We start from the raw sequence: 110,708 nt of genomic DNA, 5'->3' as shown, positions 1-110,708 counted from the left end.
GGCCGAACCGCCAGAGGCGGTTCATCAAGGCCGACCGAACAGCGAAAGGCAAAAAAATGTTCGCAGTCATTAAAACGGGCGGTAAGCAGTATCGCGTTGCCGCCAACGATCTCCTGAAGATCGAAAAAGTCGAAGCCAATGTCGGCGATATCGTCGAGATCGGCCAGGTGCTCGCGCATGGCGAAGGCGAGAATGTCACGTTCGGCGCGCCGTTCGTCGATGGCGCTCTGGTCACCGCCGAAGTCGTCGAGCAGGGCAAGAACCGCACGGTCATCGCTTTCAAGAAGCGCCGCCGCCAGAATTCGCGCCGCAAGATCGGCCATCGCCAGCTTTTGACCACCGTGCGGATCTCCGAGATCCTGCTGGGTGGCGCCAAGCCGACGAAGACGGCAGCGGTCAAGGCGCCGAAGAAGGAAGCCAAGGCAGAGGCAGCCACCGAAGCGAAGGCGGAAGCCGCGCCGAAGAAGGAGCCCAAGGCCAAGGCAGCCGAGACCGCGGCCGCGCCGCTGTTCAAGGCGCCGAAGGGCGAGCCGGACGACCTGACCGTGATCAAGGGCATCGGCCCGGTCGCCGCCAAGGATCTCGCCGAGCAGGGCATCATCACCTTCGCCCAGCTCGCCAAGCTGACCGACAAGGACGTCGCCAAGATCGACGAGCACATGCCCTTCAGCGCCGACCAGATCAAGGACTGGCGCGAACAGGCCAAGGAATTGGCGGCGAAGTAATTTTCTGGCGATTAGGTCGCCGGATCGGACTTGAAACGGAACGCGAACGCGTTCATAAGGCCTTTTAGGCGCCTTGCGGCGCAACGGAGTTAGTTAGATGGCACACAAGAAAGCTGGCGGCTCGTCGCGCAACGGTCGCGACTCGCATTCCAAGCGTCTGGGCGTGAAGAAGTTCGGCGGCGAAGCCGTCATCCCGGGCAACATCATCATTCGTCAACGCGGCACCACCTGGCATCCCGGCGTCAATGTCGGCATGGGCACGGACCACACCCTTTTCGCGCTCGAAACAGGCGCCGTGACGTTCAACAAAAAAGCCAACGGCCGAACCTACGTATCGGTCAATCCGATTACCAAAGCCGCGGAGTAGCCGGTTCCGCACTAGAACGCCGGCACCCATCTCGGGAACCGGTGTCTGGCAAAGCCAGGAAAAGGATCAGGGGAGATGGGTTTCCATCTCCCCTTTTCTTTTGCCTGGAGGACTTTGAAATGGTTGCCGAAGCGGAAGACTCAGAAGACGAAAGTTACGCGATAGATTGCCCGGTGCTGGTCACCGAGCGGCTGGTGATGCGGGCTCCAGACGAGCGGGATATCGCGCAACTGGTCGAGCTTGCCGACAACCGTCACGTCGCCGAGATGCTGGCGCGCATGCCGCACCCCTATGGCGAAGCCGAGGCTCGCGCTTTCCTCGCCATGACCAAGTCACGCCGCGCCGGCATTGCCTATGCGCTGACGCTGGCCGGCACCGACACTTTCGTCGGCTGCGCCGGGCTGAACACCACCGATCGCGGTCTGGAGCTCGGCTACTGGATCGGCGAGCCCCACTGGAAGCGCGGCTATGCGACCGAAGCAGCCCACGCGCTGGTCGATCTCGCCTTCCAGAGCACCTCGATCCAGGTGCTGCATGCCTCGACGCGGGTCATCAATCCGGCCTCGCGCCGGGTAATCCACAAGTGCGGCTTCCAGTATGCCGGCCAGGGCATGCTGAACTCGATCGTCGCCGGCCAGGTGCCGGTCGAGCGCTACCGGCTCGACAGGAAGACCTGGACCAGCCTACGGAACTGGGTGCATTTTTGATGTGTGCTGATATTCAGGTGAGGCCGGCCTGCAAACGTTGATTTTCTGCGCTTCCGGTGCTCGCGTACGATAAGTACGCTCCGCTCCGGTTCTCGAAAACCAATGTTTTCGGCTCGGCCTGACCTGAATCTCAACACACATCGGGGTCCAGCTCGATACCAAGGGTGCCGGGCTGGACTGGGCTCAACCCAACTCGACCCAGACCGGCAGGTGGTCCGAACCGCTCGCCTTCCGGTCGACCCACAGGCGCTTCAGCGAGCGGGCCAGCGACGCGCTGGTGAAGATGTAGTCGATGCGCTTGTGGCGGCTGGCCTTGGCGGGGTCCTTTGGGTCGACCCAGGAGACGAGATCGTCGCCGGCGACATCAAGGCGCACGGCGGCATCGACGGCGAAGTCGGCGGTCAGCGGCATGCCGAATTCATGGTCCGGCCGGCCGGCGAGTTCGACATATTCGGGCGAACCGGCCAGCATGTTGAAATCGCCCATGCCGACAAAGGCTTCGGGATGCGGCAGTTCCGGCAGGCCGATCTCGGCGACGCCGGACAGCGCGCCGCCTTCGAGCGCATAGTTCAACAGGCGCCGGCGCAGGAACTGGATCTGGCTGGCGCGCTCGACCGGGCTGCGGTGATCGAGATGAATGGAATAGAAACGGATGAAACCAAGCGGCGTCTCGATCAGCGCCTCCAGCGCGCCGCGCTGGAAGTTCATCATCTCGAAGCTGCGGCTGCGTGGCAAAAGCAGGTTGCGCGACAGATGAATGGGGGTTTTCGACAACACCATATTGCCGAGCTGGAAGGTGGTGGTGATGGCGCGGCCGTCCTCGATGCGCGAGCCGATATTGGCCTCGAAATTGCTGCCGTAGACGGCGAAATATTCGGGCAGCGCCTCGCCGATCTCGGCGACCATGTCGCGGCTGCCATTCCTGGGGTTGTTGCGGGTGACCTCCTGCAGGGCGATCACGTCGGCGCCGCGCACGGCATCGGCAATACGCCCGACATCGTAGCGTCCATCGAGACCGATGCCGTATTGGATGTTGTAGGTTACAAGCTTCATGCCGCAATCTCTCCGGCCAACCCCGCGCGGCCATCGTCATAAAACGGCCTCGCCCTCCGCCGCGCCTTGGTTTAGAGCAAGGCCCAAGGTTTAGAGCAATGCCGCAAGGCCAATAAAAGAAACTGCGATCCCATGAAATTTCTCGATCAAGCCAAGGTCTATGTCCGCTCCGGCGACGGCGGCGCCGGTTCGGTGTCGTTCCGGCGCGAAAAATTCATCGAGTTCGGCGGACCGGATGGCGGCGACGGCGGCCGCGGCGGCGATGTCTGGCTGGAAGCGGTCAACGGGCTGAACACGCTTATCGACTATCGCTACCAGCAGCATTTCAAGGCCAAGACCGGCGTCCACGGCATGGGCCGCAACATGACCGGCGCCAAGGGCGCCGACGTCACGTTGAAAGTGCCGGCCGGAACGCAGGTCTTCGAGGAAGACAACGAAACGATGATCTGCGACATGACCGTGGTCGGCCAGCGTTTCCTGCTCGCCAAGGGCGGCAATGGCGGCTTCGGCAACCAGCATTTCAAGACCTCGACCAACCAGGCGCCGCGCCGCGCCAATCCCGGCCTGCCGGGCGAGGAGCTCAACATCTGGTTGCGGCTGAAGCTGATCGCCGATGCCGGGCTGGTCGGGTTGCCCAATGCCGGCAAGTCGACGTTCCTCGCCGCCGTCACCGCGGCCAAGCCGAAGATCGCCGACTATCCGTTCACGACGCTGCATCCGGGCCTCGGCGTCGCGCGCATTGACGCGCGCGAATTCGTCATCGCCGATATCCCGGGTCTGATTGAAGGCGCGCATGAAGGCGTCGGCATCGGCGACCGCTTCCTTGGCCATGTCGAGCGCACGCGTGTGCTGCTGCATCTGGTTTCGGCGCAGGAAGAAAATCCGGGCAAGGCCTACAAGACCGTGCGCGCCGAACTCGAAGCCTATGGCCACGGACTGACCGACAAGGTCGAGATCCTGGCGCTGAGCCAGGTCGACACGCTCGACGCCGACGCGCGCAAGAGGAAGGTCGCTTCCTTGAAGCGGGCCGCCGGGCGTGCGCCGATGCTTCTGTCCGCTGTCACCGGTGAGGGCGTCGAGGCGGTGCAGCGCGCGCTGATGGCGGTGATCGCCGAAGCCCGCGCGCAAATTGCCGCCCCGGTCGAGACGCGCTGGGAAAAGTAGGCCATGCAGTCGCTCAGGAAATACCGGCGCATCACCGTCAAAATCGGCTCGGCGCTGCTCGTCGACCGGGCGAGCGGCCTGAAGCGCGACTGGCTCGACTCGCTCGCCGACGATATCGCCGTGCTTGCCAATGGCGGTGCCGAGATCCTGGTCGTATCGTCGGGCGCCATCGCGCTTGGCCGCACCATACTTGGCCTCGGCAAGCGTGCGCTGAAGCTCGAGGAAAGCCAGGCGGCGGCGGCCGTCGGCCAGATCGCGCTCGCCGGTGCCTGGTCGGACGCACTTGGCAAGGGTAGCCTGAAATCGGGCCAGATCCTTTTGACGCTCGGCGACACCGAGGAGCGCCGCCGCTACCTCAACGCACGCGCGACGATCTCGACGCTGCTCAAGATGAAGGCGGTGCCGGTCATCAACGAGAACGACACGGTGGCGACCTCCGAAATCCGCTATGGCGACAATGACCGGCTGGCCGCGCGCGTGGCGACGATGATGGGCGCGGACCTCCTGGTGCTGCTGTCCGACATTGACGGGCTCTACACCGCGCCGCCGGCCCGCGACCCGCAAGCCAAGTTCATCCCGGTGGTCGACCGCATCACGCCTGACATCGAGGCGATGGCGGGAGCCGCCGCGTCCGAGCTGTCGCGCGGCGGCATGCGCACGAAACTCGATGCCGGCAAGATCGCCACCGCCGCCGGCACCGCGATGATCATCACCTCCGGCACCCGGCTGTCGCCGCTGATGGCGATCGAACGCGGCGAGCGCGCCACATTCTTCAAGCCGAGCACCAATCCTGTCAAAGGCTACAAGACCTGGATCGCCGGCCAACTCGAGCCAGCCGGGCGGCTGACGGTCGATGCCGGCGCCATCGGCGCGCTCATTTCGGGAAAATCGCTGCTGCCGGCCGGCGTCAAACTGGTCAGTGGCAATTTCTCGCGCGGCGATACGGTGGCGATCCTGTCGCCCGAGGGCCGCGAGATCGCGCGCGGGCTGGTTGCCTACGATGCCGCCGATGCCGTAAGGATCGCAGGCCTGAAGACGGTCGAGATCGAGACGGTGCTCGGTTACGAGGCGCGTTCGGCGATGATCCACCGCGACGATCTTGTGGTGAGTCATTCTAGTGACCAAGTACGGGCTAGTGACCAAGTACGGGCCAGTGACCAAGTACGGGCCAGTGACCAAGTACAGGCCAGTGACCAAGTACAGGCCAGTGACCAAGTGCGGGCTGAAGGCGACATAAGCGGAGGATGAGCCATGCTGAAGCTGCATGAAAAATCCGGGGATGACACCGTGGCGCTGATGGCCGACATCGGCCGGCGCGCCCGCGCTGCCGCCCGACCGCTGGCCATCGCCACCACCGCCGCCAAGAACGCCGCGCTTGCCGCCATGGCCGAGGCAATCGTCGTCCGGGAACGGGACATTCTCGATGCCAATGCCATCGACGTCCTGAACGGCGAGCAATCGGGATTGTCCGCATCCTTCATGGACCGGCTGAAGCTCGATCCGGCGCGCATCCGCGCCATGGCGGACGGCATTCGCGAAATTGCCGGGCTCAAGGATCCGATTGGCGATATCATCGCCGGGTGGGAGCGGCCGAACGGCTTGCGTATCGAGCGCGTGCGCACGCCGCTTGGTGTCGTCGGCGTCATCTATGAAAGCCGGCCGAACGTGACCGCCGATGCCGGTGCGCTTTGCCTCAAGGCCGGCAATCCGGTGATCTTGCGCGGCGGTTCGGATTCGCTCAATTCCTCCTCGGCGATCCATGCCTGCCTGGTCGAGGGACTGAAGACGGCCGGGCTGCCCGAGGATGCCATCCAGCTGGTGCCGACCACGGACCGCGCCGCGGTCGGCGAAATGCTGAAGGGGCTTGGCGGCAATCTCGACGTCATCATTCCGCGCGGCGGCAAAAGCCTGGTCGAGCGGGTGCAGAGCGAGGCACGGGTGCCGGTCTTTGCCCATCTCGAAGGCATCTGCCATCTCTATATCGACCGCTCCGCCGAGCTAGACATGGCGGTGCGGATCGCGGTCAACGCCAAGATGCGGCGCACGGGTGTCTGCGGTGCCGCCGAAACGCTGCTGGTCGACCGCGCCATCGCCACCACCCATCTGGTGCCGATCCTCGACGCGCTGCGCGCCGCCGGCTGTGAAATTCATGCCGATGCCGAGGTGTTGAAAATCTTCTCCGTCGCCAGGCCAGCGACCGATGCCGACTGGGTGACGGAATATCTCGAGGCCATCATCGCGGTGAAGCTGGTCGACGGCATCGGCGGTGCGATCGATCATATCGAGACATTCTCCTCGCACCACACCGAGGCGATCGTCGCCGAGGACGCGAAGGCCGTCGAACGGTTCTTCAACGAGATCGATTCGGCGATCCTGCTGCACAACGCCTCGACGCAGTTCGCCGATGGCGGCGAGTTTGGCATGGGCGCCGAGATCGGCATCGCCACCGGCAAGATGCATGCGCGCGGACCGGTCGGCGTGGAGCAGCTGACCTCGTTCAAATACCGCGTGCGCGGATCAGGACAGGTGAGGCCTTGATGTCTTTTGCCCACCAGGCCTGAAACTTTGCGCCCAGGCACCCCCCTCCGTCCGGCCGGCCCCGGCCCTTCGCTGTCGCTCCGGGCGTTCGTTATCCGGAATGCCAGGCAATTGGCTTTCCGGCCGCTTCGCGGACCACTCCTCACCCCCCTCAAGAGGGAAGATTGGCTGACAATTCCGGTTTTGCTGATTGTGGACGTTGCAAGATCCGCGCCTGCGATCAAACAGCCAATCTCCCCCCTTGCGGGGGAGATGCCCGGCAGGGCAGAGGGGGGCGCCTAGCACCATGCTTTCGTCCCCTCAGCCCACGGTCTCTTCCGCCTACATCAAGATGCCGCACGCCGAAAAAGGTCTCGCCGTCGGCCTGTTCGGCGGCTCGTTCAACCCGCCGCATGCCGGCCATGCGCTGGTTGCCGAAATCGCTTTGCGGCGCCTGGCGCTCGACCAGCTGTGGTGGATGGTAACCCCGGGCAATCCGTTGAAGAGCGCACGCGAGCTGGCACCGCTGGTCGAGCGGTTGCAACTGTCGGAGAAGATCGCCAGGAATCCAAAGATCAAGGTCACGGCCTTCGAGGCGGCACACAATGTGCGCTACACCGCCGACACGCTGGCTCTGGTCAAGGCGCGCAATCCCGGCGTCGACTTCGTCTGGATCATGGGCGCGGATAGTTTGCGCGATTTCCATCATTGGCAGCGATGGCGCGAGATTGTGCTCACCTTTCCGATCGCGGTCATCGATCGTCCGGGCGCCACGCTGTCGTTCCTGTCGTCGGTGGTTGCCAAGACCTTCGATTACGCCCGCATCGACGAGGGCGACGCGCCGCTGCTCGCCCGCATGAAGGCGCCGGCCTGGACCTTCATCCACGGTCCGCGTTCCTCGTTGTCGTCGACCGCGATCCGGAAAATGACGAAGGGTTGAGCATCTCGTCCATCCGGCCATGTCGTTTTTACGGCGGCGTCCGCCTGACCGATGGGCGATGCTGATCAGCCATGGCGGTCCAAAAGAAAACCCACCCCAAAATCGATCCGAAACAGGGCAGTGCACCGACGCCGCTGATCGCGATTGCCAGCGTCATCGTGTCGATGGCGCTGATTGCCATCGGCAACGGGCTGATGTTCGCCTATATCCCTGTCCGGCTCGGCGTGGAGGGATTCGACCCGGTCTGGGCAGGGCTGATCGTCACCGGCCTGTCGGCCGGCGGCCTTGCCGGCTGTATCCTGACCGGCCCGCTGGTGCGCAGGGTCGGCCACGCACGCGCCTTCATGGTGCTGTCGGCACTGATCGCGCTGTCCAACGTCGCCATCGGCGCCGGGCCGTATCCGCTGCTGTGGATCGTGGCGCGTGCGCTTTACGGCTTTGCCATATGCGGGCTGTTCATCGTCGCCCAGAGCTGGCTCAACGACGCGCTGCCGAACGCCATACGCGGCCGGGTGATGGCGGTGTTCTACGTCGCCTACGTCGCCGGCCTTGGCGTCGGCTATGCGATGCTTGCCGTCATCGACATTCACACGGCCGCGGCGTCGTTGATCGGCATCACCTTCACCGCTCTGTCGATCCTGCCTGTCGGCATGACGCGCCTTGCCCAGCCACCGGCGCCGCAGGCTGCTTCGGTGGCGCTGCGCCAGGCCTGGCGGATTTCGCCGGTCGGGGTCGCTGGCATGCTGGCGGTCGGCGGCCTGTCGATGATCATTTCCGGCTTCGCCCCCATCCATGCCACGGCCAAGGGTTATAGCCAGGCCGACGTGGCGCTGCTGTTGTCGGCAATGCCCGTCGGCACGCTGATCCTGCAGATACCGCTTGGCTGGCTTTCCGACCGCACTGATCGGCGTTACGTGCTTGCCGGCGCCGCGGCGCTCGCGGTCTTCGCCAGCGTGCTGGCCGTAGCCTTCGACGGCGGTGCGCTGATGGCCCTTTTGGCGATCTACCTGATCTGGGACGGAGCGGCGGAATCGATCTACGCGCTCTCCAGCGCGCATGCCGCCGACCGCGCCAGGAAGGATGAACTGCTCGCCCTGTCGAGCTCGATGCTGTTCGCCTGGTCGCTCGCCGGCTTCATCGTGCCAGGCATCGTCACGGCGCTTTCCGCCGTCTTCGGCACGGCAACCTTCATCTATGTCGGCATCGTCATCGCCTCGGCATTCTGCCTGTTCGTGCTGTGGCGGGTGATCGCGGTACGGCCTGTTCCGGCGGCCGCCACGGGCAGTTTCGCGCCGATGTCGGCGCAAGCACCGTTGCCGGTGGAACTCGCCTTCGCGCCGGACGAAGAGGCCCGCCGCAGAGGCGGTTGATTACTGCTTGCGGGTCTCGGGCGACGGTGCTTCCGGGGGTGGCAGCGGGATGGAGATGCCTTCGCTGTCGAAGGCCTGCTTGGCGCGTTTGGTCATATCGATCTGGGTGGCGAAGTAGTCCGCCGCCGCGGTCCAGTAGCGCAAGGTGAGCGAAACGGTCGTATCGCCGAGTGCGCCCACGAAGGCGATCGGCGCCGGTTCGCGGCGGATGCGCTTCTCGGCGCCGGCAATGCCAAGCAATGTCTTCTGCGCGCCGTCTATGTCGTTCCAGGAGCCGATGCTGAGCGTGACGTCGGTGCGACGCACGCCATTACGGGTGAAATTGCGTACCGGTTGGTTCCACAGCGTCGAATTGGGGGCCAGTATGTAGACGCCGTCGGCGGTCCTGAGCTTGGTGGCGAAGAGGCCGATTTCCTCGACCGAACCGGCAATGGCGCCGACCTCGACCGATTCGCCGATGCGGAACGGCCGCAGCGCCAGAAGCATGATGCCGGCGGCGATGTTCTGCAGCGTGCCTTGCAGGGCGAGACCAATGGCCAGGCCGATGGCGCCGATCGCTGCGATGATCGATGCGGTCTGCACGCCGAACTGGCCGAGCACCATGATGACGACGAGGATCAGGATGGCGTAGCGGACGATCTTGGAAAAGAAATGCCGCAGCGTCGCGTCGAAACCGTGGATATGGCCGAGGCCAGCCGAGATAGAGCGCTCGGCAAGGTTGGCAACGATGTAGCCGACCACCAGGAGGATGACGGCGCCGATGGCGGAGAAGGAATAGGAAACGATCAGCGTACTCAGCTGCGCGAGGCCGGCCTGGACGGTGAGAAGGGTGTTTTGCGGGTCGATCGGCATGGCGGGATTCCGGTTGGTCGGTCAGCCGATAACCGCTGCGGAACGCCTGGGTTCCGATGTTTCTGCGTCTCGCGTGGAACAATATACCAGTCGGCGAGTTCGCGTGAGTTGGGGCTCCGTCTTGAAACTGCAACGGAACTCTGCCTATCTAAGGGGTGTCACCTGCTTCGAGGGGTGATTTGGTTGTTCTTGCTGCGAAAGGAAATACACTGAGAACAGCACTGCGGAAGAAGGCCGATATCATGCCTTCGCCGGCCAGGATCAGCGTAGACGACGCCGTGTCCCGTGCCATCAAGACAGTCCTTGCCAGTCTGGAAGACTCCAAGGCCGAAAATATTGTCTCAATCGACATTCAGGGAAAATCGAGCCTCGGCGACTACATGGTCGTCGCGTCGGGTCGATCGCACCGTCATGTCGCGGCTGTCGCCGATCATCTCCTCAAGGCGCTCAAGGATGCCGGCCTCGGCACTGCGCGCGTCGAGGGATTGTCCGGTGCCGACTGGGTCCTGATCGATTCTGGCGATATCATCGTCCATGTCTTCCGCCCCGAAGTCCGCGAATTCTACAATCTCGAAAAGATGTGGCAGGCGCCGGACCTCGAGGAAGAGACCCTCCACTAGGCCGCCTTTGTTGATGCATGCCATGCCGAAAAACCGGCTCCCACCCTTGGGTGACATGCACTAGCGGCTTATAGAGGCGAGGATGAAGATTTCAGTTCATGCCGTGGGCCGAATGAAAGCCGGCCCCGAGCGGGAGTTGGCCGACCGCTATTTCGAGCGCTTCGCCAAGAGCGGGCCCGCCGTGGGGCTCGAATTCGCCGGCATCACCGAGATCGCCGAGGGCCGCGCGCAGAGCGCCAGCGAGCGGCAGCGCGACGAAGGCTCGCGCCTTCAGGCGCAGCTGCAGCCAGGCACGGCATTGATCCTGCTCGATGAAAGAGGCAAGAGCCTGTCCTCGCAGGATTTCGCTGGCCGTATCGGACAGTTGCGCGATGGCGGACGCAAGGCGCTGGTGCTCGCCATTGGCGGCGCCGACGGCCACGATCCGCCGCTGCGTGACCAAGCCGAGCTGGTGCTGTCGTTCGGGGCGCTCACCTGGCCGCATCAGCTGGTGCGCGTGATGCTGGGCGAACAACTTTACAGGGTGGCGACGATCCTGTCGGGCCATCCCTATCACAGATCCTGAAAGCCGCCGGATCGCACCGAATTTAGCCCCAATGCCGCGTAAAATTCATTCTGGGGCTGCCTTTGCTTTGCAGGGTGTTATTGCGAACCCCTTGGGCGACAGGCGCTAACATGGTTGATGATTCGTTAACGAAGCCGCGGATAGAATCGATCGCGAATGTCTGAAGGCAGGAAATCGACGACGGGCTCATCGACCGGGAGCTCCTGGCGCGCGCGCTGCGGTATCGCGGCGGCGGCGGTGCTTCTGTCGCTCCATGCGGTGCGGGCCGAGAACACGCTCGACATGGCGCCCGATCCGGACCGGAGCCGCGCCGAATACGAGCAGGTTTCCAAGGAAATAACGCTTTCGTCGGAACGCCTGGCGAAGCTCGCCGCCGATATCGCCACGGTCAAGAAGGACCACGCCTCGATCACCGCCGCGCTGATCCAGTCGGCGATGACCGAGCAGAAGCTCGGCCAGGACATCGAGGACATCGGCGCCAAGCTGGAAGGGCTGAAGGGCCAGCAACAGAAGATCCGCGTTTCACTGGCGGCGCGGCGCGACGTGCTGGCCGAAGTGCTGGGCGCCCTGCAGCGCATGGGGCTCAATCCGCCGCCGGCGATCCTGGTCAAGCCGGAGGACGCGCTGTCGTCGGTGCGCAGCGCCATCCTGCTCGGGGCCGTGGTGCCGGAATTGCGCCAGCAGACCGATGCGCTGCTGGCCGACCTCAAGGAGCAGACCCGGGTGACGGCGTCGATCGAGGCCGAGCGGACGCGGCTGACGGCAGCGGTCGGCGACCAGGCGGCGGAGAAGAAGCGGCTCGGCATGCTGCTGGAGGCCAAGCAGAAGCTCGAGACCGACACGAAGGCGCAGATGGCGGCCGAACAGCAGCGTTCCGAGCAGTTGGCGGCCAAGGCCAGCAGCCTGAAGGATCTGATCGCTTCGCTCGAAGCGCAGGCGGACAAGAACCGCAAGGCCGCGGATGCCGCGAAGGCAGCCGATGCGGCAAAGGCCGGGGGGACCGAGCCCGGTGGCGACCAGACGGCATCGCTGCCGGTTCCCGAAGGCAACAGGTTGACCGCGGCGACGCCTTTCTCGGCACTGCAGGGACAGATCGCCTTGCCGGTCACCGGCCGCATCAAACGCCGGTTCGGCGCCGACGACGGTAACGGCGCCTTGATGCTTGGGGACATGGTTGCGACACAATCGGGAGCCATCGTTACCGCGCCGGCGGATGGGAATGTGCTTTATGCGGGGCCGTTTCGCTCCTATGGTCAGCTCTTGATCCTCAATGCCGGCGACGGTTATCATGTCGTCCTGGCTGGGATGAGCAGAATCAGCGTCGCGACTGGCCAGTCAGTGCTCGCAGGAGAGCCGGTCGGTGCGATGGGAGAAGCCCGGGTGGCAAGCACCTCGGTTTCGAAGAATGGAAATGCCACGCCGGAACTCTATGTCGAGTTCCGCAAGGATGGAAAACCCGTCGATCCGGCCCCATGGTGGGCGGACCGTTTTTCTGGAAGGACGTGAAATGATGCGGAAACTGTCGCTTCTGATTGCCGGTGCGCTGATGGGCGCCTCCGCCATGAGCCTTGTCTATGGCGCACCCGGCTCGGCGGCGAACGCTGCAGGGTCGGAGACCTACAAGCAACTGGCGATCTTCGGCGACATCTTCGAGCGGGTGCGGGCGCAGTATGTGACCCCGCCCGACGACAAGTCGCTGGTCGAGAACGCCATCAACGGCATGCTTTCCTCGCTAGACCCGCATTCCTCCTACATGAACGCCGAGCAGGCGCAGGACATGCGCGTGCAGACCAAGGGCGAGTTCGGCGGCCTCGGCATCGAGGTCACCATGGAGAACGACCTGGTCAAGGTGATCACGCCGATCGACGACACGCCGGCTGCCAAGGCGGGCGTGCTGGCCGGCGACTATATCGCCAAGATCGACGGCGAGGAGGTTCGCGGCCTGACGCTCAACGACGCGGTCGACAAGATGCGCGGCCTGGTCAACACGCCGATCAAGCTCACCATCCTGCGCCAGGGCGCCGACAAGCCGATCGAGCTGACGGTGGTGCGCGACATCATCAAGGTCAAGGCGGTCAAGTTCCGGGTCGAGAACGACATCGGCTACATGAAGATCACCTCCTTCACCGAAAAGACCTATGACGACCTCGAGAACGCCATCGACACCATCAAGAAGCAGGTGCCGGACGACAAGCTCAAGGGCTATGTGCTCGACCTGCGCCTCAATCCGGGCGGCCTGCTCGACCAGGCGGTGAGCGTGTCGGATGCCTTCCTGAAGCGCGGCGAGATCGTCTCGACGCGCGGCCGCGATCCGAAGGACGTCACCCGCTTCGACGCCAAGCCGAAGCAGACCGACGACATCAACGGCAAGCCGATGATCGTGCTCGTCAATGGCGGCTCGGCCAGCGCTTCGGAAATCGTCGCCGGCGCGCTGCAGGACCTGCGCCGCGTCACGGTGGTCGGCACGCAGTCCTTCGGCAAGGGTTCGGTGCAGACCATCATCCCGCTCGGCGAGAATGGCGCGCTCAGGCTGACGACGGCGCTCTATTACACGCCGTCGGGCAAGTCGATCCAGGGCAAGGGCATCACGCCCGACATCAAGGTAGACCAGCCGCTGCCGCCGGAACTGCAGGGCAGGGACCTGACGCGCGGCGAATCCGATCTCAAGGGCCATATCAAGGGTGCCGACGAGAGCAAGACCGGCTCCGGTTCCGCGGCCTATGTGCCGCCGGATCCGAAGAACGACCTGCAGCTCATCTATGCCGAGCAGCTGCTGCGCGGCCAGAAGACCGATCCGTCCTTCCCGCCCAATCCGGAAAAGGCCGTGCTCAATCAGTAAGGTCGGCAACCGGTCTGGCCGGTTGAACGAAGCAATGCGATGCTGCCGGGACCGAAAGGTTCCGGCAGTTTGATTCGGGGGGCAGGACCAGGCCTCCATATACGGCGCCAGGCGGGCGCCAGGATTGATGATTTCGTGCATCTGTTGCCGAAGGAGGTCGTCTTCGGAACCGTGCACCGGGGACAGGGCTTGGCTGATATCGGCAAGGACATCGAACGCCCGCTTGGACAGACTGTCCGGGCGCCGCGTGCCGCCGGCAAGATCAGCATAGGCGTGATCGCGGCGAGCGCGGTCGTGCTGGCCGTGGTTGGCGTCTCGGCCGCGATCGCGCTCCGGGAAAAGCCGTTTCGAAAACCGCAGGAAGTCGCCGTTTCGACGCCGAAAGTGACTGCAGCGGCCGCGCCCGCCGCGTCGTCTCCCGCATTGGCCCCGGCAGCGACGCCAAAAGTGGACACGCCGGCGAAGACGGGCGGTCCGCAGATCATCCATGTGCAGACTGAAGAAGGCGATGGCCCACCCAAGGCGGCAATCGTCATTCGCGATCCGTCGACCGTCGGCCAGAACCTCAAGATCGCGCATATTCCCGACAGGGCGCTGATAGAAGCCAGTGAAACCGGACCCTTGCCGATGCGCTCCGCCGATGGCCGGCGGCCGTTCGACGTTTATGCGCGGCCATGGTCCGGCACACGCGGCGCACGTGTGGCGATCGTCATCGGCGGCCTCGCGGTTTCACAGACCGGCACCCAGGCGGCCATTGCCAAGCTGCCGGCGGAAGTGACGCTGGCCTTCGCGCCACAGGGCAACAGCATCGGCCGCTGGATGCAGGCAGCGAGGCAGAGCGGCCATGAGATCGTCATGCAGGTGCCGCTCGAACCGTTCGACTATCCCAACGTCAACCCCGGCCGCAACACGCTGACGGTGGCGGCGACCCCCGACGAGAATCTGAAAAACCTGCATTGGGCGCTGTCGCGGACGACGAACTATACCGGCGTCATGAACTATATGGGCGCGCGGTTTTCCTCCGACGCGGCGGCGATGCAGCCGTTCATGGCCGAGCTCGGCAAAAGGGGCCTCGCCTATATCGACGATGGCTCGTCGGCGCGCAGCCTGGCGCCAGACGTGGCGCTGAAGGATGGCGTGCCATTCGTCGCCGGCGACACGGTGATCGACGCGGTGCAGGATCGCGGGGCCATCCTGAAGAAGCTCGACAGTCTCGAAGCGACCGCGCGTGCCAAGGGCACGGCCGTCGGCATCGGCTCGGCTTTCGACCTGACGGTCGACACGGTGTCGTCATGGGTGGCCGAGGCCAAGAAGCGCGGCATCGAGATCGTGCCGATTTCGGCGGTGGCCGTCGATCCGCAAAAAAGATAGACGACGTGGACAATCAGCTCGTGACGATTTCAGCGATGGCGAGAGAAGAGGTTTCTCTGTGCTTCGTTGAGCGCACTATCCCAATCGACCTCGCGCTTAGATCGCGGGATTTGCCGATGTTCATTATTGTAGAATAGTGTCCCATGGATTCCGAGGGCATCGCGCTTAAGGATAGGACGGCTCCAAAGCGGAGCTAGAGCGGTTCGCGTTTTGTCTGAATCGGGATTCCCAAGATTGAGCAAATCAGATTCGATGTTCTGACCGTTGGAGGTCGGGACAGATGGCCAAGCCTTATTCGATGGATTTGCGGGAACGGGCACTGGCTCGCCTTGAAGAAGGCGAGACGAGCCGAGAGGTGGCTGCGGCGCTGAAGGTGGCAGTGTCGAGTGTGATCAAGTGGGCGGCGCGCAAGCGTCGGCTGGGCAGTGCGGCACCCGGCAAGATGGGCGGTCATCGACCCTATCTGATTGACGGGGAGCATCGTGCTTTCGTCCTGAGCGAGGTCAAGCGGGATGCCAACATAACGCTTCATGAATTGACGGCCGCACTGGCTGACCGGGGTCTCATCATCCACCCCGCCAGCGTCGGTCGCTTCTTGCATCGCGAGGGCAAGAGCTTCAAAAAAAACCGTTCTGCCGGCTGAGCAGCTCAAGCCGAAGCTGATGCGTCGGCGGGCGCAATGGATGCGCTATCAGACCCGCATCGATCCAACGCGCCTGGTCTTCCTGGATGAAACGTGGGTCAAGACCAACATGGCGCCGTTGCGCGGCTGGGGTGTGCGCGGCAAGCGGCTGATGGCTCACGCGCCATATGGTCATTGGAAGACGATGACCTTCATCGCCGCGCTGCGGCATGATCGAGTGGAGGCCCCCTGGGTCATTGACGGACCCATCAATGCGCAGGCCTTCCGGGTCTATGTGGAAACCGAACTCATCAAAACACTGAAGCCGGGCGACATCGTCATTCTCGACAACCTCGGGTCTCACAAGGGCCAAGCCGTCCGCGATATCGTAAAGGCCGCCGGCGCAAGGCTCTTCTTCCTGCCGCCCTACAGCCCAGACCTCAATCCAATCGAAAAGCTGTTCGCCAAGCTCAAGCACTGCATGCGACGTGCCGCCAAACGAAGCATCGAGGCCGTCCACAACGCCATCGCCACAACCCTTGACGACGTCACCCCAAACGAATGCAATAACTACATCGAAAGCGCAGGCTACAAGTCAACCTAAATGCGAAACGCTCTAGCACGCGGCCGGCCTCCTCGTCGCCTAGCCGTTCGAAGAGGTCTTCTGCCAATTCCATATCTTGCCCGTCAGGGAAGATGGCGGCGAACTCCTCCTCTGTTGCCTGGAATATGCTGAAGGTAGCATTCAGAGCGCCGTCGATGATTTGGATATTTTTCATAAGATGTATTTTGGCATTCGACCGCAACAGCGGCAACTGGCCGGGTGATAGCCAACTCGAACGCGTCACGGTTTTCCGCGCTTCCGGTGTAAGCCCAGTTTGGGTACGCTCCGCGCCATTCTCGAACCCTGCCCAGTCGCGCCGCGTCGTCGGAGCGATTCTCAAAACAGCTGGAAACTGACTAATGGCCAAAAAAGTCGACCGCGAAACGCTGCCCTATCGCCCCTGTGTCGGGTTGATGATCCTCAATGGCGAGGGGCTGGTCTGGGTCGGGCATCGCATCGCCGAACCCGACAGCGAATTCGCCGGTACGACGCAGCTCTGGCAGATGCCGCAAGGCGGCATCGACATGGGCGAGGAGCCGCTGCAGGCGGCGGAGCGGGAGCTCTATGAGGAGACGGGCATGCGCAGCGTCTCGATGCTGGCCGAAGCGCCGGACTGGATCAACTACGATCTGCCGGACCACCTCGTCGGTATCGCCTTCAAGGGCAGGTATCGCGGCCAGACGCAAAAATGGTTCGCCTTCCGCTTCCATGGCGATACCAGCGAGATCCAGATCAACCCGCCGCCGGGCGGCCATACCGCCGAATTCGACAAATGGTCGTGGCGGCCGATGCAGGATCTTCCCGACCTTATCGTGCCGTTCAAGCGCCAGGTCTATGAAGATGTGGTGGCGGCGTTCCGGCACCTGGTTCCCTAGTATGTCGCGCGTCGGCCGTGGTTCGAGGGCCGCTGTTGCCGTGCCGGCCCAGCGGTCCTATTGATATCGTATCCGCTACAAGGAGGGTCGCCATGAACGACGCCCCCACAAGATTGCCGCCCGATGATGGCGCTGCCGTAAGCGAGGCGGCGGCCGGGGCCATTCTCACCATCGATCTCAGTGCGATCCGCGAAAACTATCGGCGGCTGAAGGCAAGGCTGGGCGGCGTGCGCTGCGCCGGCGTGGTCAAGGCGGACGGTTACGGTCTCGGCGCGAGCCAAGTGGCATCGGCGCTGGCGGAAGAAGGCTGCGACGTCTTCTTCGTCGCGCTGCTGGCCGAAGGCATCGCGCTGCGCAAGGCAATCGGGGCCGGACCTGAGATCTACGTGCTGAACGGACTGCCGCCGGGCTCCGAGCCGGAAGCGGTCGCGTCCGATCTCTGCGCGGTCGTCAACAGTGGCGCGCAGTTGAAAGCCTGGCGCGCGGCGGCACATCGCGTTGACCGAAAACTTCCGGCCGCCATCCAGGTCGACAGCGGCATGTCGCGGCTTGGCATGGCACCAGCCGAAGTCGAGGCGATGGCCGGTGATGCCACCGCGTTCGACGGCATCGACGTCAAATATGTGATGAGCCACCTGGCCTGCGCCGACGAGCCTGATCATCCCGCCAATGAACAGCAGCGGCTGGCCTTCGAGCGGCTGCGCGCGATGCTGCCCGAGGCGCCCGCCTCGCTCGCCAATTCCTCCGGCATCTTTCTCGGGCCGTCCTACCATCATGATCTCGCCCGCCCTGGCGCCGCGCTCTACGGCATCAATCCAACGCCTGCCGAACCCAATCCGATGCTGCCCGTGGTGCGGCTGCGGGCCAAGGTGGCGCAGACGCGCAGCGTCGAACAGGGCACCGGCATCGGCTATGGCCACACCTATCACGCGGAAGCGCCGCTCAGCCTGGCGACGATCTCGTTCGGCTATGCCGATGGCTGGCTGCGCCGGTCAGCGTCGGCCGCCTGGTTCGAGGGCGCGCGCCTGCCCTTCCTCGGGCGCGTGTCCATGGATTCGATCATTCTCGACATTTCCGCCCTGCCTCCCGGCAAGCTTCGCGAAGGGGATCTGGTCGAACTGCTCGGCCCTTCCCAAAGCGTCGACGATGCCGCCGGCCATGCCGGCACCATCGGTTACGAAATCCTGGCCAGTCTCGGCACGCGCTTCCACCGGCGCTATGTCGGCGGTTGAGCGGTTTGGCCGCGCTTGACAAGCGGCCGCCTGTCGGCAAGGTTCGGCGCATGAGCAACCTCGCTTATATCAGAACCTTGTTCAGGGTCTGCCCGATCGCGGGATCGTAGCCCCGGCGCGGCCGCCTTCCGGCGTTCGTCCGTCCCGGGGCATCCATCCATCCACCCATCGCCATCAAGCCGCACCGCTTTCCGCGGCTGCCGGCTTTCATCAGGCCGCCGTCAGCGCGGCGGCAAGCGCGCATCTGTTCGATGCGCCGATCCATGAGGTTTGTCATGCAACATGCAACGGGACTGCGTCCATCCGCCCAGATTCTGATCAGCGACACCGACCACGACAGGTTGACCGGTCTGGCGAGCACCGTGCTCGACCGCGCGCCCGAGACGGCTGAAGAGTTGCTCGCGGAGCTGGACCGGGCGGTGATCACGGAAGCGGAGGCAATGCCGGCTGACGTAGTGCGAATGGGATCGACGGTCACGGTTCGCGGCGAAAGCGGTGATATCAAGCACATCACGCTGGTCTATCCAGGCGACGCCGATATTGCCGAAAACCGGATTTCGGTGCTGACGCCGATGGGAACGGCGCTGGTCGGCGCCAGCATCGGGCAGGTGGTGTGCTGGAGCGGTCGTGGCGGCCGCAAACTGTCGGTGACCGTGGAGGCCGTCGATACGCCCGTCGGCGGCGGCGAGTACTGATGGTGGAGGCGGTGATGAAAAACGGAAGCTGCCGCCTGACGACGAAGGATTTCGCCGTCCTGGAAGTGATGCTTGAGCGCCGACGGGCCCTCGCGGATCCGATGGTCGGGATGATCGAAGAAAAGCTTTCCAATGCCGGCGTCGTGCCCATCGAGTCGATCGAAGCCGATATCGTGACGCTGAACAGCCGGGTGGTGTTTTGCGTCGATGCCGGTGTGGCCGAGACGCGAACCCTGGTGCAGAGCGAAATACGTGGACCAGTCGGCTCCAGCCTGTCGGTGGCAACCAGGCGCGGGCTGTGCATGCTTGGCATGGCGCGAGGCCAGACGGCTTCGCTCGAGCATCCCGACGGCAGGCGCGAACTGATCCGGATCAAGGCGGTGCTCTATCAGCCGGAAGCCGCGCGGCGGGCAGCCCGGGAAAGAGCCGCCGCTGGCGGACCGCGGCCGCACGGACTGACCCTCGTCTACAGCGCCGACATTTCTATCCGGCCTCTTGGCGGGACGGCAGGAATGCGGCAGACAGAGAGAGATGACGACCCCGGTCCGTCGGCGGCATGAAAGCCACGGCGCAAGGTCGCGAAGATCGGAATCGATTTTCGCCGGCGATCGTGTGCGAATCGCAGATGCGGCCGTGTCCATCGGCATGAAGGACACGGCGTAAGGAGTGAATGAATGAAGATCATGGTGCTGGGCAGTGGCGTCATCGGGGTGACCACGGCCTATTATCTCGCCGAGGCCGGCCATGAGGTGACGGTGATCGACCGCCAGAAAGGCCCGGCGCTGGAAACCAGCTTTGCCAATGCCGGCGAGATTTCGCCCGGCTATGCCTCGCCCTGGGCCGGCCCCGGCATTCCGCTCAAGGCGGTCAAGTGGCTCTTGATGAAGCATGGCCCGCTGGTGGTGCGGCCGGCCTTCGACCCGCATATGTGGACATGGCTGGTCAAGATGCTGCGCAACTGCACCGCCGAGCGCTACGCCATCAACAAATCGCGCATGGTGCCGCTGGCGGAATACAGTCGCGACACGCTGAAGGCGCTACGCGAAGCAACGGGCATTGCCTATGACGAGCGGACCCAGGGCACGCTGCAGCTGTTTCGCACGCAAAAGCAGCTCGACGGCACGTCAGGCGATGTCGAGGTGCTGAAGAAATATGGCGTGCCCTATGAGATCCTCGATTCGAACGGCTGTATCGCGGCCGAGCCGGCGCTGGCCGGGGTGCGCGATAAGTTCGTCGGCGGGTTGAGGCTGCCGCATGACGAGACCGGCGACTGCAAGATGTTCACCGACAGGCTGACCGAGCTCTGCGTGGCGCGCGGCGTCAAGTTCGAATACGACGTGACGATCTGGCGTGTCATCCGCAGCCGCAATCGCGTCGCCAATCTCAGCACGAGCAAGGGTTTCAAGACCGCCGATGCCTATGTGATGGCGCTGGGCAGCTACTCGGCGGGCCTCATGCGCCGGATGAAGCGGCCGATCCCGGTCTATCCGGTCAAGGGCTATTCGATCACGGTGCCGATCAAGGACGCCGCCGCCGCACCGGTGTCGACGGTGATGGACGAAACCTACAAGGTCGCGATCACCCGGCTCGGCGACCGCATCCGCGTCGGCGGCACGGCCGAGATTTCCGGCTTCGATCTCAGGCTGCACGAATCGCGGCGCCGGACCCTTGAACACTCGGTCGGCGATCTCTTTCCCGGCGCCGGCGCCATGCGCGAGGCGACTTTCTGGTGCGGGCTGCGGCCGATGACGCCGGATGGACCGCCTCTGATCGGCCGCACCGAACTGTCGAACCTCTTTCTCAACACCGGCCATGGCACGCTCGGCTGGACCATGGCCTGCGGCTCGGCCAAGGTGCTGGCCGACATCATGTCGAACCGGGTACCCGACATCGACGTGCGTGCCCTGGCGCAGGAGCGCTATCTGAAATAGCGGCCCGCGCGTCTGGCCGACGCGCTTTGTTCTTTGCTTTGATGCATGTCGTTGCCCCAAAACCGGAGCCGCTTTTGGGCGACATGCATCAGAACGCCTGCCTGACCCACGCCTCGTGGAACAGCAGCCGGTAGGCCCACGGGATCGTCACCTTGGTGGAAACCGGGTTCGAGTGGGCGAGATAGTCGTCATAGACCGGCTTCATCCTGGCGTAGAAGGCGGGGTCGAGCACCATCATGCCGTTCTCCGAATCGTGGAAGAAGCTGCGGTTGTTGAGGTTGACCGAGGAAATGGCGACGAGCCTTTCGTCGATCATCATGATCTTGGAATGCAGCACCACGTCAGGCGCCTTGAACTCGCGGATGTCGATGCGGTCGCCATATTTCTCGACGAACAGCTTGTTGAGCGCGGTGAGGAACTTGCCGCCGATGTCGCCCTTGAGGTCGATGCGGCCGACAATGTCGATCCTGACGCCGCGGGCGAGTGCCCGGTCAAAGGCCTCGGCGAGGCTGGGGGTCAAATTGAGATAAGGGTTGACGATCTGGATACGGTGCTGGGCGGCATCGACAAGCTCGACAAAATAGGCCTCCAGCGCATGATCATCCTCATAGGGCACCGAGATGAAATGCCGGGCATTGCCGTGGGGGCGGCCATCTCCGTGGACCGGCACGGAGAAGGGGCGCGCCAGGTTGGCGTCGGCGTCGCGCAGCCATATCGTCGAGAGATGCGCGGCCAGCGTCTCGACCGTCGCCCGGTCGGCGAACTCGATGTCGAAGTCACTCCAGTTCGAATAGTAGTTCAGCGAAAATCCGTCGGTCTTGCCATATTGCTCGAGGTCCGGATAGCGCGACAGGTCGATGGGCTGGTGGAACAGGAAGCCGTCATGGATGTTGCGGCCGCCGATGATGACGCGCGAACGCGCGGGGTCCTGCGCCAGCGTCGCCAGCATCTTGATATGATGGACCTTGTGCAATTGTGAAATCTGCTCGTCGACCGGCGCGCCGTGGTCCGCCTGCCAGCGATATTCCTGCAGCTCGACATTGGGGAATTCGGCCGCCAGGCGGTACAGCATGGCGTCGTCCTTGTCGCGCTCCAGCACGTCGGTGATCATGATGCGCACCTTGGTGCCAAGCGCTGCATGATGGCGGATCAATCGTTCGATGATACGGCCGGAAAAGTCCGCCTTGAACTCGAGCGAGGACAGATAGATCAGCTTCAGCCTTGGCGCCTTCGAGAAATCGAGCGGCAGTTCGGGGTCACCCTTGTCTATTGTCGCATCGGACAGCGGCGCGCCCATCAGCGCCTCGACCTTGGCGTTGAAGCCGTCGCGCGACTTGCGCAGCAGCCTGGGCTCGCCGATCGGCATGGCGCAGGTCTGCGACAGCCAGCGGCTGGCATAGAAGGCGCGCTCGAGGGCGTCGATGCCGGCGCCGCTGGGGACCGGGCAACGCTGGTAGCGGCTGTCCAAGTTGGCGAGCGCCGGATCGGCGGTCTCTTCGCGCCGGATGGTGAGGGGCGCGCCGGTGGGCGCAAGGCTGGAGCGGATCCTTGCCGTGCACCGGTTCAGGCTGTCACCCGGAAACAGGCTGACCGTGTCGTCCTCGCCCGACAGGCGAAAGCCGAATGCCGCGCCGGCGGCAATGATGCGTGAGGTTCCCGCGGCGCGGATCGCCAATGCACCGTCGCAAGTGCCCTCGATGTCGGCCGGCTGCTTGCCTGCCTGGCGCACGACGATCTCGGTGCTGCGCGCCTGCAGGCCGGAGAAATCGAAGGTCTTGGGCGCCGAGGGCCGCGCCGCCGCATCGATGTAGAGCGTCTGCCGTGACACCCGCCAGCGGCCGTCGAAATGGCCGTCGCCGCTGCCCCCACCGGCCGGCGGCAGATGTGCATTGGCCATCGGTCCGGCCAGTTGCCGTAGCGTCGAATACGTCGCCTGGAAATCGCGGTTCTGGACATCGCGGCGGTTGCGCCCGAAGGGGCCGGTGCCGTTGGCACGGTCCATGGCGCCGAGCTGGTTGTTGGCGAGCAGCGTCAGGAACCGTCTTTCGTAGTCGCTGTCGCCGGTATCTCCGAAAAACTGCGCCGCCCCGACCTGCGCCCCGGGCGTGCTGGCCGACAGCGAGGGCCGCGCGCAAGCCTCCTGTCCCGCCAGGAGGTCGCAGGCATTGCCGCCTGCGCCGGCACAGCCGGCAAGGGCGGCCAGTCCGAACAGGGCGAGGATGACGGCCGTGCGGACGTTCACCCGGCGGCTCCGGCCCTCACGGCACTCAACTGCGCCGGGTCGCGCGGCGGCATGAAACCTTGCGGAAAAACCTTGCAGACAGGGATGGTGAAGGTGGCGATCAGCAGTTCCGCCTCGCTGCGCATCTTGCGGGGCGCCGTCTTGTCGTCGCGGATTGCTCTCGCCGAGGCGACGAGGGCGCCATCGCAGTCGCAATGGTTGCGGCGAGCGATGTAGCAGGCGTCATGGGTTCGGCAAACGGCGTCGAGGCGGTCGACCGGCCGGGCCGACAGATCGCCGGTGCGGGTGCCGGGACCGCAGTAATTGCCGAGGACGAAAGGCGAGGGGCGCGCCATGACGTAGCGGATCGGTTTGGGCAATTCGGCTTCCGGCACTTTTGTCCATGGGTTGGCGCATGCGGAGACGAACAGCAGCGGCAGGATGGCAAGAACGGCTCGCATGTCTATCCGCGCCAGCTTTCTGAAAGATTTCCCCACCCGACACCCACCCCATGGCCGGCGACCGGTGATGCCACACTGTGCGGTTTTGTGGCAAGGAAAAGGCGGCGTGTGGAAACCTGGCCGTTTCGCCGTGCCGGCGCTTCTAAAGGAACAGGCCCCGCTCGCGCTCGACCGCCTTGGTGATGAAGCTGGCGACGATCTGGACGCGGCGCAGCGGCCTGACCGATTCGTGATAGACCAGCCAGTAGGCGCGGCGGATAGGCGCGACCACATCGACGGCCACCAACTCCGGCATCGAGCGGGCGACGAAGGTGTGCAGGATGCCGATGCCTGCACCCGAGCGTACGGCCTCGGCCTGGCCGAGTGCCGAGGAGATGGCGAAGCTGGTGCGCCAGTCCGCGCTGAATTCTGCGGCATAGTCGAGCGAAGGGCTGACGATGAGATCAGGCACATAGCCGATCAGTGTGTGCTGGCCGAGCTCGGCGGCGGTTTTGGGCAGGCCATGCGCGTCGACATAGCCGCGGGAGGCGAACAGGCCGAGCGAATAGTCGACCAATTTTCCCGCCACCAGCCGGCCTTCGGTCGGCCGTTCGACGGTGATCGCGATATCGGCTTCGCGCCGCGACAGCGAGAAGGAGCGCGGCACCGGCACGAGCTGGATGGTGAGTTCGCGGTGAAGGGCGGTGAGTTCGCCCAGCCGCTTGGCCAGGAAGGCGACGCCGAAGCCGTCGGGTGCGCCGATGCGCACGGTGCCGGACACGTCATCTCCTTCGCCTGATATGGCCGAGCGCGCGGCGATCATGTCGCCCTCCATGCGCTCGGCGATATCGAGGAAGCGCTCGCCGGCCGGCGTCAACTCGCTGCCGGTGGTAAGTCGGCGAAAGAGTTTCGTCCTCAATGCTTCCTCAAGGGCAGCGATGCGGCGCGAGACAGTGGCATGGTTGAGCTCCAGCCGGCGCGCGGCGCCAAGAATCTGGCCGGCACGCGCCACGGCGAGGAAGATACGGACGTCATCCCAGTTCATGGGGATGCTCCGGCGGGCAATCGTCAACGTCGCATTCCACAGAACTCAATATAACCATGCCAGTGATGTCGAGCACACCTTACCATTTGCGGCAATTGATGCACAGGTCTCGTTCGTTATCTATTTCCCGCACAACGGTTGCGTTCTCCCTCGCGTTGCCTTCGCCGCCGCAAAGGCGGACAATACGGCATCACAAACAAAGGGAGAGAAATCATGATCGATTACGGTCATTTCATCGGCGGCAAGCGTGTCGCCGGCACCAGCGGCCGCAAGCAGGACGTCATGCAGCCGATGGACGGCACGGTGCGCGGCACGGTGGCGCTGGCCTCGCAGGCGGAACTGCGCGCGGCGGTCGAGAATGCCAAGGCCGCGCAGCCCAAATGGGCGGCGACCAATCCGCAGCGCCGGGTGCGCGTGCTGATGAAATTCCTCGAACTGGTCGCCCGCGACTATGACGAATTGGCCGAGATCCTGGCGCGCGAACATGGCAAGACCATCGCCGACGCCAAGGGCGACATCCAGCGCGGCCTCGAAGTCGTAGAGGTCTGCATCGGCGCGCCGCATATGATGAAGGGTGAGTTCACCGACGGCGCCGGCCCCGGCATCGATGTCTATTCAATGCGCCAGCCGCTCGGCGTCGTCGCCGGCATCACGCCGTTCAATTTCCCGGCGATGATCCCGCTTTGGAAGATCGCACCGGCGATCGCCTGCGGCAACGCCTTCATCCTGAAGCCTTCGGAGCGTGATCCGGGCGTGCCGATGCGCATTGCCGAGCTGTTCATCGAGGCCGGCCTGCCGGCTGGCATCCTCAACGTCGTCAACGGCGACAAGGATGTCGTCGACGCTATCCTCGACGATCCCGACATCAAGGCCATCGGCTTTGTCGGCTCGACGCCGATCGCCCACTACATCTATTCGCGCGGCACGGCGGCCGGCAAGCGCGTGCAGTGCTTCGGCGGCGCCAAGAACCACATGATCATCATGCCCGACGCCGACATGGACCAGACCGTCGACGCGCTGATCGGCGCCGGCTACGGCTCGGCCGGCGAGCGCTGCATGGCGATCTCGGTGGCGGTGCCGGTCGGCAACGACACCGCCAACCGGCTGATGGAAAAGCTGATCCCGCGCGTCGAGAGCCTGAAGGTCGGACCGTCGACGGACTCGGCCGCCGATTTCGGCCCGCTGGTCACCGCCCAGGCGCTGGAGCGCGTCAAGGGCTACGTCGATACCGGCGTCAAGGAAGGCGCCAAGCTCGTCGTCGACGGCCGAGGCTTCAAGATGCAGGGCTATGAGGACGGCTACTATATGGGCGGTTGCCTGTTCGACAACGTGACGGCGGACATGCGCATCTACAAGGAAGAGATCTTTGGGCCGGTGCTCTCGGTGGTGCGCGCACCGACCTATGAGAACGCCATCAAGCTCGCCAACGATCACGAGATGGGCAATGGCGTCGCCATCTTCACCCGCGACGGCGACGCGGCGCGCGACTTCGCCAGCCGTGTCCAGGTCGGCATGGTCGGCGTCAATGTGCCGATCCCGGTGCCGATCGCCTACTACACCTTCGGCGGCTGGAAGGCGTCTTCCTTCGGCGACCTCAACCAGCACGGCCCGGACGCGTTCCGCTTCTATACAAAGACCAAGACGGTGACCTCGCGCTGGCCGTCGGGCATCAAGGATGGCGCCGAATTCGTCATCCCGACGATGAACTAGCCGGACGTTTTCTTCGTCTGCGCGTCCTCGCTCCGGGCGCGCGGGCAGGCATCAAGGATGATGCGGAGTTCGTCATCCCGACGATGGACTGACCGGACGAGAAGACGCGATTTTACTCAAGGCCTAAGTCTCCGGACTTAGGCCTTTTGTTTGCAAACGTTAATGTGATGGAACCGGCGGGGGCTCGCGGGACTTAGGGCTGCAATCCTGCCGTGGAGGAGGCCCGGCAGACAACCAGGGCGCCGCACGGCGGGCCGGTGGCATTGCATCGTCCGGCGCAAGGAGGTGTCAGATGACACGACGTCTTACGGCGACACTGTTCGTTGCGGCGATGGCGATGTGCACCGGCGCTGCTCAGGCAAATGCGGCCGGACAATGCGCCGCACGCGCCGATATCGTGAAAGCGCTCGGTGAGAACTTCCACGAAAGCGAAGCCGGGCGCGGCCTGATCAATCCCAATGTGGTCCTCGAAGTGTTCGTTTCCGATCAAGGCAGCTGGACGGTTCTGGCTTCCGACACGAAGGGCCAGAGTTGCATCCTGTCGGTCGGCGAGGGCTGGGACAGCCCAACGATCAAGGCGGCTTTGCCGGGCGCCTGAACTATTTTTGCAGTTAGCGCGTCGCGGCCACCTCGGCATGGCCGCGCAGCAGAGCCATCAGTTTCTTGGCGTCCTTGGCGGCGCCGTCCTCGTCGCCGTCCAGGATCGAGCGGATCAGTGCTACATGGTGCTCGGCGGATTCCGCCAGCCCGGTGTCCGCCTTGTAGCGGAACCAGAAGCGGCGGCTGTGGGTCTGCAGGGGGGCGGCCAGCCGGGCGGCGAACGGGTTGTCGGCAGCCAGTGCCAGCGCCTCGTCGAGCGCCTTGTCGGCCTGGATGAAGGCGAGCACATTGCCCGAGATGACTGCCTTCTGCATGGCGAGCGCCGCCTCGTGAAACAGGTCGGCGGCCTCGCGGGTGACGAAACGGGCGGCTGATCGTGCGAGCACCACCTCGACGCCGCGCCGGGCATCGAGTACACGCAGCCAGTCGCCCGGATGCAGCGGCGCGATCGCGATGCCGGCGCGGGGCCTGACGTCAAGCAGCCCTTCCCAGGCCAGCCGCTGGATCGCCTCGCGCACCGGCGTGCGGCCGAGCGCCAGCCGCTCGATCAAGGAGCCCTCGGTGACAAAACTCGACGGGGCCAGTTCGAGCGTGACGATCATGTGCTCAAGGACACGGTAGGCCTTGGTCGCCGCGGGCTCGGACAGGGTGCTTGCTTCCATGGATATCAAAGCCGGTTTCCTGATATATCTAGAATATATCATAGGGGATTCCGCATTGACAGCGGCTTTCCTAACAGATATATGGCTGATATATCAGATGGAGAAATAGCCATGTGGACCGGAGTTTACCCCGCCGTCACGACCAAATTCACCGCCGACGACCGGCTCGACCACGCCGAAATGGAACGTTGCTTCAGCTTGCAGATGGAGGCCGGCTGCGACGGCATCATCGTCTGCGGCTCGCTCGGGGAAGGGCCGATGCTGTCGCCTGACGAGAAGATCGAGGTGCTGAAGACCGCGCAGAAGATTGCAGGCAAGAAGCCGGTGCTGCTGACCGTCAACGAGGCCGGCACCCGCGAGGCGACCAGCATCGCCAGGCGCGCCGCCAAGGAAGGCGCCAACGGCCTGATGGTGGTGCCGAGCCCGATCTACCACACCAACGCGGAAGAGACCGTGGCGGCCCTGCGCGCCGTGGCCGAGGCAGGCGACCTGCCGGTCATGATCTATTCCAACCGGCTCGCCTATCGCGTCGACGTCACCGTCGACCAGATGGAGGAGCTGGCATCGGACAAGCGCTTCGTCGCCATCAAGGAATCTTCCGACGACATCCGCCGCTCGACCGAGATCATCAACCGCCTGGGCAGCCGCTACGACCTGTTCACCGGTGTCGACAACCTCGCCTTCGAGGCGCTGTCCGTCGGTGCCATCGGCTGGGTGGCCGGCCTGGTCACCGCCTTCCCGCGCGAGACCGTCGCCATCTACCAGCTGATGAAGCACGGCCGCCGCGAAGAGGCGCTTGCCATCTACCGCTGGTTCCGGCCGCTGCTCGACCTCGATGTCTCGACCTATCTGGTGCAGAACATCAAGCTTGCCGAAGTGTTCGCCATCAATACCAATGATCGCGTCCGCATGCCGCGCATGCCACTGTCGGGCGAACGCCGCAAGACCGTCGAGAAGATCGTCAAGGATGCGCTGGCGGTGCGGCCGACACTGCCACAGTTCTAAGGAGAAGATGCCGGCAGCCAGGTGAAGGGCAGCGCCCACGTGACAGGAAGTACCAAATCGACAGAAGCGGGGCGCCGCCCCGCCCTTCGGGCACCTTCTAACCGTGAACGGGGAGAAGGGAAAGACATTGCCATCGTCGGTGGCGGCATCATCGGTATTTGCGCGGCTGCCTTCCTCGCCGAGGCCGGGCTGGATGTCACGGTCTTCGATCGCACCGGCATCTGCGAGGAGACGAGCTCAGGCAATGCCGCCGCCTTTGCTTTTTCCGACGTGCTGCCGCTGGCGCACAAGGGCATGATCAGGCAGCTGCCGAAATGGCTGGCCGATCCACTCGGCCCGCTCAGCATCCCGCCCGCCTACCTGCCCAAGCTGCTGCCCTGGCTGATCCGGTTCTGGCGCGCCGGCGCGCCGGGGAAATACGAGGCGAGCCTGACGGCCCAGGCCGGCATGATGAAGCTTGCCGAGGCCGAATGGATGGATCTGCTCGATCGGTCCGGCACGCGGCCGATGCTGCGCGAGGACGGTTCGCTCGAGCTCTACGAAAGCGAAGCCGAGTTCCGCGCCTCACTGTCGGGCTGGGCGGCGCGCGAGCGCTTCGGCATCGGCTTCCGCCATGTAGAAGGTGAAAACCTCGCGGGCTTGCAGCCTGGGTTGTCACCGCGCTTCGTCAAGGGCACCTTCGTGCCGGGATGGAAGACGGTCGCCGATCCAAAACTGCTCGGCAAGGCGGTGTGGGCTTACGCGCAGTCCAAGGGCGCCCGCTTCGAGATGGCCCGCATCGACCGCGTCGCCGCGAATCAGGATGGTGCGACACTGACGCTGGCCGATGGCTCGACAAGACAAGCCAGGCACATCGTCGTTGCCGCGGGCGCCTGGTCGCACCTGCTGGCGCGGCAACTCGGCGATCGCATTCCGCTGGAGACCGAGCGCGGCTACAACACGACGCTGCCGACGAGCGCTTTCGACGTGAGGCGGCAGCTGATCTTTTCCGGTCATGGCTTCGTCATCACCCCGCTCGAAACGGGCCTGCGCGTCGGCGGTGCCGTGGAACTCGGCGGCATCGAGCGGCCACCCAATTTCAACAGGTCGAAAGCGCTCCTGCAGAAGGCGCGGAAATTCCTTCCGGGGCTCGATCCCTCGGGCGGACGCGAATGGATGGGGTTCCGGCCCTCGCTGCCGGATTCGGTGCCCGTCATCGGCAACGCGACGCGAAGCCGGTCGGTGATCTACGCCTTCGGTCACGGCCATCTCGGCCTGACCCAGGCCGCGGCAACCGGGCGGTTGATCAGGGAATTCGTTCTGGGGCAGACTTCGTCCGTTGATCTGGCCCCCTTCAGCCCACAACGGTTTTGATATCGAGGAGCGACATGGCCAAGAAATCCTTTTTCTGCATCGACGGCCACACCTGCGGCAACCCGGTGCGGCTGGTCGCCGGCGGCGGGCCGCTGCTGCAGGGCTCGACGATGATGGAACGGCGCGCGCATTTCCTCGCCGAATATGACTGGATCCGCACCGGCCTGATGTTCGAGCCGCGCGGCCATGACGTGATGTCCGGCTCGATCCTCTATCCGCCGACACGCGAGGACTGCGACATCGCCATCCTGTTCATCGAGACGTCCGGTTGCCTGCCCATGTGCGGCCACGGCACCATCGGCACGGTGACGATGGCCATCGAGCACGGCTTGATCAAGCCGAAGACGCCGGGTGTGCTCAGGCTCGACACGCCGGCCGGCCTAGTCATCGCCGAATACAAGCAGGTCGGCGAGTATGTCGAGGAGGTGCGCATCACCAATGTGCCGTCCTTCCTCCATGCCGAAGGGCTGACAGTCGAATGTCCAGGGCTGGGTGAAATAACCGTCGATGTCGCTTATGGCGGCAATTTCTATGCCATCGTCGAACCGCAGGCGAGCTATCGCGACATGGCCGATTATTCCGCCGGCGACTTCATCGCCTGGAGCCCGGTGGTGCGGCAGCGGCTCAACGAGAAGTATTCCTTCGTGCATCCGGAGAACCCCGGCATTGCCGGATTGTCGCACATGCTGTGGACCGGCAAGCCGACGGTCGAGGGCGCCGATGCCCGCAATGCCGTTTTCTACGGCGACAAGGCGATCGATCGCTCGCCCTGCGGCACCGGCACATCGGCGCGCATGGCGCAGCTTCATGCCAAGGGCAAGCTCAAGGCCGGCGACGCCTTCGTCCATGAATCGATCATCGGCTCGCTGTTCAAGGGCAAGGTCGAAAAAGAGGTCACCGTGGCTGGCAAGCCGGCAATCATCCCCTCGATCGGCGGCTGGGCGCGCATGACCGGACTGAACACCATCTTCATCGACGACCGCGACCCGTTCGCGCATGGTTTCGTGGTCAAGTAGGAGAATCCTGACCTTGCGGAAAGGAGTGTGACGAAAAAACGAACCATGTCAGGAACGCAACGATTCTTCTCATCACCTAATCTTGACGGTGATTTCTTCGAAACGGAGCGCATGATGCGGCCCAATCGTCAAAGACATTGCGTTATGCCAATGGTAGGGTCCGCGATAGTCCAGGGGCTGGGTGCGAAAAACGGGCGATCGGGAAGACGTGACTTGGAACCACGCGGAGCGGTCGAAAAAATCACGTTGCAATCCGGGCTCGAAACTTTACGACTAGGGGAAATACGAAAAGGAATGCGTCTGCATGGGCGACATTCCAGGGGAGCCATGTACACATGCAGTATTTTGTCCAGCAGCTTATCAATGGGCTGACGCTGGGATCGATCTATGGGCTGATCGCAATCGGCTACACGATGGTCTACGGCATCATCGGCATGATCAATTTCGCCCATGGCGACATCTTCATGGTGGGCGCCTTCACGGCACTGATCGTCTTCCTCATCCTCGGCGCGCTGTTTTATTCGGTGCCCGTGGTCATCGCGCTGCTGGTCATGATGATCGTGGCGATGCTGCTCACCAGCCTCTACAACTGGACGATCGAGAAGGTGGCCTACCGGCCGCTGCGCGGTTCGTTCCGGCTGGCGCCATTGATCACCGCCATCGGCATGTCGATCGCGCTGTCGAACTTCGTCCAGGTGACGCAAGGCCCCCGCAACAAGCCGATCCCGCCGATGGTCAGCCAGGTCTACAACATCAACGGCGTCAGCGTGTCGCTGAAGCAGATCATCATCGTCATCGTCACCGCTTTGCTGCTGGCGCTGTTCTGGTACCTGGTCAACAAGACCTCGCTCGGCCGGGCGCAACGCGCCTGCGAGCAAGACCGCAAGATGGCCGCACTGCTCGGCATCGACGTCGATCGCACCATCTCGATCACCTTCATCATGGGCGCAGCCCTTGCCGCCGTCGCCGGCACGCTGTTCCTGATGTATTACGGCGTCATCGCCTTCTCGGACGGCTTTACGCCCGGGGTAAAAGCTTTCACGGCGGCGGTTCTTGGCGGCATCGGCTCATTGCCAGGTGCCGTGCTGGGCGGCCTCCTCATCGGCTTCATCGAGAGCATGTGGTCGGCCTATTTCTCGATCGACTACAAGGACGTCGCTGCCTTCTCGATCCTGGCGATCGTCCTGATCTTCCTGCCTTCCGGCATCTTGGGCCGGCCAGAAGTCGAAAAGGTCTGAGACCATGGCCGTGACCGTATCTCCAGAGCGCGACATCGTCGCCAGCCCCATGCAGCGCGCGCTGCGCGAGGCCTTCTATGCCGGCGCGATAGCGCTCGGCCTGTTCGTGCTGTTCATCGGCCTCAGGACCGACCAGAACATTTCCAACGAACTGGTCGTGGTGCAGCGCTGGGGCCTGCTTGCCGCGGTGGTGATCGCCACGGCCGTCGGGCGTTTCCTCTATGTCGCCTACGGCCAGCCCTTCATGGCTAACCAGAAGATCGCCGATGTCGCCACCGGGCTCATGCCGGCAAGTGTGGCATCCCGCTTCTTCACCCTGCCGACCTTCATCGGAGCGGTCGTCGCCATGGTGCTGCTGTTCGTGTTCAACAGCTCTCTCGCCGGATGGGTTGGGGCAGAACCGGCCGGCTACCTGCAATTCCTGCGTGCCCTGGCGGTCATCTATGTGCTGGCCTGCGTGATCTATTACTTCCGCGCCTTCATCCATGCCAACTTCACCAAATTGGGCATCTCGGCATTGGTGCTGTACCCGATCCTCGTCGTCGCGGTGCTGTCACTCAACGCCTGGTCGGTCGCCACCGGGCTGCAGGGTTCGTTGAAATGGGTCGATAATTTCGGCATCCAGATCCTGATCTATGTGATGCTGGCCTGGGGACTGAACATCGTCGTCGGCCTCGCCGGTCTGCTCGATCTCGGCTACGTCGCTTTCTATGCGCTTGGCGCCTATGCCTATGCGCTTCTCGCCACGCATTTCGGCCTGTCGTTCTGGATACTGTTGCCCGCCGCGGGCGCCATGGCCGCGCTCTGGGGGGTGCTGCTCGGCTTTCCCGTGCTGCGCCTGCGCGGCGACTATCTGGCGATCGTGACGCTCGCCTTCGGCGAGATCATTCGCCTCGTGCTGATCAACTGGCGCGAGGTCACCAATGGGTCGGCCGGCATCTCCGGCATTCCCAAGGTCAGCTTCTTCGGCTTGATGTCGTTCAACGTGTCGGACCCGAATTACATCGCCAAGGTGCTGAACATCGCCACGTCCAGCGCCTACTACAAGATCTTCCTCTACTACCTGATCCTTGGGCTCTGCCTGCTAACCGCCTTCGTCACCATCCGGCTTCGGCGCCTGCCCGTCGGCCGCGCCTGGGAAGCCTTGCGTGAGGACGAGATCGCCTGCCGCTCGCTCGGTATCAACACCACCACCACCAAGCTGACGGCCTTTGCCACCGGCGCCATGTTCGGCGGCTTCGCCGGTTCGTTCTTCGCCGCGCGGCAAGGTTTCGTCAGCCCCGAATCCTTCGTCTTCCTGGAATCGGCCATTATCCTGGCCATCGTCGTGCTCGGCGGCATGGGCTCGCTGGTCGGCATCGCCGTCGCCGCGATGGTGATGATCGGCGGCACCGAGGCGCTGCGCGAACTCGACTTCCTCAAGCAGGTCTTCGGGCCCGATTTCACACCGGAACTCTACCGCATGCTTCTGTTCGGCATGGCCATGGTCATCGTCATGCTGTGGAAGCCCCGCGGCTTCGTCGGCAGCCGTGAACCGACAGCCTTCCTAAGGGAACGAAGAGCTGTCTCAGGCTCCTTCACCAAGGAGGGCCACGGCTGATGAATGCGACCACGCAAGTGAACGATGCCATCCTGCAGGTCGATCATCTGTCGATGAAGTTCGGCGGCCTGGTCGCCATCGGCGACCTGTCCTTCACCGCCAGGCGCGGCGAAATCACCGCGCTGATCGGACCCAACGGCGCCGGCAAGACCACCGTGTTCAACTGCATCACCGGCTTTTACAAACCGTCGGAGGGCATGATCACGCTCAACCGGGCCGACGGTTCCAACTACCTGCTGGAACGGCTGCCCAACCATGAGATCCCGGCGCGCGCCAAGGTGGCGCGGACCTTCCAGAACATCCGCCTGTTCTCGGGCATGACGCTGCTGGAGAACCTGCTCGTCGCCCAGCACAACAAGCTGATGAAGGCATCGGGCTATACGATCCTGGGCCTGTTCGGCTTCAGCGGCTACCGCAAAGCCTCGGCCGAATCGGTGGAGCTTGCCAAGCACTGGCTGGAAAAGGCCGATCTCGTCGATCGCGCCGACGATCCGGCCGGCGACTTGCCCTACGGCGCGCAGCGGCGGCTCGAGATCGCGCGCGCCATGTGCACCGGTCCTGAGCTTCTGTGCCTCGACGAACCGGCGGCCGGCCTCAACCCGAAGGAATCGGCGGCGCTAAACGAACTGCTGATGGACATCAAGCACACGACCGGCACCTCGATCCTGCTCATCGAACACGACATGTCGGTGGTCATGCAGATTTCCGACCACGTCGTGGTGCTGGAATATGGCCGCAAGATCTCCGACGGCAATCCACAGTCGGTGCGCACCGACCCGCGTGTCATCGCCGCCTATCTCGGCGTCGACGACGAGGAGGTCGAGACCGCGCTCACCGAAGTCGGTGACGAGGACGTCATCGAACAGCTCGATATCGGTCCCGACTCGGCGCATGGCCCGGGGACGTCGTCGTCGTATCTGGCCGGGCCGGTGAGCGACACCGTCGGCCATAGCGAAGGCGAGCGGGTGACCGTGTCGAAAGGCGCTTCGAAGGCAGCGCAGGTCGACGCCCGCGCCGCCACCGTGGCAAGCAGGCCTGTCGCACCGGTACCAGCCATGCCCGCGCCGAAGAAAGCGGCACCAAGGAAAACGGCCGCCAAGGCGCCTGCCGCGAAGTCCGAAGGCGTTTCGAACCGCCTCGCTGCCCCCCGTGGCGGCAAGGCCGACAATCTTACCCGCATCAAGGGCATCGGGACCGTCAACGAGAAGAAGCTCAACGAACACGGCATCTTCCACTTCGACCAGATCGGCGCCTGGAAGAAGGCCGATGTCGAGGCGGTCGAGGCCTATCTCGCCTTTGACGGACGCATCGCGCGCGAGGAATGGGTCAAGCAGGCGAAGCTGCTCGGTCAGGGCAAGGATACGCAATTCTCGCGCCGCGTCGATGCGGGCAAGGTGGCGACCAGTCATGCTTCCGGCAAGGCCGCGGGCACAGGCAAGCCCGTTCAGGGCAAGCGTGGAGGGGGCAAGTGATGGCCACGACAACGCTGCTCGATATCAAGGGCGTGGAGACCTATTACGGCAACATCCGTGCGCTGAACGGGGTCAACGTCACCGTCAAGCAAGGTGAAATCGTGGCGCTGATCGGCGCCAACGGCGCCGGCAAGTCGACGCTGATGATGACCATCTTCGGGGCTCCGCGGGCCCGCACGGGCACCATCACCTTCGCCGGAACCGATATTACCCAGTTGCCGACGCACGAAATCGCACGCATGCGCATCGCACAGTCACCCGAGGGCCGGCGCATCTTCCCGCGCATGACGGTGATGGAAAACCTGCAGATGGGCGCCAGCCTCGATAACCTCAAATACTATGGCGAGGACGTCGAGAAGGTGTTCACGCTGTTCCCCAGACTGAAGGAGCGCATCGCCCAGCGTGGCGGGACCTTGTCGGGCGGCGAACAGCAGATGCTGTCGATCGGACGCGCACTGATGGCGCGGCCGAAACTGCTTCTGCTCGACGAGCCGTCGCTGGGTCTGGCGCCGCTGATCGTCAAGCAGATCTTCGATGCCATCCGCGAATTGAACCGCACCCAAGGGCTGACCGTGTTCCTGGTCGAGCAGAACGCGTTCGGCGCGCTCAAGCTCGCCACGCGCGGCTATGTCATGGTCAACGGCAATGTGACCATGAGCGGCACCGGCAAGGAACTGCTCGCCAATCCGGAAGTGCGCGCCGCCTATCTCGAAGGCGGACATCACTGAGTTCAGGAGACTTCCCATGCAAGGCATTCTCTACGAGGAACCATCGATCTGGCAGTTCTTCTTCGTCACCTGCCTGCTCGGCGGCTGGGCGGCCTGGATGACCGGCAAGGCCAGTGCCCAGACATGGCGCAGCTTCATCCAGCTGTTCGCCTACATGCTCGGCCTCGGCATCGGTATCCGTTTCATCCATCATGCGCTGTTCGACGGCACGATGTTCTCGCTGCATTACTATATCGTCGATACCATCGTGCTGATGATACTGGGCTTCGTCGGCTATCAATACACACGAACCAACCAGATGGTCACACAGTATAATTGGCTCTATGAAAGAGCTTCCATCTTGAGCTGGAAACCGAAAGGTTGACGTTCATCATTAACGCCGCGTCAGGGATGAATCGGCGTGACAAGTGCCTGAAAATCGGCAAACTATGCTTTCTGCGATAAGGGTGGGCATCGCATGAAAGCTTCATCCACGCCCACTCCGTTAATGGGAGCGTTTAAATGAAAAAGTCACTTTTGTCCGCCGTAGCCCTGACCGCGCTCGTCGCGTTCGGCGGCAACGCGTGGGCTGATGTAATGTTCGGCGTCGCCGGTCCGATCACCGGTCCGAACGCGGCCTTCGGCGCACAGCTGCAGAAGGGCGCCGAAGCGGCGGTCGCCGATATCAATGCCAAGGGCGGCATCAATGGCGAGCAGATCAAGCTCGAAGTCGGCGACGACGTCTCCGATCCGAAGCAGGGCATCTCGGTCGCCAACAAGTTCGTCGGCGACGGCGTCAAGTTTGTGATCGGCCACTTCAACTCGGGCGTGTCGATCCCGGCCTCCGAAGTCTATGCTGAAAACAATATCGTCGAAATCACGCCGGCCGCGACCAACCCGAAGTTCACCGAGCGCGGCCTGTGGAATGTGTTCCGTACCTGCGGACGCGACGACCAGCAGGGCAGCATCGCCGGCGCCTATATCGCCGCGAACTTCAAGGATGCCAAAGTCGCCGTGATCCATGACAAGACCCCTTACGGCCAGGGCCTCGCGGACGAAACCAAGAAGGCGATGAACGCCGCGGGCGTCAAGGAAGTGATGTATGAAGGCGTCAATGTCGGCGACAAGGACTTCTCGGCGCTGATCGCCAAGATGAAGGAAGCCGGCGTCACCCTGATCTACTGGGGTGGCCTGCACACCGAAGCCGGCCTGATCATCCGTCAGTCCGCGGACCAGGGCCTCAAGGCGCCGATGATGTCGGGTGACGGCATTGTGACGGACGAACTCGCCGCCATCGCGGGCGACGCCGTCGCCGGCACGCTCAACACGTTCGGCCCCGACCCGCGGCTGATCCCGGCCAACAAGGAACTCGTCGAGAAGTTCCGCGCGCAGGGTTTCGAGCCGGAAGCCTACACGCTCTACGCCTATGCCGCCGTGCAGGTGGTCGCCGAGGCGGCCGCCGCCGCCAAGACGAACGATCCGCAGGCCGTCGCCAAGGCGATGCATGAAAACGGGCCGTTCCCCTCCGTTCTGGGCGATCTCGCCTATGACGCCAAGGGCGATCCGAAGCTGCCGGGCTACATCATGTACGAATGGAAGAAGAAGGATGACGGGAAGTATTCCTGGTTCCCGAAGTCGTAATTCATTCGGATCCGAAACCAACGATGCCCGGCGCCTCGCGCCGGGCATTTTCTTTGACGCGCCGGCAGCGGTGACATCCCCGTCAGCTTTCCTTGGTTGGGAAGATCGCATCCAGGATCGAAATTGTCGCCATTGTTCCGTCCGTTCGAACGAATGCGTGCGAGTGTTGGCCGGATAATTGATTTAAATCGGTTTAAACCTGCGTCGATTTTGTTTGCACTGCAGCATTTTCACGTTAATCATTGCCTCGATTTCCCGTCCCTTCCGCTGCTGGAGCCCAGTCCTTGGCCATCACGAAGATCCTCGTCGCCAACCGGTCAGAAATCGCCATCCGTGTCTTTCGCGCGGCCAATGAACTGGGCCTCAAAACCGTGGCGATCTGGGCCGAGGAGGACAAATATTCGCTGCACCGCTTCAAGGCCGATGAAAGTTACCAGGTCGGGCGCGGACCGCATCTCAGCAAGGACATGGGGCCGATCGAGAGCTATCTGTCGATCGAGGAGGTGATCCGCGTCGCCAGGCTTTCGGGCGCCGATGCCATCCACCCCGGCTACGGGCTGCTGTCGGAAAGCCCCGAATTCGCCGAAGCCTGCGCGCAAGCAGGCATCACCTTCATCGGGCCGAAGCCCGACACGATGCGCCGGCTGGGCAACAAGGTCGCCGCGCGCAATCTCGCCATCGAGGTCGGCGTGCCCGTGGTGCCGGCCACCGATCCGTTGCCGGACGATTTGGAGGCGGTCAAGGAGCTCGCCAAGACGGTCGGTTATCCGGTCATGCTGAAGGCTTCGTGGGGTGGCGGTGGCCGCGGCATGCGCGCCATCCGTTCCGAGGCCGAACTCGCCCGCGAGGTCATGGAAGGCAAGCGCGAGGCGAAAGCCGCCTTCGGCAAGGACGAGGTCTATCTCGAAAAGCTGATCGAGCGCGCTCGCCATGTCGAAGTGCAGGTGCTTGGCGACACACACGGCAATGCCGTGCACCTGTTCGAGCGCGACTGCTCGATCCAGCGCCGCAACCAGAAGGTCGTCGAGCGCGCGCCGGCGCCCTATCTCAGCGAGGACCTGCGCCAGGAGCTTTGCGGCTACGCGCTGAAGATCGCGCGCGAGACCAGCTATATCGGCGCCGGCACCGTCGAATTCCTGCAGGACGCCGATACCGGCAAGTTCTACTTCATCGAGGTCAATCCGCGCATCCAGGTCGAGCACACCGTCACCGAGATGGTGACCGGCATCGACATCGTGAAGGCGCAGATCCACATCCTCGACGGCTTCGCCATCGGCACGCCGGAATCGGGCGTACCGGCGCAGAGGGACATCCGGCTGAACGGCCATGCCTTGCAGTGCCGCATCACCACCGAAGACCCCGAACACAATTTCATTCCGGACTACGGCCGCATCACCGCCTATCGCGGCGCCACCGGCTTCGGCATCCGCCTCGACGGCGGCACGGCGTATTCCGGCGCGGTCATCACCCGCTTCTACGATCCGCTGCTGGAGAAGGTCACGGCCTGGGCGCCGACGCCGGCAGAGACGATCGCCCGCATGAACCGCGCCTTGCGCGAGTTCCGCATCCGCGGCGTCGCCACCAACCTCACTTTCCTCGAAGCGATCATCAATCATCCGAGCTTCGCCGACAATTCCTATACGACGAGGTTCATAGACACGACGCCGGAGCTGTTCCAGCAGGTCAAGCGCCAGGACCGCGCCACCAAGCTGCTCAACTACCTGGCCGACGTCAGCGTCAACGGCCATCCCGAGACGCGCGGGCGGCCGACGCCAAAGGCAGACGCGGCGCCGCCCGTGGTGCCTTATCTCAACGGCAATGTGCCGAGCGGCAGCAAGCAGAAGCTCGACGTGCTCGGGCCGGAGAAGTTCGCCGCCTGGATGCGTGAGCAGAAGGAAGTGCTGGTCACCGACACGACGATGCGCGACGGCCACCAGTCGCTGCTCGCGACCCGCGTGCGCACGCATGACATTGCCGGCATCGCCGGCACCTATGCGCGCGCCTTGCCGCAGCTCCTGTCTCTCGAATGCTGGGGCGGCGCCACTTTCGACGTCGCCATGCGCTTCCTCACCGAGGATCCGTGGGAGCGGCTGTCGCTGGTGCGGGAAGCAGCCCCCAACCTGTTGCTGCAGATGCTGCTGCGCGGCGCCAACGGCGTCGGTTACACCAATTATCCCGACAATGTCGTGCAGCATTTCGTCAAGCAGGCGGCAAGCGGCGGCATCGACCTGTTCCGCGTCTTCGACTGCCTGAACTGGGTCGAGAACATGCGCGTCGCCATGGACGCCGTGGGCGCCGAGGGCAAGCTGATCGAAGCGGCGATGTGCTATACCGGCGACATCCTCGATCCGGCCCGGGCCAAGTACGACCTCAAATATTATGTCGGGCTCGCCAGCGAATTGCAGGCAGCCGGCGCCCATATCATCGCGGTCAAGGACATGGCCGGCCTGTTGAAGCCGAGTGCCGCCCGCGTGCTGTTCAAGGCGCTGCGCGATGCGACCGACCTGCCGATCCATTTTCACACCCACGACACATCAGGTCTGTCGGCGGCAACCGTGCTGGCGGCGGTGGAAAGCGGCGTCGACGCCATCGACGCGGCGATGGACGCCTTCTCCGGCAACACGTCGCAGCCATGTCTCGGTTCGATCGTGGAAGCACTGAAGGGCACGGAGCGTGATCCGGGCCTCGACCCGCAGTGGATCCGCAAGATCTCGTTCTACTGGGAAGCCGTTCGCAACCAATACGCCGCCTTCGAGAGCGACCTGAAAGGGCCGGCCTCGGAAGTCTACCTGCACGAAATGCCGGGCGGACAGTTCACCAATTTGAAGGAACAGGCCCGTTCGCTGGGGCTGGAGACACGCTGGCACGAAGTGGCGCAGACCTATCATGACGTCAATCTGATGTTCGGCGATATCGTCAAGGTGACGCCGTCCTCGAAGGTCGTCGGCGACATGGCGCTGATGATGGTGAGCCAGGACCTGACCGTTGCCGATGTCGAGAACCCGGCCCGCGACATCGCGTTCCCGGACTCGGTCGTCTCGATGCTGCGCGGCGACCTCGGCCAGTCCCCGGGCGGTTGGCCGCGGGTGCTGCAGAAGAAGGCACTGAAAGGCGACAAGCCGATCACGGCGCGGCCCGGTTCGTTGCTGAAGCCGGCCGACCTCGAGAAGAGCCGCAAGGAGATCGAGGACAAGCTCGAGCGCAAGCTGTCGGAATACGAATTCGCCTCGTGGCTGATGTATCCGAAAGTGTTTTCCGACTTCGTCGCCGCGCAGGAAACCTACGGCCCGGTCAGCGTTCTGCCGACGCCGACCTATTTCTACGGCATGAAATCGGAAGACGAGATTTTCGTCGATATCGAAAGGGGCAAGACCTTGGTCGTGCGCTGCCAGGCGTTCGGCGATGTCGATGAGAAGGGCATGGTCACCGTGTTCTTCGAGCTCAACGGCCAGCCCCGGCGTGTGAAGGTGCCCGACCGCGCGCATGGTGCCTCGGCAGCCAAGGCGCGCCGCAAGGCGGAGCCCGGCAACGAGGCGCATGTCGGGGCGCCGATGCCGGGTGTGGTTTCGGCGCTTGCGGTTGCCGCCGGCCAGGCGGTCAAGGCCGGCGACGTGCTGCTCTCCATCGAAGCGATGAAGATGGAGACGGCGTTGCACGCCGAGCGCGACGGTACGGTTGCCGAGGTGCTGGTCAAGGCCGGCGACCAGATCGATGCGAAGGATCTGCTGATCGCGTTCAACTGAGAGCTCGCGAGGAACGGGCAGGCCTGTCGGCTTCTGGCGGCAGGCTTGGCGAGCTGTTCGATAACGGCTTGACCCGCCGGCCCGGGTCGGGCATCGAACCGCTGAAATTCGCCGCGGCACGTTCCCCGAGTCGCGGCGCGGAACCGATTTGGAGAAAACATGGCCGACGATATCACCGAGACCAGCCAGACTGTTGCCGCCGGCCAGCTGCGTGCCTTGATCGAGCGCATCGAGAGGCTCGAGGAAGAAAAGAAGACGATATCAGACGACATCAAGGAAGTCTTCGCCGAGGCCAAGGGCACCGGCTTTGACACCAAGGCAATCCGCACCATCATCCGGTTGCGCAAGAAGGACCAGGCCGAGCGCCAGGAGGAGGATGCCATCCTCGATCTGTACATGGCCGCGCTCGGCATGGTCTAAGAGCCTGTTTGGAAATTCTACTCTGGCGGCCATCCGATGGCGTTTTCCGCGCTTCCGTTGCTCACGGACCAATGTCCGCCGCGCTACGGTTCTCGAAACCACCACCACATGACCGACCGGAGCGAATTTCGAAACAGCCTGTGAGGCTCAGCAACGGTCCTGACCTGGGTGATGCTGGAGCGGCATCGAACCATGAGGCTATCATTCTCGATTTCGGCCGAGGAAACGCCACCCCAGGTGTCGTGGACGCCGTCGCCGATGCAATTTCGGCGGGCGTCCCCGTATTTGTCACTTCCCGATGCCAAGAGGGCTTCGAAAAGATCTTGTTCTTACGCGCGTCGCGCCGGGACCACGGGCGCCGCCCCTTCATGAGCGGCAGGTGGAGACTAGTCCAGGCGAGCTTTCGATCCCAGGCCTGACATCCAGCGGAAACATTTCCGAAATCGAGATGAAATTGGATCGCGCTAAGATCTCGACCGCTCGTAGTTGCGAATTTCCTAATAGCCGGGCTACGCTATTGTGCTATCAAGAAGGATCCGAACAAGTTCGGCCTGGCGATGAACGCCCGCTTTCTCAAAAATGTGCATGAGATGCGTCCGTACGGTACCAGCCGATAAACCGAGCCGTGCCGCCGCTGCCTCGCGGCCGTCCCCTTTCAAAACCTCCAAAGCCACCGCCGCCTCCGCTCGGGTAAGGCCGAATTTGCGATGGAAAATGTCTTTCCTCGCTTGCGCTTCATCATGCAGGTCAAAGGCAACAACGATTACCTTTGGGTAGACTCTAGCCAACGGATCGATGTCTCGATGGAAATCATCGAACCGGAGCGGAGCGACATGGACCCGCCACGGCCCTCGGCCCGGTCTCCGCGGAACCGTCAAGGTTCCGCCGCAATCCCCGACCACATGCCCGCTCTGGGCGCAGGCGGCAATTCGGCGGCGCAAGTCACTTGAAGCGCGCGGATGAGATGCGGCAAGCCGGTCTCCTTCACACAGCAATCCGTCGCATTGCGACAACGCGTTGCCTGCGCTGCGGTTCGCGAAGAGAACCTTGCCACCTGCATCGACCAGTATGACACCGGCGTCGGGGCGGTCCAGCGCCGCGCAAACACCTGAGACCAGCATTTCCGCGCCGGCTATCCGCTCCGCCACCTGCAGCGAACCAGCGAGATGCTGCGACAGGACGCGGATGACCGAGATGTCATCGTCGTCGTAATCCTCCCGACCCAACCTGCGCCCGGCTACAAAGAATGCCTGCAGAAGGGGCGAGCGTTCGAGAGGTGTCACAACGCCGTAGAAACCACCCATTGGACGAGGGACTTCGTTGTAGAAATCCGAACGGACAAATTCCCGGTCAGGGATCATTCCGGAACTGGGCTGAGGCGCGAGGGTCGGCACCCGATTCATCCATCGAGGCAATCTCCCCTCACGAACAACGGCCGCGAACCGAGCCAGATTTTCAGGCTCCGTCCAATGCCCACTACGGCTACATCAGCCTTGGCAGGGCGGCCGCTAACCAAGAACACATTTTCGCTGCGGGAGGCCGCGGCGGCGGATGACAGGGCGGTTGTCCAACCGCCGACGGTGATCGGTGCGCTGTGAATGCTCTGCACTGCGGCCAAAATAGCATCCAAGCTTCCCACTAGGGTCCCTCGACCGTGCCGTTCTGAACGGACACAGCAAGTAAAATATACGACATACGTCTGATGCGCCAGCGGCGAACTACTGCAAGCAATTGCGGCGTGTCTGCAACAGTGGTGGCACTGAATTGGGAGAATCTGTGAGGGCCAAACCTCCCGTTTGGGTCGCCGTCTTGTCGAAGGGGTCGAGGTCATGAGCGCCGCGCTATCACTTGCTTGCCAGGCGGCAGGTGAATGGATCAAGGGATTGGACACCCGGCCGGTTGGCGCGACAGCGACCTTGCCGGAACTCCGGCGATCTTTAGGCGGCCCTTTGCCTCCGCATGGCCGAAGCGCGGAGGAAGTCGTGCGGACACTGGCCAGGGATGCCGCCCCCGGAATGCACGGCAATGCGGGCGGACGGTTTTTTGCCTGGGTGTTCGGCGGCGGGCTGGAATCTGCGCTGGCGGCAGACTGGCTCGTTGCCGCATGGGACCAGAACGCCGCACTTTATTCCGCCAGTCCTGCTTCCGCAGTGATCGAAGAAATCGCCGGAGAATGGATCAAGGAGTTGCTCGACCTGCCACGGGACGCTTCTTTCGCTTTCACCAGCGGTTGCCAGATGGCGCACGTAACGGGCCTTGCCGCGGCGCGCTTCGGGCTGCTCGAGCGCGCCGGCTGGAAGGTCGAGGACGACGGGCTGTTTGGAGCACCCGCGATACGCGTGCTGACCAGCGACCAACGGCACGTCACCATAGACCGTGCGGTGCGCTTCCTGGGCATCGGCCGAAACGCCCTCGAAACGCTGCAAACTGATAAGGATGGGCGTGTCCCTGCTGCCGAGCTTGCCAGAGCGCTTCCGGGCGATTCCAGGCCGACCATTCTCGTGCTCAACGCCGCCGACCTGAACATCGGCGCATGCGATCCGTTCAAGGAGTTGATCCCGCTGGCACAATCAGCCGGCGCTTGGGTTCACGTCGACGGCGCCTTCGGACTATTCGCACGTGCAAGCCGGACATACCGCGATCATCTCGACGGCGTAGAACTGGCGGACAGCTGGGCGACCGACGCTCACAAATGGCTGAATGTGCCTTTCGATTGCGGCATCGCAATCGTCCGAGACCGCACGGCGCATCGCGCAGCGATGACATCAAGCGCGGCATACGTCGTGCCGACATCCAGCGCGCGCGACCAGTCGGACTGGAACCCGGAATACTCCCGCCGCGCGCGCGGGATTCCTGTTTACGCCGCGCTGAGGGAACTCGGCCGCAGCGGCGTAGAGGCTCTGGTCGACCGCTGTTGCATGCATTGCGCCAACATAGTCGACGGGATTGGCGAACTGCCGGGTGCGGAGATAATTGCACGGCCCACACTCAATCAGGGCCTGGTCCGGTTCGGCCGACCGGGAGCGTCGCCCGAGGAAAACGACGCTTTCACGGACGAAACCATTCGAAGGATCAACGAGACCGGCGAAGCTTTCTTCTCGGGCACAACGTGGCGGAACCGGCGCGCCATGCGCGTCAGCGTGGTCAACGCGCGCACCACCGGGTTGGACGTGAAGCGTGCGATCGCGGCCGCGACGACAGTGTTGCTGCGGAATTTTGCCGAAAGCATAGCGAATTGAGCGGGCATGGGTGGCGATTGCTGGAACGGCGCGAAGCCGTCATTCACGTGTAGGCCCTCGGGAGGTAGCGATTCGGCTATCCATGGGAGAGTAAAATGTTCGGAAGTGCGCATCGCGGAGCCGGGCTGGTGTCTGGGGCGCCATCGTATTACGAGCCGTCGACATGGAGTGGTAGTCGTCTGAGGCCGACGGAAAGGCAAGCCGGGAGGCCGGCAAAGGGGGCCGACTCATTGTTGAGACTGGCGGCGACACTTGCGACCTCGGTGTTTTGGGAGTTGCAGGCGCATGCCGCCACCGTTGATGTAGCCGTCGTATTCGCGGTCGATTTCTCATCCTCAATCGATCCAGCCACTGCAGATCTGCAGCGCAAGGGACATGCCGCGGCACTCACTTCGCCCGAGATCATTGCCGCCATCGCGCGCAATTACGTCGGTTGCATCGGGGTGGCTTACTTTGAGTGGTCGAGTCCCGGACACTCACGCGTCGTGCTGCCATGGACGACCATCTGCGGACTGGAAGAGGCCAGAGCGGCCGCATCGGTGATCAGCAAGAAAGGAGATACCGGCTTCGCCCGCCGGGGGCGAAGCGGAACATCGGTTTCCTCGGCCATCGACATCGGAAGCCTGCTGCTCGACCAGTTTCCGGGAAAGGCAGCCAAGAAAGTAATCGACATCTCAGGCAATGGCGAGAACAACGATGGGTTGCCTGTTCAGTTGGGCAGGTTGAACGCCGTTGCCAAAGGATACACGATCAATGCGATCGCCATTCCGGCGCAAGACGAGAACGCCGACCACCCGTTGGCGTCCTATTTTGCCCATTCCGTCATTGGCGGTCCGCAGGCCTTCGTCATGACACTGACAGAACCTAGCGACTACGCCACGGCTCTTCGCCGAAAGTTGGCGACTGAAATAAGCATGAATGTTGACCAACAATTTCCGCGAAAAGCGGGCGAGCGGCCGTGAACCCTTCCCTGAAATTGAGGACGAACTTCTCTCTGCGCACCGTTGGGCAAATGCCAGGGGTCATTCCATGAGACGGTCGCAAAGGTACATTGCATTGGTCTGGCTGGCCTTGGTCGGCGATGCCGATGCTCACGATTGGTATACTGGCAAGATTGACCCAGTTCTTCATTATGATTGCTGCGGCAACAAAGATTGCCACCCTATTGATTCCAGCGACGTCAGAGAGACTAAAGACGGCTATTTTGTCAGGCTGCCTCGCCCCGCCTACAGGAATGAGCCACAAGAGGCGGAGTGGTTCATTCCTAGAGAGCGTGTCCAGGCCGCGCCGGACGATCGCTACCATATTTGCGAGCGCCTAATAACGTTTTACCGAACGATCATCCCCCATATGAAGTTCGAAGCCTATCAGAGATTCAGGTGGGCGTGTTTCTTCGCGCCGAGGGCACAAGTTCAATCGCGCAGAGTCGCTAGTGGAAATCTGACCCTTGGTACCCGAATTGGATACAGGCGATCAGATGCCGTGGCATTTCTCCCTCCTTTTCGCAGCAACCGAGCTCACCCTAAGTAACACCTTAGCGATAAGGCCCGGATGTTTGGAACTGGTGGAATCGTTGTGGCGCATGGGTTTGAGGGGGTGGAAGGCATAGGAGTTGGGCGACAGATTCACGTAGTGGCGAAAAGGCTTCGACACCAAGGCAATTCGCATCATCATCCAGTTGCGCAAGAAGGATCAGGCCGAGCTCCAGGAGGAGGATGCCATCCTCGATCTGTACATGGCCGCGCTCGGCATGGTCTAAGACTGGAATCAGTCTGGGGCGTCATGCGGCGCCCTCAACGGTTCGAACCATGAGCGAATTCGACTTTGGCGGCCGTCGCGCCTCGGAATTCCGCCATCGCGGCTTCTGGTCGCTGTTTGCCGAACGGCATCCGGAAGAAAGGGCCCGGCTGGCGCGGCGAGGACCCTGGTTCTGGCAGCGCGGGCTGCCCGACTTCGCACTGGTCCTTTCCATGTATGTCGCGCCGGCGCAGAACCATGTCGGCGTCTTCTTCGGCCGCAACGAGAAGTTCGGCGCCACGCAAAGCTGGGCGCGGCTGGAGCCGTTCCGGCCGGCGATCGAAGACAGGCTGAAACTCAGGCCGGAACAAAGCTGCGAAGGCCTCGGCATCAATTCGATGTGGCGGGTCAATTGCTTTCCCGAGGACAACTGGCCTGCCATGACCGACTGGCTGGTGACGGAATGCTCACGGGTCGAGCGCGCCGTAACCGAAGTGCTTGGGCAGGGTAGGTGATCGCGGATTTCTTCCGCTCGCGTTGGCTTGGCGAGGTGCCGGTCGACCGGCTGTTCTGGCGTGACATGATGCTTGTCGGGACCGTGATCAATATTGCGTCGTCTGCTGCGGCGCTGATCCTGCTTGGGCTGAAGATGCCGCTCGGCCTTGTCCTGGCGGTGCATTTTGCACCGGTCCCCTACAACGTCTTCCTGACTTTGGCGGTCTGGCGCACGGCTGAGAAGGCCGGCGGTGCGAGGGCTTCGCTCTTCATGCTCGGATCAGCGCTCTGGCTGATCGCCACGATCGTCGTCTGACCAGGCGACCCGTACGAAAAAGGGCGGCCGGAGCCGCCCTTCGCGAGAAATGATGACGCCTGTTCAGGCCGCGGGCTCGAATTTCAGCGCCACGCCATTGATGCAGTAGCGCAGGCCGGTCGGCGGCGGGCCGTCCTCGAAGACATGGCCGAGATGGCTGCCGCAACGAGAGCAGTGGCATTCGGTACGGACCATGCCGTAGCTGCGGTCGACCGTGTTCTCGACCGAGCCCGGAACGGGATCGTTGAAGCTCGGCCAGCCGGTGCCGCTCTCGAACTTCAGCGTGGATTGGAACAGCGGCTGGTCGCAGCCAACGCAGGAAAAAGTGCCGGCACGCTTCTCATAGAGCAGGGCGCAGCTCCCCGGCCGCTCGGTGCCATGGTTGCGCATGACCGCGTATTGCTCCGGCGTCAGCCGGGCGCGCCATTCGGCGTCGGTGCGGGTTACGGGGTAGGTGTGGGTGTCCATTTGATCTCCTCAGCCTTGGCGGCTCGTTCTTGGTTGCAACCGGATGTTCGCAACAAGATAGGCGTTTGTTACGGCATTTGCCCGCATTTTCGAGCGGACCACCTGGAATTCCTCAGGCGATCGCCGCGAGATAGCGCGTGACGGAGGCGGCCAGCGCCGTCTTCGCATCGCCGATGATGTTCTGGTTCCACCATGCGCCGTAGATGTCGTCGAAGGCGAACGGCGCAAGGGCTGCCGCGATGCGGTGTATGGCGGCAGCATTGAGCGGGATCTGGTTCGGATAGCTGTACATGAAGCTGACATGGCGGCGTGTCGGCGTCACCTGCAGGATGTCGCCGGTCAGCAGGGCATCGGCACCGTCGCGTTTCCAGTGCAGCACCTGGCCGCCGGCAAAGTGGCCGCCGCAGCGGATGAGTGTCAGCGACGGGTTGATGGCCAGCGTCTCGCCTTGCCAACTGACGATCGAGCGATGCGGCCGCATGATCCATTGCCGGTCGTCGGCATGGAGATAGATCGGCACGCCGCCAAACGCCTCGCTCCATTCGACCATCACCGAATAGTAATGGCAGTGCGAGATGGCGATCGCGGCAAGGCCGCCGCGGCGGTTGATCTCCGCCACCGCCTCGTCGCTTACCATCGAGATGCAGTCCCATAGCACATTGCCGTGCGGCGTTTGCGCCAGCAGCGCCCGCTGGCCGATGGCGAAGCGCGGCTCGATGCCAAACGCGAGCACGCCGGCGTCGTCCTTCATCACCAGCCGATGCGCGGCGGCGAGTTGTTGCGGCGTGGTCCAGGCCTGGCCCTCCCAGCGCACATACTGCCGTTCGTCCTCGCAAATCGGGCAGTGTCGCGGTGGCGTTTCCGTCGCCGCGAACTGGACGCCGCACTGCAAGCAGAGGAAGCAGGTCATCTGATCTCCCGTGGTCCTTCAGTGCTTTCTTGAAAGCTGCTTCGTAGCACCTTCGAGCCCGGCCAGTGTCAGCGGAAACATGCGGCCGCCGAAGACGTCACGGATCATCGCGATCGAATGGGTAAAGCCCCAGTTCTTTTCGCTCTCGGGATTAAGCCACACCGCGTTCGGCCATTGCTGCAGCAGCCGACCGAGCCAAACGGTTCCGGCCTCGGGGTTCCAGTGTTCCACCGAGCCGCCGGGGTGGGCGATCTCGTATGGGCTCATCGAGGCATCGCCGACGACGATGACCTTATAGTCCGGACCATATTTGTGGAGGAGGTCAAAGGTCGGAATCACCTCGGCATGGCGGCGGCGATTGTCCTTCCACACGCCTTCGTAGATGCAGTTGTGGAAATAGAAATATTCGAGCTGGCGGAATTCGGCGCGGGCGGCCGAAAACAGTTCCTCGACGCTTTTGATATGGTCGTCCATCGAGCCGCCGACATCGAAGAACATCAGGAGCTTCACCGCATTGCGGCGCTCGGGCCGTGTCTTGACGTCGAGATAGCCATGCTCGGCGGTGGCGTGGATGGTGCCGGGCAGGTCGAACTCCTCCTCCGCGCCTTCGCGCACCCAGCGGCGCAGCCGCTTCAGCGCGACCTTGATGTTGCGGGTGCCGAGTTCGACGGCATCGTCGAAATTCCTGAACTCGCGCTTGTCCCAGACCTTCACCGCGCGGCGGTTGCGGCTTTCATGCTGGCCGATGCGGACGCCTTCGGGGTTGTAGCCATAGGCGCCGAAGGGCGAGGTGCCGCCGGTGCCGATCCATTTCGAGCCGCCCTGGTGGCGGCCCTTTTGTTCCTCGAGCCGCTGCTTCAGCGTCTCCATCAGCTTGTCGAAGCCGCCAAGCGCCTCGACCAGCTTTTTCTCCTCCTCGGTCAGGTGTTTCTCGGCGAGCCGGCGCAGCCATTCCTCGGGAATGTCGGCGACATTGACGACATCCGGGCCACCCAGCGCTTCGATGCCCTTGAAGACATGCGCGAACACCTGGTCGAAGCGGTCGATATGACGCTCGTCCTTTACCAGGGCGGCGCGGGCAAGGTAGTAAAATCCCTCGACATCATAGTCGACCAGTCCGGCTTCCAGCCCTTCCAGCAGAGAGAGGTATTCCCTGAGCGAAACGGGAACACGCGCTGCCTTCAGTTCGAGGAAGAAGGGGATGAACATGCCGGCTGTTACCTGTGGCCCTCGATCTTTTCTCGTGCGGCGCTTGCGATAAAGGCAGAGCGCGTCAGGCCGCGACGGCTGGCCTCGGCATCTATGGCCGCCAGCAGGCCGGCATCGAGCGACAGATTGGCTCGAACGGGCCGCCCTGAATCGATCAGCACCGGAATCATGACGGCGGATTCGCCCGCAGAGCTATCGATCTCGTCCGCTCTCAACAGATCCGCCAGCGTGCGTGCCTTGGGAAAGGAAACGCCCTTTGCCAATCGTGTTTCGACCCATTCGCGCACAGCCGATGTCGCATCGGCAATCGCCTCTTCGGGGTTTGCGCCGCCGCCATGACAACCGGGAAGATCAGGGACCCGCACCCCCCAAACATCGTCCGCGCCGTCGAGAATTCCCACATAGTGCGTCATGCGTTCCGTCCTCAGATCCATCCGGCGAGCCGGGCGATCGACCGCGCGACACCAGGCGATTGTTCGCGATGTCGCGGCACGATGATCATCACATCAGGCCTTTCCGGATGCTCATACTTCTCATGCTTGCCGCCGCCGAGATTTAACCAACCGTCGCGCAAAAGCCTCGCGACAATCTTGAGTGTGTTGGTCTCGATCAGTGGCATCACGCCTCCTGATTATGCGCAATATATTGCGCAATGGCGACCGTTTCAATTGCCAATTGCCAATCGTCAGAGCAAATCATACTCGATAAAGCCGGTGCGGCGCGCGACGCGGTCGTAGAGCTTGCGCGCGGTGACGTTGGTCTCGTGCGTCATCCAGTAGACGTTTTTCACCCCGATCTTGCCGGCCTCCTGCTTCACCGCCTCGATGAGGGCCGCGCCGATGCCCTTGCCGCGCACTTGCGGGTCGGCGAACAGGTCCTGCAGGTAGCAGTTGTTTTTCTCCGACCAGCCGGAGCGGTGGTAGAGATAATGGGTGAGGCCGACCGCCATGCCGTCGAGGGTAGCGATAAAACCCTTCGGCTCGAACTCGCCTTCGGTGAACAGCCGTTTCCAGGTGACCGCGTAGACCTCTTCCGGCAGCTTGGTTTCGTAGAATGTGAGATAGTCGGTCCACAGGCGGCGCCAGTCGGCGTGGTCGGATTGCTCGAGCTGGCGGACGGTGATCTCGGTCATTTCGGTTCCTCCAAAGTCTGATCTGTTCCGGACGGAATCAGGGCCGGATACAGCTTCGCCTAAACCGCGGCCGAATTGTACTCGCGAAATGCGGTGGCCAGCACATACAGCGCCTCGCGCGCCCGCGGCGCCAATGTGTGCGAATGCAGGACCACTTCGGACGGGTCAAGCGGCGGCAGGCCGAGCTTGCGGCCAATCTCGACCAGGCCGGGAGGAACGACGCGGTGGGCCAGCGCCGAAACGGCAAAGCCCGCCGATACCGCAATGTTGACGGCCGCGCCGCCGCCACCCACAAATGCCTCCTCCCAGGCGATGCCAGCCTTGTCCAGCGTCTCGACGGCTCGCACACGATCCGGACAACTGCATATGGTGCTCAGGAGAGCGAGGCGCAGCGGCGTCCCGCGCTGCCATTCGAAGGAAGGCGTCGCGAACCAGCCATAGTGATTGCGCGACAAGGTCCGGCCCGGACGGCTGTCGCCCTCGCGGTGCACGATGATCGCATCGAGTTCGCCGCGATCGAACGCCTCCTTCAGAATGGTGCTGGTGTCGATCCTCAAACTGAGCGTGAGCGATGGATCGTGCGCGTGGAGTTGGGCGATCAGGATGGAAAGTTCGGGGCCGGCGACATGATCGACAAAGCCGAGCGCGAGCCGGCAGGGCGCTTCGGAAAACTCGGCCATGGCGCGCTCATGCGCGGCAAGGAAGTCGCGCGCGGAAGGCAGGAAAACGGCGCCCCTCGCCGACAGGCTGACGCGGCGCGGGGTGCGCTCGATCAGCCGCGCGCCGAGCTTTTCCTCAAGACGCCGCAGCTTGACGCTGATCGTCGCCTGGGTGCTGCCAAGTGTTTCGGCGGCGCGGGTGAAGCTCTGCAGATCGGCCACCATCACGAAGGTGCGTACGGCGTCGACGTCAAGGGTGGTCATTCCAGGCCTTCCATCGGCATCATGCCAATTTGTCATTTCTGATATAGCCAACCATAGCCTTTTTTCATGGTCAAGTCTCATCTATGTCAGCCTGACCGCGGTTTGAAGAATGCCGCCTCTCCCTGTCTCGATGGAAAGTGACCGACATGCCGTTTCAAATTGAACGAAACACCATCGCGCTGACCGGCGTGTGCCTGGCGTCTCTCCTGTTCGGGCTCGAAATCTCCAGCGTGCCGGTGATCCTGCCGAAGCTGGAAAGCGTGCTCGCCGCCGATTTCAAGGATTTGCAGTGGATCATGAATGCCTACACCATTGCCTGCACGACGGTGCTGATGGCGACGGGAACATTGGCCGACCGTTTCGGGCGAAAGAGCGTGATGGTGATCACCACCGTCGCCTTCGGCCTTGCCTCGCTGATGTGCGGTCTGGCAACGAGCGCGCCGCTGCTGATCGCCGCCCGCTTTCTGCAAGGCCTTGCCGGTGGCGCAATGCTGACCTGCAGCGTGGCCGTGCTGTCGCACCAGTTCCAGGACGGAAAGGCGCGCGGCAAGGCCTTCGTCGCCTGGAGCGTCGTCTCCGGCATAGGGCTCGGTTTTGGGCCCGCGATCGGCGGCTTGATCGTGGCGCTGTCGAACTGGCAATGGGTTTTCCTCATCCACGTGCCGCTGGCGATCCTGGCGCTCGCCTTCATTGGTGCCGGGGTCACGCAATCGCGCGATCACAACGCCCATAAGCTCGATCTGGCAGGCCTGCTGACCCTGTCGGCGGCAGTGTTCGGCTTCTCCTATCTGATCACGCAAGGTGCTGATCTCGGGGCCGGCGCCCGTATTGCCGTGATTGTCGCGTCGGTTGCGGCTTTCATCGCGTTCCTGGTCGCCGAGAGGGTCAATCCCTATCCGATGTTCGATTTCTCGGTCTTCCGCATCCGCCAGTTTTCGGGTGCGATCATGGGCGCCATAGGCATGAATTTCAGCTACTGGCCGTTCATCATCTATCTGCCGATCTACTATTCCGGCGTGCTCGGCTACGACAGCACCACGACCGGCCTGCTGCTGCTGGTCTACACGCTGCCCTTCATGGTGATGCCGCCGATCGCCGAGCGCCTGCGTGCGCGTTATCAGGCGCGGATCGCGATCCCGCTCGGCCTGCTGACCCTGGGGATCGGCTTTATCGCCATGTGGATCGGGTCCGGGCTCGAGGGCGCCAACTGGCTGACCATGCTGCCCGGCACTCTGATCGCCGGGATCGGTATCGGGCTGACCAATTCGCCGACCACCAACACCACCACCGGGGCGGTGTCGGCCGATCGCGCCGGGATGGCTTCGGGCATCGACATCAGCGCGCGCCTGATCACGCTCGCCATCAACATAGCGGTGCTCGGCCTTTTGTTGACGCAGGGGATTGCTTCTTATCTCCGCAACGCATTCGGCGGGGCTTTCAACCCCAGCGAATTGCGCGCGTTGGCGGAAAGGATCGCCGCCGGAAATCTCGATGGCCTTGCACGGGAGACGCCTCACCTCGCAACCCTCGACCCGTCCGGCGCCATTGTGCATGCCGCCCTGGTCAATGGCTTCGGCTGGGTCATGCTCTATTGCGGGATTGGCGTTCTTGCCCTGGCGGTCATCGGTTTCGTCATCTTTGGACCGAAGCGTGTCGCGCCGCAGGAGAGAGGCTTTGCTGCCGCCGAATGAGCGGCCGAAGCCTGCTCGCAGCGGACCTTCGCTCGATCTTCACCCCTGCCGCCGCGCCATGAAGGCCAGCCGCTCGAACAGATGCACGTCCTGTTCGTTCTTCAACAGGGCGCCGTGCAGCTTGGGCAGCGCGTTCTTGGCGTCGGCGCGCAAATCCTCTGGCGCGATGTCGTCGGCGACCAGCAGGCGGATCCAGTCCAGCGCCTCCGATGTCGACGGCTTTTTCTTCAGCCCCGGCACGTCACGGATTTCGTAGAATTGGGTCAGCGCCGCGCGCACCAGGTTCTGCTTGATGCCGGGATAGTGGACATCGACGATCCTGTGCAGCGTGTCGACATCGGGAAAGCGGATATAGTGGAAGAAGCAGCGGCGCAGGAAGGCGTCCGGCAGTTCCTTCTCGTTGTTGGAAGTGATGATGACGATGGGCCGCACCGCAGCGCGGATGGTCTCGCCGGTCTCATAGACGAAGAACTCCATCCGATCGAGTTCCTGCAGCAGGTCGTTGGGGAATTCGATGTCGGCCTTGTCGATCTCGTCGATCAGAAGCACGACCTTCTTGCCGGCCGCGAACGCCTCCCAAAGCTTGCCGCACTTGATGTAGTTCTTGATGTCGTTGAACCTGACATCGCCGAGCTGGCTGTCGCGCAGCCGCGACACGGCATCGTACTCGTAAAGACCTTGCTGCGCCCGTGTCGTCGATTTGACATGCCATTCGATGAGGTCGAGGCCGAGTGCCGCCGCCACCTGGCGGGCAAGTTCCGTCTTGCCGGTGCCGGGCTCGCCCTTGACCAGCAATGGCCGCTCCAGCGCGATCGCCGCGTTGACCGCCACCATCAGATCCTTGTCGGCGACATAGGCCGCCGTGCCTTCGAAACGCATTTTTGCTCCTCGGTTCGTTCCGGGGACCGTAAGGAGGCCCTCTGGTCAGCGCAAGGGCGGGGATGCAACGGCGATGAGGCCAACGGTGCGGAAAGAGCGCCGTCTCTCTGGCGCTCGGACCACCATCGGCCTATATTGGCGGAGGCGGTCTGCGCTTCCCGGCAGGAGACACTTTTCCCCGGGGCCTTAATGATCCTTAGGGAGCTGTCCCTGGGAAGACCCGTGGGTTTTCTCACACGGCGCCCACCTACTTTGTAGGCACCCGGGATCGACCTCTCCACCGGTTGTGTGGATCGTCACTTGTCGCAAGGCATCCACGCATCGCGGTGGATGACGCGGTGGAAAACGTCGCTCTTGAGACCTCACACAGCTCTGACCTTTTCTACCTTGGCCGCATGATCTCTCCCAAAGACCTTAAAAAACGGCTGCGCCTCGAGGCACTCGCTCGCCGCGACGCGCTTGATGAATTCTGGCGGGTCGAGGCCGCGCTCGAAATGGCGGAGACGGCGCGCGACCATCTGGAGGTCGGGTCCGGTCAGATCGTCTCCGGTTTCTGGCCAATGCGCTCGGAGGTGGATGTCAGGCCATTGATGTTCGCCTTGCGCGAGAAGGGCGCACGGCTCTGCCTGCCCGCCATTCTCGACAAGACCACCATCGTCTTTCGCGAGCTGGTGCGTGGCGCGCCGATGGTCGACATGGGCTTTGGCACGGTCGGACCGCACGCGGAGGCCGAAGTTCTCGACCCCTCGGTCATGCTGGTGCCGCTCGCCGCCTTCGACGCGCGCGGCCACCGCATCGGTTATGGCGCGGGCTATTACGATCGCGCGATCGCGAAGCTCGTCGACAAGGGGCATGCGCCCCGGCTGGTCGGCATCGCCTTCGACTGCCAGGAAGTTTCGCAAGTTCCGGACGAACCCCATGACGTGGTCATCGCGGAAATACTCACCGAGAGCGGGTTGCGCCGCTTTGCGCCAAAATTGTAGATAGTTCTTTGAAACGCATGATCTTTGCCGAAAAGTCATGCAACTTTTCGGGATCAGGCATAGATGAGACTTCTCTTCCTCGGGGACATGGTCGGTAAGACGGGCCGCACCGCAGTGTGGGAACAACTGCCCGGCCTGATCTCCGACTTCAAACTCGATTTCGTCATCGTCAACGGCGAGAACGCCGCCGGCGGCTTCGGCATCACCGAAGAGATTTTTCGCGAGACGATCGCGTCGGGCTGCGATGTCGTGACCACCGGCAACCATGTCTGGGACCAGCGCGACGCGCTGGCCTTCGCACCGCGCGAGCAGCGTTTCCTGCGGCCCTCCAATTTTCCCAAAGGCACGCCAGGGCGCGGCTCCGGCGTCTATATCGCCAGGAGCGGCGCGCGTGTGCTGGTCGCTAACATCATGGGCCGGGTATTCATGCATCCCGAGCTCGACGATCCGTTCCAGGCCGGCGAACGCGAGCTTGCGGCCTGTCCGCTCGGCGAGCAGGCGGATGCGGTGGTGATCGACTTCCACGCCGAGGCAACCTCGGAAAAGATGTGCTTCGCGCATTTTGTCGACGGCCGTGCCAGCCTGGTCGTCGGCACCCACACGCACCAGCCCACCGCCGATCACCAGATACTCAATGGCGGCACCGGCTACCTGTCGGATGCCGGCATGTGCGGTGACTACGATTCCTCGCTCGGCATGGACAAGGAAGAACCGCTCAACCGGTTCCTGTCGAAAGTACCGAAAGGCCGTTTCGAAGCGGCGGTCGGCCCGGCGACATTGTGCGGCGTCGGCGTGAATATCTCCGACCGCACTGGGCTGACCGAGAAGATCGCGCCGTTTCGTCGCGGCCCCCGGCTGGAGGAAACGGCCCCCTCCTTCTGGTCGTGACATTGATATAGGCGTTCGCAATACCCAATTGCCGGCGACACTGCTCTAGATCGTAGGGGACGACCTCCATGCAGCTTATCGAATTCCTGGCGCCGTATTTTCAATTCGTTTCCGACCCGACCGCCTGGGTCGCGTTGCTGACGCTGGTGGTGCTCGAGATCGTGCTCGGCATCGACAATCTGATCTTCATCTCCATCCTGACCAACAAGCTGCCGGTGGAGCAGAGGGCTCGTGCGCGCCGCCTTGGCATCTCGGCTGCGCTGATCATGCGCCTGGTGCTGCTTGCCACCATCTCCGTCATCGTCCAGCTGACGACGCCGGTGTTCACGGCCTTAGGCCACGGCTTCTCCTGGCGCGACCTGATCCTGATCGCAGGCGGCCTGTTCCTGGTCTGGAAGGCGACCAAGGAAATCCACCACACGGTCGATCCCGACGACCATCAGGACACGATGCTGGGTGAAACGCTCAAGATCTCGCTTGCCGGCGCGATCTTCCAGATCCTGCTGCTCGACCTCGTCTTCTCGATCGATTCCATCATCACCGCCGTCGGCATGACCGACGAGATCGCCATCATGTACATCGCGGTCATCGTGGCTGTCACGGCGATGATGCTGGCCGCCGGACCGCTGGCGGACTTCATCGCCAAGAACCCGAGCATCGTCATGCTGGCGCTGGGCTTCCTGCTGATGATCGGCATGACGCTGATCGCCGACGGCATGGGCTACCATGTGCCCAAGGGCTACATCTACGCCGCGATGGGTTTTTCGGCGCTGGTCGAAGGGCTCAACATGCTGGAGCGACGGCGCAAGAAAGCGAAATCCGGCGACGAGCACTGAGACCGACCGGATCGGGCGAGCCTCGGCATTTCCGGCGAGAACAGGATCGCCTTCGCACTTTTGCTGGAATTGATTTAATGCCCCGGAGCGCCCTTCGGATGACGGTCGGCGATCAGGCCCAGCGTCAGGCCCTGTTCCAGCCAAGCCTTGGCGCCGGCGAGCACAAGCGCAAAGCCGCCGGTTGAGCCAACCGCTGCCTTCACTTGCTCATCGCCATTCCCGGCAAAGCCGAAATTCCGGACCTCGAGGAAGGTCGCCTCGCCAGGCATTTCGGTGAAGGTCCAGACCACCGTGGTCGGCGGATCGCTCCACGTCATGACGATCTTCTTGTCCCTGACGATCTCGCTGACATCGACGGTCGTCGAGACGCCATACATGCGCCACTCCCACTGAACCGGCTTGCCGCCATCCAGCCGGCCGCTGCCATGGGTGAACCAGAATTGGGTCGTGATCGCCGGATCGACGATGGCTTCGAAAACATCAGCGACCGGCCGCCGGATCAGCATGGCGGCTTCGGCTGTCGGTGTTTCACGGATCTCCATGGCGATCTCCTTTTCGAATACGCGCTCACCAGGCGTCGGGTTCGCGCACCATGTGAATGATGTTGGCCGGATTGGTGATCCAGCCGCCTCGGAAACCCAAGCCCAATGGCTCGATGGCATCGCAACGCACAACGCCCGCCTTGGCCAGATGATCCGCGGTGCCCGGAAAATCCTGCGTGAAAAGCTCCAGCCAGATCTCGGCCTGGCTCATCATCGGCGCTTCGTCGATCCACAGCCTGACAGGCCCAAGCTCGAAGCCGATGGCCGGCGCCTTGGTGGTGAACGGCTTGAGGCCGACGACGTCGCGGTAGAAGGCGAGCGTCGCTTCGTACTGGTGCGATGGCACCTTCATGGCGATGTTGATGCCGCCGGTGATCTTCACGGTCATGGTTGGGCTCCGTTTTTTAAATGTTGTTTTCGCTGGCGGGCTCGCCCTTCATCTCGCTGCGGTAATAACCGTCGCGCAGATTGATGCCGTATTCGACATAGGCCTTCATGCAGGCCAGCATCTGCGACCAGCCCTCGCAATTCAGGTAGGACTTCTTCAGGCCGACCGCGCCTTCCTGCCAGCCGCTCTCGGCGATGGTGACGAAGGTGCCGCCATCGTCGAGCGGCTCGAAATTCATCTCGATGCGGGTCTTGTAGGTGGGCTTGCCGTCGGCGTCGGTAGCATCCCAGCGCAACACGATGCGGCTGTCCTTGACCACTTCATCGACCTCGACCGGCACCTTGCCCCACCAGACGACACCCGAACCGGCAACCAATGGCGCGCTGGCGCCGCCGATGGTGGTGAAATAACCGCTGAGCTTCTTCGGATTGACGACCGCGTCGAAGACTTCGGCGACCGGTTTGCCGATGCGCCCTGAAACTCTGAATCCAAGAGACATATCCACAGCTCCTTGGTTGATCGCGACAACAATATGTTATATAGACATAACATGTCAAGCCGATCGCAGGACGACAATGTTTTCAAGGCGCTGGCGCATCCGCGCCGGCGCGAAATGCTGGATCGGTTGAAAGACGAGCCAAAAACCACCGGCATGCTGTGCAATGCCTTTCCCGACATCGACCGCTGCACCGTCATGCTCCATCTCAAGGTGCTGGAGGAGGCAGATCTGATCGTCGCGCGCCGTGATGGACGCGAGCGCTGGAACCATCTCAACGCGCTGCCGATCAAGCAGATCCACGACCGCTGGATCAGCCAGTATGCCGGTCATGCGCTCAGCATCATCGACCGGCTGAAGTCCGATCTGGAAGCATAGGCACGGCCGGGATCGCCGCAGCGCGGCGCGGCTGGACGAATTGAGCCGATTTATCTATAAGCCGGCCAATCCGACAAGAGCGCCGCGCGTCCACCCGGACGCATCAGGACGTTCTGAAATTTTGAATTCGAGCCTTTTGCAAAGGCGAGGTGACGCACCTCGCGGCAAGACGCTCTAGCCGAACACGACAGGGGTGCCATGGCTGGCCATTCACAGTTCAAGAACATCATGCACCGCAAGGGCCGTCAGGACGCGGTGCGGTCGAAAATGTTTTCCAAGCTGGCGCGCGAAATCACCGTTGCGGCCAAGAGCGGGACGCCCGATCCATCGATGAACCCGCGCCTGCGCCTGGCGATCCAGAACGCCAAGGCGGTGTCGATGCCGAAGGACAACATCCAGCGCGCCATCAACAAGGCCTCGATGGGCGATGCCGAGAATTACGAAGCCGTGCGTTACGAAGGTTATGGGCCGGGTGGCGTCGCCGTGATCGTCGAGGCGCTGACCGACAACCGCAACCGGTCGGCGTCCAATGTCCGTGCCGCCTTCACCAAGGCAGGCGGCGCGCTCGGCGAAACCGGATCGGTATCGTTCATGTGGGACCGCGCCGGCGAAATCTACTATCCGGCCTCGGCAGGCAGTGCCGACAAGATCATGGACGCGGCCATCGAAGCCGGTGCCGACGATGTCGAATCGGACGAGGAAGGCCACACGATCTATTGCGCCTTCGAGACTCTCGGCGAAGTGTCCAAGGCGCTTGAAGCCTCGCTCGGCGAGGCCGAATCGGTCAAGGCGATCTGGAAGCCGCAGAACAATGTCCCGGTCGACGAAGAGCGGGCGCAGTCGCTGATGAAGCTGGTTGCGACGCTCGAGGACGATGACGACGTGCAAAGCGTGTACGCCAACTTCGAAGTCGACGACGAAACCTTGGCCAAGCTCAGCGCGGCGTGAGTTGCAGAGCGCCACACGGGCGGAAGTGTACGCGGATATATAGCCAAGGGGTCCTTGCCTAAAGTATAGATCGGTCAGTTGTCGGCAGGAGGGGAGATGACTGACGAAGGGATTCAACGTGCCAATGCGATTGCTTGGCCTCGGCGCGGTGGCTTTTGGCGACGGCTTTTCGCTTCGCTTATCGACTATCTTGTCATCTTCGTCGCTCTTTATTCGCTGGTTGCGGCCTTGTTTCTGTTGACCGACGGCGGTGTGAAAGGCAGCTTCTGGCTGAACTGGAAAACGTGCCAGTCCGCAAGTCTGAACGGAACAGACGATCCTTTACTTGCCCGCTACGATTGGCAGGTTTGTGCAACATCCTTCTTCGGTTTTCCGGTGGCCAGATGGGCAGCTGGCACAAGTACAGACTCTCAATCGAAGGCAGTCTCAATGCTTTCGATAGACCTTGATTCAAAGGGAAAATTTCGATCTGCGGCACTGGATCTAGGCTTCCTCCAAGTGCTGGTCCTGGCAACCTATCTTCTTGTTATGGAGGGGGCCTTCAGCCGGTCGCTTGGCAAGGGGGTCCTGGCACCCTTCGTCCATGACGAATTGGATTGGCATAGGGAAGGCCTCGCTTTGCAAAAAGCCGTTCGTCGGCAGGTGGTAAAATTCTTGGGTTATCTGCCTGCCACGCTGGTCGGAGCTTTCTTTGCTTTCGAGACCTGGAAAACCGTTCCGGCATCCGTGCTGAACTATTCCCGACTGGAAATCGTAATCGCCTTTGCCGCGTCTGCCCTAGCTTTTCTCTGGCCGTGCTGGATCGCGCTGGCCATCGCATTCGGCAACGAGCCAATACATGACCGGGCTGCCGGCACGACCGTGCGCGTTCTCGAGGAAGACCAATGAACGCGTCGGGGAAGCCTTGCGTCGTCATCACCTACTGCACGCAATGCCTGTGGCTGTTGCGTGCCGGCTGGATGGCGCAGGAGCTGCTCTCCACCTTCGGCACCGATCTCGGTGAGGTGACGCTGGTGCCGGGCACCGGCGGCATCTTCACCATCTCGTGCAACGATGTACTGGTCTGGGACCGCAAGCGCGACGGCGGCTTTCCGGACGCGGCGAAACTCAAGCAGTTGGTCCGCGACGTGATCGATCCGGATCGTGATCTCGGTCACGCCGACCGCAAGGCGAAGAGCTGATATCTTCCCGCGAAAGCGGGACGATCACTTGCGCCTCTTTCCGAAAACAGCACCGATACCGGCGCCGATCGCTATGCCCATGCCGATGCCGACGGCGGGGTCATCCATCGCCACGCCAAGAGCAGCGCCGAGGCCGACGCCGATCGAAATGCCGACAGCCATGGTCGAATAGGGATCGTTCACGGCTCTTCTCCCGACAATGTTTATGGCCGCCACAACGCCCGAACGCGGCGGCCCGTAAACATGTCAACGCGAGGCGAACCAGAAGGATGCCATGGCCACGATGGCGGTGACGGTGCGAACGTGGTTCCACATCACCCAGTCCCGGAGAAAGCTGGTCCATACGGCGGCGCCATTGCTGCTGGCTGGATCGACGGCGGCCAGCGCATCGTTAAGCGGCACGTTGAAGACCATGGTCACGATCGGATTGCCGACGAGATAGATCAGCGCGCCGGCCAGAAGCCAGAACGAACCCGGCTGGTTCCAGCCGATGATGGCGCCGGCGATGAGCACGAGGCAGACTAGCCCGGTGCCGAAGAGTGCCGTCATGAACATCGGCGTGATGACGGTGACGTTGATCGAATTCATGGCGGCGATGCCGCCCGCCGCCGGCAGGCGAGCGAACGCCGGCATGACGAAGTTGGAGAAGGCGAAGAACACGCCGCCGACCACGCCTGCGCCCAGGGCCGCGATGAAGGTGAGAATGGGAAGAAGTTTGACAATCATGTCGGTTGCTCCAAGTGCCGGTTGCGGCCGGTTCCTCTGTTTACAAATGTGATTAATCCTCACATTTGTAAAATGTGATAAACCCTCGTATTTTGAGAGTCAAGTCATTCAAGGCGATTGCCGGGCGCGTTTGTTGGAGACAGTCATGGAAGGCACGCCGGCCAACGAGCAGATCGCTTCGCCGCGCCGGGCACCAAGCCAGCAGCGCAGCCGCGAGCGGGTCGAGCGCATGCTGGCCGCCGCCTCGGCACTGATTGCCGAGCAAGGCAGCGATGCCATGCGTATGGGGGAGGTCGCTGAACGGGCCGGGGTGTCGATCGGATCGCTCTACCAGTTCTTTCCAGACAAGCGGGCGATCGTCTGGGCGCTGGCAGAGCGCTATACGGTGGAGAGCCAAGCCTGCATCTCGGCGGCGCTCAAGGATGTTACGGATGCAGAGGGGCTGGGCCAAGCGTTTTCGGAGCTGGTCGATATCTACTACCGACTGTTCCTCGCCGAACCGGTGATGCGCGACATCTGGTCGGGCACGCAGGCCGACAAGGCGCTGCGCCAGCTCGAGCTCGCCGACAGCCGGGCCAATGCCGAATTCCTCGGTGCGGTGCTGAAGCGGCTACGTCCCGGCGCCGACCCCGTCTCCCTGGAGACCACGGCCTTTCTCGTCTGGCAGATGGGCGAGGCGGCCATGCGGCTGGCGATCTCGGTCGAGCGGCAGGAGGGCGACAGGCTGGTCGCAGCCTATAAGCGCATGGCGCTCAGAGAACTGCTGGCGGCATAAGGCTAGCGACCCAGATAATTCAGAAGCATTTCAGCTCGCTCATCCTCGGAACACATTATCGTCCGGGCAAGACTGAGCATACCGCGATGGAGCGCGACCACCGCCAATGCGGAGGTCACGACCGTCTCATCTGCCTCGGTTTCCAGATCCCTCAACGCCAAATGGAAAAGCGTCTGCCAGGCGGCTTTGTAGTGGGGTTCGATCCAATCCGGTATCGGCGGGTTCCGGTCGTCGAGCAATCGCGCTTCTTCGATGATCGCGGCTAGGCCGTAGACTCGCCAATTCGCCGGAACATGTTCTCTGGAGATACGAACGATTTCGGGAATCGCGGCGTAAGATGCGTCTCCTACGTCTCCCTGATGGTGCAATTCGTTCAGGAGTTCGCTCCAGATTGTCTCGTCATCGTAGCTGACGGCCAGCGCTCGCAAGGCCGGTCGTGGATCATACGCAACCTTGTATCCGCCCTTGAGACTGGACCATCGGTGATCGTCGAGAATGGACATATCGTCTCCCGTGACCAATTGCGTTCCACGGCAGGGGACTGAGGTCAACAAAAAACCCGCCACGTGGGCGGGTCTTTGAACTGCGAAGGCAGTTTGGCCTAGAGGCCGAAACCTTCGAAGCGCTTCTTGAACTTCGACAGGCGGCCGCCGCGGTCGAGCAGGGTCTGCTGGCCGCCGGTCCAGGCCGGGTGGGTGGTCGGGTCGATGTCGAGGTTCATCGTATCGCCTTCCTTGCCCCAGGTCGAACGGGTCATGTATTCGGTGCCGTCGGTCATGACGACCTTGATGGTGTGGTAATCGGGATGAATAGCGCTCTTCATGGCTCGGTTCCTGGCTTGCAGGCGCGGCTGACTGGCATAAGCCTGCGTCGATGCGCCCCTTTTTAAAACTCGAAGCCGCAGCTATTGAGGAGCCACGGCTTCTAAAACGGTCGGCGTGGCTATACATCAGCCGAAATTGAATCACAAGGCCGTGGCTCGCGCATATTGAGGCGCATACAACAAGGCGGCTAGAGGAAATACCGAGATGGCGCAATCCAGCAGCGCAGACGAGCGCCGCCGCTCGCTCAAGCCGCTCAGGCGCCTGTTCCCTTATATCGGCCGCTACCGGAAAATGGTGGCGGGCGCCGTCGTCTCGCTGGCAGTCGCGGCGATGACAACGCTGGCGCTGCCGCTGGCGGTGCGGCGCATGATCGATCATGGCTTCACGCCGGCGGGATCCACCATCATCGCTGAATATTTCGCCGCGCTGGTGGCCATGGCGGCGCTTTTGGCGGCCGCCTCGGCCGGCCGCTACTATTTCGTCATCACGCTCGGCGAGCGCGTCGTCGCCGACATCAGGCGCGACGTTTTCGCTCATGTGACGACGCTGTCGCCGGCCTTCTTCGACACTGCCCAGTCGGGCGAGATCGTGTCGCGGCTCGCGGCCGACACCACGCAGGTCAAGTCGGCCGTCGGCGCCACCGCATCCGTGGCGCTGCGCAATGCCATTCTTGGGCTCGGCGCCGTGGCGATGATGATTGTCACCAGCCCAAAACTGTCCAGCCTGGTCATAGCGGCCATTCCAATCATCGTGCTGCCGCTGGTCGCCTTCGGCCGCTCCGTGAGGCGCAAATCCCGGCAGGCACAGGACACGCTCGCCGGGGCGACAGCCTATGCCAGCGAGCAGATCGGCGCGGTGCGCACGCTGCAGGCCTTCACCAATGAGAAACTGGTCACCGGTCGCTTTTCGGGCGCGGTGGAAGCCGCTTTCGAGGCGGCACGCGCCTCGACCTTCGCGCGTTCCTTCCTCACCTTCTTCGCCATCTTCACCATTTTCTCGTCGGTCGTTGCGGTGTTGTGGTTCGGCTCGCGCGACGTGCTCGACGGCAATCTGTCACCCGGTACGCTTGGCCAGTTCCTGCTCTATTCGGTGTTCGCCGCCGGCGCGCTCGGCGCGCTGTCGGAAGTCTGGGGCGAACTCGCGCAGGCAGCGGGTGCGGCCGAACGGCTGACCGAGATCCTGGCCGAGACGCCGGCGATCCAGGCGCCGGCCGAGCCGAAGCCGATGCCGGCAATCGTGAAGGGCGCGATCATCTTCGACGACGTCTCGTTCTCTTATCCGGCGAGGCCCGACCGCGCCGCCGTCCATGGCTTGAGCTTTTCGGTCAAACCCGGCGAGACGGTGGCGATCGTCGGTCCCTCGGGTGCCGGCAAGAGCACCGTCTTTTCGCTGATCCTGCGCTTCTACGATCCCGAAACCGGCAAGATCCTGATCGACGGCGTCGACGTGCGCGAGGCTGACCCCGTCGCGGTCAGGCAGCGCATCGCCATCGTGCCGCAAGATGTCACCATCTTCGCGGCGAGCGCGCGCGACAATATCGGCTTTGGCCGGCCAGGCGCCAGCGAGGCCGAGATCGAGGCGGCGGCGAAGGATGCGTTGGCCGACGAATTCATCCTCAAGCTCGAGAAAGGTTACGACAGCCAGGTCGGCGAACGCGGCGTGACGCTGTCAGGCGGCCAGCGCCAGCGGGTAGCGATCGCCCGCGCCATCCTGCGCGACGCGCCGATCCTGTTGCTCGACGAGGCGACCTCGGCCCTCGACGCCGAAAGCGAGACGCTGGTGCAGACGGCGCTCGAGCGGCTGATGCAAGGCCGCACCACCATCGTCATCGCCCACCGGCTGGCGACCGTGCTCAAGGCCGACAGGATCCTGGTCATGGATGGCGGCCGCATCGTCGAGGAAGGCACGCATCAGAGCCTGGTCGGCAAGGGCGGCATCTATGCGCGGCTGGCCAAGCTGCAATTCGAGACCGGCGCCAGCGCCTTCAGGGGCGCGGCGGAATAGCGGGGCTCGATATGGCCGGTCTCATCCACCGTAGCGCTGCCTCAGGTGATTGACGAAATAAACGGCGTTGAGTTTTTCGCCGGTGGCGCGTTCGAACAGGTCCGGCGTCGACCAGCGCGATCCCTGCGACCATATCTTCTTGCGGCGCCAATCGTTGATGGCCGCGAAATTCCCTTTCGCCAGGTCGTCGTCGGCTGAAGGATGTTCGCGCACCAGCGCGGCCCATTGCTGCGCCGCCATCATCGCGCCAAGCGTGTAGGAGGGGAAATAGCCGAAGGCGGCACTCGGCCAGTGCACGTCCTGCATCGGCCCATCGGCCGGATTGTCGATGGTGGAGAGGCCGAGATAGTCGCGCATCTTGGCGTCCCAGGCTTCGGGTAGATCAGCCACCTCCAGCCTGCCCGAGACGAGTTCCTGCTCCAGTTCGTAGCGCAGGATGACATGCAGCGGATAGGTTACTTCGTCGGCATCCACGCGGATCAGGCCGCGCTCGACGCGATGCACATGCGGCAGGAGATCATCGAGCGACCAGGTTTCGCCGAGATGCTTTTCCACCACCGGCAGCGCCCAATGCCAGAAAGCAGGATTGCGGCCGATCTGCTTTTCGACGAACAGGCTCTGGCTTTCATGCACGGCCATGCCGCGGGCCTTGCCGAGCGGCCAGTGCGACCATGCCTTCGGCAGGTTCTGCTCATAGAGCGCATGGCCGGTCTCGTGCAGCACGCCCATCAGCGCCGACAGGAAGTCCGATGTCTTGTAGCGGGTGGTGATGCGCACGTCGCTGGGCACGCCGCCGCAGAACGGATGGTGCGACACCGACAGCGAGCCGTGCGTCAGGTCGAAGCCGACCGCCGCCATCATGGCGAGACCGAGTTCGCGTTGCCGGTCGATGGCATAGGTGCCCGAAAGCGGCTTCAGCGGATGCTTGCGCAGCCGGGCTTCCTGGATCGCCAGCGCCTCCGGCACGAAGCCTCTAAGGAAGGCCTTCAGGTCGGCGAAGACGGGAGTGATGTCCGCCGTGCGGTTGCCGGGATCGTATTGTTCCATCAGCGCGTCATAGGGGGCGAGGCCGAGCACGTCGGAGCGCAGGGCCGCCTCTTCGCGCACCAGCGCCACCACGCCCTCGAGCGCCGGCTGGAAGCCAGCCCAGTCGTTCTTGGCGCGCAGGTCGCGCCACAGCTGCTCGCAACGCATGCGCGCCGTCGTCTGGCGTTCGACGAATTCGACCGGCAGGCAGGTCAGGTTGGTGTATTGCAGCCGCAGTTCGGTCAGGGCCGCGCGCTGCTCATCGTCCAATGCCTCGGCTTCGGCGGCGGCGATCCAGTCCGATATTTCCGGCGCGGTCGCCCTGGTGTGATACATGCCGGCCAGTGCCGCCATCGCCTCAGCGCGCTTCTCGCCACCGCCGACGGCCATATGGGTCGCTTCATCGGCGCCGAGGATGGCCAGCGCATGCTCAAGCGCTTCGAGCTTATGGCCGAGGTCGTCGAGTTTGTGAAAGGACATGGCGGCTTCCGTGATTGAGGACGGCGCGAAAAGACACCAACGCAAAAGCCCTGGCAACCCTCAGATCCCATTCAGCAGATGCAGCTTGCGCAGGCGAGGTCGAGCATGAAATGCTACCGGCGACGCATGCAGGGGGAGCAGAATGATCGGCAACATCCTGGTCGGGCTGGTGGCCTTGATCCATGTCTACATCGTTTATCTCGAGATGGTTCTTTGGGACACGCCGCGCGGGCACAAGACATTCCGCCTGACGCCGGAATTCGCCAGTGCCTCGAAAGTGCTCGCCGCCAATCAGGGCCTCTACAACGGATTTCTCGCCGGGGGCCTGATCTGGGGGCTTTACCTCGGCGCCGGCGGGTTCCAGGTCAAGGTCTTCTTCCTGTTGTGCGTGGCCATTGCCGGTCTCTATGGCGCGGTAACGGTCGGCCGCAAGATCCTTTACATCCAGACCGTGCCGGCGGCGGCCGCCCTGATCGCGGTCTGGCTCGGTTGGTAGGCAAGATGGGATGGTAAGGAAAAGGACGCCTGCGGGATTGGAGTCCCCGAAGGCGCCAGTTGATCCCTTCCTCCTGGAACTTTCAGGCAGGATCGCCTCAGCCGTTCGGATAGTTTCCGCCGTCGGCGCCATCGCCCATCAGGAAACCGCTGCCGGTGTTGACCATCAGACGCTGGTCGACAGTGTCGAGCTGGCGCAGCAGGTCATGGTATTGCGCGGCCGGTATCCTGCCGTGATCCGACGCGGCTATCTTCTCGGCGGCCCGACCGATACGGGCGGTGCGCATTTCCAGCCGCTCCGCGACGGCCGGAGTGATGTTGTTGGCTTGCCTTGCGTCGACGATGCCCTGATGGACACCCCGAACCTGCTCAATGAGCGCCTCGACACGCGGGCCTGTCATGGCGGTCGGATCGGTCGCATCGAGTGCGCCCTTGCGGTGGCCTGCGGCATAGGCGCCGGCAAGCGGGGCCGCGATCAGAATCGCGGCAAGGGTTGCAGTCTTGAGAGATGCTGAAGTGCGCATGGGGAGGTTCCTCCTGCCGGGAAGGGAGAGCAGCCGCGCCGCTTCGCCTTCCGACCAGTTCGGGTCGTCCAGTTCCGTCGCGTCGCGATGGGAGGCATCGCCGGCGGTTCTCGGCCCTGCGCAGCAAACTAGGAGCGCTTCCGCGCGAAGTGTAATTAAAAAAAGATAATCTTTTCAGGCCTTGCCGGCCGCCGCTTGCGCCCTAGAGTTGAGCCGGCGAACAAATTCGCGTGAGTTCGCGTGATGATGGATCAACGTTCGGTGAGCTTCAGTTCAATGCGGCGGTTCTTGTTACGCGCTTCGTCGGTGTCGGCGGGGTCGAGCGGCTGGAACTCGCCGAAGCCGGCGGCGACCAGCCGGTTGGCCGGCACGCCGTTCTCGATCAGGAACTTGACCACCGAGGTCGAGCGCGCCGTCGACAGCTCCCAATTGTCGCGGTAACGGCCATTGCCGGACAGCGGCTTGTTGTCGGTGTGACCATCGACGCGCAGCACCCAGTTGATCTCCGGCGGGATCTCTTTCTGCAATTCGATGATGGCATCGGCGAGCTTCTTCATCTCGACCTTGCCGGCGTCGTTGATCACTTCGGAGCCGGTCGGGAACAGCACTTCCGACTGGAACACGAAGCGGTCGCCGACGATGCGGATGTTCTCGCGGTCGGCGAGGATTTCGCGCAGGCGCCCGAAGAAATCGGAGCGGTAGCGGTTCAATTCCTGCACACGCTGCGCCAGCGCCACGTTCAGGCGACGGCCGAGATCGGCGATCTTGGTGTTGGAATCGCGGTCGCGCGTTTCGGAGACGTTGAGGGCATCCTCGAGCGCGCCGATCTGCTTGCGCAAGGCCGCGATCTGCTGGTTGAGGATCTCGACCTGGCTCAGCGCCTGCTGGCTGATCTGGCGCTGGTTGTCGAGTTCACCACCCAACTGCGCGGCACGCTGGTTGGCGGCGTCGCCGGCGCCGGCACCTTGCGCCAGCAACTGTTCGAGCCGGCTCTTTTCCGCCTGCGCCGCCGACAGGGACGCCTGCAGATTGGCGAGCGAATCCTCCTTGTCCTGCGCCGTCGAGCGCTCCAGCGCCAGAAGCTGGGTCAGTTCGTTGATCTGCGAGTTGAGGCGCGACAGTGCCGTGTCCTTGCCGGAGATTTCACGGCCGAGCAGGAACTGCGCCAACACGAAAACGGTGAGCAGGAACATGATGGCGAGCAGCAGCGTCGACAACGCGTCGACGAAGCCAGGCCAATAGTCGATGCGGCGATCGGTACGCCGGCCCCTGGCAAGCGCCATGCTAGTGCACCCCGGGCTTCTTCAGCGCGTCGGCGATCTTTTCCAGCGTGTTGCGCATCGCCTTCTGCTCGTCGGACTGGGCCTCGACCCAATCGCGCATGATCTGCTGCTCGGAACGCATGTTCTTGACCAGGCCGGAAATGCCGTCGGCGAGATTGGCCATGGCGGTGGCGACGCGCGGATTGGAGCCGCCGCCGTTCTCCTGCATGCTGCGCAGCCGTTCCGACAGGACGCGGATCTCGTCGGAAGATTCGGCCTTGGCCGGGTCGGAAACGACGATGTCGGACGACAGATCGGTGACCGAGGACAGCCAGTTCTCGAGCTCGGTGTAGAAGCGCGTCTGGGCGCGGCCGGCCTGCAGGTCGAGGAAGCCGAGCACGAGCGAGCCGGAGAGGCCGAACAGCGAGGACGAGAAGGCGGTGCCCATGCCGGCCAGCGGCGCCGACAGGCCCTGCTTCAGCGAATCGAGCACCGCCGCGGCATCACCCGTGCCGGGATCGAGCGATTCGATCGTCTCGCGGATCGAGCCGATCGTATTCAACAGGCCCCAGAAGGTGCCAAGCAGGCCGAGGAACACAAGAAGGCCAACCAGGTAGCGCGAGGTGTCGCGGCTTTCGTCGAGGCGCGTGGCGATGGAATCGAGCATTGTGCGCATCGAGGAGGTCGAAAAGGCCACGGACGACGAGCGTCCGATCATCGCCTTCATCGGCGCCAGCAGCACCGGTTCGGTGGTCTCGGAGCCGGCGCGGAAGGAGTTGACCCAGCGCACCTCGCGAAACAGCCGCCCGACCTGCGTGAAGGCCAGCAGGATACCGACGACGAGCACGCCGACGATCAGGCCGTTGAGGCCGGGATTGGTGACGAATGCCGTCGTGACCTGGCGGGTCAGGATGGCGGCGATGAAGGCGACGATGGCCAGGAAGATGACCATGGTCAGCAGAAAGACCTGAGGACTCGACAATTTGTGCGGATCGTAGATGAGCACGTCGGAGCGTCTGCCCATGCCGAAGGATCTGAGAAAAGCCATCCGTGCCCCGTTTCCGATGCCGCTGCCGCCGATCACGTAGTTGGCGACTCTAAACGGAATTGTGACCAAATTGAATGGTGCTTGGCAATATTGCCACACGTGGCTTTTGGAGCCGGCGCTTCAAAGGCGGTTGATGACCAGGCAATCGACCATGGCCGCCAGATGCAGGCCGGCGCCGGTGACGACGAAGCCGTGCCACAGGGCGTTGTGGAAGCGCAGCGCCTTCCAGGCGAAGAAAATCACGCCGCAGGAATAGACGACGCCACCGGCGACGATGAGCACGATCGACGTGGTCGGCAGCGTCTCGACAAGCGGTTTGACAAGGACGATGCCGCTCCAGCCGATGGCAAGGTAGAAGACGATCGCCAGCCTGTCGAAGCGGCCGGGGAAAAACACCTTGATGGCAATGCCCGTTGCGGCCGCGGCCCAGACCAGAACGATCATCCAGCGCGCCAGCGGCGAGTTTCCCAACTGGGCGAGAAAGGGTGTGTAGGTGGCGGCGATCAACAGATAGATCGCGGCATGATCGAAACGCCGCAAGATCCATTTCGCGGGCGAGGTCACCGGCCACAGATTGTAAGTCAGCGACACCGAAAGCACCGTGAGCAGCGAGACGACATAGAAAGCGGCTGCGACGTATTCGCCGGGCCCGACCCGGGAGGCGGCGAGCGCCAGCAGCGCCGAACCGGCCGCTATCGCCAGCACGATCCCGACAGCATGGACGATCCCGTCGGCGATCATCTCGGCGCGCGAATAGTGCCAGCGTCCGATGAACGGGATGTCGATCTGTGGCGGGGTGTCGGTCATCTATCGTCCTGCATCACCCTTAATCTGGGCAACCGGCGGACAGTATTTCAAGCTTTGTTTGCGGTTTTACGACTGCGGCGGTTCAGCGCGGCGGGAGCGGCTTTTTCACCGTCTTCAGCAATGCGCGCTGGATGATCTCGTTGCCGGCGACGACCGTGCCGGTATCGAGCATTTCCTGTCCGCCATCCATGTCGGAGGCGAAGCCGCCCGCTTCGCGGATCAAGAGCAGGCCGGCGGCGATGTCCCAGGCCGACAGGCCGACTTCCCAGAACCCGTCCATGCGTCCGGCGGCGACATAGGCAAGATCGAGCGAGGCGGAGCCCATGCGGCGCACGCCGGAGACCTCGGCCATGACGTTGCGCAGTTCGACCAGGAAATTGCCGTGATGGCCGCGGCCGAGATGCGGCACGCCGCAGCCGATCACCGTGTCGACAAGCTTGGTGCGGCCGGCGACGCGCAGGCGGCGATCATTCATGAAGGCACCGCCGCCGCGCTCGGTCGTATAGAGCTCGTCCATGGCCGGATTGTAGATGACGCCGGCAACGATCTGACCCTGGCGCTCAAGCGCGATGGAGACGGCGAAAAGCGGAATGCCGTGCAGGAAATTGGTGGTGCCGTCGAGCGGATCGACGATCCAGCGGTGCTGGCTGTCATCGCCAATGACCGTGCCGCGCTCCTCCATCAGGAAACCGTAGCCCGGGCGCGCTTTCGACAATTCGGCAAACACGATGTCCTCGGCCTTGCGGTCGGCCTGGCTGACATAGTCGCCGGGGCCCTTCATCGAGACCTGCAGGTTCTGGACCTCGCCGAAGTCGCGCGACAGCGAGCGGCCGGCCTTCATTGCGGCCTGGACCATGACGTTGAGGAGGGCGGAGCGTGCCATAGTGCTTCTTCCTGGTGCGGCGCTTTAAACTCTGTCTCGATACACGCCGGTGACCCAAAACCGGGGCCACCTTTGGGCGACATGCATCAGTCGGCGCGGCGCACGTAAGTGATTTCGTTGGTGTCGACGATGATGCGTTCGCCGGCGCCGATGAAGGGCGGGACCAGCACCCGAATGCCGTTTTCCAGCACAGCCGGCTTGTAGGAGGACGCCGCCGTCTGGCCCTTCACCACGGGATCCGCCTCGGTGATGGTCAACGTCACATAGTCGGGCAGCGAAATGCCGATCGGCCGCTCCTCGTAGAGCTGAACCGTCACCATCATGCCGTCCTGCAGGAACGCGGCGCGGTCGCCGACGAAATCCTTGTTAAGTTCGAGTTGCTCGTAGCTTTGGGTGTCCATGAACACCAGCGCGTCTTCCTGCTCGTAGAGGAAGGAAAAATCCTTCAGGTCGAGCCGGATCTGCTCGACCGTCTCGGCCGAACGGAAGCGTTCGTTGAGCTTGGTGCCGTTGATGAGGTTCTTCAGTTCGACCTGGTTATAGGCGCCGCCCTTGCCGGGCTTGACGGTGTTGGTCCTGACCGCCACCCAGAGGCCGCCATCGTGTTCGATGACATAGCCTGGACGGATTTCGTTGCCATTGATCTTGGCCATGATGATGGGATCCGGGATGCTGCCAACGGCCAGACCGTTGGTTGGGATGTTCGCCGTGACAAGCGATTTAGGGCTCCAAGACCACAAATCGCCCGGAGAGGCAAGGGAGGACGGGTCGGCTCCAGCCGGCAAGCCGGCATCAGGTCTCGATATCGAGGACGTCGCCGACGGTCGTTGCAATGGCCTGCGCGGCCCTCGCCAGGCGGTTGAGGTGAGGAGAGCGCAGTGCCACGACCTGCAATGAAAGGTCCAAATCTCCAGTATCGACAAGCGCGAGGTCGTCGGGAAGTCCGCGCGCGGCGAGCCGCGACGGCATGAGGCCGAGGCCGTGTCCCCGACGTACCCATTCCACCTGCATCGCCGGGTCCTGAATTTCCGCCGCCACAACGAGCCGATGCCGTTCGCCGCCCAAAATGGCGAGGAGTCTCTGACGTGCGTCGCAAGGCTCGGGACTGAGCACCCAAGGCATGGAAGCCCAGGCGGCGTCCGTAAGACGGGATTTGGTAGCGCCGGCCTGCGCTATGACGGCGAGACGTTCGGTGCCGAGCACGTCCGGGCCTTGATGACCGGCGGGTCGTAGAACAATCGCCATGTCGAGCAGGCCGCGATCGAACTGCTCGATCAGATCCGCGCTCCAGCCGGTCTTGAGCCGCAAGGATATTTTTGGAAACGTCGCAGCCGCGCGAGCTATACCGCCCGCAACGCCCCCGTCGGACAAGCCATGTGCCAAGCCGACACGCAGCACGCCTTGCGGTTCGGTGTCGGCGGCGAAGGCTTTCAGAGCCTCGATTGACGCCAGTATGTCTTTCGCGCGCTCCAACACCTCCAGTCCCGCCGTGGTCAGGCGCGGCGGCTTCTGCCGGCGATCAAGAAGCGTTGTCCCGAGCAGATCCTCCAGTCGCTGCACCTGACGGGTGACGGCAGGCTGCGTCAAAGGCAGGCGCCGGGCCACATTCTGAATAGAGCCTTCCTCGGCGAACAGAACGAGCGTGCGCAGTTCCTCCAGCATTCTAGCGGTGCTCCAAATGCATAATCATTCTGATTATTATGAATTTGAAATTATAAGCAAGGCAAGCGATTTTCCTTTCCAGGGACCTCCAAACGGAAAGAAGACAATGAAGGCGATCGAATTGCAGCACCCGGGCGGCATCGACAATCTCAGGCTGGTCGAGCGGCCGATGCCGGAACCGGGCCGCCAGGAGATGATTATCAAGGTCAAGGCCACGGCACTGAACTACCGCGATGTGGAAATCGCCCGTGGCAGTTACCACACTGCCTTTGCGCTGCCATTGGTTCCCCTTTCGGACGGCGTCGGCGAAGTGGTTGCAGTTGGCGCCGAAGTGACCCGCTTCAAGGTCGGCGACCGCGTCTGCGCTACATTTTGGCAGCGTTGGATCGGCGGCAGTTTCGCCATGGCCGAACCCTCCTATCAACGGGGCGGTCCCATCGACGGGTTGCTCAGCGAGTTCGCCAGGCTGGATGAACAGGCGGCCGTCCTTGCGCCAGAGCACCTGAGCGACGTCGAGGCCGCGACACTGCCTTGCGCCGCCGTGACAGCCTGGCATGCGCTGTTCACCGAAGGCTGCTTGAAACCCGGCGAGACGGTGCTGAGCCTGGGAACAGGCGGTGTCTCGCTGTTTGCGGTGCAGTTTGCCGCCGCCGCCGGCGCACGCGTCATCGTCACGTCAAGCAGCGACGACAAGCTCACGCGCGCAAAAGCGCTTGGCGCTCATGACGGCATCAACTACCGCAGCGACCCGGATTGGGCGTCAGCCGTGCTGGCGCTCACCGGTGGTCGGGGCGCCGATCACATCATCGAAGTCGGCGGGCCGCAAAGCTTCGCCCAGTCGCTGAGGGCTTCGGCGCGGGGTGCCCAGATCAACGTAATCGGCTATCTCGGCGGCAGTGAAGGGGCAGTCAACCCGCTCGACATCTTCCGCCGCCAGGTCCGGGCACGCGGGATACCGGTTGGTTCACGCGAATCCTTCGAGGCGATGAACCGGGCTCTTGCCGTCAACCGGCTGACGCCGGTGATCGACAAGGTCTTGCCGTGGCGTGAGGCAGCCAGCGCCTTCCGCCATCTCGAACACGGCTCGCCCTTCGGCAAAGTCGTCCTGGATCACATGCAATGAGCGTGCGCGCTGTCCTCAGGGCAGGCGGTTCGCCTTCTGCAGGGCCTGCTTGGTCTGGTCGTCGCTCAGCCCTTGCAGGAAATCGTCCATTTCCTGATCGATGAGGCCGGCGCGGCGGGCGACGATGTACCATGCGCCGGCGAGCACGAGGTCCGGATCGGTGCCGATGCCCTGCATATAGAGTTTTGCCAGCCGATTCTGGGCCGCCACGTTGCCGCCTTCGGCGGCCTGCTTCGTCCAGCCGAAAGCCGATTTCAGGTCGCGCGCACCGCCGCGGCCTTCGATCATCCAGGCGGCGAGATCGATCTGCGCGGTGTCATAGTTCTGACGGGCAGCCTGCGCCAGAAGCCGCCGTGCCTGTGCATCGTCGCGCGGCTTGCCGCCGACGCCGTTGGCATAGATCTGAGACATGGCGTATTGCGCATCGGCGAGACCGGTCGCCGCGGCGCGCTCATAATAGGAAACCGCCTTGGCCAGGCCGGCGTCGCCGGGATCCTGCTGGACCAGCATCTGCGCGAAATTGAATTGCGCCAGCTGGTTGCCGGCTTCGGCGGCGGCCTGCATCAGGGCATAGGCCCCCTTCGCGTCCTTCTTGACGTAGCGGCCGTCGAGCAGCATCAGCGCATATTGAAACTGCGATTCCGGCACGCCCTGCTCGGCGGCAAGCGCGTACCATTTCGCGGCCTCGGCCGAGTTCAACGGCACACCCAACCCGCGCGACAGGATCTCGGCCACCAGCGTCTGCGCGGCCGGGTCGCCATTCTGCGCACGGACCAGCGCCAGATTGTAGGCGGTCTTGTAGAGCCCCCGCTGGAAGGCACCATAGGCGGCGTCGGCCGGCTTGGCGCCGAAACGATCGGGATTGACGCTGTCGACCGAGGGCAGCGGTGCGGGCTCCGCCGTGGTGGCAGGCTGGGGCAGCTGGTTTTCGATCGGCTTGTCGGTGTGCACGCCGGTTTCAGGCTTGGGCTGCGGCAAGGGTACGGTTTCGGCGGCGGCGGCCTGGATCATCACCGCCGCAAGCAGGGCCTGAAGGGAAAGCCTTGCCAGGGACACGTCAATCCTCGAAGCGCGGCGCTGTTTCGTCGAGCAGCGCATTGGCCCGGGCTATCGCCGCCTTCGGATCGACGCCGCCGGCGAACACGGCGCTCGACAGCGCGACGAATTCGGCGCCGGTGGCGGCCACCGTCTCGACTGAGGCAAGATCGGAGCCCGCCTCGACGATGCAGGGGATCTGGATCATCTGCGCCCACCATTGCCCCAATGACAGGTTGCGCGGATGCGGCTCGGGCTTGTTGTCGTAGCCGAAGCGGCCGAAGAAAATGTAATCGGGCCTGGCTTCGCCAAGCTCCAGCGCGTCGTCGCGGGTCTTGGCACCGCCGGCGCCGACCATCATCTTCGCCTGGAAATGCTCGATCGTCTCCGCGAGTTCGGCCTTGGAGACCTCGACATGGATGCCGTCGGCCTGGACCCGGCCCGCGATGCGGGTGTCGCCAGCGATGATGACGGCCACGCCCGCGGCCTGCGCGGCCGGCACGACCTGTTCGGCAAAGGCCTGGAAGGAGGCCTCGTCCATGCCGTTCTCGGGCAGGATCAGCGAGGCGATGTCGCCGCCGTCGAACGCGGCCGCGATGCGGGTGGCCGGCACGCCGGGCGGCGCAATCAGTACGATGCGGCAGCGATTGGGGGGCGTTGCGTCATTCATGGTTCTTCGATCCCGGGTTTCGCCTATGCCGGGCGAAGATGGTTGGATTGCGGCATAGAGCAAACTGCCCGCTTTGAACAGGCGGGCAGCCAGGATCGGGATTCTTGACCGGCCGGGTAGCCGGCATGCCGCCTTACTTGATCGGCTGCGGGCTCGCGGCGGACGGTCTCGATTTCCACAATGTCCAGCCGAGGTTCATGCCGGCGGCAGCGATCAGGATGGCGGCGGCGCCGACGACCTGACTGAAATGCAGCCGATGGCCGAAGGCGGTGACATCGACCAGGATGGCAACGACCGGATAGATGAAGGACAGCGACCCCTGCAGATGCGTCGGCAGCTTCTGGATGGCGCCGTACATCAGGATGTACATCAGGCCGGTGTGGACGATGCCGAGCGTCGCCAGCATGGCCCAGCTCCATGGGTCGGCGGGAAGATGCGAGAGATTGGCGAAGGGCGCCAGCATGACCACGCCGACGCAGACCTGGATGAGCGCGATCAGATGCGGCGGCGTGCCCTTGAGCTTCTTGGTGACGATGGCCGCGACGGCCCAGAAGAAGGCGGCGGCCAGGGCCATGAGAATGCCGGCGAAATAGTTCGTACCAACATCGCCGGAGTCAGGGGCGGCCCCGACGATCAGCACCATGCCGGCGAAGGCGATTGCCAGCCAGGTCAGCTTGGTCAATGTCAGCCGCTCGGCGAACAACAGCGCCCCGAAGCCGACCAGCATGAAGGGCTGCGTGTTGTAGACCGCGGTGGCGATCGAGATGGAGGCGCGTGAGAAGGCGCTGAACAGGAGCAGCCAGTTGATGACGATCGCCGCACCCCCAAGCGCTGCGAGGCCAATGATGCGCAACGACAGCCTGTTGCGCAACAATCCAAGCGAAGCACAGATGACGAGCAGCGTCAGCGCGCCGAACGCGCAGCGCCAGAACACCACATCCATGATCGGCTGGCCGGACATGATGACGAACCATCCGATCGTTCCCAGGATCGCCATTGCGGCCGACATTTCGACCGTGCCACGTACAGTATCGTTCATGATAAGCCTCTGAACCCGTTGAGGCGGCATAATCTCATGCGATGCCGAGGCTTTCCATCTCCATGAAAAGGAGATATGAGGGCTTTGCCTAATTATCTTAGGCTGGAACCTTGGAATCCGCGAGAAAAATAAATGCTGGATGACCTCGACCGAAATCTGCTGGAAATCCTGGTCAGGGATGCGCGGACCTCGCTGAAGGATCTCGCGGCCCAGGTCGGGCTGTCGTCGCCGAGCGTCTCGGAGCGGCTGCGGCGGCTCGAGGAACGGGGCGTCATCCGGGCGTTCACCGTCGAGATCGATCCGCTGGCGCTCGGCTATACGCTGCAGGCGATCGTGCGGATCAAACCTTTGCCGGGCAAGCTGCACATCGTCCAGAAACTGATCGAGGAGATTGCCGAGTTCGGCGAATGCGACAAGGTGACGGGCGATGACTGTTTCGTCGCCCGGCTGTACGTGCGCTCGATCGGCGACCTCGACGGCATTCTCGACCGCATCGCCGACAAGGCCGAGACCAGCACCGCCATCATCAAGGCACAGCCGATCCGGCGACGGCCGCCGCCACTGGGGTTGCCGTCGGGCTCACAGGCTTGACCCCGCGTGGCCATGGTGGAAAGGCGGAGCCAGCCCACCAAATGTCAGTCTTCCGCCAGATGGCTGTCCGAGGAGCGAGAAAAACATGGCGCAAAACATCTACGATCAGCCGGATTTCTTCGCTGGCTACAGCCAGCTTGGCCGCTCGATCGAAGGCCCGAACGGCGCCGCCGAGTGGCCGGCGCTGCGTGCGATGCTGCCTGACGTGGCAGGCCTCAGGATCGTCGACCTCGGCTGCGGCTTCGGCTGGTTTTGCCGCTGGGCGCACGATCAAGGGGCGAGGCAAGTCCTTGGGCTTGACCTGTCGGAGAAGATGCTTGCCCGTGCGAGAGCGGCCGGCCCGGACGCCAGCGTCACCTACGAGAGAGCCGACCTCGACCAGCTAAGCCTGCCGCAAGGCGGCTTCGATCTCGCCTACAGTTCGCTCGCCTTGCACTATGTCGAGGATATTGAGCGCCTGTTCAGGACCGTGCACCAGGCCCTGTCGCCCCGCGGCCATTTTGTCTTCTCGACGGAACATCCGATCTACATGGCCCCAACCAATCCGGGCTGGTCGAGCGATGGGGAAGGGAAAAGGACCTGGCCTGTCGACCGGTATCTGGTGGAAGGGCCGCGCAAGACCGACTGGCTGGCCAAGGGGGTGGTCAAACATCACCGCACCATCGGCACAACGCTCAACACGCTGATCCGCACCGGTTTCACAATCGAGCATGTCGAGGAATTCCGTCCGACGGACGCGCAGATCGCGGCCAGGCCGGACCTTGCGGAAGAGCTCGAGCGGCCGATGTTCCTGCTGGTTTCGGCGCACCGATAAGCGTTCGAAGCCCGTTGGCCCGATATGTCGCGGCCAGCCCATATTTGCAGTCGCCGAGCAGGCGAATCCAGGATATTCAGACGTTGATCCGCTTTCCCTCCAGACCAGCCCCTCCCCATGTCAGGCCTGCTTCTCGATCCGTGGTTCTACGCGGCCGCCGTCCCGGCGGTCATTCTGGTCGGCCTGTCCAAGGGCGGCTTTGGCGGCGCCGTCGGCTTTGTCGGCGTGCCGCTGATGGCGCTGACCATGCCGCCGGTGCAGGCGGCCGCCATCCTGCTGCCGATCCTGTGCCTGATGGACATCGTCTCGGTGTGGACATGGTGGGGCGTCTATAACAGAAAGATGCTGGCCGACATGATGCCGGGCGCCATCATCGGCATCGGGCTTGGCTGGCTGACGGCAGCACTCGTCACCGAGGAAGCGGTGCGGCTCATCGTCGGCGCCGTCGCCATCATCTTCGTCCTGCGCTGGCTTTACCTGCAATTTCGTCATGGTTCCGACCATGCGGCCGCACCCAATCGCGTGGCCGCGGCCATATGGGGCACGGTCGCAGGCTTCACCAGCTTCGTTGCCCATGTCGGCGGCCCGCCCTTCCAGGTCTATGCCTTGCCGATCCGGCTCGACCCCAAGGTGCTGTCGGGCACGGCAGCGATCTTCTTTGCCGCCACCAACGCGCTGAAGCTCATTCCCTATTTCGCGCTCGGCCAGTTCGACACCGCCAATCTGACGGCGTCGGCGGTGCTGATGCCGCTGGCGCCGTTGTCGACCATCGCCGGTGCGTGGCTGGTGCGGCGGATGCGGCCGGAGGTTTTCTATCCCTTCACCTATGCGACCGTGGCGGTCGTGGCTGTGAAGCTTCTGTGGGACGGGATTGCCGGCTTGATGTAGACCAGCGCCCCTTCAGGCGATCAGGTCTGGTCAGGCGGCGTTGGGCACCATGCGCCGTGTCCGGCCGAGCGCCATTGTGGCGCCGGCGGCAAGAACCACAACCATGCCTGCGAGAATGGCGACGTCGTGCAGGGTGGGCTTCAGCACCATGTCGGTGACGATGACCAGCATGACCGCATAATCGAAGCGCGCCGCCCGCAGGATGCGCTGGCCGTAGGCAAGTGCCGCGGGCGTCACGCCGTCCCTGGCGATCATCGCGGTCATGTGGTCGGCTGTCGGCTTGAAAACGAACATGCCGATGCAGAAGGTCGTGGCGTAGCCGGCAAGGCCGATCAGGATCCAGAGATCGGAGAAGCCGACCCAGAACGAGCACATGATCAAGCCGAAGGCCAATGTCAGCATCGACATCGGCGCGAAGAAGCGATTGCCCAGCTCGCCGGTGGCGCGCATCGCCTGCAGCGTTCCCTGAATGTTGCCGGCACGATCCGCCAGCGTCGCCAGCACCATCAGCGTGAAGCCGCCACCGACCCAAAGCATCGCCGAAACGATGTGCAGCAATTTGACGATGGAATACCAATCCATGACTTTCTCCCGATGTCCAATGGTTGATGGCGAGGCGGCAATTGCCCGCTCGCCGATCAGATGCCGCGGCGTTTAGCGCCGCGGCTGTTTCCGAACGATGTCGTGGAAAAGCCGGCTGTGTTTCAGACTGCCGGCTAACGAAAGGAGCGACTAATATGATGAACGCACCGCCCGATTTTCTGCTATGCCGGGAGCGTCGGGGGGCGACATCGTCCGGAAACAGTGCCGATGCTAGTGCCGACGCAGGAAGTGCGGCGGCGACAGCGCTCGCCTGACGATCAACTCATTCCCAGCTTGGGAAAAGGCAATTCGGGGGACTAATATGCAAGGGACAGCACGGAATTTCTTCACGCTGGCGATCATCTATGCGCTGTGCGGTATGGCACTCGGCATCCACATGGCCATCAGCGAAGATCATGGCCAGATGCCGACCCACGCCCACACCATGGTGGCGGGCTGGCTGATGTCGGCGGTCTTCGCGTTCTTCTACCACCTGTTTCCGGCTGCCGGGCAAAAGACGCTGGCCCTGGTCCATTTCTGGCTGACGGCAATCAGCGGCATCGGGCTCATGATCGGCCTTTATATACTGCTTGCCGGAAATCCGGGGATCGAGCCGTTGCTGGGGATATCTTCGATCGGCTTCTACGCAGGCATTCTGCTGTTCGCCTTCATTGCCTTGCCGGTGGTGTGGAAAAAGGCCTGAGGGACGGTTGAAACCGGACCTGTGCGGCTGTGCTGTTACGGCACAGGAGCACGGTGTTGGTTTAAAGAATATCAGGAATGTTAAGGGTTCATTAAGCTTTACAGGCGTTTACTATGTCCATCCAGTGATCTGGATTCTTACCGAGTGGTTGGAGCCACTTTGTTTGACGCCTCCCTGTTAAACTCCTGAGAGCCGCCTTATCCGCGGCTCTTTTTTTGTCCGCATTCCGGCGGCATTCCGCGCGGCCGTTCCCCGTTAACCTTCTGTTAAACATGTGCTTGCCTTCACCCCGGACGAAGCGCATTTTCAAGCTTCAGTTATATAGGGTCCCGGGTGTATCGGCAGAGAGCCGAATCGGCCGGTTGCGAGTGCAGGGGCGTTATCAATGAACGAGCCTTCGAAGGGCATTGCGAAAACCGTGAAGCTGGCGGAGCGCCGGGTTTTTTCGCACTCCTTCAAACCGCTTTACCAGGAAGGCATGGGACTGGTCGAACAGGCGGCGGAGTATCTCGACGGCAAGGGCCGGGCCGAGGCCAAGAAACTGTCGCGGCTGGCGGCCACGCTCTACGCGGCCGAATCGATGCGACTGACCACCAGGCTGATGCAGGTTGCCTCGTGGCTGCTTTTGCAGCGCGCGGCGAATTCCGGCGAGATGACCCGCGACCAGGTCGCATCGGAAAAGTCCAAGGTGCGCCTCGACACCGCTTCCGCCCATGACGAGGCGGCCGGCTGGGCCGAACTGCCGAACGATTTCCTCGACCTCGTCAACCGGTCGCTGCGCCTGCAGGCATTGGTGCGCCGCATGGATGAAGAGATCTACGGCGCCGGCGCGGTGGTCGACATGCAGCCTGTGGCCCGCCGGCCCAATCCGGTTTCGGACCAGATCAGCCTGCTCAACACGGCGTTCGCCCGCAATTAAGCGATCTCGCAATCGCTCCCCTTGAATTGGCAAGGGTTGTTTCTGGTTTGTTCACATTTCGCTGGCATCGCTGTCCGCCGTGGGTAAAGTCACCGGATGGGGGACGCGATTCGCATCATCGGTATCGATCCGGGGCTCAGGCGCACCGGCTGGGGCATTGTCGAGAGCCTCGGCAATTCCTTGCGTTTTGTCGCTTCGGGTACCGTGCGCTCCGAGGACAAGGCGGCGCTGGCGACGCGGCTCTGCCAACTGCATGATGGGCTTGCCGAAGTCCTGCATCAGGCCATGCCGCATGAGGCCGCCGTCGAACAGACCTTCGTCAACAAGGACGCCGTTGCGACGCTGAAGCTCGGCCAGGCGCGCGGCATTGCCATGCTGGTCCCGGCGCGGGCGGGCCTCGTCGTCGCCGAATATGCGCCCAATGCGGTGAAGAAGGCGGTGATCGGTGTCGGCCACGGTGACAAGAAGCAGATCCACATGATGGTGAAGGTGCTGCTGCCAAAGGCGATCTTCGACACCGAACACGCCGCCGACGCGCTGGCCATCGCGATTTGCCACGCGCATCACCGGCAGAGTGCTGCCTATCGGCTGGCGGTATTGGCATCATGAGAGGCTGTTGGGGATGATCGGCAAGCTCAAGGGCACGCTCGACGAGGTCGACGAAGATCATTGTCTCGTCGATATCCACGGCGTCGGCTATGTCGCCTATTGCTCGACCCGCACGCTGGCGGCACTGCCTTCGCCCGGCGAAGCGGTGGTGCTGTTCATAGAGACCTATGTCCGCGAGGACATGTTGCGGCTCTATGGTTTCCAGTCGCAGCTCGAGCGCGAATGGTTTCGGTTGCTGATGAACAACGTGCCGGGTGTCGGCGCCAAGGTGGCGCTGGCCATCCTGTCGACGCTGGCGCCGGCCGACCTCGCCAATGCCATTGCACTGCGCGACATCGCCATGGTTTCCCGCGCCCCTGGCGTCGGCAAGAAGGTGGCCGAGCGCATCGTCACCGAATTGAAGGCCAAGGCACCGGCCTATGCGGGCACCGCCACCGGCACCATTGGGCTCAAGCAGGAACTCGGCGAAGGCGTGGCGCCCGCGCCGATCACCGACGCGGTCTCGGCCCTGGTCAACCTCGGCTATTCGCGTGACACCGCCGCCAATGCGGTGTCGGCGGCGCTGAAGACGGCGGGCGAGGGCGCCGATGCGTCGAAACTCATCCGCTTCGGGCTGAGGGAACTGGCGCGGTGATTGCTTGAAAACTAAATTCCAACTATAATATGTTTTGTAAGTAATTTCTTCGAAAGTAAGAAAAATGGGCGCCTACGCAAGCCTGACATCGAAAGGCCAGCTTACCATCCCAAAGGATGTCAGGGATGCGCTGTCGCTCAAGGCCGGTGACATGATCGCCTGGACGGTAGTGGATGGCTACTTGATCGGAACGCCGCGCAATCTCGACTTTGCTGACCTCGCCGGATTCCTGGGAGATCCGCCCGACGGTCCGGCTTCACTCGAGGAAATCGATGCCGCGGTTCGGGACGCTGTTGGACGGCATGTTGTCGGGGACGCGCCGAAGGGCGGGCATGAGGGCGACGCGTGACGTCGATAGGCATCGATACGAACGTTCTGCTTCGAATGGTGCTGAACGATGATGCCGAGCAAAGGGCAAAAGCCTTGGCTTTCGGCAAAGGCCTTAGTGAGGATACCCCAGGCTTTGTCAGCCTGATCGTCCTGGTCGAGTTCAGTTGGTCGCTGATTTCTCGTTACAGGATGTCCAGGGAACAAGTCCTGGCGGCAATCCAAAGACTGCTGAAAATCAGAACGTTGGTTTTCGAGGATTTCGATGCCATCGTGATCGCGCTCGACAGGTCCAACATGCCGCAGGTTGACTTTGCCGATGCGCTAATCGCCGAGCACAACCGAAATGTGGGTTGTTCCCACACGGTCACTTTCGATCAGCGGGCTGCAAGGTCCATTGCAAGCATGGAATTGCTGGCATGAGCCTTTCCCCCCGTCTCATTGCACCGGAAAAGCGTGGAGAGGACGCCGAGCAGACGTTGCGGCCGCAGACGCTCGACGATTTCGTCGGTCAGGCGGCGGTGCGGGCAAACCTCAAAGTCTTCATCGAGGCCGCCAAGGGCCGCAAGGAGGCGCTCGACCATGTGCTGTTCGTCGGACCGCCGGGGCTGGGCAAGACGACGCTGGCGCAGATCATGGCGCGTGAGCTCGGCGTCAATTTCCGATCGACCTCCGGGCCGGTCATCGCCAAGGCAGGCGATCTCGCGGCACTGCTGACAAATCTCGAAGAAGGCGATGTGCTGTTCATCGACGAGATCCACAGGCTCAACCCGGCAGTGGAGGAAATCCTCTATCCGGCGATGGAGGATTTCCAGCTCGACCTGATCATCGGCGAGGGACCGGCGGCGCGCTCGGTCAAGATCGACCTCGCGCGCTTCACCCTTGTGGCAGCCACCACGCGGCTCGGCCTGCTCACCAATCCGTTGCGCGACCGCTTCGGCATTCCGGTACGGCTCAATTTCTACACGGTCGAGGAATTGGAGCAGATCGTGCGGCGCGGCGCTCGCATCCTGCAGATGCCGCTCGGCAATGACGGTGCGCTCGAGATCGCGCGGCGCGCGCGCGGCACGCCGCGCATTGCCGGCCGGCTGTTGCGGCGGGTGCGCGATTTCGCCTCGGTTGCCGGCGACGGCCATGTCGACCGCCTGATCGCCGACGAAGCCTTGACCCGGCTCGAAGTCGACGCGCTCGGCCTGGACGCGCTCGACCGCCGCTATCTCAGCATGATCGCGCGCAATTTCGGCGGCGGGCCGGTGGGTATCGAGACGATCGCGGCGGGCCTGTCCGAGCCGCGCGACGCCATCGAGGACATCATCGAACCCTATCTGATCCAGCAGGGCTTCATCCAGCGCACGCCGCGCGGACGCATGCTGACCGCCAATGCCTGGCGCCATCTCGGCCTCGATGCGCCGAAGGATCTGGCGCAGCAGCAGATCAATCTGTTCCAGGAAGAGTAGCTTCCGACGCGGCTTTTCACGCCGATCAAGCATCAGTGAACGGACCTGCGCAAATTCTCCTCATCTTCGCCGGCTTGCAGGCGTATTCTTGGATTGTATCGGGCTCGCTGCCTCTTGCACGTCGTCCTCCCAAATCGAGATCGCTTTTGGAGGACAGGCATCAGCGCATGCCGAAATGAGGTGCCGGAGTCACTCAATGATAACCAGACGCGGGTTCCTGCGCTTCATCGGCGGGTCGTTCCTGTCGGTCGCCTCGTTCAGTGCCTACGCCGTCGGCATCGAGCCGATGCTGCTGACGCATGTGAAGCGCTATGCGCTGACGCCACCGCATTGGCCCGCCGGATTGAAGCTTCGCGTCGTCGCGCTTGCCGACATCCACGCCTGCCGGCCGTGGATGACGCCGGAGCGGATCGCTTCGCTTGCCGAAGAGGCGAATGCTCTGCAGCCGGACCTGATCGTGCTGCTCGGCGACTACATCGCCGGCATTCGCCTGTTGTCACAAAGGGTGACGCCGCCGGAATGGGCGGGCGCCCTGTCGGGTCTCAAGGCACCGCTCGGCGTGCTGTCGATCCTCGGCAATCACGACTGGTGGGCCGACGGCTTCGCGCAGCGTGCCGGAGTTGGTCCGACGATCGCGCGCAAGGCATTGGAGAAGGTCGGCATCCCGGTTCTGGAGAACGACGTCGTGCGTCTGGAAAAGGACGGACATGGCGTATGGATCGCCGGCCTCGCCGATCAGTTGGCGCTGTTGCGGAAAAAGAAGCACGAGCGTCCCAGGCGATTGGACGATCTCGACGGCACGCTGGCTAAAATCAGCGACGCCGCGCCTGTCATCCTGCTGGCGCACGAACCGGACATTTTTCCAAAAGTGCCGTCGCGCGTGTCGCTGACGCTAGCGGGACACACCCATGGCGGGCAGGTGCGGCTGTTCGGCTATTCGCCTATCGTGCCGTCGCAGTTCGGCAATCGCTACGCCTATGGCCATGTCATCGAGAACGACCGCAACCTGATCGTCTCGGGCGGGCTCGGCTTCAGCAATTTGCCCATCCGTTTCGGCATGCGTCCGGAAATCCTGCAGATCGACCTCGGCTGACCGGCACTTCAGGGCAGACTTCGGATTGCGTCCTTCACGTCCGGCTCGGCCTTCTCGCCATTGAACGCTTCGAGACGCCAGCACGGGTCTTGATCCGCGCCGTCAACAGTGCCATCGGGTTCATGTGCCAAAAATACCTGCCGCGTCGGCATCCAAAAGGGAAGCGCAATGAGCGATCATGGTGAATCCGCGGCATTGCTGGCTGGGCTTTCCGGCGCGCTGACCGAGTTCGGCCACCGGCTGATGGCACGGGTCTATTATGCCGATACCGATTTCTCAGGCGTCGTCTATCACGCGCGCTACCTCGAATTCCTCGAGCGCGGCCGCTCCGATTATCTCAGACTCACCGGCGTGCATCATACCGAGCTCGCCGACGGCAAGCATGGCGAGAAGATCGTGTGGGTTGTACGCCGCATGGAGATCGACTTCCGCATCCCCGCCCGCATCGACGACATACTGACCGTCGACACACGCACGCAGGACATCTCAGGCGCGCGCATCTTCATGGCGCAGCAGCTCAAGCGCGGCGACGAGGTGCTGGTCGAGGCCAAGGTCGAGGCGGCGATCATCGGCGAGAACGGCCGGCCGAGGCGCTTCCCCAGGGAATGGGTCGCGGCCTTCATGCCTCGGGTACGCTGATATTCAGGTGATGCCGGCCTGCGATGCCCGGGCGCGGCAATGCGCCGCGCCTGATAGACTAACCCATCCTTAACCATAACGGTTCATGAAGAGATTGGCGAAGATTGGCGTTATCCAGCGCCTTCCTTTCACCAATATTTGCCCCGAAAAGGCCGCTAACGGCACGGTTTGGGGTGTCCGGTAGCTTCGTGCGAACCGACCACAAGGGATGCCATGGGCCAGCCGCCAGCTTCGCCCGGAAAATCTTAAGGACGTAACGATGGAAAATATCGCACTCGCCGAACCGGGCGCGCAATTGTCGATTTGGGCCTTGTTCATGCAGGCCAGCTGGGTGGTCAAGCTGGTCATGATCGGGCTGCTATGCGCCTCGGTATGGACCTGGGCGATCATCGTCGACAAGTTGGTCGCCTATGGCCGCATGCGGCTGGCGCTGAACCGCTTTGAGCAGGTTTTCTGGTCCGGGCAGTCGCTGGAGGAACTCTACCGCACGCTCGCCGACCGCAAGACGACAGGCATGGGCGCCATTTTCGTCGCCGCCATGCGTGAATGGAAGAAGAGTTTCGAGAAAGGCGCCAAGTCGCCGCTCGGCCTGCAGACCCGTATCGACAAGGCCATGGACCTGGCGCTGACTCGCGAGATGGAGAAGCTGGAGGGACGCCTCGGCTTTCTTGCCACGACCGGATCGGCAGCACCTTTCATCGGCCTGTTCGGCACCGTCATCGGCATCATGACGTCGTTCCAGGCCATCGCCGGCTCCAAGAACACCAGCCTCGCGGTGGTCGCGCCCGGTATCGCCGAAGCGCTGCTGGCGACGGCCATCGGCCTGCTCGCCGCTATTCCGGCGGTCATCGCCTATAACAAGCTGTCATCGGATGCGAGCAAGATCGCTGTGCGCATGGAGGGGTTCTCCGACGAGTTCTCCGCCATACTCTCGCGCCAAATCGATGAAAAAGTCGCGCCTAAGGCCTGAGGAGTAACGAGATGGGTATGTCCGTAGGCATGGGAGGGCGCGGCGGGCGCGGCCACCGGCGGCGCGGCCGCCACCATGCGCTGATGTCGGAGATCAACGTCACGCCGATGGTCGACGTCATGCTCGTGCTTTTGATCATCTTCATGGTCGCCGCGCCGATGTTGACGGTCGGCGTGCCGATCGACCTGCCGGACACGCAGGCCAAGGCGATGAATGCCGACACCCAGCCAATCACCGTCTCGATCGATGCGACCGGCAAGATCTTCCTGCAGGAAACCGAGATTCCGATCGAGGAACTGGTGGCCAAGCTGCAGGCGATCTCGAAGACCGGTTATGAAGAGCGTATCTTCATTCGTGGCGACAAATCGACCGACTATGGCACGGCCATGAAGGTCATGGCTCGCATCTCGGCCGCTGGTTACAAGAACATCGGCCTGGTTTCACTGCAGGAACAGGATCAATAGACGCACGATGAGGACCGGCCTCACCACATCGGTGATCCTGCACACGGCGGTGCTGGCCTTCGGCTTGTTCACCCTGTCGGCGCCGGCCGCGCTTCCGTCGGCCGACGTGGAGTCGGTTGCGGTCGATATCGTGCCGATGGAAGCCATTGCGCAGACGCTACAGGGCGACAAGAAGGCCGTGATGCATGAAAAGCCGGCGCCGTTGCCGACGCAGCGTCCCGACGTCGTGCCGGATGCGCAGAAGGTGGGCGAAAACAGCGTCGACACCGACAAGCCGATAACGCCGGAAGCCAAGCCGAAACCCGTCGACACGACGTCGGCCCCGGCGCCAGCGCCAACCCCGAAGGAAATCCCGAAGACCGAGGACGTGCCGAAGCCGCAGGAAAAGCCCAAGCCCATTCCGGCGACGGAAGTGGCGCCAGCGCCAACGCCCAAGGAAGAGGTCAAGCCCGAGCCGGTCAAGAAGACGGAGCCCAAGCCGACGCCGGCCAAGCCGGCGCCGACACCGCCGCCGCAGGACAAGACCGCTGCTATCGATCCGACCCCTGAGGTCAAGCCGGATGCCGTCGCCGAGGCCATAGCCAAGGACCCGCCCACAGAAGAGACCCAATTGCCGAATTCGGCGCCCGCGCCGGAAGCGCGGCCAAAGCCGCAGCCGGCACAGGCCGAAAGCGCCAAGGCGCCTGACCGCAAGGATGCCGACAAGCCGGTCAAGGAAGCCTCGTCGAAGCCGAAGTCCGACGACAAGCAGTTCAACGCCAATGAGATTTCGGCCCTGCTCGACAAGCAGAAGCCGTCCGGCGGCGGCGCCAAGCGCTCGACCCAGCAGGCGTCGCTCGGTGGCGACAAGGATCAGGGCCAGAAGCTGTCGAAGTCGGAGCAGGGCGCCCTGGAAAGCCAGTTGGGCGGTTGCTGGACCTTGCCGGCCGGGCTTGAAGGGTCGGAGAATTTCGTCGTCGTCGTCCGTTTCAATCTGAACAACTCAGGCAAGCTCGACGGTCGCCCGTCGGTTGAAACATCGAGCGGCAACAGGCAGTTCGATGAGAGTGCGGTGCGCGCGGTTCAGAAATGCGACATGGCCGGCCTGCAGGTTCCCGCCGGCAAGCAGGATATCTGGAACGACATCCGGGTCACATTCGACCCAAGGGAGATGCTTGGCCTGTAGGCCCTGACATCCGAAAATCAGTATGAGAAGCGAGAAGACATGAAATCAATCCTCAAGCCGCTCCTGATGATTGCCGCGATGGCGATGGGCATGACCGCTGCCGGCACGCTGCCGGCGCTGGCGCTCGTCGAACTCAACGTCAACAAGGGCAATGTCGAGCCGCTGCCGATCGCCATCACGGATTTCCAGGGCGGCGATGCGCTTGGCGCCCAGATTTCCCAGATTGTTACTGCCGATCTGAAGCGCTCCGGCCTGTTCGCGCCGATCGACAAGAGCGCCTTCATCGAGAAGATCGCCAATCCGGACGCAACACCCCGCTTCGAAGACTGGAAGGTAATCAACGCGCAAGCGCTGGTCACCGGCAGCGTCAGCAAGGAGGCCGACGGCCGCATCCGCGCCCAATACCGGCTGTGGGACACCTTTGCCGGCCAGCAGATGGCCGGCGAGCAGTTCTTTGCCAACGATGCCAATCAGCGCCGCGTCGCCCACATCATCGCCGATGCCATCTATGAGCGGCTGACCGGGGAGAAGGGCTATTTCGACACGCGCGTCGTGTTCATCGACGAGTCCGGCGCCAAGAACGCGCGCAAGAAGCGCCTCGCCATCATGGACCAGGACGGCGCCAATATCCGCTACCTTTCGGATGGCCGGTCGATCGTGCTGACGCCACGCTTCTCGCCGAACCGGCAGGAAATCACCTACATGTCCTATGAAAGCGGCCAGCCGCGGGTCTATCTCCTGCAGATCGAGACCGGGCAGCGCGAACTGGTCGGCAATTTTCCAGGCATGACGTTCGCGCCGCGCTTCTCGCCCGACGGCCAGAAGGTGATCATGAGCCTGCTGCGCGACGACGGAAATTCCAACATCTTCGCCATGGACCTGCGCAGCCGTTCGACGACGCGGCTGACCAACTCGACCGCCATCGACACCTCCCCCTCCTATTCGCCCGACGGCAGCAAGGTGGTGTTCACCTCCGACCGTGGCGGCCGCGCGCAGATCTACGTCATGGGCGCCGACGGCTCGGGCCAGACCCGCATCTCCTTCGGCGACGGCGTCTATTCGACGCCGGTGTGGTCGCCGCGCGGCGATCTCATCGCCTTCACCAAGCAGAGCGGCGGCGAATTCCAGATCGGCGTCATGAAGACCGACGGCTCTGGCGAGCGCATCCTGTCATCCGGCTTCCAGCAGGAAGGCCCGACCTGGGCCCCGAACGGCCGCGTGCTGATGTTCTTCCGTGACTCCAATGGCGGCCCGAAACTGGTTTCCGTCGATCTCACCGGCCGCAACGAACAGCCGATCCCGACATCGAATTTTGCTTCGGATCCGGCCTGGTCGCCGTTGCTGGAATAGGTTCGACTGAATTGCCACACACGGTGAAAAGGGGCCGTTTTCGGCCCCTTTTCCATGCCTTCGTCGCGTTTTGGCCGCATTTCCGCCTAGGGTCCGCGCCAACTGTGGCTCATGACAAAACGGCTGCGGACGGGCAGCTTAAACCAAATTTTAACCGTGTTTCTTGAATGCCGGTTAACCCAAACGTGGTTACTGGGTGATCAACGAAATCACTCGAATACGAAGGAGAGGCGGCATGGGCCGTATCGCAGCACTTACCAGAAACCCGGTCATGATCGCGCTGGTGGCGATGCTCGCCGTCGCCGGTTGCGCCTCGAAGAAGACGCCGAACAGCGCCGCTGACCTTGGCCTCAATGGCGCCGGTGCTGCAACACCCGGCTCGGCGCAGGACTTCACCGTCAACATCGGCGACCGTATCTTCTTCGATACGGACTCGACCTCGATCCGGGCCGACGCGCAGACGACGCTTTCGCGTCAGGCGCAGTGGCTGAACCAGTACAAGCAGTATGCCATCGTCGTCGAAGGCCATGCCGACGAACGCGGCACGCGCGAATACAATCTGGCGCTCGGTGCCCGCCGTGCCGCCGCCACTCGCGACTTCCTGGTTTCCAAGGGTGTTTCGGCCAGCCGCCTCAAGACGATTTCCTACGGCAAGGAACGTCCGGTTGCGGTATGCGATGACATCTCCTGCTGGTCGCAGAACCGCCGCGCCGTCACCACGCTCAGCGGCGCTGGATCCTGATCGGCAAAAATACAACACACTTCTGCGAAAGGCGGCCTCCGGGCCGCCTTTTTCATATCCCGAGGCCCGAAACAAAATTTGGCCGAAGTCTCGCGCCCTGCTATGAGCCGAGGGCGCTTGGCTGGTCTCACATCGATTGGAAGGCGCGAACAAGCTAACGATTGGACGGCGAGAAGCACATGCATTTGAGATCGGTTCTGAGCGGCACGCTTGCGCTGCTGCTCCTATCAGGCGTAACCGCTTTGGCGAGCGGTTCGGGGCAATCAACCGAGAGCGGTTTTTCCTTCCATCTGCCGACACTTGAGTTGCCCAGCCTTTTCGGTGAGAAGAAAAAGCAGGATCAGGTCCAGCTCGCGCAGTCGAGCGGCGCCGGCGTGACCGGGCTCGAGGACCAGCTGCGGCAGCTGACCGGCAAGGTCGAGGAACTCAATTTCCAGATCCTGCAAATGCAGGAGCAGATCCGCAAACAGCAGGAAGACAACGAGTTCCGCTTCCAGCAGCTGGAAGGCGGCTCGCAAGGCGGACAACCGCCGGCGCAGAAGAAATCAGACGCCACCACCGGAACCAACACCGACGTGGCCTCGGCCCCGGCAACCCAGGCGCCGGCTGATGCCGGCGCCGCGCCCGGCGGCGATCAATCCGCAAACGGCAAGACGGTCGAGGACGTCATTGTCGAGTCACCCGACGGCGACCCCGGCAAGGTGATCCCCGGCAAGGGAGCGCCCGAAAAGACCTTTGGGTCCATCACCGTCGACAAGAATGGCAATGTGATCGATGCGGGCGGCAACACGCAGGCAACCGCGCCGGCACAGGACACGGCACCAGCCAACGGCGCACCCGCCAAGGCCGGCAAGTCCGGCGGCACGGTGGTCGCGGCGCTGCCCGCCACCAACAATCCCGAAGAGCTCTACCGCAACTCCTACCAGTTCATCCTGTCGGGCGACTACGGCACCGCCGAACAGGGTTTCCGCGACCACATCTCCCGCTTCCCCAAGGACGCCAAGGCGGCGGACGCACATTACTGGCTGGGGGAATCGCTGCTTGGCCAGCAGAAATACCGCGATGCGGCGGAAGTCTTCCTCGCCGCCAGCAAGGACTATCCCAAGGCCAAAAAGGCGCCCGACATGCTGTTGAAGCTCGGCGTGTCGCTGGTCGGCCTCAAGCAGCATGATGTCGCCTGCGCCACCTTCAGCGAGGTCGGCAAGCGCTATCCTGACATTTCCAGCACACTCAAGGAACGCGTCAAGCAGGAGAAGGCACTGGCTGCGTGCTGATCTTTCCCAGGGATGTCGCAGTCCCAAACCCGGGACCGCCTTTTGGCGACATGCATTGATGCTCGACCCCGGGCCTGATTTTTCGACGAGACTTTTTTCGCATATCGATTTTACCAACGGCGCTGTTGCGGCCGTATCAGGCGGCAGCGACTCGACTGCGCTCCTTCTTCTTCTCAAACAGCATCTCGACCGAACCGCACCGTCCGCCAGGCTGCTGGCTGTAACGGTCGACCACGGCTTGCGGCAGGGTTCGGCCGATGAGGCACAGGCCGTGGCGAAGCTTTGCGCGGAGCGCGGCATCGCCCACCGTATCCTGGCCTGGTCCGGAGAAAAACCGTCGACCGGCCTGCCGGCGGCGGCGCGCGAGGCGCGCTACCGGCTGCTGGCCAGCGCCGCCCGGACGGAAGGCATCGGCCTGATCGTGACCGGACATACATCGGACGACCAGGCCGAGACGGTGCTGATGCGGCTCGATCGCAACGATGCGGCCCGCGACGAGGGACGGGGCCTTGCCGGCATGGCGCCCGCCACCTTGCATGACTGGCGCGACTGGATCGTGCGACCGCTTCTTGGCGTGCGGCGCCACGCGTTGCGCGATTTCCTGCGGCGCCAACAGGTCGGCTGGACCGAGGACCCGACCAATGCCGATGAGGCCTTCGAGCGGCCGCGCATGCGCGCAACCCTTGCCGGGGAGGCCGGCGCACAGCGTATGAACGACGCGCTGGCGTTGGCGGCACAGGAGGCCGGCGCCCGCACGCGGCTTGGCGCGGAGGCCGCCTGCCTGGTCGAGCGCTTTGCCAGCCGGCCGGCAGCGGGCCTCATCCGGCTCGATCCGGCCCTGCTCGGCGCCGCCGACGACCGGGCGGCCGTCTACGCGCTGCGCATTCTCCTGGCGACGTCAGGCGGGATTGCCTTCCTGCCGGACCTGGCTCGCAGCGAGGCGTTGTTCGCCCGGCTGAAGGCCGGGTTTCTTTGCGCCACATTGTCGCGGACGGTGGTCGACTTCCGGCGCGCCGGCATCTTCCTGCACCGAGAGATGCGGGGCTTGCCGGCGGCAGCGGCGGCGGTCGACGCGGCCATCTGGGATGGCCGCCGCCAAATCACGTTGAACGACGCCAGCGGTGCATTGTTGATCGCGCCATTCGGGGCAGCGGCGGCGAAGCGGCTGGCTGCAGGCCGGGGCGAGACCCCGCCCAGCCTGTTGCGCGCGGCATTGGCGGCTGAACCAGCCCTGCTGGAAGCCGTCGGGAAAGCTGGTCCGGCGCCTGATTGGCCCGCACCGCAAGGGTTCGCGGCGTCGCCGGTCGTTAGCCCCTTTGCGCGCTTCCTGCCGTCCTTCGATCTGGCCCCGGCACGCGCCGTCGCCGGGTTGATCGGCGCGGCGCCGCTTCCCGCCTTGCCATTGCGTGGCCACAGTGCCGGTTGATGCTGGGCGAAAGCTTAACCCAGACATGCTGTTCTGCTTGGCAAGGGGGGACGCTCTCCCTATGTTAGGCCCAAGTTTCCTCTCATGATGCTGTCCGCTCGCGGACGCCAACGGGACAATTGATGAATCCGAACTATCGCAATCTCGCGCTCTGGGCGATCATAGCGGTCCTGCTCATCGCCCTCTTCAATCTGTTCCAGACGCCGCAGACGCGCGGGGCTTCGAGCGATGTGCCTTATTCGCAGTTCCTGCAGGATGTCGCGGCCGGCCGGGTCAAGACGGTGACCATCGCGGGCGCCCGTATCACCGGCACCTACACCGACAATTCCAGTGGCTTCCAGACCTATTCGCCCGGCGATCCGCAGCTGGTCTCGCGGCTGCAGGACAAGAACGTCACCATCAATGCGCGGCCTGAGACCGACGGCTCCAATTCGCTGTTCGGCTACCTGATCTCATGGCTGCCGATGATCCTCATCCTCGGCGTGTGGATATTCTTCATGCGCCAGATGCAGTCCGGCTCCGGGCGTGCCATGGGCTTCGGCAAGTCGAAGGCCAAGCTCCTGACCGAGGCGCATGGCCGCGTCACCTTCCAGGACGTCGCTGGCGTCGACGAGGCCAAGGAAGATCTCGAAGAGATCGTCGAGTTCCTGCGCGATCCGCAGAAGTTTCAACGCCTCGGCGGCAAGATTCCGCGCGGCGTGCTGCTGGTCGGCCCTCCCGGCACCGGCAAGACGCTGCTTGCCCGCTCGGTCGCCGGCGAAGCCAACGTGCCGTTCTTCACCATTTCGGGCTCGGACTTCGTCGAGATGTTCGTCGGCGTCGGCGCCAGCCGCGTCCGCGACATGTTCGACCAGGCCAAGAAGAATGCGCCCTGCATCATCTTTATCGACGAAATCGACGCCGTTGGCCGCCATCGCGGTGCCGGCCTCGGCGGCGGCAATGACGAGCGCGAGCAGACGCTGAACCAGCTGCTGGTCGAGATGGACGGCTTCGAGTCCAACGAAAGCATTATCCTGATCGCCGCCACCAACCGGCCCGACGTGCTCGATCCGGCATTGCTCCGTCCAGGCCGTTTCGACCGCCAGGTGGTGGTGCCGAACCCCGACATCGTCGGCCGCGAGAAGATCCTCAAGGTGCATGTGCGCAACGTGCCGCTGGCGCCCAATGTCGATCTCAAGGTCGTCGCTCGTGGTACGCCCGGCTTCTCTGGCGCCGACCTGATGAACCTAGTCAACGAATCCGCGCTGATGGCGGCGCGGCGCAACAAGCGCCTCGTCACCATGGCCGAATTCGAGGACGCCAAGGACAAGATCATGATGGGCGCCGAGCGCCGCTCGTCGGCCATGACTCAGGCCGAGAAGGAGCTGACCGCCTATCACGAGGCCGGCCACGCCATCCTGGCGCTGAACGTGCCGTCGGCCGATCCGCTGCACAAGGCAACCATCATTCCGCGCGGCCGCGCGCTCGGCATGGTCATGCAGTTGCCGGAAGGCGACCGCTATTCCATGAGCTACAAATACATGATCTCGCGCCTCGCCATCATGATGGGCGGCCGCGTCGCCGAAGAGTTCAAGTTCGGCAAGGAGAACATCACGTCCGGCGCTTCCTCCGACATCGAGCAGGCGACCAAGCTGGCGCGCGCCATGGTCACGCGCTGGGGCTTCTCCGACAAGCTCGGCCATGTCGCCTATGGCGACAACCAGGAGGAAGTGTTTCTCGGCCATTCGGTGGCACGCACGCAGAATATCTCGGAAGAGACCGCGCAGATCATCGACGGCGAGGTGCGCCGCCTGATCGACGAAGCCTATTCGACGGCTAAATCCATCCTGACCAAGAAGAAGAAGGAATGGATCGCGCTGGCGCAAGGCCTGCTCGAATACGAGACGCTGTCGGGCGAGGAGATCAAGCAGTTGATCGCCGGACAGAAGCCCTCGCGCGACCTTGGCGACGACACGCCGCCGAGCCGTGGCTCGGCCGTGCCGAAGTCCGGCCGCCGCAAGAAGGGCCCCGAGCCCGAAGGCGGCATGGAGCCGCAGCCGTCTAGCTGAGCTTAGATTACAGGTTTCAAGAAACGCCGCGGCTTCAAACCGCGGCGTTTTTTTATTCGGTGCTGGTCACGAAGCGTGCGGCGCGGGCACATCTGCCTTGCCGGGGCGCCTTTCAGTCCGCACCGCATGTTGCTTGCCCCATCTGGCGAGCGGGATCAGGGCATTGTCCAACTCGATGCCGAAGTCGGTGATCGAATATTCGACCCTGGGCGGCACTTCGGGGAAGACCTGGCGATGGACGATGCCGTCCGCCGCCATTTGGCGCAGCTGCTGGATCAGCATTTTTTCGCTGATGTCGGGCACCAGGCGCTTCAGCTCGCCGAATCGCGCCGGCGCTTTGTGTATCTGCCAGAGCAGCAACGCTTTCCATTTGCCGCCGATCACCTCGAGTGCGGGTCCAAGTCCGCAACTATCTGGCTGTTTCTTTCCCATGTTTCATCCAATTCTGAGCAATCGGTGGGTGGCTTACATTTTTGTCGGTACTTGAGAAAAACCAAGTCGGCCCATAGCTTTGGACCAGATCGCAAACACCGGCGAGCACCACAACACCATATCGGTATCCCGCTTCGGCCTGCAAAGGCCGTCGAGGGCAGGATTTTGTCAAAAGGCTGCATCATGACACGATACGCAAACAGCAAAGCTGTGGTGATCGGCGGAACCCACGGCATGGGGCTCGCTGTCGCCGAGGCATTGGTCGAGGGCGGCGCCGAGGTGCTGGTCACCGGCCGTGACGAACGCAACATCGATGCCGCACGCGCCAGGCTGTTTTCGCGCGCCCATGTGCTGCGGTCCGACATCGGCGACATGGCCGCTATCGTTACACTTGGCGCGGAGGTCGGGCAGAAGCTCGGCCAGATCGATTTCCTGCACGTCAATGCCGGGATCGCCTATCTGGAGCCGGTGCCGCAGGTGACCGAAGACAGCTACGACCGCATCTTCAACATCAATACCAAGGGGGCCTTCTTCACCGTTCAGCGGCTCTTGCCCCTCATCAGGGATGGCGGCGCCATCGTCTTCACCTCGTCTGTCGCCGACGAATCCGGCACCGGCGGCATGAGCGTCTATTCCGGGTCGAAGGCAGCACTTCGCGCCTTCGCCAAGGTGCTGGCCGCCGAACTGCTGCCGCGCCGGATCCGCGTGAATGTGGTCAGCCCCGGCTTCATCGACACACCGACAATGGGTGTGGCCAGCGCTTCCGCCGAGGAGCGTGCGGCCTTCATCAGGATAGGCGACGAGGTCACGCCGATGAAGCGTCACGGCACGATCGAGGAGGTGGCGCGTGCGGTGCTGTTCCTGGCTTTCGACGCGACCTTCACCACGGGTGCCCGGCTGACCGTGGATGGCGGCCTTGGCCAGGATCTGAGCCCTCTGCCAGCGTGACCGGCAAAGCGAACAAAGGAAAAGCAGAATGAGTGATATTGCTGTAATCGGCCTCGGTGCCATGGGCACGGCGCTCGCCGAAGCCTTTCTTGAGAAGGGGCACGCGGTGACGGTGTGGAACCGCTCAGCGGCAAAGTCAGGGCTCGTCGCGGCCAAGGGCGCCATAGTGGCCAGGAATGTCGAGGAAGCGGTCAGGTCGAGCCCGCTGATCGTGGCATGCCTTCTGGTCTACGACACTGTCCATGAGGTGCTCGGTCCCGCAGGGGACGCGCTTTCGGGCCGTACATTGGTCAATCTCACCAACGGCACACCCGAACAGGCGCGAGCGATGTCCGTCTGGGCCGCCCAATGCGGAGCCGACTATATCGACGGCGGCATCATGGCGGTACCGCCGATGATCGGCGGGCAGAATGCCTTGATACTCTACAGTGGCTCCAGGCAAGCGTTCGACGATCATGCAGGTCGGCTCGATGCGCTCGGCACCAGCAAGTATCTTGGCGAGGATGCCGGTCTCGCGCCACTCTACGACATCTCGCTCCTGGCCGGCATGTACGGGCTGTTCGCCGGTGTCCTGCAGGCATTGGCATTGACGGGCAAGGCTGGAATCCCCGCCGGCGAATTCATGCCGCTGCTGACATCGTGGCTTCAGGCGATGCAAGGCGGATTGCCGAAATGGGCGCAACAGATCGACAGTGGCGACCACACCGCCAATGTCGTTTCCAATCTGGGCATGCAGGCAGATGCCTATGTCAATCTGGTCGATGCCAGCAAAGCGGCTGATGTCAGCACCGAACTCGTCTTGCCGATGCAAAATCTTATGCGACGCGGTGTGGCGGCTGGCATGGCCAACGCCGATCTTTCAAGTCTGGTCGGGCTCCTCTCCAAGCAAGGGAGTTGAGCCTGGCCAATGCCGAACAAAAAAGCCCGCGAACCTTGCGGCTCGCGGGCTTTGTTTTTTCAGATGCGGTCGATCAGCTCTTCAGCTTGGCATTGCAGAGGCTGTAGAAGCCGCCGCCCTTCTGGATCCACTTCAGGCCGCCAAGCGTGTTGGCGTCCTTGTTGGCGTAGTACTGTTCGAGGCAGGTGTGCATGCGGCCCTTGGCCGGGGTCTCGCTGGCGAATTTCGGCGAGATGGCGGTCGGGAAAGTCACGCCCTTCGGCGCCACAGCAGTCGGCTTTGCTGGTTCCTTGGTGTAGGTCGCCTCGCTCGGAGCCGGCACGGTATCATCGTCAGAGGCGCTGGCGCCGCATTCGCTCTTGCGGAAGTCGTTCCACTTCATGCCGTTCAGCGTGTTCGCCGTCTTGGCAGCCTGATATTTGGTGCTGCATTCGGCCATGCTCAGGCCCTTGCCAGCAGCGGCGGCCGGGGCGGTCGTGGTCGCAGCCTTGGTGGTTGCCGGCTTGGTGGTGTCAGCGGCGGCGGATGCGCCAGCGGCGCATTCGGTTTTGCGGAAGTCGTTCCACTTCATGCCGTTCAGCGTCCCGGCGGCCTTGGCGGCCTGGTACTTGGTGCTGCATTCCTTGGCGGTCAGGCCTTTGGCCGTGCTGTCGGCAGCCGCGGCGGCAGCCTTGGTGGTCTTGGCCGGCTTGGTTTCGGCCGGCTTGGTTTCAGCAGCCTTGGTTTCAGCAGCCTTGGTCGTGGCCGCCTTGGTGTCGGTGGTGGCCGCGGCGTCGGTGCCGCACTGTGCCTTGCGGAACTGGTTCCAGGTCGCCCCGGCAAGTGTCCCCGCGTCCTTGGCGGCGTTATACTTCGTGCTGCACTCGGCCATCGTCAGCGCGTTGGCTGGCGCGGCCAGGAACAACGTCGCGACCGCAAGGCCGGTCAGAGTAGCAATTCGGTGGATGAGCATAGCGTTTCTCCGTGGCTGCAGCCCATTATACGTCCCAGCGAATCAATAACGCTCAACGGTCGGTTGCGCCAGATGCCAAGTGGCGTATATATCGCCGAAAATCGCGTTCTGACGACAAGGTGATGAAATCATTTGACCTGACGGTCGCCAAAGCAAGAATTCTCGGGGTGCATCCGCGCCGAATGGCTCGCAAAACTGGTATATTGTGACGCAACCGCGTCTCCATGCTAAGCTGCCGCCATGTTGTGTGCAGTGCACAACAATGATTTTCTAAGGATTGGTAACATATAATCACACAATGTGATCGAGGCGCGGCGGCCAATTGTGGCATGACGTGCCGGCTAAGGACAATCGAGGGTACTGGTTAGCATGGCAGGGAATTACTTCGGCACGGATGGCATTCGCGGGCGCGCCAACAAGTTTCCGATGACCGCCGAAATCGCCATGCGGGTTGGCATGGCCGCCGGTCTTTCGTTCCAGCGCGGCAGCCATCGCCATCGTGTCGTGCTCGGCAAGGACACCAGGCTTTCCGGCTACATGATCGAGAACGCGATGGTGGCCGGCCTTTGCGCCGCCGGCATGGACGTGTTCCTGCTCGGCCCGATCCCGACGCCGGCAGTGGCCATGCTGGTGCGTTCGCTGCGTGCCGACATCGGCGTCATGATCTCGGCCTCGCACAATCCCTATTACGACAACGGCATCAAGCTGTTCGGGCCTGACGGCTACAAGCTCTCCGACGAGATCGAAGAACGCATCGAGAGCATGCTCGACAAGGATATCGAACTGGCGCTCGCCGATTCTGACGGGCTTGGCCGCGCCAAGCGCGTCGACGGCGTGCATGACCGCTACATCGAGTTCGCTAAGCGCACCTTGCCACGCTCGATGTCGCTTTCGGGCCTCAGGATCGTCGTCGACTGCGCCAATGGCGCGGCCTACAAGGTGGCGCCCGAGGCGCTGTGGGAACTTGGCGCCGAGGTCGTGGCCATCAATGTCGAACCCAACGGCTTCAACATCAACAGGGAATGCGGCTCGACCCATCCGGCCGGGCTGCAGAAGAAGGTGCATGAAGTGCGCGCCGACATCGGCATCGCGCTCGATGGCGATGCCGACCGCGTCGTCATCGTCGATGAGAACGGGGCCATCGTCGACGGCGACCAGATCATGGCGCTGATCGCCGAGTCATGGCACCAGAGCGGGCGACTGGCCGGCGGCGGCGTCGTTTCGACGATCATGTCCAATCTCGGCCTCGAACGCTTTCTCGGCGACATGAAGCTGCAATTGCACCGCACCAAGGTCGGCGACCGCTATGTCGTGGAACATATGCGCGCGCATGGGCTCAACGTCGGCGGCGAGCAGTCGGGCCACATCGTGCTGTCAGACTTTTCGACCACGGGCGACGGTCTGGTCTCGGCGCTGCAGGTGCTGGCCTGCATCAAGCGGCAGGGTCGCCCGGTCAGCGAACTGTCGAAGAAGTTCGAGCCGGTGCCGCAACTGTTGAAGAACGTTCGCATCGCCGGCGGCAAGCCGCTGGAGGAAGCCCCGGTCAAGGCCGCGATCGAAGACGCGCGCCACCGTCTCGGCAAGGCCGGGCGGCTGGTCATCCGTCCATCCGGCACCGAGCCGCTGATCCGTGTCATGGCCGAGGGCGATGACCCGCAGCTGGTCGAGGCCGTGGTCAACGACATCGTCGGGGTGATCTCGGAAACCCGCAGCGCCGCCTGATCGCCGCACAGGGGAAGGCGTCGCGCGCCGCCTTGGTTGCATCGAAGCTCGCCCCTCCGGCGGGCTTTTTTGTTGGCCACAACTGGTCTGCTTCTGTCGAAATCATCGCCGAATCGATGGAACTTTAGAGATTCGTGGTTAATCGACAGGGTTAAACGCCTTTTAACCTTTGCAATTCATTATCCACGCCTGAAAGCCAATCTCATTCGGACACGATCGCCGTTCCGAGGTTTCTAGGGGTGACAAGCATGTTCAATACAGCAAGAAAGGCCCTGTTCGCGCTGCTGTTCGCGGGTTTGGCCTGGCCGGTGTTCGCAGCCGACCTGCCGGAGCCACAGGTCGAAGAGGCACCGCCACCGGTCTACGAGCAGCCGGTGGACGTCGGCGGCTGGTATATCCGCGGCGACATCGACTATCACAAGTCGAAGGTGGGCGACATCGACTACATCACCTATGGGGCCGCCCCTTGCCCCTGCGGACCTCCTGTCGGTGTCGCCGGCAGCAAGACTTTTGACTATGGCAAGCTCAAGGGCGGCTTCTCGCTCGGCGGCGGCGTCGGCTACAAGATCAACGAACATTTCCGCACCGACCTGACCGCCGACTACTGGTTCAAGTCGAATTTCAATGGCGGAACCTCGGATCTCACCTCGACCTCGACCGAAGTGTCGAAGATGAGCGCCTTGCTGCTGCTGGCCAATGCCTATGTGGATATCGGCACCTGGCACGGCATCACGCCCTATGTCGGCGCCGGCATCGGCGGTGCGCGCATCAAGTGGGATACCGTCCACGATCCGAACACCACCGAGACCAATCCTGGCGCATCCAACTGGCGTTTCGCCTATGCGGTCATGGCCGGTGCTTCCTACTGCCTGACCGACAAGGTCATCCTCGATGCTGGCTACCGCTTCTCCCATATCCAGGGCGGCCGCATGTTCGAATATGACACGAGCAGCGCCGGGCCTGGCTTCGACCATGGCTTCAACACCCACGAGGTGCGGGGTGGCCTGCGCTACCAGTTCGGCGGCAACAACAGTTGCGCCGCACCGGTGGTGGCCTACCAGCCCGAACCCGAGCCGATCTACACCAAGTAAGACTTGCACGACCTGCTATATGCGAACCGCCCGGCCCAGCCGGGCGGTTTTCGTTTGGGTTGTCGCCAGGGAAGTACTTCAGGCGTCGCATCGAAATAGAACCAAGCGGCACACTTCAGACCTTTGCTTTCCTGCATGCCGGCTTCTCCAGAGTCAGGCCATTTTTGGGCGACATGCGTTAGCGAAATCAATTCGCTAACTCTCTGTTAGCCTTAACCGCGACTTAACCACTATGGTTAACAATGCTTCCTGAAACGATGGTGCCGTCACCTATGCGACGCGCCGAATTCGGGAGCCGGGGACCATGATATCAATATCGCGTATGGGGCTGGCGCTTGCCGCATTCCTGTTGCCGCTGACGCCTGCAATAGCCGCCGACTACGATCCACCGATCTATGTCGACCAGGCACCCGACTATGTGCCGGTCGAAGTCGGCTCGGGCTGGTACCTGCGCGGCGATGTCGGCTATGCGTTCAGCCACCCATTCGATAACGAGGAGGTTTCGAGCGGGCCCCTGAACAGCTTTACGTCCGAGAGCAGCCTTTTTACGGGCAGCGTCGGCATGGGCTATCACGTCAACGACTATCTTCGGGTGGAACTGAATGGCGGGATTCTGCCGACCAATAAATTCGCCGATCATCAGAAACTTGCCACCACTTGCAAAGGCACGACGCTCGTAGATGACGGTTTCGGAACCATCAATTCCGCGCCCGCATCGCAGTTGTGCGACCAGATCGACAACGGCAGCAACAAAGCCTACAGCCTCATGGCCAATGGCTATGTCGATCTCGGCACTTATGTCGGGATCACTCCTTATATCGGCGGCGGTATCGGCCTTGCGTACAACAAATATTACAAGAGCATCGGCGCCAAGGATTGTGTGGAAACACCGGTAAATTCAGCCGGAACGGGCGGGTTTTTCTGCAATGACCCCGCAGGGTATGATGGCCAAACCGATACGGCCGCCAAATTCAACTTCGCTTACTCGATCGGCGCCGGGCTGTCTTATCAGGTTACCAAGAACGTCTCCGTCGATCTGGGCTATGAGTATTTCTCGGTGCCGGACGGCAAATATGTCGCCTATGACAATGGCGCCTTCAATATTCACAAGGGCATAGACTACCAGACGGTCAAGCTCGGGCTGCGCTACGACCTCTGGTAAGGCTTGGGAAAGACCGGGACTTTGGCGGCGGATCCCTATGGTCCGCCGTTTGCGTTTGGATCACGAAATGCTGATCGCGGACATTGTTTGATTGCAATGTCGTTGTCCCAAAACTGCCGCGCACTTTGGGGCGACATGCGTCTGGTATCCCGGCAGCGACAAAAACTTTCCTCTTGACGCCCGAGGCCTGAACGCATATCGCCGTCCGTGGGCCACCCCTCCCCAACGAGGGGCCACTATCTGGAAGGATAGACCACGATGACGACGCTTACGAAGCCCGGACTCCGTCCGGCAAATCCCAATTTTTCCTCAGGTCCCTGCGCAAAACGTCCCGGCTGGTCGGTCGAGGCGCTGAAATCCGCCGCGCTCGGCCGTTCGCACCGTGCCAAGATCGGCAAGACCAAGCTCGAGCAGGCGATCGCGTTGACGCGCGAGATTCTCAAGGTCCCCGCCGACTACCGCATCGGCATCGTGCCGGCCTCCGACACAGGTGCCGTCGAAATGGCGCTGTGGTCGCTGCTCGGCGAGCGCGGCGTCGACATGGTCGCCTGGGAAAGCTTCGGCTCCGGCTGGGTCACCGACGTGGTCAAGCAGCTGAAACTCGCCGATGTCCGCAAGATCGAAGCCGGCTATGGCGCACTGCCGGATCTGACCAGCCTCGATTTCGATCGCGATGTGGTCTTCACCTGGAACGGCACGACCTCGGGCGTCCGTGTGCCGGACGGCGGCTTCATTCCCGCCGATCGCAAGGGCCTGACCATCTGCGACGCTACTTCCGCGGCTTTCGCGCAAAGGCTCGATTTCGAGAAACTCGATGTCGTGACCTTCTCCTGGCAGAAGGTGTTGGGCGGCGAGGGCGCGCATGGCATGCTGATCCTGTCGCCGCGTGCCGTCGCGCGGCTGGAGAGCTACAAGCCTTCATGGCCGTTGCCGAAAATCTTCCGCCTGACCTCGGGCGGCAAGCTGATCGAGGGCATCTTCAAGGGCGAAACCATCAACACGCCGTCGATGCTTTGCGTCGAGGACTATCTCGACGCGTTGAACTGGGCGAAATCGATCGGCGGCCTCGATGCGCTGATTGCCAGGGCGGATGCCAATGCCGCCGTGCTCGATCGGTTCGTGGAAAGCTCATCCTGGCTCGGCCATCTCGCCGTCGCGCCGGCGACACGATCGAACACGTCGGTCTGCCTGTCCTTCAGCGACCCGGATGTCGCGGCGCTCGACGCTGATGGGCAGGCGGCGTTCGCCAAGGGGCTTGTGTCGATGCTCGACAAGGAAGGCGTCGCCTACGACATCGGTTCCTATCGCGATGCCCCGCCGGGATTGCGCATCTGGTGCGGCGCAACCGTCGAGGCCTCCGATCTCGAAGCGCTGATGCCCTGGCTCGATTGGGCCTTTGCCAGCCAGAAGGCGTCGCTGAAAGCGGCTGCCTGAAACTCTCCGTGGCGGCCCGAGGGCCGCCCATTCCCGGATCAATCCCATTTTCAAGGAGGCCGCCATGGCGCCCCGCGTTCTCGTCTCTGACAAACTCTCTCCCACGGCCGTGCAGATCTTCAAGGATCGCGGCGTCGAGGTCGACTATCTGCCCGATCTCGGCAAGGACAAGGAAAAGCTGCTCGAAGTGATCGGCCAGTATGACGGCCTCGCCATCCGCTCGGCGACCAAGGTCACCGAGAAGCTGATCAACGCCGCCACCAATCTCAAGGTCATCGGCCGTGCCGGCATCGGCGTCGACAATGTCGATATCCCGGCGGCAAGCCGCAAGGGTATCATCGTGATGAACACGCCCTTCGGCAATTCGATCACGACGGCCGAACACGCCGTGGCGATGATCTTCGCGCTCGCCCGCCAGATCCCGGAAGCCAACGCTTCGACCCATGCCGGCAAATGGGAGAAGAACCGCTTCATGGGCGTCGAGATCACCGGCAAGACGCTGGGCATCATCGGCTGCGGCAACATCGGTTCGATCGTCGCCACACGCGGCGTCGGGCTAAAGATGCATGTCATCGCCTTCGACCCTTTCCTGTCGGACAAGCGCGCCGAGGAGCTCGGCGTCGAAAAGGTGGAACTGGACGAACTCTTCGCCCGCGCCGACTTCATCACCCTGCACACGCCGCTGACCGACAAGACCCGCAACATCATCGATGCGGCAGCCATCGCCAAGATGAAGAATGGCGTGCGCATCATCAACTGCGCCCGTGGCGGGCTGGTGGTCGAGGCCGACCTGGTCGCGGCGCTGAAGAGCGGCAAGGTGGCGGGCGCCGGCATCGACGTGTTCGAGGTCGAGCCAGCGGAGCAGAATGCGCTGTTCGGCATGGATAACGTGGTGGCAACACCACACCTTGGTGCCTCGACGGCGGAAGCACAGGAGAATGTCGCGCTGCAGGTCGCCGAGCAGATGGCCGACTACCTGATCAAGGGCGCGGTCTCCAACGCCATCAACATGCCCTCGATCACGGCGGAAGAGGCGCCGCGGCTGAAGCCGTTCGTCAAGCTCGCCGAAGTGCTCGGCGCCTTTGTCGGCCAGGTCACCGAGGATCCGATCAGCGAGGTCGAGATATTGTTCGACGGCTCGACCGCGACGATGAACACGCGTGCGCTGATCAGTGCCGCCCTTGCCGGACTGATCCGGCCGCAGGTCGCCGACGTCAACATGGTCTCGGCGCCGATCATGGTGAAGGAGCGTGGCATCATCGTCGCCGAGGTCAAGCGCGACAAGTCGGGCGTCTTCGACGGCTATATCAAGCTCACCGTCAAGACCGAGCACAGGACCCGCTCGATCGCCGGCACCTGCTTCTCCGACGGCAAGCCGCGCTTCATTCAGATCAAGGGCATCAATCTCGACGCCGAGGTCGGCCAGCACATGCTCTATACGACCAATGCTGACGCACCAGGCATCATCGGGCTGCTCGGCACGGTGTGCGGCGAGAATGGCGTCAACATCGCCAACTTCCAGCTTGGGCGCAACCGACCCGGCGGCGACGCCATCGCGCTGCTCTATCTCGACGCGCCGTTCCCGGAAAAAGTGCTGGAGCAGGTGCGAGGCCACATGTCGATCGACTCGGCAAAGCGCCTCCAGTTCGACGTGGGCGGGATCTAGCTCTCCGCACCTCCCCAGGCGACAAGCACACGACGCCCCGTTTGCCGGAATGCATGCGGGGCGTTTCCACGACTGCTGGAACCACCCGGCGGATGCGCCGTTGCCGACGGTGGCTTGATTTAGAAGCCTCTAGTCGGCGGTTCAATGTTTGATGGAATCGCCGAACCGCTTCAACTCTTTACATGGCAATCTCTAGGGAAAGTGCTACGCGCGCTTCCTGGAATTGCTCTGGCCAGAAGCCATCTTGCGCCCGCTGTGTTCGGCGAGCCCGATGCCGCCCAGAACGAGAACCAGCGACAGCGCCTGATAGAGCTGGAAGGTCTCGCCAACGATCAGCACCGAAAGCAGCGTGCCGAAGATCGGTACCAGATTGATGAACAGGCCAGCGCGGTTGGCGCCGATGAGCTCGTTGCCCCTGATATATGTTATCTGCGAGATCACCGAAGCGCCGATCGCCGTGTAGACGATGACAGCCCAGCCGCGCGTATCGGGCACGATCACCTTGCCGGCGGCGGCTTCCCACAGGAAGAAGGGCAGCGAGGTGATGAGCGCGGCGAACGACATGGCCAGCATCAGGCTCTGCCAGCGCATCGCCGGCTTCAGCCGCAACCCGACCGAATAGCCGCTGTAGAGAACGACCGCGACCAGCATGATGGCGTCTCCGAAATTGAGTTCCAGCGTCAGCAGCCGGCGGGGATCGCCATGACAGGCCGTCAGGATGACACCGAAGATGGTCAGCGCCACCCCGGCGATCTGCGCCCAGTTCACGCGCAGGCGGAAGAAAACGAAATTGGCTGTCATGATCAGGATCGGCATCGCCGCCTGTTCGATCGAGACATTGATCGCCGTGGTGTAATTCAGCGCGGTGTAGAAGATGGTGTTGAACAGGGTGAATCCGCTGGCGCCCAGCGCCGCCAGCACGAACCAGTGCCTGCGCACGGCCTGCCAATCCTCCTGGATCGTGCGCCAGCCGATCGGCAGCAGGATCGCCACGGCCAGCATCCAGCGCAGGAAGACCAGCGTCATCGGCGAGACGTGTTCGACCGCCAGCTTGCCGGCCACCGAATTGCCGCCCCACAGCAAGGTGGTGAGCAGCAGGAATATGTAGGCGCTTCGATGCATCGCGGGCTTCCGGCCGCGGGATGGGCCGCGGTGTTTGCCGGCCTATTGCCCCCACCAGCCCAAGTAAATGATGTCAAAGCCGGAAATTGTTGTGCCTCAGGGCATTTTTGGCGGCAAAGAAAGGTCGCACTCGCGAGGTCTTGACGCTATAGAGGCCTGTCGTTTCGAACCATATCCAAGCCGCGCGGCGGCGTCTCAAGGGAAAAGAAACATGGCCAATGTGGTGGTCGTCGGCTCGCAGTGGGGCGACGAAGGCAAGGGCAAGATCGTCGACTGGCTGTCGGAGCGTGCCGATGTGGTGGTGCGTTTCCAGGGCGGCCACAATGCCGGTCATACGCTGGTCGTCGACGGCAAGGTCTACAAGCTGTCGCTGTTGCCTTCGGGCGTCGTGCGGGAAGGCAAGCTGTCCATCATCGGCAATGGCGTGGTCTTCGATCCGCACGCTTTCGTCGCCGAAGTGGAGAAGCTCAAGGCGCAGGGCGTGGACGTGACGCCGGATCGCCTGAAAATAGCCGAAAACACGGCGCTTATCCTGTCCGTACACCGGGAACTGGACGGATTCCGCGAGGATGCCGCTTCGAATTCCGGAACGAAGATTGGCACGACCCGACGCGGTATCGGCCCCGCCTACGAGGACAAGGTGGGCCGGCGCGCGGTTCGGGTGATGGATCTGGCGGATTTGGAAACTTTGCCCCTGAAGGTCGACAGGCTGCTGACGCACCACAATGCGCTGCGTCGCGGGCTCGGCCACTCCGAAGTCACGCATGACGCGATCATGCAGGAATTGACCTCGGTCGCGAACAACATCCTGCCCTATATGGATCGCGTCTGGAAGGTGCTCGACGACAAGCGCCGCGCCGGCGAACGCATCCTGTTCGAGGGCGCGCAAGGCACGCTGCTCGACATCGACCACGGCACGTATCCGTTCGTCACTTCGTCCAACACGGTCGCCGGCCAGGCCGCAGCCGGCTCTGGCGTCGGCCCGGGCGCCATCGGCTACGTGCTCGGCATCACCAAGGCCTACACGACGCGCGTCGGCGAAGGTCCGTTCCCGACCGAGCAGAAGAACGAGGTCGGCGAGTTCCTCGGCACGCGCGGCCATGAATTCGGTGTCGTCACCGGGCGCAAGCGCCGCTGCGGCTGGTTCGACGCGGTGCTGGTGCGCCAGGCGGTCGCAGTCAACGGCATCAAGGGCATCGCGCTGACCAAGCTCGACGTGCTCGACGGGCTGGACGAGATCAAGGTCTGCACCGGCTACAGGCTCGACGGCGAGACGATCGACTATCTGCCGGCAAGCCAGGGCGCGCAGGCCCGCGTCGAACCCATCTACGAGACGCTGGAAGGCTGGAAAGGCACCACCGCCGGCGCACGCAGCTGGAACGATCTTCCGGCCCAGGCCGTCAAATATGTCCGATACATAGAGGAGTTGATCGGCGCGCCGGTCGCGCTCCTCTCCACCAGCCCGGAACGGGACGACACGATACTTGTGACCGATCCGTTTCAAGACTAGTTTCCGAAGCCTTTCCGGGCATCGCGGCTGATTTGCGTGGGCCGGCGCGGAGGCAAAATACAGGTCGACTGAAGCATGGCAGATTTCGTTGCTGTTCTGAAAAACGCGTTCGAGAAGCACGGCGACGAGACGCCCGAGAAGCGTACGCGCATCTATAACAGCGTTCGCGCCATGCTGGCGAAGAAGCTTGCGGCATATTCGCCGCCGCTGGCTCCCGAGGCCATAGACAAACAGAAACGCTCGCTGGACGACGCCATTGCCGGCGTCGAGCGTGAGTACGTCAAAAGCATTCCGGAGACGGATCCGCTCGCGGAACTGGAACACATCTTTTCCTCCATCGACCGTAACAAGAACCAATCGAGCCACGTCAAGCATGCAGTCAAGGCCGAACCGGTTCCCGCTTCGTCTCCGTATCGGCCCGCCCCTGCCGCGGCCAGCCCGGAGCCGTACAAACCGGCGCAGCCCGTGGCGAATCCCGAGCCCTACCGGCCTGCTCCAGCCGCCAAATCCGAGCCAGGCTGGCAAAGGCCGACGCCGGTGCAGCCCGCTCCGGACTTTTCGGAAAAGACCTTGCCGGGGATGGACGCGAATCGGGACGACGACCAGGACGATGTCTTTGCCGATGACGAAGCGCCGGCGGGCGCCGACACTTTCGAGCGTTCGCGCCCGGCTGAACGCAAGCGCAGCTATGGCGGGCTGATCGCCGCCGTCGTCGCATTGCTGGTCGTTGCCGGCGGCGGTTACGGCATCTGGCTGAACAAGGACGCCTTCGGCAGGATGCTGGGCCTGGACGGCAGCAAGGTCGTTGCCAAGACGGAACCTGTGAAAACGACGCCGGCAAAGCCGGCCAAGCCGGCGACCGATGCCGCGGCCGCGCCACCGGCGCCCGCGACAGGCGCCGAAGGCACGAAATTCACGCAGCGGCTGACGCCTGAAGGCGGCGAAACCGATCCCGGCCCGGCGGGTGGGCAGAGCGGCATAGGCGAGGGCGAATCCGTCGCAGCGCTGACGACGCCGCCAACGGCAACGAATGCGCCGGCCACGGCAGCGCCGGCGGTTCCCGCGCCGGCTGCCAATACGCCGGCTGCCGGTACGCCCGCGGCAGGCGCGCCAGCCGCGACCACGCCCGCGG

At 63.1% G+C, this 110,708-nt stretch carries 113 protein-coding genes, 1 other RNA gene and 3 pseudogenes; 79 read left to right on the top strand and 38 right to left on the bottom strand.

What is annotated here, in order from left to right; genetic code table 11:
• Positions 1 to 56 precede the first annotated feature (56 nt).
• From O7A70_RS22225 to O7A70_RS22215, 3 genes are all read left to right on the top strand, one after another.
• Positions 57 to 725 (top strand): 50S ribosomal protein L21, encoded by a 669-nt coding sequence (locus O7A70_RS22225; protein WP_337142359.1) that lies wholly within the window; start codon positions 57 to 59, stop codon positions 723 to 725.
• A gap of 97 nt (positions 726 to 822) precedes the next feature.
• Positions 823 to 1,092, top strand: a complete 270-nt coding sequence (rpmA, locus tag O7A70_RS22220) for a 50S ribosomal protein L27 (RefSeq protein ID WP_015315190.1) — start codon at positions 823 to 825, stop codon at positions 1,090 to 1,092.
• Positions 1,093 to 1,211: 119 nt separating this feature from the next.
• Positions 1,212 to 1,799, top strand: coding sequence for a GNAT family N-acetyltransferase (locus O7A70_RS22215; RefSeq protein ID WP_140509963.1), 588 nt, complete (start codon positions 1,212 to 1,214; stop codon positions 1,797 to 1,799).
• Positions 1,800 to 1,982: 183 nt separating this feature from the next.
• Here O7A70_RS22215 and O7A70_RS22210 read toward each other — a convergent pair whose 3' ends face one another.
• A complete protein-coding gene (locus tag O7A70_RS22210) occupies positions 1,983 to 2,852 on the bottom strand; it encodes an endonuclease/exonuclease/phosphatase family protein (protein ID WP_337142358.1) in 870 nt (289 codons plus the stop codon).
• A gap of 132 nt (positions 2,853 to 2,984) precedes the next feature.
• On the opposite strand from O7A70_RS22210, the gene obgE reads away from it, so the two are divergent.
• The 5 genes from obgE to O7A70_RS22185 all read left to right on the top strand — a co-directional run bounded on the left by obgE (position 2,985) and on the right by O7A70_RS22185 (position 8,843).
• Entirely contained in the window at positions 2,985 to 4,016 is a 1,032-nt protein-coding gene (gene obgE / locus O7A70_RS22205) for a GTPase ObgE (protein WP_337142357.1), read from the top strand.
• A 3-nt stretch (positions 4,017 to 4,019) separates the two neighbouring features.
• Positions 4,020 to 5,264 carry a glutamate 5-kinase gene (gene proB / locus O7A70_RS22200; RefSeq protein ID WP_337142356.1) on the top strand — a complete coding sequence of 415 codons (1,245 nt, stop codon included), beginning with the start codon at positions 4,020 to 4,022 and terminating at the stop codon, positions 5,262 to 5,264.
• Positions 5,265 to 5,267: 3 nt separating this feature from the next.
• On the top strand, positions 5,268 to 6,554 hold the full coding sequence (locus tag O7A70_RS22195) for a glutamate-5-semialdehyde dehydrogenase (RefSeq protein WP_337142355.1): 1,287 nt from the start codon (positions 5,268 to 5,270) through the stop codon (positions 6,552 to 6,554).
• 331 nt (positions 6,555 to 6,885) lie between these two features.
• Positions 6,886 to 7,473, top strand: coding sequence for a nicotinate-nucleotide adenylyltransferase (locus tag O7A70_RS22190; RefSeq protein ID WP_027141724.1), 588 nt, complete (start codon positions 6,886 to 6,888; stop codon positions 7,471 to 7,473).
• A 71-nt stretch (positions 7,474 to 7,544) separates the two neighbouring features.
• Positions 7,545 to 8,843: an MFS transporter gene (locus tag O7A70_RS22185; RefSeq protein WP_337142354.1), complete on the top strand. Its 1,299-nt coding sequence runs from the start codon at positions 7,545 to 7,547 to the stop codon at positions 8,841 to 8,843.
• Here the strand turns inward: O7A70_RS22185 and O7A70_RS22180 are convergent, their stop codons facing one another.
• Positions 8,844 to 9,695 (bottom strand): mechanosensitive ion channel family protein, encoded by an 852-nt coding sequence (locus O7A70_RS22180; protein WP_337142353.1) that lies wholly within the window; start codon positions 9,693 to 9,695, stop codon positions 8,844 to 8,846.
• A 242-nt stretch (positions 9,696 to 9,937) separates the two neighbouring features.
• On the opposite strand from O7A70_RS22180, the gene rsfS reads away from it, so the two are divergent.
• From rsfS to alr, 8 genes are all read left to right on the top strand, one after another.
• Complete coding sequence (gene rsfS / locus O7A70_RS22175) at positions 9,938 to 10,315, top strand: ribosome silencing factor (RefSeq protein ID WP_015315198.1); 378 nt, start codon at positions 9,938 to 9,940, stop codon at positions 10,313 to 10,315.
• Positions 10,316 to 10,397: 82 nt separating this feature from the next.
• Entirely contained in the window at positions 10,398 to 10,880 is a 483-nt protein-coding gene (gene rlmH / locus O7A70_RS22170; protein WP_337142352.1) for a 23S rRNA (pseudouridine(1915)-N(3))-methyltransferase RlmH, read from the top strand.
• Between the two features lie 156 nt (positions 10,881 to 11,036).
• Positions 11,037 to 12,386 carry a murein hydrolase activator EnvC family protein gene (locus tag O7A70_RS22165; RefSeq protein WP_337142351.1) on the top strand — a complete coding sequence of 450 codons (1,350 nt, stop codon included), beginning with the start codon at positions 11,037 to 11,039 and terminating at the stop codon, positions 12,384 to 12,386.
• A gap of 1 nt (position 12,387) precedes the next feature.
• Positions 12,388 to 13,719 carry a S41 family peptidase gene (locus O7A70_RS22160; protein WP_027141729.1) on the top strand — a complete coding sequence of 444 codons (1,332 nt, stop codon included), beginning with the start codon at positions 12,388 to 12,390 and terminating at the stop codon, positions 13,717 to 13,719.
• A 189-nt stretch (positions 13,720 to 13,908) separates the two neighbouring features.
• Positions 13,909 to 15,090 (top strand): divergent polysaccharide deacetylase family protein, encoded by a 1,182-nt coding sequence (locus tag O7A70_RS22155; RefSeq protein ID WP_337142495.1) that lies wholly within the window; start codon positions 13,909 to 13,911, stop codon positions 15,088 to 15,090.
• Between the two features lie 280 nt (positions 15,091 to 15,370).
• Positions 15,371 to 16,316, top strand: a protein-coding gene (locus O7A70_RS22150) for an IS630 family transposase (protein ID WP_337142350.1) whose coding sequence is annotated in 2 segments (ribosomal slippage) — positions 15,371 to 15,709 and positions 15,711 to 16,316 — 945 coding nt in all. Because the reading frame shifts where the segments join, the coding sequence is not laid out codon by codon here.
• Between the two features lie 359 nt (positions 16,317 to 16,675).
• Entirely contained in the window at positions 16,676 to 17,191 is a 516-nt protein-coding gene (locus tag O7A70_RS22145; RefSeq protein WP_140509947.1) for an RNA pyrophosphohydrolase, read from the top strand.
• Between the two features lie 92 nt (positions 17,192 to 17,283).
• On the top strand, positions 17,284 to 18,423 hold the full coding sequence (gene alr / locus O7A70_RS22140; RefSeq protein ID WP_337142349.1) for an alanine racemase: 1,140 nt from the start codon (positions 17,284 to 17,286) through the stop codon (positions 18,421 to 18,423).
• Between the two features lie 64 nt (positions 18,424 to 18,487).
• Here the strand turns inward: alr and O7A70_RS22135 are convergent, their stop codons facing one another.
• Positions 18,488 to 18,688: a hypothetical protein gene (locus O7A70_RS22135; protein WP_337142348.1), complete on the bottom strand. Its 201-nt coding sequence runs from the start codon at positions 18,686 to 18,688 to the stop codon at positions 18,488 to 18,490.
• Positions 18,689 to 18,698: 10 nt separating this feature from the next.
• On the opposite strand from O7A70_RS22135, the gene rnk reads away from it, so the two are divergent.
• From rnk to O7A70_RS22120, 3 genes are all read left to right on the top strand, one after another.
• A complete protein-coding gene (gene rnk, locus O7A70_RS22130; RefSeq protein ID WP_027141734.1) occupies positions 18,699 to 19,118 on the top strand; it encodes a nucleoside diphosphate kinase regulator in 420 nt (139 codons plus the stop codon).
• Positions 19,119 to 19,132: 14 nt separating this feature from the next.
• Entirely contained in the window at positions 19,133 to 19,678 is a 546-nt protein-coding gene (locus O7A70_RS22125) for a nucleoside-diphosphate kinase (RefSeq protein WP_337142347.1), read from the top strand.
• Between the two features lie 114 nt (positions 19,679 to 19,792).
• On the top strand, positions 19,793 to 21,049 hold the full coding sequence (locus O7A70_RS22120) for a D-amino acid dehydrogenase (RefSeq protein WP_337142346.1): 1,257 nt from the start codon (positions 19,793 to 19,795) through the stop codon (positions 21,047 to 21,049).
• An 88-nt stretch (positions 21,050 to 21,137) separates the two neighbouring features.
• Here the strand turns inward: O7A70_RS22120 and O7A70_RS22115 are convergent, their stop codons facing one another.
• The 3 genes from O7A70_RS22115 to O7A70_RS22105 form a co-directional block, all read right to left on the bottom strand.
• Positions 21,138 to 23,291, bottom strand: coding sequence for a phospholipase D-like domain-containing protein (locus O7A70_RS22115; RefSeq protein WP_337142345.1), 2,154 nt, complete (start codon positions 23,289 to 23,291; stop codon positions 21,138 to 21,140).
• Positions 23,288 to 23,731, bottom strand: coding sequence for a hypothetical protein (locus O7A70_RS22110; RefSeq protein ID WP_337142344.1), 444 nt, complete (start codon positions 23,729 to 23,731; stop codon positions 23,288 to 23,290). The genes O7A70_RS22115 and O7A70_RS22110 overlap by 4 nt, the downstream gene beginning before the upstream one ends.
• A 142-nt stretch (positions 23,732 to 23,873) precedes the next feature.
• The gene (locus tag O7A70_RS22105) at positions 23,874 to 24,755 is read right to left on the bottom strand and encodes a LysR family transcriptional regulator (protein ID WP_337142343.1); all 882 of its coding nucleotides are present in this window, start codon (positions 24,753 to 24,755) and stop codon (positions 23,874 to 23,876) included.
• A gap of 213 nt (positions 24,756 to 24,968) precedes the next feature.
• Between O7A70_RS22105 and O7A70_RS22100 the strand changes: the two genes are divergently transcribed.
• Both O7A70_RS22100 and O7A70_RS22095 read left to right on the top strand, forming a co-directional pair.
• Positions 24,969 to 26,465, top strand: coding sequence for a CoA-acylating methylmalonate-semialdehyde dehydrogenase (locus tag O7A70_RS22100; protein WP_027141740.1), 1,497 nt, complete (start codon positions 24,969 to 24,971; stop codon positions 26,463 to 26,465).
• 292 nt (positions 26,466 to 26,757) lie between these two features.
• Complete coding sequence (locus O7A70_RS22095) at positions 26,758 to 27,063, top strand: hypothetical protein (protein ID WP_027141741.1); 306 nt, start codon at positions 26,758 to 26,760, stop codon at positions 27,061 to 27,063.
• Positions 27,064 to 27,076: 13 nt separating this feature from the next.
• On the opposite strand, the gene O7A70_RS22090 is transcribed toward O7A70_RS22095, so the two are convergent.
• Positions 27,077 to 27,769 carry a GntR family transcriptional regulator gene (locus O7A70_RS22090; RefSeq protein WP_442921201.1) on the bottom strand — a complete coding sequence of 231 codons (693 nt, stop codon included), beginning with the start codon at positions 27,767 to 27,769 and terminating at the stop codon, positions 27,077 to 27,079.
• 69 nt (positions 27,770 to 27,838) lie between these two features.
• On the opposite strand from O7A70_RS22090, the gene O7A70_RS22085 reads away from it, so the two are divergent.
• From O7A70_RS22085 to O7A70_RS22035, 11 genes and pseudogenes are all read left to right on the top strand, one after another.
• Positions 27,839 to 28,732: a dihydrodipicolinate synthase family protein gene (locus O7A70_RS22085; RefSeq protein WP_337142341.1), complete on the top strand. Its 894-nt coding sequence runs from the start codon at positions 27,839 to 27,841 to the stop codon at positions 28,730 to 28,732.
• A 39-nt stretch (positions 28,733 to 28,771) separates the two neighbouring features.
• A complete protein-coding gene (locus tag O7A70_RS22080) occupies positions 28,772 to 30,085 on the top strand; it encodes an NAD(P)/FAD-dependent oxidoreductase (protein ID WP_337142340.1) in 1,314 nt (437 codons plus the stop codon).
• A 14-nt stretch (positions 30,086 to 30,099) separates the two neighbouring features.
• Positions 30,100 to 31,101, top strand: a complete 1,002-nt coding sequence (locus O7A70_RS22075) for a 4-hydroxyproline epimerase (RefSeq protein WP_337142339.1) — start codon at positions 30,100 to 30,102, stop codon at positions 31,099 to 31,101.
• A gap of 335 nt (positions 31,102 to 31,436) precedes the next feature.
• Positions 31,437 to 32,339: a branched-chain amino acid ABC transporter permease gene (locus O7A70_RS22070; protein WP_015315217.1), complete on the top strand. Its 903-nt coding sequence runs from the start codon at positions 31,437 to 31,439 to the stop codon at positions 32,337 to 32,339.
• Between the two features lie 88 nt (positions 32,340 to 32,427).
• Positions 32,428 to 33,939: pseudogene (gene livM / locus O7A70_RS22065) on the top strand (high-affinity branched-chain amino acid ABC transporter permease LivM); the annotation flags it as partial.
• Complete coding sequence (locus O7A70_RS22060) at positions 33,939 to 35,411, top strand: ATP-binding cassette domain-containing protein (RefSeq protein ID WP_337142337.1); 1,473 nt, start codon at positions 33,939 to 33,941, stop codon at positions 35,409 to 35,411. The pseudogene livM and the gene O7A70_RS22060, both read left to right, overlap by 1 nt.
• Positions 35,411 to 36,139: an ABC transporter ATP-binding protein gene (locus O7A70_RS22055; RefSeq protein WP_127276520.1), complete on the top strand. Its 729-nt coding sequence runs from the start codon at positions 35,411 to 35,413 to the stop codon at positions 36,137 to 36,139. The genes O7A70_RS22060 and O7A70_RS22055 overlap by 1 nt, the downstream gene beginning before the upstream one ends.
• A 16-nt stretch (positions 36,140 to 36,155) precedes the next feature.
• A complete protein-coding gene (locus O7A70_RS22050) occupies positions 36,156 to 36,503 on the top strand; it encodes a DUF6867 family protein (protein WP_140509916.1) in 348 nt (115 codons plus the stop codon).
• Between the two features lie 137 nt (positions 36,504 to 36,640).
• Positions 36,641 to 37,759, top strand: coding sequence for a branched-chain amino acid ABC transporter substrate-binding protein (locus O7A70_RS22045; RefSeq protein WP_140713112.1), 1,119 nt, complete (start codon positions 36,641 to 36,643; stop codon positions 37,757 to 37,759).
• Between the two features lie 284 nt (positions 37,760 to 38,043).
• Complete coding sequence (pyc, locus tag O7A70_RS22040; RefSeq protein ID WP_337142336.1) at positions 38,044 to 41,502, top strand: pyruvate carboxylase; 3,459 nt, start codon at positions 38,044 to 38,046, stop codon at positions 41,500 to 41,502.
• A gap of 159 nt (positions 41,503 to 41,661) precedes the next feature.
• The gene (locus tag O7A70_RS22035; RefSeq protein ID WP_015315223.1) at positions 41,662 to 41,922 is read left to right on the top strand and encodes a DUF2312 domain-containing protein; all 261 of its coding nucleotides are present in this window, start codon (positions 41,662 to 41,664) and stop codon (positions 41,920 to 41,922) included.
• Positions 41,923 to 42,431: 509 nt separating this feature from the next.
• Here the strand turns inward: O7A70_RS22035 and O7A70_RS22030 are convergent.
• Positions 42,432 to 43,316, bottom strand: coding sequence for a helix-turn-helix transcriptional regulator (locus O7A70_RS22030; RefSeq protein ID WP_337142335.1), 885 nt, complete (start codon positions 43,314 to 43,316; stop codon positions 42,432 to 42,434).
• Positions 43,317 to 43,751: 435 nt separating this feature from the next.
• Between O7A70_RS22030 and O7A70_RS22025 the strand changes: the two genes are divergently transcribed.
• From O7A70_RS22025 to O7A70_RS22005, 5 genes and pseudogenes are all read left to right on the top strand, one after another.
• Positions 43,752 to 45,161 (top strand): pyridoxal phosphate-dependent decarboxylase family protein, encoded by a 1,410-nt coding sequence (locus O7A70_RS22025; protein ID WP_337142334.1) that lies wholly within the window; start codon positions 43,752 to 43,754, stop codon positions 45,159 to 45,161.
• A gap of 95 nt (positions 45,162 to 45,256) precedes the next feature.
• Entirely contained in the window at positions 45,257 to 46,123 is an 867-nt protein-coding gene (locus O7A70_RS22020; RefSeq protein WP_442921200.1) for a DUF1194 domain-containing protein, read from the top strand.
• Positions 46,124 to 46,803: 680 nt separating this feature from the next.
• A pseudogene (locus O7A70_RS22015) lies at positions 46,804 to 46,920 on the top strand (DUF2312 domain-containing protein); the annotation flags it as partial.
• A 49-nt stretch (positions 46,921 to 46,969) separates the two neighbouring features.
• Positions 46,970 to 47,413 (top strand): hypothetical protein, encoded by a 444-nt coding sequence (locus O7A70_RS22010; protein WP_337142332.1) that lies wholly within the window; start codon positions 46,970 to 46,972, stop codon positions 47,411 to 47,413.
• Entirely contained in the window at positions 47,410 to 47,709 is a 300-nt protein-coding gene (locus tag O7A70_RS22005; RefSeq protein ID WP_140713108.1) for a hypothetical protein, read from the top strand. The genes O7A70_RS22010 and O7A70_RS22005 overlap by 4 nt, the downstream gene beginning before the upstream one ends.
• 63 nt (positions 47,710 to 47,772) lie before the next feature.
• Here the strand turns inward: O7A70_RS22005 and msrB are convergent, their stop codons facing one another.
• From msrB to O7A70_RS21970, 7 genes are all read right to left on the bottom strand, one after another.
• Positions 47,773 to 48,177 (bottom strand): peptide-methionine (R)-S-oxide reductase MsrB, encoded by a 405-nt coding sequence (gene msrB, locus O7A70_RS22000; RefSeq protein WP_027141754.1) that lies wholly within the window; start codon positions 48,175 to 48,177, stop codon positions 47,773 to 47,775.
• A gap of 112 nt (positions 48,178 to 48,289) precedes the next feature.
• Positions 48,290 to 49,087: an MBL fold metallo-hydrolase gene (locus O7A70_RS21995; protein WP_337142331.1), complete on the bottom strand. Its 798-nt coding sequence runs from the start codon at positions 49,085 to 49,087 to the stop codon at positions 48,290 to 48,292.
• Positions 49,088 to 49,105: 18 nt separating this feature from the next.
• Complete coding sequence (locus O7A70_RS21990; RefSeq protein ID WP_337142330.1) at positions 49,106 to 50,296, bottom strand: vWA domain-containing protein; 1,191 nt, start codon at positions 50,294 to 50,296, stop codon at positions 49,106 to 49,108.
• Between the two features lie 8 nt (positions 50,297 to 50,304).
• On the bottom strand, positions 50,305 to 50,709 hold the full coding sequence (locus O7A70_RS21985) for a type II toxin-antitoxin system HicB family antitoxin (RefSeq protein ID WP_337142329.1): 405 nt from the start codon (positions 50,707 to 50,709) through the stop codon (positions 50,305 to 50,307).
• An 11-nt stretch (positions 50,710 to 50,720) separates the two neighbouring features.
• A complete protein-coding gene (locus O7A70_RS21980; protein ID WP_337142328.1) occupies positions 50,721 to 50,915 on the bottom strand; it encodes a type II toxin-antitoxin system HicA family toxin in 195 nt (64 codons plus the stop codon).
• Between the two features lie 66 nt (positions 50,916 to 50,981).
• Positions 50,982 to 51,428, bottom strand: coding sequence for a GNAT family N-acetyltransferase (locus O7A70_RS21975; RefSeq protein WP_337142327.1), 447 nt, complete (start codon positions 51,426 to 51,428; stop codon positions 50,982 to 50,984).
• 59 nt (positions 51,429 to 51,487) lie between these two features.
• A complete protein-coding gene (locus O7A70_RS21970; protein ID WP_337142326.1) occupies positions 51,488 to 52,351 on the bottom strand; it encodes a LysR family transcriptional regulator in 864 nt (287 codons plus the stop codon).
• A 146-nt stretch (positions 52,352 to 52,497) separates the two neighbouring features.
• Between O7A70_RS21970 and O7A70_RS21965 the strand changes: the two genes are divergently transcribed.
• A complete protein-coding gene (locus O7A70_RS21965; protein WP_337142325.1) occupies positions 52,498 to 54,042 on the top strand; it encodes an MFS transporter in 1,545 nt (514 codons plus the stop codon).
• A 39-nt stretch (positions 54,043 to 54,081) separates the two neighbouring features.
• On the opposite strand, the gene O7A70_RS21960 is transcribed toward O7A70_RS21965, so the two are convergent.
• Entirely contained in the window at positions 54,082 to 54,921 is an 840-nt protein-coding gene (locus O7A70_RS21960) for an AAA family ATPase (protein ID WP_337142324.1), read from the bottom strand.
• Positions 54,922 to 55,064: 143 nt separating this feature from the next.
• Between O7A70_RS21960 and ssrS the strand changes: the two genes are divergently transcribed.
• From ssrS to O7A70_RS21940, 4 genes are all read left to right on the top strand, one after another.
• Positions 55,065 to 55,220: non-coding RNA, 6S RNA (ssrS, locus tag O7A70_RS21955), on the top strand.
• Positions 55,221 to 55,316: 96 nt separating this feature from the next.
• Positions 55,317 to 55,904 carry a 5-formyltetrahydrofolate cyclo-ligase gene (locus O7A70_RS21950; protein ID WP_337142494.1) on the top strand — a complete coding sequence of 196 codons (588 nt, stop codon included), beginning with the start codon at positions 55,317 to 55,319 and terminating at the stop codon, positions 55,902 to 55,904.
• Between the two features lie 63 nt (positions 55,905 to 55,967).
• Entirely contained in the window at positions 55,968 to 56,792 is an 825-nt protein-coding gene (locus tag O7A70_RS21945; RefSeq protein ID WP_337142323.1) for a TIGR00282 family metallophosphoesterase, read from the top strand.
• 68 nt (positions 56,793 to 56,860) lie between these two features.
• Entirely contained in the window at positions 56,861 to 57,628 is a 768-nt protein-coding gene (locus tag O7A70_RS21940) for a TerC family protein (RefSeq protein WP_337142322.1), read from the top strand.
• A 74-nt stretch (positions 57,629 to 57,702) separates the two neighbouring features.
• Here the strand turns inward: O7A70_RS21940 and O7A70_RS21935 are convergent, their stop codons facing one another.
• Genes O7A70_RS21935 through O7A70_RS21925 form a run of 3 tightly spaced genes read right to left on the bottom strand, consistent with a single transcriptional unit; the run spans position 57,703 to position 59,057 of the window.
• Positions 57,703 to 58,170, bottom strand: a complete 468-nt coding sequence (locus O7A70_RS21935; RefSeq protein ID WP_337142321.1) for an SRPBCC family protein — start codon at positions 58,168 to 58,170, stop codon at positions 57,703 to 57,705.
• A 25-nt stretch (positions 58,171 to 58,195) separates the two neighbouring features.
• On the bottom strand, positions 58,196 to 58,558 hold the full coding sequence (locus tag O7A70_RS21930) for a hypothetical protein (RefSeq protein WP_337142320.1): 363 nt from the start codon (positions 58,556 to 58,558) through the stop codon (positions 58,196 to 58,198).
• Positions 58,559 to 58,574: 16 nt separating this feature from the next.
• On the bottom strand, positions 58,575 to 59,057 hold the full coding sequence (locus tag O7A70_RS21925; RefSeq protein WP_337142319.1) for an SRPBCC domain-containing protein: 483 nt from the start codon (positions 59,055 to 59,057) through the stop codon (positions 58,575 to 58,577).
• Positions 59,058 to 59,108: 51 nt separating this feature from the next.
• Between O7A70_RS21925 and O7A70_RS21920 the strand changes: the two genes are divergently transcribed.
• The 4 genes from O7A70_RS21920 (at position 59,109) to O7A70_RS21905 (ending at position 61,561) form a co-directional block, all read left to right on the top strand.
• Positions 59,109 to 59,432, top strand: coding sequence for an ArsR/SmtB family transcription factor (locus O7A70_RS21920; RefSeq protein WP_337142318.1), 324 nt, complete (start codon positions 59,109 to 59,111; stop codon positions 59,430 to 59,432).
• Between the two features lie 198 nt (positions 59,433 to 59,630).
• Positions 59,631 to 60,380 carry a YebC/PmpR family DNA-binding transcriptional regulator gene (locus O7A70_RS21915; RefSeq protein WP_140508917.1) on the top strand — a complete coding sequence of 250 codons (750 nt, stop codon included), beginning with the start codon at positions 59,631 to 59,633 and terminating at the stop codon, positions 60,378 to 60,380.
• Between the two features lie 96 nt (positions 60,381 to 60,476).
• Positions 60,477 to 61,268 carry an RDD family protein gene (locus O7A70_RS21910; protein WP_337142317.1) on the top strand — a complete coding sequence of 264 codons (792 nt, stop codon included), beginning with the start codon at positions 60,477 to 60,479 and terminating at the stop codon, positions 61,266 to 61,268.
• On the top strand, positions 61,265 to 61,561 hold the full coding sequence (locus O7A70_RS21905; protein WP_337142316.1) for a SelT/SelW/SelH family protein: 297 nt from the start codon (positions 61,265 to 61,267) through the stop codon (positions 61,559 to 61,561). The genes O7A70_RS21910 and O7A70_RS21905 overlap by 4 nt, the downstream gene beginning before the upstream one ends.
• 24 nt (positions 61,562 to 61,585) lie before the next feature.
• Here the strand turns inward: O7A70_RS21905 and O7A70_RS21900 are convergent, their stop codons facing one another.
• Positions 61,586 to 61,744, bottom strand: a complete 159-nt coding sequence (locus O7A70_RS21900; RefSeq protein WP_181166615.1) for a hypothetical protein — start codon at positions 61,742 to 61,744, stop codon at positions 61,586 to 61,588.
• A 63-nt stretch (positions 61,745 to 61,807) separates the two neighbouring features.
• Positions 61,808 to 62,287: an anthrone oxygenase family protein gene (locus O7A70_RS21895; RefSeq protein ID WP_337142315.1), complete on the bottom strand. Its 480-nt coding sequence runs from the start codon at positions 62,285 to 62,287 to the stop codon at positions 61,808 to 61,810.
• Between the two features lie 145 nt (positions 62,288 to 62,432).
• Here O7A70_RS21895 and O7A70_RS21890 point away from each other — a divergent pair, with 145 nt between their 5' ends.
• A complete protein-coding gene (locus O7A70_RS21890) occupies positions 62,433 to 63,062 on the top strand; it encodes a TetR/AcrR family transcriptional regulator (RefSeq protein WP_337142314.1) in 630 nt (209 codons plus the stop codon).
• A gap of 2 nt (positions 63,063 to 63,064) precedes the next feature.
• On the opposite strand, the gene O7A70_RS21885 is transcribed toward O7A70_RS21890, so the two are convergent.
• Together O7A70_RS21885 and rpmE are read right to left on the bottom strand one after the other, a co-directional pair.
• Complete coding sequence (locus O7A70_RS21885) at positions 63,065 to 63,565, bottom strand: hypothetical protein (protein ID WP_337142313.1); 501 nt, start codon at positions 63,563 to 63,565, stop codon at positions 63,065 to 63,067.
• 98 nt (positions 63,566 to 63,663) lie between these two features.
• Positions 63,664 to 63,885: a 50S ribosomal protein L31 gene (gene rpmE / locus O7A70_RS21880; RefSeq protein ID WP_096451251.1), complete on the bottom strand. Its 222-nt coding sequence runs from the start codon at positions 63,883 to 63,885 to the stop codon at positions 63,664 to 63,666.
• A 205-nt stretch (positions 63,886 to 64,090) separates the two neighbouring features.
• On the opposite strand from rpmE, the gene O7A70_RS21875 reads away from it, so the two are divergent.
• On the top strand, positions 64,091 to 65,890 hold the full coding sequence (locus O7A70_RS21875; RefSeq protein ID WP_337142312.1) for an ABC transporter transmembrane domain-containing protein: 1,800 nt from the start codon (positions 64,091 to 64,093) through the stop codon (positions 65,888 to 65,890).
• Between the two features lie 21 nt (positions 65,891 to 65,911).
• Here O7A70_RS21875 and O7A70_RS21870 read toward each other — a convergent pair whose 3' ends face one another.
• Entirely contained in the window at positions 65,912 to 67,396 is a 1,485-nt protein-coding gene (locus O7A70_RS21870; RefSeq protein ID WP_337142311.1) for a carboxypeptidase M32, read from the bottom strand.
• A gap of 142 nt (positions 67,397 to 67,538) precedes the next feature.
• Here O7A70_RS21870 and O7A70_RS21865 point away from each other — a divergent pair, with 142 nt between their 5' ends.
• The gene (locus tag O7A70_RS21865) at positions 67,539 to 67,892 is read left to right on the top strand and encodes a DUF1304 domain-containing protein (RefSeq protein WP_337142310.1); all 354 of its coding nucleotides are present in this window, start codon (positions 67,539 to 67,541) and stop codon (positions 67,890 to 67,892) included.
• A gap of 97 nt (positions 67,893 to 67,989) precedes the next feature.
• Here the strand turns inward: O7A70_RS21865 and O7A70_RS21860 are convergent, their stop codons facing one another.
• The 7 genes from O7A70_RS21860 to O7A70_RS21830 form a co-directional block, all read right to left on the bottom strand.
• Positions 67,990 to 68,415, bottom strand: a complete 426-nt coding sequence (locus tag O7A70_RS21860) for a hypothetical protein (RefSeq protein ID WP_337142309.1) — start codon at positions 68,413 to 68,415, stop codon at positions 67,990 to 67,992.
• Positions 68,416 to 68,666: 251 nt separating this feature from the next.
• Positions 68,667 to 69,698, bottom strand: a complete 1,032-nt coding sequence (locus O7A70_RS21855) for a peptidoglycan -binding protein (RefSeq protein WP_140508938.1) — start codon at positions 69,696 to 69,698, stop codon at positions 68,667 to 68,669.
• Position 69,699: 1 nt separating this feature from the next.
• Positions 69,700 to 70,725, bottom strand: a complete 1,026-nt coding sequence (locus O7A70_RS21850) for a MotA/TolQ/ExbB proton channel family protein (protein ID WP_027141776.1) — start codon at positions 70,723 to 70,725, stop codon at positions 69,700 to 69,702.
• 120 nt (positions 70,726 to 70,845) lie between these two features.
• Positions 70,846 to 71,532 carry a PAQR family membrane homeostasis protein TrhA gene (trhA, locus tag O7A70_RS21845; RefSeq protein WP_337142308.1) on the bottom strand — a complete coding sequence of 229 codons (687 nt, stop codon included), beginning with the start codon at positions 71,530 to 71,532 and terminating at the stop codon, positions 70,846 to 70,848.
• A gap of 82 nt (positions 71,533 to 71,614) precedes the next feature.
• Positions 71,615 to 72,415 (bottom strand): inositol monophosphatase family protein, encoded by an 801-nt coding sequence (locus tag O7A70_RS21840; protein WP_337142307.1) that lies wholly within the window; start codon positions 72,413 to 72,415, stop codon positions 71,615 to 71,617.
• Between the two features lie 86 nt (positions 72,416 to 72,501).
• Positions 72,502 to 73,068 (bottom strand): elongation factor P, encoded by a 567-nt coding sequence (gene efp, locus O7A70_RS21835; RefSeq protein WP_027141779.1) that lies wholly within the window; start codon positions 73,066 to 73,068, stop codon positions 72,502 to 72,504.
• 139 nt (positions 73,069 to 73,207) lie between these two features.
• Positions 73,208 to 74,077 (bottom strand): LysR family transcriptional regulator, encoded by an 870-nt coding sequence (locus O7A70_RS21830; RefSeq protein WP_337142306.1) that lies wholly within the window; start codon positions 74,075 to 74,077, stop codon positions 73,208 to 73,210.
• A gap of 106 nt (positions 74,078 to 74,183) precedes the next feature.
• Between O7A70_RS21830 and O7A70_RS21825 the strand changes: the two genes are divergently transcribed.
• Entirely contained in the window at positions 74,184 to 75,200 is a 1,017-nt protein-coding gene (locus tag O7A70_RS21825) for a zinc-dependent alcohol dehydrogenase family protein (RefSeq protein WP_337142305.1), read from the top strand.
• Between the two features lie 15 nt (positions 75,201 to 75,215).
• On the opposite strand, the gene O7A70_RS21820 is transcribed toward O7A70_RS21825, so the two are convergent.
• The 3 genes from O7A70_RS21820 to O7A70_RS21810 all read right to left on the bottom strand — a co-directional run bounded on the left by O7A70_RS21820 (position 75,216) and on the right by O7A70_RS21810 (position 77,944).
• The gene (locus O7A70_RS21820) at positions 75,216 to 76,211 is read right to left on the bottom strand and encodes a tetratricopeptide repeat protein (protein ID WP_442921005.1); all 996 of its coding nucleotides are present in this window, start codon (positions 76,209 to 76,211) and stop codon (positions 75,216 to 75,218) included.
• A gap of 46 nt (positions 76,212 to 76,257) precedes the next feature.
• On the bottom strand, positions 76,258 to 76,905 hold the full coding sequence (locus O7A70_RS21815; RefSeq protein WP_337142303.1) for a thiamine phosphate synthase: 648 nt from the start codon (positions 76,903 to 76,905) through the stop codon (positions 76,258 to 76,260).
• A gap of 133 nt (positions 76,906 to 77,038) precedes the next feature.
• Positions 77,039 to 77,944: a DMT family transporter gene (locus O7A70_RS21810; protein ID WP_337105674.1), complete on the bottom strand. Its 906-nt coding sequence runs from the start codon at positions 77,942 to 77,944 to the stop codon at positions 77,039 to 77,041.
• Positions 77,945 to 78,076: 132 nt separating this feature from the next.
• On the opposite strand from O7A70_RS21810, the gene O7A70_RS21805 reads away from it, so the two are divergent.
• The 3 genes from O7A70_RS21805 to O7A70_RS21795 all read left to right on the top strand — a co-directional run bounded on the left by O7A70_RS21805 (position 78,077) and on the right by O7A70_RS21795 (position 80,237).
• Positions 78,077 to 78,535 carry an Lrp/AsnC family transcriptional regulator gene (locus O7A70_RS21805; protein WP_337142302.1) on the top strand — a complete coding sequence of 153 codons (459 nt, stop codon included), beginning with the start codon at positions 78,077 to 78,079 and terminating at the stop codon, positions 78,533 to 78,535.
• Positions 78,536 to 78,620: 85 nt separating this feature from the next.
• Complete coding sequence (locus O7A70_RS21800) at positions 78,621 to 79,349, top strand: class I SAM-dependent methyltransferase (RefSeq protein ID WP_337142301.1); 729 nt, start codon at positions 78,621 to 78,623, stop codon at positions 79,347 to 79,349.
• Positions 79,350 to 79,466: 117 nt separating this feature from the next.
• Entirely contained in the window at positions 79,467 to 80,237 is a 771-nt protein-coding gene (locus O7A70_RS21795) for a sulfite exporter TauE/SafE family protein (protein WP_027141786.1), read from the top strand.
• 30 nt (positions 80,238 to 80,267) lie between these two features.
• Here the strand turns inward: O7A70_RS21795 and O7A70_RS21790 are convergent, their stop codons facing one another.
• Positions 80,268 to 80,819 carry a DUF2269 family protein gene (locus O7A70_RS21790; protein ID WP_337142300.1) on the bottom strand — a complete coding sequence of 184 codons (552 nt, stop codon included), beginning with the start codon at positions 80,817 to 80,819 and terminating at the stop codon, positions 80,268 to 80,270.
• Positions 80,820 to 81,141: 322 nt separating this feature from the next.
• Between O7A70_RS21790 and O7A70_RS21785 the strand changes: the two genes are divergently transcribed.
• The 17 genes from O7A70_RS21785 to ftsH all read left to right on the top strand — a co-directional run bounded on the left by O7A70_RS21785 (position 81,142) and on the right by ftsH (position 96,639).
• Positions 81,142 to 81,522 carry a hypothetical protein gene (locus O7A70_RS21785; RefSeq protein ID WP_337142299.1) on the top strand — a complete coding sequence of 127 codons (381 nt, stop codon included), beginning with the start codon at positions 81,142 to 81,144 and terminating at the stop codon, positions 81,520 to 81,522.
• 385 nt (positions 81,523 to 81,907) lie between these two features.
• Positions 81,908 to 82,441, top strand: coding sequence for a protease adaptor protein RcdA (gene rcdA, locus O7A70_RS21780; RefSeq protein ID WP_027141789.1), 534 nt, complete (start codon positions 81,908 to 81,910; stop codon positions 82,439 to 82,441).
• A 96-nt stretch (positions 82,442 to 82,537) separates the two neighbouring features.
• Complete coding sequence (ruvC, locus tag O7A70_RS21775; RefSeq protein ID WP_027141790.1) at positions 82,538 to 83,050, top strand: crossover junction endodeoxyribonuclease RuvC; 513 nt, start codon at positions 82,538 to 82,540, stop codon at positions 83,048 to 83,050.
• Positions 83,051 to 83,063: 13 nt separating this feature from the next.
• Positions 83,064 to 83,684 (top strand): Holliday junction branch migration protein RuvA, encoded by a 621-nt coding sequence (gene ruvA, locus O7A70_RS21770; RefSeq protein WP_027141791.1) that lies wholly within the window; start codon positions 83,064 to 83,066, stop codon positions 83,682 to 83,684.
• 64 nt (positions 83,685 to 83,748) lie between these two features.
• Positions 83,749 to 84,033 carry an AbrB/MazE/SpoVT family DNA-binding domain-containing protein gene (locus tag O7A70_RS21765; protein WP_027141792.1) on the top strand — a complete coding sequence of 95 codons (285 nt, stop codon included), beginning with the start codon at positions 83,749 to 83,751 and terminating at the stop codon, positions 84,031 to 84,033.
• Positions 84,030 to 84,434, top strand: coding sequence for a PIN domain-containing protein (locus O7A70_RS21760; RefSeq protein WP_337142298.1), 405 nt, complete (start codon positions 84,030 to 84,032; stop codon positions 84,432 to 84,434). Before O7A70_RS21765 ends, O7A70_RS21760 begins: the two co-directional genes overlap by 4 nt.
• Positions 84,431 to 85,468, top strand: coding sequence for a Holliday junction branch migration DNA helicase RuvB (ruvB, locus tag O7A70_RS21755; RefSeq protein WP_027141794.1), 1,038 nt, complete (start codon positions 84,431 to 84,433; stop codon positions 85,466 to 85,468). Before O7A70_RS21760 ends, ruvB begins: the two co-directional genes overlap by 4 nt.
• A gap of 196 nt (positions 85,469 to 85,664) precedes the next feature.
• The gene (locus O7A70_RS21750) at positions 85,665 to 86,561 is read left to right on the top strand and encodes a metallophosphoesterase (protein WP_337105679.1); all 897 of its coding nucleotides are present in this window, start codon (positions 85,665 to 85,667) and stop codon (positions 86,559 to 86,561) included.
• Between the two features lie 168 nt (positions 86,562 to 86,729).
• A complete protein-coding gene (ybgC, locus tag O7A70_RS21745; protein WP_337142297.1) occupies positions 86,730 to 87,200 on the top strand; it encodes a tol-pal system-associated acyl-CoA thioesterase in 471 nt (156 codons plus the stop codon).
• A 259-nt stretch (positions 87,201 to 87,459) separates the two neighbouring features.
• Positions 87,460 to 88,170 carry a protein TolQ gene (gene tolQ, locus O7A70_RS21740; RefSeq protein ID WP_015315267.1) on the top strand — a complete coding sequence of 237 codons (711 nt, stop codon included), beginning with the start codon at positions 87,460 to 87,462 and terminating at the stop codon, positions 88,168 to 88,170.
• 11 nt (positions 88,171 to 88,181) lie between these two features.
• A complete protein-coding gene (gene tolR, locus O7A70_RS21735; protein WP_027141797.1) occupies positions 88,182 to 88,634 on the top strand; it encodes a protein TolR in 453 nt (150 codons plus the stop codon).
• Between the two features lie 7 nt (positions 88,635 to 88,641).
• Positions 88,642 to 89,799: a TonB family protein gene (locus O7A70_RS21730; RefSeq protein WP_337105681.1), complete on the top strand. Its 1,158-nt coding sequence runs from the start codon at positions 88,642 to 88,644 to the stop codon at positions 89,797 to 89,799.
• Positions 89,800 to 89,838: 39 nt separating this feature from the next.
• On the top strand, positions 89,839 to 91,149 hold the full coding sequence (gene tolB, locus O7A70_RS21725) for a Tol-Pal system beta propeller repeat protein TolB (protein ID WP_337142296.1): 1,311 nt from the start codon (positions 89,839 to 89,841) through the stop codon (positions 91,147 to 91,149).
• Between the two features lie 235 nt (positions 91,150 to 91,384).
• Positions 91,385 to 91,891 (top strand): peptidoglycan-associated lipoprotein Pal, encoded by a 507-nt coding sequence (gene pal / locus O7A70_RS21720; protein ID WP_027141800.1) that lies wholly within the window; start codon positions 91,385 to 91,387, stop codon positions 91,889 to 91,891.
• Between the two features lie 179 nt (positions 91,892 to 92,070).
• A complete protein-coding gene (gene ybgF, locus O7A70_RS21715) occupies positions 92,071 to 93,165 on the top strand; it encodes a tol-pal system protein YbgF (protein WP_337142295.1) in 1,095 nt (364 codons plus the stop codon).
• 58 nt (positions 93,166 to 93,223) lie between these two features.
• Entirely contained in the window at positions 93,224 to 94,591 is a 1,368-nt protein-coding gene (gene tilS / locus O7A70_RS21710) for a tRNA lysidine(34) synthetase TilS (protein WP_337142493.1), read from the top strand.
• A 122-nt stretch (positions 94,592 to 94,713) separates the two neighbouring features.
• Positions 94,714 to 96,639 carry an ATP-dependent zinc metalloprotease FtsH gene (gene ftsH / locus O7A70_RS21705; protein WP_027141803.1) on the top strand — a complete coding sequence of 642 codons (1,926 nt, stop codon included), beginning with the start codon at positions 94,714 to 94,716 and terminating at the stop codon, positions 96,637 to 96,639.
• Between the two features lie 66 nt (positions 96,640 to 96,705).
• On the opposite strand, the gene O7A70_RS21700 is transcribed toward ftsH, so the two are convergent.
• The gene (locus O7A70_RS21700; protein ID WP_337142294.1) at positions 96,706 to 97,023 is read right to left on the bottom strand and encodes a winged helix-turn-helix transcriptional regulator; all 318 of its coding nucleotides are present in this window, start codon (positions 97,021 to 97,023) and stop codon (positions 96,706 to 96,708) included.
• 231 nt (positions 97,024 to 97,254) lie between these two features.
• On the opposite strand from O7A70_RS21700, the gene O7A70_RS21695 reads away from it, so the two are divergent.
• Complete coding sequence (locus O7A70_RS21695; RefSeq protein WP_337142293.1) at positions 97,255 to 98,019, top strand: SDR family oxidoreductase; 765 nt, start codon at positions 97,255 to 97,257, stop codon at positions 98,017 to 98,019.
• A 28-nt stretch (positions 98,020 to 98,047) separates the two neighbouring features.
• A complete protein-coding gene (locus tag O7A70_RS21690; protein WP_337142292.1) occupies positions 98,048 to 98,917 on the top strand; it encodes an NAD(P)-dependent oxidoreductase in 870 nt (289 codons plus the stop codon).
• 73 nt (positions 98,918 to 98,990) lie between these two features.
• Here the strand turns inward: O7A70_RS21690 and O7A70_RS21685 are convergent, their stop codons facing one another.
• A complete protein-coding gene (locus tag O7A70_RS21685; protein WP_337130862.1) occupies positions 98,991 to 99,869 on the bottom strand; it encodes a hypothetical protein in 879 nt (292 codons plus the stop codon).
• Positions 99,870 to 100,238: 369 nt separating this feature from the next.
• Between O7A70_RS21685 and glmM the strand changes: the two genes are divergently transcribed.
• The 5 genes from glmM to serA all read left to right on the top strand — a co-directional run bounded on the left by glmM (position 100,239) and on the right by serA (position 106,944).
• Entirely contained in the window at positions 100,239 to 101,591 is a 1,353-nt protein-coding gene (gene glmM / locus O7A70_RS21680; RefSeq protein ID WP_027141808.1) for a phosphoglucosamine mutase, read from the top strand.
• A gap of 248 nt (positions 101,592 to 101,839) precedes the next feature.
• A complete protein-coding gene (locus O7A70_RS21675; protein WP_337142291.1) occupies positions 101,840 to 102,682 on the top strand; it encodes an outer membrane protein in 843 nt (280 codons plus the stop codon).
• A gap of 322 nt (positions 102,683 to 103,004) precedes the next feature.
• On the top strand, positions 103,005 to 103,844 hold the full coding sequence (locus tag O7A70_RS21670; RefSeq protein WP_337142290.1) for an outer membrane protein: 840 nt from the start codon (positions 103,005 to 103,007) through the stop codon (positions 103,842 to 103,844).
• 258 nt (positions 103,845 to 104,102) lie between these two features.
• Positions 104,103 to 105,278: a phosphoserine transaminase gene (locus O7A70_RS21665; protein ID WP_337142289.1), complete on the top strand. Its 1,176-nt coding sequence runs from the start codon at positions 104,103 to 104,105 to the stop codon at positions 105,276 to 105,278.
• Positions 105,279 to 105,342: 64 nt separating this feature from the next.
• On the top strand, positions 105,343 to 106,944 hold the full coding sequence (gene serA, locus O7A70_RS21660) for a phosphoglycerate dehydrogenase (RefSeq protein ID WP_337142288.1): 1,602 nt from the start codon (positions 105,343 to 105,345) through the stop codon (positions 106,942 to 106,944).
• A gap of 204 nt (positions 106,945 to 107,148) precedes the next feature.
• On the opposite strand, the gene O7A70_RS21655 is transcribed toward serA, so the two are convergent.
• Positions 107,149 to 108,066 (bottom strand): DMT family transporter, encoded by a 918-nt coding sequence (locus tag O7A70_RS21655; protein ID WP_337142287.1) that lies wholly within the window; start codon positions 108,064 to 108,066, stop codon positions 107,149 to 107,151.
• A gap of 211 nt (positions 108,067 to 108,277) precedes the next feature.
• Between O7A70_RS21655 and O7A70_RS21650 the strand changes: the two genes are divergently transcribed.
• The gene (locus O7A70_RS21650) at positions 108,278 to 109,576 is read left to right on the top strand and encodes an adenylosuccinate synthase (protein WP_337142286.1); all 1,299 of its coding nucleotides are present in this window, start codon (positions 108,278 to 108,280) and stop codon (positions 109,574 to 109,576) included.
• A gap of 75 nt (positions 109,577 to 109,651) precedes the next feature.
• Positions 109,652 to 110,708 (top strand): annotated as a pseudogene (locus O7A70_RS21645) (hypothetical protein); the annotation flags it as partial.

The sequence above is a fragment of the Mesorhizobium sp. Cs1299R1N1 genome (assembly GCF_037179655.1).
In the GTDB taxonomy this organism is placed as follows: domain Bacteria; phylum Pseudomonadota; class Alphaproteobacteria; order Rhizobiales; family Rhizobiaceae; genus Mesorhizobium; species Mesorhizobium salmacidum.
This window is presented reverse-complemented; position numbering and strand designations above follow the sequence as displayed.

Excerpts from the sequence above, each read along its gene's own strand:
- O7A70_RS22055 (WP_127276520.1), top strand. The coding sequence starts at position 35,411 with ATGGCCACGACAACGCTGCTCGATATCAAGGGCGTGGAGACCTATTAC.
- O7A70_RS22050 (WP_140509916.1), top strand. The coding sequence starts at position 36,156 with ATGCAAGGCATTCTCTACGAGGAACCATCGATCTGGCAGTTCTTCTTC.
- O7A70_RS21815 (WP_337142303.1), bottom strand. The coding sequence starts at position 76,905 with ATGAATGACGCAACGCCCCCCAATCGCTGCCGCATCGTACTGATTGCG.
- O7A70_RS22105 (WP_337142343.1), bottom strand. The coding sequence starts at position 24,755 with ATGAACTGGGATGACGTCCGTATCTTCCTCGCCGTGGCGCGTGCCGGC.
- O7A70_RS22090 (WP_442921201.1), bottom strand. The coding sequence starts at position 27,769 with ATGATATATTCTAGATATATCAGGAAACCGGCTTTGATATCCATGGAA.
- tolB (WP_337142296.1), top strand. The coding sequence starts at position 89,839 with ATGAAATCAATCCTCAAGCCGCTCCTGATGATTGCCGCGATGGCGATG.
- O7A70_RS22060 (WP_337142337.1), top strand. The coding sequence starts at position 33,939 with ATGAATGCGACCACGCAAGTGAACGATGCCATCCTGCAGGTCGATCAT.
- O7A70_RS21995 (WP_337142331.1), bottom strand. The coding sequence starts at position 49,087 with ATGACCTGCTTCCTCTGCTTGCAGTGCGGCGTCCAGTTCGCGGCGACG.
- O7A70_RS21830 (WP_337142306.1), bottom strand. The coding sequence starts at position 74,077 with ATGCTGGAGGAACTGCGCACGCTCGTTCTGTTCGCCGAGGAAGGCTCT.
- O7A70_RS22135 (WP_337142348.1), bottom strand. The coding sequence starts at position 18,688 with ATGGATCGGCGCATCGAACAGATGCGCGCTTGCCGCCGCGCTGACGGC.
- pal (WP_027141800.1), top strand. The coding sequence starts at position 91,385 with ATGGGCCGTATCGCAGCACTTACCAGAAACCCGGTCATGATCGCGCTG.
- O7A70_RS21810 (WP_337105674.1), bottom strand. The coding sequence starts at position 77,944 with ATGAACGATACTGTACGTGGCACGGTCGAAATGTCGGCCGCAATGGCG.
- O7A70_RS22010 (WP_337142332.1), top strand. The coding sequence starts at position 46,970 with ATGAGCGAATTCGACTTTGGCGGCCGTCGCGCCTCGGAATTCCGCCAT.
- O7A70_RS21905 (WP_337142316.1), top strand. The coding sequence starts at position 61,265 with ATGAACGCGTCGGGGAAGCCTTGCGTCGTCATCACCTACTGCACGCAA.
- O7A70_RS22210 (WP_337142358.1), bottom strand. The coding sequence starts at position 2,852 with ATGAAGCTTGTAACCTACAACATCCAATACGGCATCGGTCTCGATGGA.
- rnk (WP_027141734.1), top strand. The coding sequence starts at position 18,699 with ATGCAACATGCAACGGGACTGCGTCCATCCGCCCAGATTCTGATCAGC.
- O7A70_RS22020 (WP_442921200.1), top strand. The coding sequence starts at position 45,257 with ATGTTCGGAAGTGCGCATCGCGGAGCCGGGCTGGTGTCTGGGGCGCCA.
- O7A70_RS21985 (WP_337142329.1), bottom strand. The coding sequence starts at position 50,709 with ATGACGCACTATGTGGGAATTCTCGACGGCGCGGACGATGTTTGGGGG.
- O7A70_RS21730 (WP_337105681.1), top strand. The coding sequence starts at position 88,642 with ATGAGGACCGGCCTCACCACATCGGTGATCCTGCACACGGCGGTGCTG.
- O7A70_RS21970 (WP_337142326.1), bottom strand. The coding sequence starts at position 52,351 with ATGACCACCCTTGACGTCGACGCCGTACGCACCTTCGTGATGGTGGCC.
- O7A70_RS22160 (WP_027141729.1), top strand. The coding sequence starts at position 12,388 with ATGATGCGGAAACTGTCGCTTCTGATTGCCGGTGCGCTGATGGGCGCC.
- O7A70_RS21850 (WP_027141776.1), bottom strand. The coding sequence starts at position 70,725 with ATGGCTTTTCTCAGATCCTTCGGCATGGGCAGACGCTCCGACGTGCTC.
- O7A70_RS21765 (WP_027141792.1), top strand. The coding sequence starts at position 83,749 with ATGGGCGCCTACGCAAGCCTGACATCGAAAGGCCAGCTTACCATCCCA.
- O7A70_RS22190 (WP_027141724.1), top strand. The coding sequence starts at position 6,886 with ATGCCGCACGCCGAAAAAGGTCTCGCCGTCGGCCTGTTCGGCGGCTCG.
- ruvB (WP_027141794.1), top strand. The coding sequence starts at position 84,431 with ATGAGCCTTTCCCCCCGTCTCATTGCACCGGAAAAGCGTGGAGAGGAC.
- O7A70_RS21975 (WP_337142327.1), bottom strand. The coding sequence starts at position 51,428 with ATGACCGAGATCACCGTCCGCCAGCTCGAGCAATCCGACCACGCCGAC.
- O7A70_RS21945 (WP_337142323.1), top strand. The coding sequence starts at position 55,968 with ATGAGACTTCTCTTCCTCGGGGACATGGTCGGTAAGACGGGCCGCACC.
- ruvC (WP_027141790.1), top strand. The coding sequence starts at position 82,538 with ATGGGGGACGCGATTCGCATCATCGGTATCGATCCGGGGCTCAGGCGC.
- tolQ (WP_015315267.1), top strand. The coding sequence starts at position 87,460 with ATGGAAAATATCGCACTCGCCGAACCGGGCGCGCAATTGTCGATTTGG.
- proB (WP_337142356.1), top strand. The coding sequence starts at position 4,020 with ATGCAGTCGCTCAGGAAATACCGGCGCATCACCGTCAAAATCGGCTCG.
- O7A70_RS21655 (WP_337142287.1), bottom strand. The coding sequence starts at position 108,066 with ATGCATCGAAGCGCCTACATATTCCTGCTGCTCACCACCTTGCTGTGG.
- O7A70_RS21870 (WP_337142311.1), bottom strand. The coding sequence starts at position 67,396 with ATGTCCTTTCACAAACTCGACGACCTCGGCCATAAGCTCGAAGCGCTT.
- rcdA (WP_027141789.1), top strand. The coding sequence starts at position 81,908 with ATGAACGAGCCTTCGAAGGGCATTGCGAAAACCGTGAAGCTGGCGGAG.
- alr (WP_337142349.1), top strand. The coding sequence starts at position 17,284 with ATGAACGACGCCCCCACAAGATTGCCGCCCGATGATGGCGCTGCCGTA.
- O7A70_RS21930 (WP_337142320.1), bottom strand. The coding sequence starts at position 58,558 with ATGACCGTGAAGATCACCGGCGGCATCAACATCGCCATGAAGGTGCCA.
- O7A70_RS21910 (WP_337142317.1), top strand. The coding sequence starts at position 60,477 with ATGACTGACGAAGGGATTCAACGTGCCAATGCGATTGCTTGGCCTCGG.
- serA (WP_337142288.1), top strand. The coding sequence starts at position 105,343 with ATGGCGCCCCGCGTTCTCGTCTCTGACAAACTCTCTCCCACGGCCGTG.
- O7A70_RS21895 (WP_337142315.1), bottom strand. The coding sequence starts at position 62,287 with ATGATTGTCAAACTTCTTCCCATTCTCACCTTCATCGCGGCCCTGGGC.
- O7A70_RS22165 (WP_337142351.1), top strand. The coding sequence starts at position 11,037 with ATGTCTGAAGGCAGGAAATCGACGACGGGCTCATCGACCGGGAGCTCC.
- ybgF (WP_337142295.1), top strand. The coding sequence starts at position 92,071 with ATGCATTTGAGATCGGTTCTGAGCGGCACGCTTGCGCTGCTGCTCCTA.
- rsfS (WP_015315198.1), top strand. The coding sequence starts at position 9,938 with ATGCCTTCGCCGGCCAGGATCAGCGTAGACGACGCCGTGTCCCGTGCC.
- O7A70_RS21795 (WP_027141786.1), top strand. The coding sequence starts at position 79,467 with ATGTCAGGCCTGCTTCTCGATCCGTGGTTCTACGCGGCCGCCGTCCCG.
- obgE (WP_337142357.1), top strand. The coding sequence starts at position 2,985 with ATGAAATTTCTCGATCAAGCCAAGGTCTATGTCCGCTCCGGCGACGGC.
- O7A70_RS22125 (WP_337142347.1), top strand. The coding sequence starts at position 19,133 with ATGAAAAACGGAAGCTGCCGCCTGACGACGAAGGATTTCGCCGTCCTG.
- O7A70_RS22025 (WP_337142334.1), top strand. The coding sequence starts at position 43,752 with ATGAGCGCCGCGCTATCACTTGCTTGCCAGGCGGCAGGTGAATGGATC.
- O7A70_RS21925 (WP_337142319.1), bottom strand. The coding sequence starts at position 59,057 with ATGTCTCTTGGATTCAGAGTTTCAGGGCGCATCGGCAAACCGGTCGCC.
- O7A70_RS22225 (WP_337142359.1), top strand. The coding sequence starts at position 57 with ATGTTCGCAGTCATTAAAACGGGCGGTAAGCAGTATCGCGTTGCCGCC.
- O7A70_RS22100 (WP_027141740.1), top strand. The coding sequence starts at position 24,969 with ATGATCGATTACGGTCATTTCATCGGCGGCAAGCGTGTCGCCGGCACC.
- O7A70_RS21920 (WP_337142318.1), top strand. The coding sequence starts at position 59,109 with ATGTCAAGCCGATCGCAGGACGACAATGTTTTCAAGGCGCTGGCGCAT.
- O7A70_RS21980 (WP_337142328.1), bottom strand. The coding sequence starts at position 50,915 with ATGCCACTGATCGAGACCAACACACTCAAGATTGTCGCGAGGCTTTTG.
- O7A70_RS22075 (WP_337142339.1), top strand. The coding sequence starts at position 30,100 with ATGGCCAAGAAATCCTTTTTCTGCATCGACGGCCACACCTGCGGCAAC.
- tilS (WP_337142493.1), top strand. The coding sequence starts at position 93,224 with ATGCTCGACCCCGGGCCTGATTTTTCGACGAGACTTTTTTCGCATATC.
- O7A70_RS21690 (WP_337142292.1), top strand. The coding sequence starts at position 98,048 with ATGAGTGATATTGCTGTAATCGGCCTCGGTGCCATGGGCACGGCGCTC.
- O7A70_RS21915 (WP_140508917.1), top strand. The coding sequence starts at position 59,631 with ATGGCTGGCCATTCACAGTTCAAGAACATCATGCACCGCAAGGGCCGT.
- O7A70_RS21685 (WP_337130862.1), bottom strand. The coding sequence starts at position 99,869 with ATGCTCATCCACCGAATTGCTACTCTGACCGGCCTTGCGGTCGCGACG.
- O7A70_RS22035 (WP_015315223.1), top strand. The coding sequence starts at position 41,662 with ATGGCCGACGATATCACCGAGACCAGCCAGACTGTTGCCGCCGGCCAG.
- O7A70_RS22110 (WP_337142344.1), bottom strand. The coding sequence starts at position 23,731 with ATGCGAGCCGTTCTTGCCATCCTGCCGCTGCTGTTCGTCTCCGCATGC.
- rpmA (WP_015315190.1), top strand. The coding sequence starts at position 823 with ATGGCACACAAGAAAGCTGGCGGCTCGTCGCGCAACGGTCGCGACTCG.
- O7A70_RS21750 (WP_337105679.1), top strand. The coding sequence starts at position 85,665 with ATGATAACCAGACGCGGGTTCCTGCGCTTCATCGGCGGGTCGTTCCTG.
- O7A70_RS21790 (WP_337142300.1), bottom strand. The coding sequence starts at position 80,819 with ATGGATTGGTATTCCATCGTCAAATTGCTGCACATCGTTTCGGCGATG.
- ybgC (WP_337142297.1), top strand. The coding sequence starts at position 86,730 with ATGAGCGATCATGGTGAATCCGCGGCATTGCTGGCTGGGCTTTCCGGC.
- rlmH (WP_337142352.1), top strand. The coding sequence starts at position 10,398 with ATGAAGATTTCAGTTCATGCCGTGGGCCGAATGAAAGCCGGCCCCGAG.
- O7A70_RS21890 (WP_337142314.1), top strand. The coding sequence starts at position 62,433 with ATGGAAGGCACGCCGGCCAACGAGCAGATCGCTTCGCCGCGCCGGGCA.
- glmM (WP_027141808.1), top strand. The coding sequence starts at position 100,239 with ATGGCAGGGAATTACTTCGGCACGGATGGCATTCGCGGGCGCGCCAAC.
- O7A70_RS21960 (WP_337142324.1), bottom strand. The coding sequence starts at position 54,921 with ATGCGTTTCGAAGGCACGGCGGCCTATGTCGCCGACAAGGATCTGATG.
- O7A70_RS21990 (WP_337142330.1), bottom strand. The coding sequence starts at position 50,296 with ATGTTCATCCCCTTCTTCCTCGAACTGAAGGCAGCGCGTGTTCCCGTT.
- O7A70_RS21670 (WP_337142290.1), top strand. The coding sequence starts at position 103,005 with ATGGGGCTGGCGCTTGCCGCATTCCTGTTGCCGCTGACGCCTGCAATA.
- tolR (WP_027141797.1), top strand. The coding sequence starts at position 88,182 with ATGGGTATGTCCGTAGGCATGGGAGGGCGCGGCGGGCGCGGCCACCGG.
- O7A70_RS21965 (WP_337142325.1), top strand. The coding sequence starts at position 52,498 with ATGCCGTTTCAAATTGAACGAAACACCATCGCGCTGACCGGCGTGTGC.
- O7A70_RS22215 (WP_140509963.1), top strand. The coding sequence starts at position 1,212 with ATGGTTGCCGAAGCGGAAGACTCAGAAGACGAAAGTTACGCGATAGAT.
- O7A70_RS22145 (WP_140509947.1), top strand. The coding sequence starts at position 16,676 with ATGGCCAAAAAAGTCGACCGCGAAACGCTGCCCTATCGCCCCTGTGTC.
- O7A70_RS21665 (WP_337142289.1), top strand. The coding sequence starts at position 104,103 with ATGACGACGCTTACGAAGCCCGGACTCCGTCCGGCAAATCCCAATTTT.
- O7A70_RS21865 (WP_337142310.1), top strand. The coding sequence starts at position 67,539 with ATGATCGGCAACATCCTGGTCGGGCTGGTGGCCTTGATCCATGTCTAC.
- O7A70_RS21675 (WP_337142291.1), top strand. The coding sequence starts at position 101,840 with ATGTTCAATACAGCAAGAAAGGCCCTGTTCGCGCTGCTGTTCGCGGGT.
- O7A70_RS21785 (WP_337142299.1), top strand. The coding sequence starts at position 81,142 with ATGCAAGGGACAGCACGGAATTTCTTCACGCTGGCGATCATCTATGCG.
- O7A70_RS22195 (WP_337142355.1), top strand. The coding sequence starts at position 5,268 with ATGCTGAAGCTGCATGAAAAATCCGGGGATGACACCGTGGCGCTGATG.
- rpmE (WP_096451251.1), bottom strand. The coding sequence starts at position 63,885 with ATGAAGAGCGCTATTCATCCCGATTACCACACCATCAAGGTCGTCATG.
- O7A70_RS21820 (WP_442921005.1), bottom strand. The coding sequence starts at position 76,211 with ATGATCCAGGCCGCCGCCGCCGAAACCGTACCCTTGCCGCAGCCCAAG.
- O7A70_RS21875 (WP_337142312.1), top strand. The coding sequence starts at position 64,091 with ATGGCGCAATCCAGCAGCGCAGACGAGCGCCGCCGCTCGCTCAAGCCG.
- O7A70_RS21940 (WP_337142322.1), top strand. The coding sequence starts at position 56,861 with ATGCAGCTTATCGAATTCCTGGCGCCGTATTTTCAATTCGTTTCCGAC.
- O7A70_RS22095 (WP_027141741.1), top strand. The coding sequence starts at position 26,758 with ATGACACGACGTCTTACGGCGACACTGTTCGTTGCGGCGATGGCGATG.
- O7A70_RS22045 (WP_140713112.1), top strand. The coding sequence starts at position 36,641 with ATGAAAAAGTCACTTTTGTCCGCCGTAGCCCTGACCGCGCTCGTCGCG.
- O7A70_RS21935 (WP_337142321.1), bottom strand. The coding sequence starts at position 58,170 with ATGGAGATCCGTGAAACACCGACAGCCGAAGCCGCCATGCTGATCCGG.
- O7A70_RS21840 (WP_337142307.1), bottom strand. The coding sequence starts at position 72,415 with ATGGCACGCTCCGCCCTCCTCAACGTCATGGTCCAGGCCGCAATGAAG.
- O7A70_RS21650 (WP_337142286.1), top strand. The coding sequence starts at position 108,278 with ATGGCCAATGTGGTGGTCGTCGGCTCGCAGTGGGGCGACGAAGGCAAG.
- msrB (WP_027141754.1), bottom strand. The coding sequence starts at position 48,177 with ATGGACACCCACACCTACCCCGTAACCCGCACCGACGCCGAATGGCGC.
- O7A70_RS21825 (WP_337142305.1), top strand. The coding sequence starts at position 74,184 with ATGAAGGCGATCGAATTGCAGCACCCGGGCGGCATCGACAATCTCAGG.
- O7A70_RS22180 (WP_337142353.1), bottom strand. The coding sequence starts at position 9,695 with ATGCCGATCGACCCGCAAAACACCCTTCTCACCGTCCAGGCCGGCCTC.
- O7A70_RS21800 (WP_337142301.1), top strand. The coding sequence starts at position 78,621 with ATGGCGCAAAACATCTACGATCAGCCGGATTTCTTCGCTGGCTACAGC.
- O7A70_RS21885 (WP_337142313.1), bottom strand. The coding sequence starts at position 63,565 with ATGTCCATTCTCGACGATCACCGATGGTCCAGTCTCAAGGGCGGATAC.
- O7A70_RS21950 (WP_337142494.1), top strand. The coding sequence starts at position 55,317 with ATGATCTCTCCCAAAGACCTTAAAAAACGGCTGCGCCTCGAGGCACTC.
- O7A70_RS21855 (WP_140508938.1), bottom strand. The coding sequence starts at position 69,698 with ATGGCGCTTGCCAGGGGCCGGCGTACCGATCGCCGCATCGACTATTGG.
- efp (WP_027141779.1), bottom strand. The coding sequence starts at position 73,068 with ATGGCCAAGATCAATGGCAACGAAATCCGTCCAGGCTATGTCATCGAA.
- ruvA (WP_027141791.1), top strand. The coding sequence starts at position 83,064 with ATGATCGGCAAGCTCAAGGGCACGCTCGACGAGGTCGACGAAGATCAT.
- O7A70_RS21860 (WP_337142309.1), bottom strand. The coding sequence starts at position 68,415 with ATGCGCACTTCAGCATCTCTCAAGACTGCAACCCTTGCCGCGATTCTG.
- O7A70_RS21805 (WP_337142302.1), top strand. The coding sequence starts at position 78,077 with ATGCTGGATGACCTCGACCGAAATCTGCTGGAAATCCTGGTCAGGGAT.
- O7A70_RS22085 (WP_337142341.1), top strand. The coding sequence starts at position 27,839 with ATGTGGACCGGAGTTTACCCCGCCGTCACGACCAAATTCACCGCCGAC.
- O7A70_RS21695 (WP_337142293.1), top strand. The coding sequence starts at position 97,255 with ATGACACGATACGCAAACAGCAAAGCTGTGGTGATCGGCGGAACCCAC.
- ftsH (WP_027141803.1), top strand. The coding sequence starts at position 94,714 with ATGAATCCGAACTATCGCAATCTCGCGCTCTGGGCGATCATAGCGGTC.
- O7A70_RS22120 (WP_337142346.1), top strand. The coding sequence starts at position 19,793 with ATGAAGATCATGGTGCTGGGCAGTGGCGTCATCGGGGTGACCACGGCC.
- O7A70_RS22070 (WP_015315217.1), top strand. The coding sequence starts at position 31,437 with ATGCAGTATTTTGTCCAGCAGCTTATCAATGGGCTGACGCTGGGATCG.
- trhA (WP_337142308.1), bottom strand. The coding sequence starts at position 71,532 with ATGACCGACACCCCGCCACAGATCGACATCCCGTTCATCGGACGCTGG.
- O7A70_RS22185 (WP_337142354.1), top strand. The coding sequence starts at position 7,545 with ATGGCGGTCCAAAAGAAAACCCACCCCAAAATCGATCCGAAACAGGGC.